Source organism: Eisenbergiella tayi (genome assembly GCF_001881565.1).
Classification (GTDB): Bacteria; Bacillota; Clostridia; order Lachnospirales; family Lachnospiraceae; genus Eisenbergiella; species Eisenbergiella tayi.
The window spans coordinates 680,185-787,498 of record NZ_MPDJ01000004.1 but is presented as its reverse complement, the minus strand read 5'-3'; the positions used below and the strand labels follow the sequence as shown (position 1 = coordinate 787,498).

Sequence of the window (107,314 nt, the reverse complement as noted above, 5' to 3'; positions counted from 1 at the left end):
CAAAAAGGAGGAGACAGTCCCATAGAGAATTCCGGCTTAAAAAAAGCCCGGATTCTATGGGATTGTCTCCTTACTGGCTGTCAGAGGTTAAAAATTGGTATTAACCGACAGCCCCTTATTTATTCCCTGTAAAGCAATTTGTATAAGGTATTCCTCAGACAGTGACTTATTTGCCGCGGAACGGAAACACGAAAACAGAATAAAGATAGTGGGATTAGAGCAAATATAAGCTTTTATATAATAAAGTGGAAAGTGTTGTCGAAATACTACAAGAATTGTATCTATTTTGTTATATGATTTCTATTGAGATAGATACGGCATCCCGTATTTTCCCGTTGGGCTGACCTCTTAAGTTTGGTATAATATAATTATAAATAAGAAGGCGTTTTTTTAGATACAGGGTATGAAATAAATTAACTGTTTTCATAAGAAGGGTTGGTAATAATTATGAAAAAAATACATAAAAAGACAATCTGCAGCCTGATTATTTGTTTTTTAGGAAGTATCATATTTTGCGCATGCGAAAAGACAAAGGAAATAAAGCATAACAAAAGTCCTATGCTGTTTGGTGCTCAAAAATCTGAGACAGAAGAATTATTAGGAATAAAGCTTGAGGATAAAAAATACAAAGAAGAGGAAATGGGAGGCTGTGAATTTCATGTGTATACTGTTGAAGGTTATACACTCTATGGTTACAAAGCAACAGCAGATTTGTATTTTTGGCAGCAGGAAATTGCTGACGGACAGCAATTAGGATTATCTGTTTTGCAAATTTCTTTTGCGGATTTGATTGATTTAGACGTATTGGAGGCCTGTTTGGCAGAGAATTATGAACCTGCGCATAAATCAAAAAGCAGTACGGAAATAGCCTGGCAGGGCCAGGCATATACTGAACTTGAGCAAGCCGGCAAATTAGAAAAGGTATTTACTGATCTAATGGGGAGTAAACCATTAGTGCCATTATGGATTTTACAAATTCGTCAGACAAAGAGAGAATATACGGAATTAACCTTGATTTGCCCCGCAGCAGCAGTTTATCGCCATATAGATTCTTTTGAAGATTAACAGACCTGAAAAGGCCATTGCCAATCTGAGCAGTCAGATATTGGTAATGGCCTTTTGTATGGTGCGCCCGGCGGCGCACGTTTCTAACCGGTGCAAGTCCGGAATCCGCCCGGTGGTGGGAAGGATATAGCCGAAAGCAAGGGTGTCCATCGTGAGGTGGAATCTGAAGGAAGCTGGATGTTGGGAACATACTAACCAACGGGCAAATCTCTGGTCTGACGAACAGAAATCACATGAGGCCATGCATGAGGGCAAGACTGCCATACAAGTTGAAGCCCAATAACCACACGGAATCATGCATGGTAGATGTGGCAGATGGATGGAGAGAAAGAAACGTGTGGTACCCGGGGAGGTCTGTGCGGAATGTCCTGAAAGGGATAACCATTATCGTGAGATAGTGCTGAACGTACAGAAGTCAGCCGAGGTCGTAGTAGTCAAATGGAACGGGTTCCATTCGAGATGAAGGACCGAATCAACAGGAGTCTTCAGTACAACCGGGAAAGGGGGAAAGAACATTGGGTACAGAAAACAAAGATAGCTGCTCACAGAGAGACAGCGCGGAACGTGAAGGGTATGTGAGAGCGCACCGTTCTTTCCGTCGGATATGGAAGGAAAGGGACAGTGCACAGCCGGAACTCTTGGAGAAGATACTGGACAAGGACAACCTGAACAGAGCTTTTAAGAGGGTAAAGGCAAATAAGGGAGCGCCGGGAATCGACGGAATGACCGTAGAGGAGGCCGGTAACTACCTAAGGGAAAATCAAAAGGAACTGATAGAGAGAATCAAAAGGGGAAAATACAGCCCCGACCCAGTAAGACGAGTAGAGATTCCCAAGCCAGAGGGAGGAGTGCGAAAGCTTGGCATTCCAACAATAAAAGACCGCATATTTCAGCAAGCTATAGGGCAGCAGCTAATGCCAATATATGAGCCGCTGTTCTCGAAGAATAGCTATGGGTACCGTCCGGGAAGAAGCGCAAAGGATGCCGTTTTAAAGGTAAAAGAGTATGCAGAACAGGGATACACGCATGCAGTAGCATTGGACTTGTCAAAATACTTTGATACTCTGAATCATGAACTGCTTTTAAATATCCTGCGCAGGGAAGTAAAGGATGAAAGGGTTATCCAATGGATAAAGAGATACCTGAAGAGCGGTGTCATGGAAAACGGTGTAGTCATGGAGACAGAGGAGGGTTCGCCGCAGGGAGGAAATATATCACCGTTGCTGGCGAATGTTTATCTGAATGAGTTCGACCAGGAGTATGAGAAACGGGGAGTGGCTTTTGTACGCTATGCGGATGATATCGTATTGTTAGCCAAAAGTGAGAGAGCCGCAAAGAGACTACTGGAAACAAGCACGAAGTATCTGGAAGGGACGCTGAAACTGAAAGTGAACCAGAAGAAAAGCCGTGTAGTAAGTGTATATGCAATCCGAAATTTTAAGTTCCTTGGCTTCACATTGGGAAAGAACGGAAAGGGCATCTATGTCCGAGTTCATGGGAAGTCATGGAAGAAAATGAAGTCAAAACTGAAAGAACTTAGTTCCCGAAGGTCTGTTCAGAGCATACGTCCTTCGTTGGAAAAGATAAAGGTGTATATGCGAGGCTGGCTGAACTATTATGGAATTGCAGATATGAAAAAGCGAATAGAGGAACTCAACAAATGGCTATATCACAGAATCCGCATGTGTATATGGAAACAATGGAAGAAACCGAAAACGAAGGTGAAGAATCTGCTGAAAATGGGAGTACCGGAAGAATTGGCATATCAAGCAGGGAACAGCCGAAGAGGTTATTGGTTTACGACACATACGGTAGCAGTGAATCTGGCAATGACAAAAGAAAGACTGATAAACAGTGGTTTCTATGATTTAGCCACAGCCTATCAGTCTGTGCACGTCAACTGTTGAAACCGCCGTGTACCGAACGGTACGCACGGTGGTGTGAGAGGACGGGAGTTAATCACTCCCTCCTACTCGATCATTTTTGCTGAGTGCGGCAGCAGTCTGCATCCCGATAATATTGAAAATACAGCCTACCCGGATATCCGGGTATAAGGGATGGTAATATCAATAATAGTCCCTTCTCCGGGCATGCTTTCTATACAAAAGCCAACCCCTTTCCCATAATGGCTCAGCAGCCGCTGGTGGATATTCCGGAGGCCTATGGAATGATGTTTGTACTCCGGACTCCGGGAAGCCGAAGAAGCAGTGCGTGGCAGCGTTCCTTCTGACAGTTCCTTTCTGATATCCGCCAGAATATTTTCAGGAATGCCGCAGCCGTTGTCTGCGACCAGCAGATGAAGGCCTGAGTCGTCCAGATTGCAGCTGATGCTGATATAACAGTTGCTTTCCATACAGGAAAAGCCGTGTTCAATACTGTTTTCAACGAGAGGCTGCAGGATAAAGGCAGGGATCTGCAGATTCATAAATTCGCCGGGAATATTACAGTCGAATATAAATTTTCCCGGAAAACGAATATTCTGTATGGTCAGATATCTGTTCACCTGCTGCAGTTCTTCCTCCAAATGTGCGATTGGGAATTTTTCCAGGTTATAACGGAGCAGATCCGACATGCAGACGGCGATTTTCTCAATTTCGGGGATATTATGGATATCAGCGAGCGACTTTATAACATTCAGGGTATTGTAGAGGAAATGATGATTGATCTGAAACTGAAGCATCTGATTCCTCATTTTCTGTTCGTCGAGCTGAATCTGATAGTTTTGCTGAAGGCTGCTCACAAGGCGCTGATTGAGCTGGTTAAAGCTGGAGACCAGTTTGCGCAGTTCTTTGTTGGAACCGCAGACCGACAGATCGATGGTTCCTTTACCCTGGTCCGGAACGGGTACTGCTTTGGACGCATTTAGTTTCGGGGAGCTTAGTTCCATAGAATTTAGTTCCATGGAGTTTAATTCCATAGAATCGATTTCCATACATAAACGGGAAATGGAATTGGTCAGCTTACCCGAAATCAGGACAGCGAGTATCAGCCCCAGGATAAGGCTGAGTATAAAAATACCGGAATGGCTGAAGAAATTTTTCCGGTAAACCTGAGTAAGAAGCTGATTATCTGCAAACTGCAGCAAATACCACTTGGTTGTCTGGTTAATGCATCCATTTATTAAGTACGTTGTATTTCCCAGAGTGATTTTTCTGGTGACAATGGAACCATCGGAGGGAAGGCTCCGGGTAAAGTCGGTAAGCGTATGTAAAAGTTCTGTGTTTTCTGCCGAAGCGGAATAAAGGCCTTCATCGGTCGAAAACGTCAGCTGGTTCATCGTATTATAGATCATCAGTGTATTTTCCGAGGTATGGGCGGACAGCAGTATTTTTTCAACAGGTTTGAAATCGAATTCGGCATAACAGACTCCGATTTCCTTAAAATCGTAACCGTCATAAAGTATTTTAATCATGGGAAGGACGCTTTTGGAAGAGCTTGCATAGGAAGAACGCTGCAGAGGGGCGTAATAGGTATGATTAGGGGACTCGGCGGCAAGCGTATGCGTTTGGTTTATGGTTTCCATAATCTGCTTCTGCTGGCTGGCATTGATGATATTGTAATCAAAAACATAGTCGTAACGGTTTTCAAATACACAGGTGACAAGATTGCTGTTTAGCCGGTTCGTCTGTTTGAAAAGGTAGCGGAACATGGTGGAATCCTGGGCATAGGACAGATAGTCGGACTGATAATTAGTGACCATCGCCCTTCTTATATCATCGCTCAGAAGCGGCATATCCGCGATCTTGGCAGCATCCTCCAAAAGCATATCAAGAGTGAGGCTGGCCTGGGATAATATAGTAATCATGGAATTACTGTACTCCGCAGCGATCTCAGAGGCATTTTTTGTCGCGGCAGAAATGCTGAGCAAGGTGGTGGGAATGATTATGAGCAGTAATGAGTACAGGAATATCTGAACCCGGTAGGATAAGTTCGCCGTATAATGGTGCATAAATTAGTTTCTCCCTTCTGCTGATTTGTTTTACAAGTATAGCATATCCTGGTTATCCAAAATATAAGATCCCTTCAAACATTTCCTGATTCCCTCGGTAAATTTCCATATTTATCCTAAGATAAATTCTATTTTTTTGTCTGTTATTTTCTTATAATCAAAACAGTTTCAGAAAAGGAGGAGACACAAAGATATGAATAAAGCGGAAAGAGTCATTGCGGTAATGAAAGGTGAAAAAGTGGATTATGTCCCGGCGGGTTTCTGGTTTCATTACAAACCGGAATATACCGTGGAAGAGATGGTTGATGCACATATGAAGCTTTATCGCGAAACAGGGATGGATATCATTAAAATCATGCAGGATTATATGTATCCGATCGTCGGGGAGATAAGAAATAAAGAAGACTGGTATGAGGTAAGCGTTAAGGATACTTCATCGGAGGAATTCTGCAAGCTTGCGGCCGTGATTAAGGGAATCAGAAAACAGGCAGGAGATGATGTCCTTTTGTTCCAGACCATGTTCGGCCCGTTTAAAGCGGCATCCATTGCTTTTGGAGATGAAGTTCTCATGCGTTACAGTAAGGAAGCGCCGGAGGCCGTGGAAGCGGGAATTAAGAGAATTGCGGACGGCCTGCAGAAATGGGCGGAAGGATTTCTGGACGCGGGAGCGGACGGAATCTATTATTCGGCACAGTTCGGTGAAGAAGGCAGATTCTCCAAAGACGAGTGGGAACGGCTGGTAAAGCCTTTTGATCTTCAGATCCTTCAGGTGGCGCAGGAAAGAGAAAACAAGTATAACATTCTCCATATCTGCGGAGAACCGGAATATGAATTCCGTACGCATCCAGAATGGTTTGCGGATTATCCGGGAGATTTGGTGAACTGGTCGGTAAAGGACAATCATTTAAGCTTGACGGACGGAAAAGCCATATTCAACGCAAAGTTACTGGGCGGCATGGATAACAAAGGAAACATCCTGAGAGGGCCGGCGGAAAATATCAGGAAAGAGGTTGAGGGGATCCTGGATGAATTCGGGACAACAGGGATTATGATTGGGGCGGACTGCACGATTCAGGGAAAGGATATCCGTCTTGATTATATAAAAGAGGCCGTGGATACGGCGCACAATTATTTAACAAGGGAGGAACAGAAATGAGAAGAAAATGGGCATTGGTATTATGCGCCGCATTGACGGCAATGAGTTTAGCCGGCTGCGGCGGCAAGACCGGAGAGACGAACGCTCCTGCGGCGGAATCATCAGCAGGAAAAACAGAAAGTACTCCAGAAGGAACCCAGGAAGCGCAGGCTCCATCGGGAGATGTAATGACAATTGAATTCTTCCAGCAGAAGGGTGAAGAGGGACCGCAGAAGGGATATCAGGCAATCATTGATAAATTCAATGCAGCCAATCCGGATATCAGGATCGAAATGAATACGGTTCCGGATGCGGGGACTGTTTTGACTTCCCGGATTTCGTCCGGTGATATTCCCGTCATTTTTTCCGATTATCCCACACAGCAGCAGTTCAGGCAGAAGGTGGCAAATGGATATGTACAGGATTTATCAGGACAGGACTTCCTGAAAAATGTAAATGAATCTTCCCTGGAAATGACAAAACAGGAAGACGGCGGTTATTACGCGCTGCCATACAGCCGTAACTATATGGGCGTCTTTTATAACATGGATATTTTCGAAGAGAATAACCTGGAAATTCCGGAGACATGGGATGATTTTGTTAAGCTGTGCGATACCGTGAAGGCGGCAGGGATTACACCCGTCGGTTTATTCGGAAAGGATCCGGGAAGAGTGGGACATACCTTCCAGTGTACAACCGTGGCATGGGCGCCAAACGGTGTGGAGACAATCGGAAAGGCGGCGCAGGGAGAAGCGAAGCTGGAAGGAGATCCTGAATTTGTGAGTGCCTTTGATAAAATGTCGGTTCTGCTTTCTTACGCGAATGAAGATGCTCTCGCCCTGTCTGACACAGCCTGCTGGGAAAAGTTTGTAAACGGCGAATATGCCATGTGTGTTACCGGCTCCTATGCGAGAGGGACATTACAGGCCAGCAATCCGGATATCAGATTAGGGGTATTTCCTCTTCCGAATGACACGAAGGAAACCACCCATGTTTTATCGGGAATCGATGCGGCAATCTGTATATCCGCAAAGGCAAGTGATGAAGAGAAAGCGGCAGCTTATAAATTCCTTGCGTTTCTGGCGGAGCCGGAAAACGCCCAGCTGTTCTGCAACAGTGACGGCGCTCCTTCCTGTATCAACGGTGTGGAAAATGACGATGAAGGGATTTCGCCCATGACCGATATGATCAATGCCGGTCAGACTCATGACTGGATGGCTTCTACTATCAACAATAATGTTATTACGGACTTGTATAATGTGGTTCAGGGCTTCTGGGCTGACAAAGATGTGGACGCCGTTCTTAAAAATATGGACGCTTCCATAGCCGTTACATCAGCAGAATAGCAGAGGGACTCAATATGGCGGAGGTCTTCACAGCTTCCGCCATTTTTAAAATTTCCGGAAAGGGCTGAGTAAGTAAAAAATGTATAAAAAGAAGAAATCATCCGGATTATCCGGAAAATATATTTATTTCGGATTCACAATTATTCCGGTTCTGCTGTATTCGTTTTTCTATGTGGTTTCGGTGATAAATGGCGTTCGATACAGCTTTACGGACTGGGACGGAATGTCACAGGAGTTCCATTTTGTAGGATTTAAGAATTATGCGTCTCTGCTGAGAAATCCGAATTTCTGGAATTCCATGAAAACGACGGTATGCTACAGCATCCTGCTTGTGACAGGGGTTATCCTCACGTCGCTTGCGCTGGCCATTTCGCTGAATTCCCTGAAGCGCTTCAAAACCTTTACGAAATCTATTTTTTTCATTCCGGCTATGATCGGCGGAGTGACCATCGCTCTTATCTGGGATCAGCTTTATTACAGAGTGGTTCCTGTTATCGGGCAGCTGCTCGGAATCAAATGGATGTCGCAGAGCCTTCTGATGACGGGGAAAACGGCTTTGCCGGCGGTGGTTTTCGTACAGATCTGGCAGGCGGTTGCGCTGCCTACCGTGATTTTTATTGCCGGACTTCAGCAGATACCGGAGGAACAGTTCGAATCCGCCAAAATAGACGGGGCGACGGCTTTTCAGCGGTTCCGTTACATAACGATGCCGTTTCTGCTGCCTACGGTTACGGTTAATCTGGTGCTTACGATCAAACAGGGCTTCACTTCCTTTGATTTCCCGTTTGCGCTTACGGGAGGAGGACCGGTACGTTCCACCGAGGTAATTGGAATTTTGATTTATAATGATGCTTTTAAGAACCTGAGATTTTCAGTAGCTAATGCAGAGGCATGCTTACTGTTTCTTGTTGTGGCTGTTTTTTCACTGACACAGCTGAAGCTTACCAGCAGAGGAGGTGGGGACTGATGGGAAAGATAAAAGAAGCCCTGGGATGGAAAATATTACGTGATATCCTGCTGGCATGCGGACTTGTATTGATTTTATTCCCTTTATACCTTGTACTTATTAATTCCTTTAAGACACTGGACGAAGCGGGAAAGAATTTCTTTGCCCTTCCCTCCGGACTCAATTTCGGAAATTTCAAGGAGTTATTTACCAACAGCAATTACTGGATATTCCTGAAGAATTCCTTCAAAATATCCGTTGTATCGGTACTGCTGATACTGACTTTTGTCCCTTCCGTTTCCTTTTCAATTGCCAGGAATTTTGAGAAGAGATATTATAAATCCATATATTATTACCTCCTGATGGGATTATTCATCCCGTCACAGGTGATTATGCTTCCGGTAACCAAAATGATGACAAAGCTGAATATGCTGAATCATACGGGCTTAATTATTCTGTATTCGGCATTCAGCCTGACACAGGGGGTATTCCTTTTTGTAAATTATATCAGAGGGCTTCCCTATGAAATCGAAGAGTCTGCATATATTGACGGCTGCAGTGTTTTTCAGACTTATGTCAAAATTGTGCTGCCGCTGGTAAAGCCGATGATAGCCACACTTTTGATTATGGATGCGCTGTGGATATGGAATGACTTCATGCTTCCGCTGATGATTCTGAACCGTTCACAGAATATATGGACGCTTCCCCTGTTTCAATATAATTTCAAGACGGAGTATTCTTTTAACTATACGATGGCGTTCACGGCATACCTGCTGTCCATGCTGCCCATGCTTATTATTTATTGCCTGGGACAGAAGTATATTATCAAAGGACTGACGGCGGGCAGTGTGAAGGGCTGATTATTCTAAAAGGGGGATTTCGGTTGATTACAATACTGGTGGTTGAAGATGAGAAGTATGCTCTGGATTCGCTGCTCAAACAAATCCGGGAATATGATAAGCAGGAAAGCTTCCGGGTTCTGCAGGCGTCAAACGGAAAAGAGGCGTACCAATTATATATACAGTATTCGCCGGAATTGGTGATGACCGACATCCGCATGCCCAGAATGGACGGGCTGGAGCTGCTGAAAGCGATACGTGAGAAAGATGAGAATACACAGGTGGTAATCCTCAGCGCATATTCGGATTTTGAATATGCACGGGAGGCTTTGACATACGGCGCGTCCGATTATCTATTGAAGCCAATCAATGCGGTGAATCTGGGAAGCTGCCTTGATAAGTTTCTGAAACGCAAGGTGACGGAGAAAAAAGAAGCGCTGATGACCGGGCGGGATATGGTGACACAATATATTGCTGACTGCATCAGAAGAGAAGATTTTTCCAATTTTGTGGAAGAAAGAATGTTTAAGAAGATATTCCGCGAATATCAGATATCGGTTATCTATTTTGCGGGGGAATGCCGGCCTGATAAGGGCAGATTTCTGACGGAAATAGAAAAGCTGTACGGAGGGGAGTTCTGGATGGAATTCCGGTTCCTGGAGACGGAAAATGATCTGTGGACGCTGGTTGTCAATCTGTGTCATGAAAACAGTTTTTTTCACCGAAGGATACTCCGGCTCCTGCAGGAGGAAGGCTATGACGTATATATCGGAGTGAGCGCTCTGCATACGGATGCCAAAGAGGTACATCAGGCATATGACGAGGCTTTAAAGACCTGCAAATATAAGGTATACGGCAAAGAAAGACTGCTGCTTTCCGCTCAGCCTGCAGAAGAAGGGGAATACAAATACTATCTTCCCAAAAAAGAAGAGGATCTGCTGAAAGAGGCTTTGAAATGCAGGAATACAAGAAAAACGGAAATGGTCATTGAGAATGTTTTTGCAGATATCAAAAAAACCGGAAGTATCAGCATGGAATGCCTGGAACTGCTTCTGTCGCAGTTTCTGGTCATATACAGGCAGACGCTCGGGGAAGGCGGAGTGAATAAGGAGGGGATGACCAAAGGCCGGACCTCAGTTCTTCAGTTTGACAGTATTGAGGATATGCGGGACTTCCTGATCCGCATCGGCAGGAATATATGCACGATGCTGGATGCACCGGAGAACGGGAAGCATAAGGACATCGTGGAGACAATGGCGGAATATGCGCAGCAGCATTTTGACCAGGAAGTAACGGTGAAGGAACTGGCGGAGAAGGTTTTGTTTATGAACCAGGATTATCTGAGCCATTTGTTTGTGGAAAAAAAAGGAATCAGCTATTCCTGCTATCTCAGACAGATCAGGATGCAGAATGCGGGGAAGCTTTTGGAAAACAGAAAGCTGTCCATTACGGAAGTGGCGTCAATGTCCGGTTACAACGATACCTCCCAGTTTATAAGAGTATTTAAAAAGGATTATGGAATGACCCCGAAAAAATACCGGGATTCCATGAAGTGGGAAAACAGCCCCGGAGAACAGCAAAGCACAACGGAGTGTGAAGGAGGGGGATGCGCGTGAAAAATACCCTGGATGAGTGGATTGCACTGCATGAACAGGAGTTTATTCAAGATATAACGGCTCTGGTTGAAATACCCAGCGTATCGGTCAAAGGCGGCAGTACGCCGTGCGGAGAGGAATGCTTTCGGGCATTGGAGAAAATGCTGGAGCTGGGAAAGAATTATGGATTGGAAACAGAAATGATCGGCGGCCGCTGCGGACGGATCAGTCTGGGGGAAGCGGAAAGAGAAATTGGGATCTGGAACCATCTGGATATTGTGCCCGCGGGAGAGGGCTGGACATATCCGCCCTTTGCCTGTCAAAGACAGGGCGATTTCCTGATCGGACGCGGCACGCAGGATAACAAGGGACCGGCTGTCGCAGTCTTATATGCACTCCGTTATCTGAAGGAGCAGGGGATGCCGGCAAAAGTACGGTTCAGCCAGATACTCGGCTGCGAAGAGGAATGCGGAATGGAGGATGCCGGCTGGTATGTAACACAGCGCAGAGCTCCGGACTGGTCCTTTGTGGCAGACTGCGGCTTCCCGGTATGCTGCGGGGAGAAGGGCATCTGCCGGATTGCCCTCAGAACGGAAAAAATAATGGAGAGAATAAAGGACATATCCGGAGGAACGGCAGTGAACAGTGTGCCTGCCCATGCGGCGGCAGTGCTGGAGCATGACGGTGAGCTTGTATCTATAGAAGCGGAAGGAATCAGCGGACATGCAGCCTTTCCGGAAGGGACGGAAAATGCCGTTAAGTTATTGGCAGAACAGCTGATGACATATCCTTTGGGAGAGAAAGAATATAAAATGGCGGAGTTCCTGGGAAAAATATGTACGGACGGATATGGCATCGGGCTGGGGATAGCCTGTGAAGACTCGCTGTCCGGCAGACTTACCTGTAACTGCGGCCTGATCCGCAGCCGGGAAGGGGCGGTAATTCTCCAGCTGGATATTCGGTATCCGGTAACATTTTCCGGCGCTCAGATTATAGAAAAAGTCCGTACGGCAGCAGTAGAAGGAGGCTTCAGGATAACAGAAACAGAGGATGATCCCCCTTTTTATCTGGAACCCGGCCTTTCTTTTATTCAGATTTTAATGGAAGCATATCAGGAAGAGACAAAAGAGCGGAAGCTTCCATACGTAATGGGCGGTGGAACCTATGCCAGGAGGATTCCCCATGCGGTTGCATTTGGCCCGGGAATGAGTGCAGATATGCGGGAACTGAAGCTCCCGGCAGGACATGGCGGGTGCCACAGCGCCGATGAAGCACAGTCGATTGCAAATTTGCAGAAAGCGATACGTATCTATGTTCAGGCAATTGAAAAATTGAATTTATGGATGACAGGAGAGACAAATAAATGAAAAAAATAAATATCGGTAACGGAAAAATAGAAGCGCCGGAAATCGGTCTGGGATGTATGAGGATTACGGGGCTGGATAATGAGAAGGAAATCAGGGCCCTGATCGATACGGCCATGGAAGAGGGCATCTATTTCTTTGACCATGCGGATATTTATGCGGGCGGTCAGGCCGAAGCCGCATTCGGCGAAGCCATAACCCCGTCTTTACGGGAGAAGATGATACTTCAGACCAAATGTGCCATACATCCGGGTACCTGCTATGATTTTTCCAAAGAACATATCCTCCGGTCGGCGGATGAAAGCCTGAAAAGGCTTAAAACGGATTATATTGATATCCTGCTCCTTCACAGGCCGGATACGCTGATGGAACCGGAAGAGGTGGCAGAAGCATTCGAAACTTTGGAGAAAGCGGGGAAAGTGAAATACTTCGGCGTGAGCAACCAGAATTCCATGCAGATGGAACTGCTGAACCAATACTGCGGCGGCCGTATCCTGATTGACCAGCTCCAGCTGAGTATCGCCCACTGTGATATCATGGATTCCGGAATCAATGTGAATATTCATAACGAAGCCGGCGCCAACAGGGATGGAAGCGTTCTGGAGTATTGCCGGTTAAAGGGTATCACCATACAGGCATGGTCGCCTTTCCAGTATGGGATGTTTGAGGGTGTGTTTATAGGAAGTGAGAAATACCCTGAACTGAACCGCGTCATGGAACGTATGGCAGAGAAATATAATGTGACTCCCAATGCCATAGCGATTGCCTGGATACTGAGACATCCGGCGCATATTCAGGCTATTGTGGGAACGACAAACAGACAGCGGCTTAAAGACATCTGTAAAGCGTCGGATGTCTGTCTGACAAGGGAAGAGTGGTATGAATTATATCTGGCTGCAGGAAAACTCCTTCCGTAGACAGGGAAGACAATCAGCAGATAAAAAGGAAGACAGGGAAGACGGAATGAATGATACGATTTATGGGAATTATCTGGAAATCCTGCGGGAAGAGCTTGTTCCGGCTTTGGGATGCACAGAACCAATAGCCCTTGCCTTTGCGGCGGCAAAAGCGAGAGAAGTGCTGGGCGAATTTCCGGAACAAATGGCGATCCATTGCAGCGGGAATATTATTAAAAATGTAAAAAGCGTAACAGTCCCTAATTCCGGGGGAATGCATGGCATAGAAGCGGCGGCCCTGCTTGGGCTGGTCGGAGGCGATGCAGGCAGGGAACTGGAGGTACTGGAAAAGGTAACAGATGAGGATATCGCAAAAGCAAAGGAACTCCTTGAAAAGGGATTCTGTACCTGCTTTTTGGAGGAAGGGGTGGAAAAGCTTTATATCCGGGTGAACCTGACCGGACATACACATGAAGCGGAAGTGGTTATTGCCGATAAGCATACAAGGATCGTCCATATAGAAAAGGATAAAAAGGTTCTGTTCCATCTGGATACGGAGGAAAAAGAACAGGGCGTACATGCGGATAAGAGTCTCTTGAATATCAGGGATATTCTGGATTTTGCACAGCAGGTGAAGCTGGAGGATATCCGGTATATTATCGGGAGGCAGATAGAGATGAATACGGCCATATCAGAAGAAGGACTCAAAAATCATTACGGCGCCGAGGTCGGGAGAACGCTGCTGAAGAATTACGGGAATGACGTAAAGGTCAGGGCCCGCGCCAGGGCGGCCGCCGGATCCGATGCCAGAATGAATGGCTGTTCCCTGCCCGTTGTCATCAATTCAGGAAGCGGGAACCAGGGAATGACCTGTTCTCTTCCGGTAATAGAATTTGCAAAGGAATGGAAAATTCCCGAAGAAAAAATGTACCGCGCCCTTGTGGTCAGCAATCTGACAGCCATTCATCAGAAAAAATATATAGGCAGCCTGTCCGCCTATTGCGGGGCGGTGAGCGCCGCCTGCGGGGCCGGAGCGGCTATCACCTATCTATACGGAGGCGGCTACGAAGAAATATCACGCACTATAGTCAATACAATCGCTAATATAGGCGGTATGATCTGCGACGGCGCCAAATCCTCCTGCGCCGCTAAAATCGCCTCTGCGGTGGACGCGGCCATCATGGCCCATTTTCTGGAAAATGAGGATCACGGATTCCTGCCCGGAGAAGGCCTGGTACAGCCTGATGTGGAAGGAACAATACGCAGTCTGGGCTATGTGGGCAGAGAAGGCATGAAGGAAACGGATGTGACAATATTGAATATCATGATCGATCAGACTAAAATACCGTAACCGGAAAATTTGGCTTTCTTTCTATTTTTTGAGGAATAAGGAAATACATAACTGGAAATGATGAAAGGGCAACTGTCATTGCGGCAGTTGCTTTTTCAGCGAATTACAAATGGAAAAAACCGGAATTTGTTTATAATTTATTTATAAAAAAACACTGAAATTAAGAAAATGGAAGAAAACGAGAGATAAAAAGAGATATTATGAGTAAAAAACAAATTTAGTCTTGTGAAGGGCGTTGCATAAAACAACCCAAAAACATAATATATGTATAGTGTTTAGCACTCAATAAAGATGAGTGCTAACAACAAAAAATACCGGTGTAAGAAAGAATTCATTAAGGAGGCATTTTTATGAAATTAGTACCTTTAGGTGACAGAATCGTTTTAAAACAGTTAGAAGCGGAAGAGACTACAAAATCCGGAATCGTTCTTCCCGGACAGAACAAGGAGAAACCCCAGCAGGCAGAAGTTATTGCAGTAGGCCCTGGCGGAATGGTTGACGGCAAAGAAATTAAAATGGAAGTAAAGGCCGGAGATAAGGTTATTTATTCCAAATATGCCGGAACAGAAGTAAAACTGGATGATGATCAGGAGTTCATCATTGTTAAGCAGTCTGATATCCTTGCAGTAATCGAATAAGAAAAAGAAAACTAAACTTATAATCAGGAGGCGTTTAAATCATGGCAAAAGAAATTAAATACGGAGCAGAGGCCCGTGCGGCTCTGGAATCCGGAGTAGATCAGTTAGCAGATACCGTCAGAGTAACCCTTGGACCGAAAGGAAGAAACGTAGTACTTGACAAATCCTACGGCGCACCCCTTATCACCAACGACGGTGTAACCATTGCAAAGGAAATCGAACTGGAAGATCCCTTTGAAAATATGGGTGCACAGCTGGTTAAGGAAGTTGCTACCAAGACAAACGATGTAGCAGGTGACGGTACCACAACTGCAACCGTACTGGCTCAGGCAATGGTTAATGAAGGTATGAAGAACCTGGCAGCAGGCGCTAACCCCATTATCCTGAGAAAAGGTATGAAGAAAGCTACCGAATGTGCAGTAGAAGCTATCGCAAAGATGAGCTCCAAGATCAACGGCAAGGAGCATATTGCAAGAGTTGCTTCTATTTCTGCAGGTGATGATGAAGTGGGAACCATGGTTGCAGATGCTATGGAAAAGGTTTCCGGAGATGGTGTTATTACCATTGAAGAAAGCAAGACCATGATGACAGAACTGGATCTGGTAGAAGGTATGCAGTTCGACAGAGGATATGTTTCCGCTTATATGTGCACAGACATGGACAAAATGGAAGCAAACCTGGAGAACCCCTATATCCTCATTACAGATAAGAAAATCTCCAATATTCAGGAGATCCTTCCTCTTCTGGAGCAGGTTGTACAGAGCGGCGCCAAGCTGTTAATCATTGCAGAGGATGTTGAGGGCGAAGCTCTTACCACTCTGATTGTAAATAAACTGCGCGGAACCTTCAATGTTGTAGCTGTTAAGGCACCCGGCTACGGCGACAGAAGAAAAGAAATGCTGCAGGATATCGCAATCCTTACTGGCGGCAAGGTAATCAGCGAAGAACTGGGCCTTGACCTGAAAGAAACACAGCTCAGCGATCTGGGACGTGCAAAATCCGTTAAGGTACAGAAAGAAAATACAGTTATCGTTGACGGCGAAGGCAGCAAGGATGAAATCCAGGCAAGAATCGGCCAGATCAAGAAGCAGATCGAAGAAACAACCTCTGATTTCGATAGAGAGAAGCTTCAGGAAAGACTTGCCAAGCTGGCAGGCGGCGTAGCAGTTATCCGTGTAGGCGCTGCAACTGAAACCGAAATGAAGGAAGCTAAGCTTCGTATGGAAGATGCCCTGGCTGCTACAAGAGCTGCTGTGGAAGAAGGTATTATCGCAGGCGGCGGTTCCGCTTACATCCATGCTTGCAAGGATGTTGCCAAACTGGCTGAAGATATGGACGGAGACGAGAAGACCGGTGCAAGAATCGTTCTGAAGGCTCTGGAAGCACCTCTGTTCCACATCGCTGCAAATGCAGGACTGGAAGGCAGCGTAATCATTAACAAGGTAAAAGAAATGGAAGTAGGCATGGGCTTCGATGCTCTGAAAGAAGAGTATGTGAACATGGTAGATGCAGGAATCCTGGATCCCGCCAAGGTTACAAGAAGCGCACTGCAGAATGCAACAAGCGTTGCTTCCACATTGCTGACAACAGAATCTGTTGTTGCTGATATCAAGGAAGATCTTCCCGCAGCACCTGCCGGAGCAGGCGGAATGGGAATGATGTAATCAGTACCATATAATGAAAGAATGAACTGTATTGACTGCGGCCGAAATAAAACGGCCGCAGTTTTTATGTGTAGCCGAAAGTTAAGACCCCAAAGCGGTATTTGCCCGGCAATAGATAAAAGACAGTATTGTGGATAAACCCTTTGTGCAGCTGCCGGAGGCTCATGGATATAATTTGGACTTACTGTGTAAAGCGGGATGATTAGAACTCACGCCATATTAGAAATATCTTTACTGTGAAAGAATTAGGTGATAAAGTGAATTATTGCATAATTTACAATACCAGTCAGCAAGGCGCTATGTTAGGTACATGCCGGAATAATTAAGCATAGCCTGGAAAGGAAATATATTATGGCAGAGAGAATAAACAACATAACCCCATGGCCTGAGAACAATATGAAAAATTACCAATGGTTGTATGACTGCCTGCAAAAACAGCCCTCTACAGAAAAAGAATTCCAACCTGCATGGCAAGCATACAAATATCTGCTTTGCGGCAAGATGTATGCCTATATCGGCATAGATGACAGAAACGGACGACCTATTGTCACTTTGAAACTGGACCCCGTCTTCAGTGATATGCTGCGCAGCAAATATGAGGACATCGTGCCAGGCTACTACATGAACAAGCTGCATTGGAGCACAATATATCTTGATGGTACTGTGCCGCAAGAAGTACTTACTGATATTGTGCATGCTTCTTATAAATTGGTACGTTCATCGTTAAGCAAAAAGGCGCAGCAGGAAATACAGGAAAAATAGAGACTTCTTTTAACAGCTGCATTGAAACGACAAATTTAAGGTTTGGGAGAAGAAAATGAAAATTCTGCTATTGTGCTTAAAAGCTTTTGAAACTATGGAATTCAGCCCGTTTATTGATATCATGGGCTGGGCACATGATGATTTCAATTGTGATATTCACGTTGATATATGCGGATTTAATCCCAAAATTCTGAGTACCTTTGGGGTAACTATAACAGCGGATATCTTAATAGATAATGTGGATGTGAATAATTATGATGCTTTGGCCATACCCGGAGGGTTTGAAGAATATGGTTTTTATACAGAAGCATATCATGATAAAACACTTAATTTAATCCGCTCTTTCTACTCGCAGCATAAACCTATAGCATCTGTATGTGTTGCTGCCTTTCCTTTAGCCAAAAGCGGGATTTTAAATAAGAAAAAAGCGACTACTTATCATCTGCGCGGCGGATATAAAAGAAAAGAATTAGAAAAATTTGGTGTGATACTTGGAGATGAGTGGCTTGCCATGGATGATAATATAATAACTTCTTCATGTCCACGGACAGCACCTGATGTTGCATTTCGATTATTAGAATTACTTACATCAACAGAAAAAGCTGCAGAAGTAAAAAAAGCAATGGGATATCAGTAACCCTCATAGTTAATATAGAAGTATGAAAAAGCTTAAGGCTTCTGCAGCAGATGCAGAAACCTTAAAAATAATCAGCCCTATAATTCCCTTTCCCATTTTCCTTTGCCAGATACATTGCCTTGTCCGCCGCCCGATAATAATCGAAATAGGAAGGGGCATACTCTTTATTGACGGCAACCCCTATACTGACACTGACAGGAATACAGTCTTCACTTAATTCATTCGTACGGCAGAGAATTTCCGTGCATATCCGCCGCACCAGCTTTTCATCATCCGTATTATAAGCGAAAAGCCCGAATTCATCGCCGCCGATACGGAATACCGTATCGGTTTTGCGGCATACACAACGGAGTATATCCGCAAAATGATGCAGAATTTCATCTCCCCGGTAATGACCATATGTATCATTTATCAACTTAAAATTATCAATATCAAACACGAACATTGCATTATGCGTGGAAGGACTCTGCTGCATAAGCTTATTCTGAATCAGCTGCCTTCCGGCTGCGGCATTATAAATACCGGTATGACAATCCATATTGGCTAAATGCTGAAGCTTCAGCCTCTGCTGCACTTCATAATCAATATCCTGAAAAAAACCTATCGCCTGCAGCTGACCGGATTCAGAATCCACAAAAGAAGTGAAAACCACACGATACCAATTATAATCACGACTGATACCAGACCGTGCAAGAAGCTCGGCGGTTAGAGTACAATCCTGAATTTCAAGCGAATGAAACAAATGAGAAAGGGAAGGCAGATAATCAGGATGCAGCACTCCCGCATCCACAAGCCCCCGCGCCCCATCAGCTACAATCTCCGGAAGCCCGAACCGTTTTGCACATTCCGGTTCCGCAAATAACCTATGCGTCTCTGTATCATATTCCCAAATCATATCCGCAAAATTCCGGAGCAGAATCCCCAGCTTTTGTGAATTCAAATCCCATTTTTCCTTCATTTGTTATATCCCATCGGCTTTCTGTCAATATCTTAAAATAATGGTATCATCCATTCCCATGTCCCGCAATCTGGCAGAGAACGTAATATTTTGACAAAACAAGACAAGAACCCAACTTTTATGTTAGAATAATAAAGCCCGTACCATAATTTACTGAAATACATTTCCTAAAAAATGTTCTGTCCATAAGAAGAAAGAGAGGAAATATGAAAAAAATGACCTACGTATTTATAGCCTTAGGAGTCATCTGCCTCCTATACTGCGCCGGAATCCTCATATCCGGAGTATACGGCTCCTGGTTTTTCCTCATCTGGGGAATAACAGGAACCGCCTTCCTCGCGCTAGCATGGCTCTACCAGAAAAACATCTGGCTCAGACTCCCCGGAATCATACAAAAACTCATGATCGCCGCCATCCTGATAGGAGCATTCCTATTCCTGTTTATAGAAGCATTGATAATCAGCAAATTTACCAGCAAAGGAATTCCCGACCTCGACTACCTGATAGTACTGGGCGCCCAAATGAGAGAGACCGGCCCAAGCAAAGCCCTTGCCTTACGCCTGGACACCGCAGCCGCCTACCTGACAGAAAATCCAGACACACTCGTAGTAGTCTCCGGAGGAAAAGGCAGCAACGAACCAATAAGCGAGGCCCAGGGAATGTACGAATACCTGCTTACAAAAGGCATCTCCCCCGACCGCATCCTCCTGGAAGACCGCTCCACCAACACCAAAGAGAACCTGCAATTCTCCCGCCCCCTAATCCCAAAGGATGCCACCGTAGGAATTGTAACCAACAACTTTCACGTATACCGCAGCACCCGCCTGGCCGCCCAACAAGGCTACCCCCAGGCCTACGGCCTCTCAGCCCCCTCAGACACAGCCATGCAAGCCAACAACATGTTCCGGGAATTCTTCGGAGTAGTTAAAGATCTCCTATACGGAAACATGACCCTACGCTAGAGACAATATCTTTTTAACCTGAATTCTGCCTATACCCCCAGAACATTACCGTTCCCCACTGTTCGGTGCTCCGTGTCTTCCCTGCTGCGGTGTGCCCGGCCTGTCCTGTATCCCCTGCACGGGCCTTCTAAAAACGCCGGTCCTTAGGCTGTGTCCTTTACAGCCTTAGTACCGCTGCGTTTTTAGCAGAGTGAAAGCGAGTGCAAGCACTCACTCGCATGCCCACGCAGGGGATACAGGACAGGCCGGGCACACCGCAGCAGGGAAGACACGGAGTCCACCGAACAGTGGGGAACGGTAATGTTCGCACTCCCCCCGGACGCATATTTTGCTCGGTTGACTTATGGAGGGAGAAATAATATAATAAAATATAGTTTTTTAGGGAAAAATGACCAGAAGGAGAAGTGCCATGAAGAAACTGGAAGAGTATGTGAGATGTATACCGGATTTCCCGGAGGAAGGAGTTATGTTCAGGGACGTAACCAGTGTCCTGCAGGATGCGGACGGCCTGCATCTCGCCATAGATACCATGCAGGAGCTGATAGATGATTTGGAATTTGATGTGGTGATCGGGCCTGAATCCAGAGGATTCATTTTCGGTACCCCCATTGCTTATAATAACCATAAATCCTTTGTTTTAATCCGGAAAAAGGGAAAACTCCCCTGTGAAACGGCTTCTATGGAATACGATTTGGAGTATGGCACAGCCGTGATCGAGATCCACAAGGATGCCATCCGCCCCGGTCAGAAAATTTTGATCGTGGATGACCTCATTGCCACTGGCGGAACCACGGAGGCTATGATACGCCTGGTGGAACAGCTGGGAGGCGAAGTGGTGGGAGTCGTGGTATTAATGGAGCTTGCAGGCCTTAAAGGACGTGAAAAGCTGGCAGGATACCGTTTGGAATCTGCCATTTGTTTTGAAGGGAAATAGGTGAACAGAGTCGGAAGCCAATAACAGGAAAATAAAAAAACAGCGCCGGTAGGGATATGAATATGACGGATGAAAAGATGACGGATAAGGTGCAGGCCGCGGTTCCCGCGGACACGGTCATGCAGCCGGAAGAAAAAAGTAAAATTGTGTATGAGGGCGGCGGAAATCTTGCCGGTGTTCAGAGAAAGAAAGGCAAAGGCCTGATTCTTGACGATGGACGGATCGAAGCCATGAAAGAATATTTAAGTCCTGAGGAACTTTATCAGGACCTTATTTCCCGTGTGCGCAGATACCATCCGTCGGATGATATATCCATGATAGAGAAGGCCTATAAGATAGCTTACGCCGCCCACGAGGGGCAGGTGCGCAAGTCAGGGGAGCCTTATATCATTCATCCCCTATGTGTTGCGATTATCCTTGCGGATTTGGAACTGGATAAAGAAACGATTGAGGCCGGGCTCCTTCATGATGTGGTGGAAGATACCATCATGACAGAGGCGGAAATCGAAAAAGAATTCGGGCCTGATGTGGCGCTGCTGGTAGACGGCGTCACCAAGCTGCAGCAGATTGATTTCCCCAGCGATAAGGGAAACGGGGAAAACAAGACCGCAGATCAGCAGGAAATGCAGGCGGAAAACCTGCGTAAAATGTTCCTGGCCATGGCCAAGGATATCCGGGTTATCATGATAAAGCTGGCGGACCGCCTTCATAATATGAGGACCCTGAAATACCAGCCTCCGGCAAAGCAGCAGAAGATTGCCAGAGAGACCATGGAAATCTATGCGCCCATCGCACAGCGCCTGGGCATTTCCAAAATAAAGGTAGAACTGGATGACCTTTCCCTGAAATATCTGGAGCCGGAGGTATATTATGACCTGGTGGATAAAATAGCTGTCCGCAGAAGCGAACGGGAAGAATATATCCAGCAGATCGTGGATGAAGTGTCGGAACATATGAAAAATGCAGGTATCAAGTCACAGATAGACGGACGTGTGAAGCATTTTTTCAGTATATACAAAAAGATGAAGAACCAGAGTAAAACTCTGGATCAGATATACGACCTTTTTGCTGTCAGGATTATTGTGGACTCAGTGAAGGATTGTTATGCTGCGCTGGGAGTTATCCATGAAATGTATAAACCCATACCCGGACGTTTCAAGGACTATATTGCCATGCCTAAGGCCAATATGTACCAGTCCCTGCATACGACGGTTATCGGAAGCTCCGGTCAGCCTTTTGAAATCCAGATCCGTACCATGGAAATGCATAAGGCGGCGGAATTTGGTATAGCGGCCCACTGGAAATACAAGGAAGCCTCTGACGGCAAGAAGGTTGCGGCACAGGAAGAAGAAAAACTGGCCTGGCTGCGGCAGATCCTGGAATGGCAGAGGGATATGTCCGATAATAAGGAATTCATGAATCTGCTGAAAAGCGATTTGGATCTGTTTTCCGATACGGTTTACTGCTTTACCCCTACAGGGGATGTGAAGACTCTGCCGGCAGGCAGCACGCCCATTGATTTTGCGTACAGCGTGCATACCGCCGTGGGAAATAAGATGATCGGCGCCCGTGTAAACGGCAAACTGGTCACCATAGACTATGAAATCCAGAACGGGGACAGAATAGAGATACTGACCTCCCAGAACTCCAAGGGACCCAGCCGTGACTGGCTGAATCTGGTTAAGAGCACACAGGCCAAAAATAAAATCAACCAGTGGTTCAAGAACGAATTCAAGGAAGAAAACATCATAAAGGGGAAGGAAATGCTGAGCGCCTACTGTAAGGCAAAGAGCATCAACATTTCCGATATCATGAAGCCTCTTTATATGGAAGCCCAGATGAAGAAATATGGCTTCAAGGACTGGGAATCCCTGCTGGCGGCTGTAGGGCACGGCGGCCTGAAGGAAGGCCAGATCATCAACCGTATGCAGGAGCTGTATGACAAGGATCATCCCAAGGTGCTGAGCAATGAGGAGGTTATTGCCAGTGTGGCTGAAAACGCCCAGGCAAGACAGATGCTTCCCCGTGCCAAGAGTAAGAACGGTATTGTGGTCAAGGGGATTCACGATGTGGCGGTCCGGTTTTCAAAGTGCTGTTCTCCGGTTCCCGGTGATGAGATCATCGGTTTCGTTACCAGAGGAAGAGGGATTTCCATTCACAGGACGGATTGTGTGAATGTCATTAATCTGCCTGAAGTGGAGCGGGCAAGACTGATCGATGCGGAATGGGAGGCCTCACCCGAAAACAGGGCCGGTGAAAAATATCTGGCTGAAATCAATATTTATGCAAATAACCGCAGCGGCCTTCTGGCAGACATCTCCAGAGCGCTTACGGAAAAGAATATTGATATCCTTTCCATGAATACCAGAACCAATAAGCAGGGAATGGCCACTTTGTCCGCTTCCTTTGAAATCAGCAGCAGAGATGAACTTATCCGTATTATTGATAAAATCCGTACCATTGACAGCGTAATCGATATAGAAAGAAGTTAAATACATGGCGAATATAAAGATAGGGCGCATGGTTTTAAGCATGTGCCAGACCAATTGTTATTTTGTATACAAAGATGCAGAGCCTTCCGATAAGACATTACCGGCGGATGAAGCAGGTGAGTCATCGGGAAACGGCGGTTCTGGGGAAAATGGCAGCCAGGCGGCAGAAGAAAAAGAGGTAGTTCTCGTGGATCCGGCGGATCAGGGAAGGCAGATTTACGAAGCCCTGAAAGGAAAGGGCTTTCGTGTATCGGCCATTCTCCTGACCCATGGTCATTTTGACCATATCTGGGGTGCGAACGAACTGCGCAGACTGTCAGGGGCTCCCATTTATGCCTATGAAGAAGAAAAAAAGGTTTGTGAAAACGCGGCAATGAATGTTTCAGACCAGGCCGGAAGACCGGAAACCGTTATTCCGGATCATTATGTTAAGGATGGCGAACTCCTGGAATTTGCAGGAATGCGCTTCCGTCTCATCGCCACGCCGGGCCATACTGCAGGAAGCTGCTGTTATTATATGGAAGAAGAAAAAATTCTTCTTTCCGGGGACACCCTGTTTGAAGGTTCTGTGGGCAGAACGGATTTCCCTACAGGCAGCATGAGCAGTCTGGTGAGATCCATCAAGGATAAGCTCCTGGTGCTTCCGGAGGATGTAACCGTTTATCCCGGACATGGAGAGAAAACCACCATCGGGGATGAAAAGAAATATAATCCCTATTGCCAGTAGGCGCTATTCTTAATTTAAAGAGTTACTTTGATGATAAAATAAAAGGGGATGTTTATACTCTTTTTAAAGAGTAAAGCATCCATTATCAGGAACATCCGTACAAACCAATCGGCGCAGGGCTGGATTGGTTTGACTCATGTTTATCTGCAATTTGGAAAGGGACGGGCGATATGCTGGCAGTCAGGCTTAACAAAGCACAATTTGAATATGATATACACTCCATTATCAAAGCCTTTTATCCGGCAGAGACAGTGAAGGTTTTTGAAGAAGGAACGAAAGATTTTGAATCAGATGGGGATAATCCACAGATTACCATCCGTTTCGGAGAGAAAGAAATCCGGGTGGAACTGTCCGGAACAGAATACGAGACAGCGCTGAGCAGCCCGGAAGAACGGCCTGTTGTTAAAAATGAATTAAAACAGCTGCTGTACCGGATTCTGTCGGCTCATACAGGCAAAAAATTGCCATGGGGAACACTTACGGGAATACGTCCCACAAAGATTGCCATGCAGTTCCTCGAAGCCGGAACCGGCAGAGATACGGAAGCAGATTCGAATAATCCTTTCACTGAGGCGGAAATACTGGACTACATGAAGGAAACGTATTACTGCAGTGAGGAAAAAGCACTTCTGGCCATTGATATTGCAAAAAGAGAAAAGCGGATACTGGCAGATATCCATTATGACAAAGGCTACAGCCTGTATATCGGCATTCCCTTTTGCCCTACCACGTGCCTTTATTGTTCCTTTACTTCTTTTCCCATTTTTTCCTGGAAAGATCGGGTAGGAGATTATCTTGCCGCCCTGGAAAAAGAAATGGATTTCGTCCGCGATGCCTGCAGGGATAAAATCCTGGACAGCGTGTATATCGGAGGGGGAACGCCGACCACGCTGGAACCGGAAGAGATGAGACGGCTCCTGAAAAAGGTGAGGGATACCTTTGATTTTTCCCAGGTAAAGGAATTCACGGTGGAGGCCGGACGCGCGGACAGCATTACGAGGGACAAGCTGAGAGTGATGAAGGAGTACGGCGTAACCCGCATCTCTGTGAATCCTCAGACAATGAACCAGGAAACCCTGGACTTAATCGGACGGCGGCATACGGTGGAGCAGGTGGAAGAGGCCTTCCGCCTGGCAAGGGAAGAAGGCTTTACCAACATCAATATGGATTTGATTCTCGGGCTTCCCGGAGAAACCAGAGAGCATGTGGAACATACGATAGAAGAGGTAAAGAGACTGCATCCCGACAGCCTTACCGTACATTCACTGGCTATCAAGAGGGCTTCCAAAATGAGCCTCTGGATAGAAAAGAACGGAATAGAAACGCTCCATAATACAGATGAGACCATGGAAATCGCAGCTCTGGGAGCGGCAGAAATGGGGATGAAGCCCTATTACCTGTACCGTCAGAAAAACATGTCCGGCAATTTTGAAAATGTGGGCTATGCTTCGGAAGGGAATTATGGTATCTACAACATTCTTATCATGGAAGAAAAGCAGACCATAATGGCGCTGGGAGCGGGCACCATTTCCAAGGCCGTATACCCTGACGGCAGGATAGAGCGCTGTGACAATGTGAAGGATGTGGCGCTGTATATGGAAAAAATTGATGAGATGATTGAAAGGAAGCGTAAACTGCTTCAAAATTAATTTTCCTTGAAAAAGAAGGGAAAAAAGTGTAAAATCGGTTAAGATTATACAAGTCCGGGTATCCGGACCTGTATTGGGAATGAAAAGCCCCGAACGAAACGGAACAGGAAAGGAACGGATGGATATGGCATTAAGCAAGAAACCGGTAACCGGTATGAAGGATATTCTGCCGGCTGAGATGCAGCTGAGAGATTATGTAATCGGTGTAATAAAGGATACCTATGGTAAATTCGGATTTACCTCTATTGAAACCCCTTGTGTGGAGAATATTGCAAACCTTACCAATAAACAGGGCGGCGACAATGAAAAGCTTATTTTCAAAATTATGAAAAGGGGAGAAAAGCTGAATCTGGAAACAGCCAAAGAAGAGGCTGATCTGGTGGACGGCGGACTGCGTTATGACCTGACCGTTCCTCTCGTCCGTTTTTATTCCAATAACGCCAGCCAGCTGCCCACGCCTTTCAAGGCGCTGCAGATAGGAAATGTATGGCGTGCGGACAGGCCTCAGAGAGGACGCTACCGTCAGTTCATGCAGTGTGATATTGATATTCTGGGAGAACCTTCCAATCTGGCGGAGATCGAGCTGATTCTGGCGACAACCACAACCCTGGGCAAGCTCGGTTTTAAAAACTTCCAAATCCGCATTAATGAAAGAAGAATCCTGAAGGCAATGGCCGCTTACAGCGGATTCCCGGAAGAAAGCTTTGACACCGTATTTATCATTCTGGATAAAATGGATAAGATCGGCCTGGATGGTGTGGCGAAGGAACTGCTGGAATGCGGTTTCGCACAGGAGAGCGTGGATAAATATCTGGATTTGTTCAGAGGGCTGGAGGAGACAGACGATGGGCTCGGTTTCCTGGCTGATAAGCTTTCCGGTGTCCTGGATGAGGATATTGTAAATAATCTCAGGGAAATTACCGACAGTGTGAGTTCTACCAAGGCGGCGGAGTTCGATATGGTTTTTGATCCCACCCTTGTGCGCGGAATGTCTTACTATACCGGAACTATTTTTGAAATAGCGATTCCGGAATTCGGAGGAAGCTGCGGCGGCGGAGGCCGTTATGATAAAATGGTGGGCAAGTTCACAGGCAATGATGTGCCGGCCTGCGGATTTTCCATTGGATTTGAAAGAATCGTCCTTCTGATGCTGGAAAATGGTTTCCAGATTCCCGGAAAACCCGGAAAAACAGCGTTCCTGATTGAAAAGGGCGTGGCCGGAGAGGAACTGTGCAAAGTGATTGCCCAGGCTCAGGAAGAAAGGGCCAAAGGAACCCAGGTCCTGGTGGCGAGGATGAACAAAAACAAAAAGTTCCAGAAGGAACAGCTTATGAAGGAAGGCTGGGAGGAATTCAGGGAATTTTACCAGACCCCTTTAAAATAAATCTTAAGATGAAGGAGACAGATCATGGCTGAATCAATGAACGGGCTGAAAAGAAGCCACAGATGCGGGGAATTATCTCTGTCAAATGTGGGAGAAACCGTCACTGTTATGGGATGGGTGGCCAAACAGAGAAATAAAGGTGGAATTATATTTGTGGATTTGAGGGATCGTTCCGGTATCCTTCAGGTTATTTTTGAAGAAAGTGATGCAGGTGCGGAAGGCTTTGCCAAAGCGGAGAAGCTGCGCAGTGAATATGTCGTGGCCGTTGTGGGTAAAGTAGAAAAGAGAGCCGGTGCTGTTAATGAGAACCTGGCTACAGGTGAAATCGAAGTCAGGGCATCCCAGGTGCGTATCCTTTCGGAAGCGCTGACCCCTCCTTTCCCCATAGAAGAAGAGTCTAAAACAAAAGAAGAGCTTCGTCTGAAATACCGTTATCTGGATTTAAGAAGGCCGGATTTACAGAGCAAAATCATTCTCAGAAGTAAAATCACCATGGCGATTCGTAAATTCATGTCGGAAGAGGGCTTTCTGGAGATTGAAACTCCCATGCTCACCAAATCAACGCCGGAAGGCGCAAGGGATTATCTGGTGCCCAGCCGTGTGCATCCCGGGAATTTTTATGCGCTTCCCCAGTCGCCCCAGATTTTCAAGCAGCTTCTGATGTGTTCCGGATATGACCGTTATTTCCAGATCGCAAGATGCTTCCGTGATGAAGATCTCCGCGCGGACAGGCAGCCGGAATTCACACAGGTGGATATGGAGCTTTCTTTCGTTGATGTGGATGATGTCATTGCGGTGAATGAAAGACTGCTTAAATTTATCTGCAAAGACGCTATCGGCCTGGACGTGCAGCTTCCCATTGCGCGTATGACCTGGCAGGAGGCCATGGATCGCTTCGGTTCCGATAAGCCGGATACACGTTTCGGGATGGAACTGGTTGATGTTTCCAAAACCGTGGCAGGCTGTGGTTTCGGCGTATTTACCTCGGCTTTGGAAAATGGCGGTTCCGTACGCGGGATCAATGCCAAAGGACAGGCGGAAATGCCGAGAAAGAAAATTGATGCCCTGGTGGAATTCGCAAAAGGTTATGGAGCAAAAGGCCTGGCCTATCTGTGTGTTCTTCCTGACGGAAGCTATAAATCCTCCTTCGCTAAATTCATGACGGAGGAGCAGCTGAAAGCCCTGGTGGAGGCTATGGATGCGGAACCGGGCGATCTGCTGTTATTTGCGGCGGACAAGAATTCCGTTGTCTGGAATGTTCTGGGCGGCCTGAGACTGGAACTGGGCAGACAGCTGAATCTGATTGACAACAGTAAGTTCAACTTCCTCTGGATCACGGAGTTCCCTCTCTTTGAGTGGAGTGAAGAAGAGAATCGTTATATGGCCATGCATCATCCTTTTACCATGCCCATGGAAGAAGATCTGGCGATGCTGGAGACAGAACCCGGAAAGGTTCGTGCGAAAGCATATGATATCGTACTGAATGGTACGGAGTTGGGCGGCGGAAGTGTCAGGATTTCTGATGATAAGATTCAGGAAAGGATGTTTGAGGCGCTTGGCTTTACAAAAGAAAGCGCATATGAACGCTTCGGATTCCTTCTGGATGCTTTCAAATACGGTGTACCGCCCCATGCAGGACTCGCTTATGGGCTTGACAGGCTTGTTATGCTCCTGACCGGCGCGGACAGTATCCGTGAGGTAATTGCCTTCCCGAAGGTAAAGGATGCTTCCTGTCTGATGACGGAAGCCCCCAATGTAGTGGATCAGAAGCAGTTGGATGAGCTGGGTATTTCCATTAATCCTATTGAAGAAAAGGAATAAGAGTAAAAGCCTTGGCAGAGAAACAGGAACCCCTGGAAAAATTACAGGAACAATTGTTGCATACGTCCCGGATGGAGGATATCTGTGATCATTTGATGGAGGCGGCGGCTGAACTGACGCAGTGCGCAGGGCTGGCGCTTTTCCTCCGGTGCGGGGAAACGTCCGAATTCGAGCAGAAAAGGCTTGCGGGCTGTTTCCCTGAAATCCCCGGAAGCGTGAAGGAGGAACTGTTTGACAGTACCTTCCTTCGTTGTGCCTTCGGAGCGGATATTGCCGGCGAAATGATCTATGAAGACAGGAAATATGGTTTCTTTCTTGTTTGCTGTCAGGAGTGTGATAAAAAGGAGGTGCAGGGAGAAAAATGCCTGCGTCTCCTTTGTACGTTGGGAATGCTGGCTTTGCGCAGCGGGTGGTATGCCGGGGAGGCTTGGATAAAATCTGTCACCGATGATGTGACGGGAGCCTATAACCGCAGATACCTTTTGAAACGCCTGAACGAGGATATGGGGAATTCTGTCCTGCAGGCGGCGCTGATTGACATTAATGTGGATGATTTTAAGCTGTATAATGAAATGTATGGCTATATGCAGAGTGACAGCCTGCTGCTGTTTGTGGCTGATATCATCAGGGGAGAAAAAAGCACGCGGGGAGAACTTTACCGGTTTGGCGCTGATGAATTCCTGCTGCTGGAGCCGGGTATGGCGGAAGCTCAGGCGCTGGAAACTGCGGAGCGGATAAGGAAGAAAATAAGACAGGTGAGCAAGGATAAAAAGAAACTGATTCATCCGCTCACTGTGAGCTGCGGAATCGTCCTGTTTCCGGAAAATGTGGCTGTAAAAGAGGATTTGCTGGGAAGCTGTTCCCGTGCGGTCTATTATGCGAAAGTAAGGGGAAAGAATCAGACGGCCCTTTGGAAGAAGGAGGATCATCCCAGGGAGGGAAGCGGCTATTACCGCAGTTCCTTTGAAAAAATAGCCCCCACAATCTATGCATTTATGGCGGCGGTTGATGCAAAGGATCAGATTACCTTCCGGCATTCCCTTAAGGTATCGGAGTATGCCACCACTCTTGCCCAGGCGCTGGGGCTTAAAGAGGAGGAAGTGGAGATCATCCGGGAAGCTGGGCTTCTGCATGATATCGGAAAAATCGGCATCCCGGAAAATATCCTGAAAAAGCAGAGCTTTCTTACAGAGGAAGAATACACGGTTATGAAGGAGCATGTGAAGAATGCAACGGAAATGATCCGCTTCCTTCCGGATATGAACTATGTGCTTCCCGCGGTAGTGGCTCATCATGAAAGATATGACGGAAAAGGATATCCCTCCGGACTGGCAGGAGAGGATATTCCTCTGGGAGGCCGATGTCTGGCAATTGCCGACAGCTTTGATACGATGACGGCCAGACGGCCCTATAAAGAACCCATGCGGATTTCCTATGCAGTCAGAGAACTGGAAAAGGGGAAAAATACACAATTCGACCCTTATCTCACTGATGTTTTCCTTCAGCTGATAGAGGAGGAAAAAATCCGGGTGTGGAACGGGCAGGAAGAGTAATTTGTTTTACAAACAGCGAGCCAGGGTCAGGAGGACTTGACCCTGGCTCGCTGCCCGCCTGGCCTCATCGGCCGCCGCGGGAAGCTTCCCCTTAAGGGAATCAGCTGTTGTAGTTGTTTGTGCCGTTTATGATGATTTCGTAATCATCATATTCCAGATCATTGTAGTCCGAATCATAAGGAGCAGAGAATTCCACGTTGGCTTTTTTCTCCATATCGGAGATATACTGGGAAGAAATGCCTACGGCACTGCCGTCTTTATAATAAATACACATCAGTTCCACAGAATCGAAGGTCATGCCTGTGGGATTGGTGATGGAAGCGAGGACACTGCCTCTGGATCCCGGATTTGATTTTATCTGGAACTGCGTTCCGTAATTCTGGCTGTAAAACCTGTAATCAACCTCTTTGGCAAGAGCGGTGATTTCATAACGGCTGTAAGGGATGTCATTGTAGTCTTTGTCATAAGGATAGGGGACATCAACGGCGGCCCTGCCTCCTGCGGCACAGCCCCAGATATAGCTGTTTCTCAGGAACAGAAGATCGTCGTTTTCATCATAATAGGTCACAGTAATTTCCAGCTGGACATCCACTGCGTTTTTGTTTTCATAGACCAGGATCAGGCTTTTGGGAGCGGCATAATCCGTCTGCGTGATGTTGGGCATCAGCATGCTGCTGGTGGCTTTTTCTTCCGTGGTAGGTACATAAACCTCCCGCTCAACGCCCCGTACCGACCGATCCTGGCTGATGCCTATGGTATAGTAAACAAGAAAGGTGAGTATGATGGAAAGGAATGCCAATACCATTCCTGCGATGGGAAGGCCTTTTTTGCGGTTATTCTGTATCAGAGAAACAATGCCGAGTATGATAGCAAGGACATCGAGCGCGATTCCGACAAAAAACACGCCGGACAGAAAACCGAGAATGCCGAGTACCAGACAGGCAATGGCCAGTCCGCTGTTCCGATTAGAGGAATCGTTCCCCTGATTGTAAGGGGGATTCGGCTGATAGGGACCGTTGGGGTAAGCGGGACCTGTCGGAAGTGGGCCTTCATTCGGAAAAGGAGAGTAATTCTCGCCGCTGTAATAGGTGCGTGAGGTCTGAGGATCGTAATACTGCTGCTGATTTGGCTGATTTATGCCGGCCCTGCCGTCATTCGGCTGGTTCCATTGATTGCTGTTATCGGGGGAGCCATAGTCCTGCTCATTTTCATTATCATACATAATTTGTCCCTCATTCTTATGCTAAATCTGATGAATATTATAAGGCATGAGGGGATTTTTGGGAATAGAAGAATTAATTTTAAAGAAAACTTCATTATTTATTAAATAAAATGTCCTCCTTTTGCTGGTATACTGTCAGAAGTAAGTTTCATGTCAGAAAATCTGAAAACAGAAGATAAATCCAAAGGATGAAGAAAAATGGCAAAACGAGGGGTACGGACGGAGGCAGGCAGAAGATATTATCCGGATGGAAGCTTTTATTCAGGCAGGAATGCCGGGGCAGCGGCCAGAGAATTGGAATACATCGACATAACGCTGAGGGAGAATCCTCCGAAAAGGAAAAGAAGCAGAGAAGAAATCCTGGCAAGAAGAAAGAAAAGGCGGCGGCAGCGCAGAATCGCGCAGATGCTGATGGCAGGCTGTGTCCTGACGATGGGGATTATGCTGGGGTTCCTTTTATGGAAAATAATCGGTTTTGTACAGGACAGAGGTGTTTTTAACCAGGCTATGGATACGGAAAGAAGAGAGATAATCCGTGAAAATGATACGATTAAACCAGTGATCACGGAAGATTTTCTGACGGTAAATCCATATTCCCGTCCCGCGGAGCCTCTGGATGGGGTAAAAAATATTTTTGTGCATTATACGGCAAATAAAAATACCTCCGCCAGGCAGAACCGCAGTTATTTTGAAAATCTGGGGATCACCGGCGAAACCTCAGCCAGCGCTCATTTCATCATCGGATATGATGGGGAAATCATTCAATGCCTTCCCCTGGATGAAATAGGCTATGCGGTTAAAACGAGAAACTATGATTCCATATCCATAGAGTGCTGTTATCGTGACGACAGCGGTAAATTTACCGATGCCACTTATCAGTCCCTTCTGCAGCTGACGGCCTGGCTGCTGAAGGAATATAAGCTGGCTCCGAATGATGTCCTCCGTCATTATGATGTAGGGGGCAAAAAATGTCCGCTGTATTTTGTGGAGCATGAGGACAGCTGGGAACAGTTCAGGCAGGATTTAACCGATTATATTTTAGAGAAGTAATTCAACCGGAGCATCCGCCGGAGATATATTCTGCGGGAAGCACCGAATGTCTGCTTAGATAAAAGAGGAATAGGATGGAAGGGAAAAAACACAGGAAAAGCCGCAGAAAGCAGAAAGACAGGGAAGGGGCAGTACTGGTATTGGGAGCAGTACTGGTAATTCTTCTGATAGCGGCGGCAGTGGTAATTATTTTAAAAATATCATCCGGCGGGAAAAGCCGGGAGACCGGAAATTTCACGGAGAGTGTATCGGAATCATCAGAAGCAGGGGAGGATACAGAGAGTATTCCTGAGTCGGAAGAGAGCCGGGAAACGGAATCGGAAAATCCGGAAAGCCTGCCGGAAGAACCGCAGACCGCAGTGGCGGCTGAGGTGGGCAGCATGGAGGACGAGGGGGATCCTCAGAAATCTTCCAATGCCTCCGGACAGGGAAACGGCGCTTCTGTTTCCATAACTACGGATACTCTGAAGCCCACGGAAGGGGAAACGGCTGAGATGACGCTGGGGATCGATGTTTCCAAATACCAGGGCGGAAATATTGACTGGTCTGCAGTAAAGGCGGCCGGGATTGATTTTGCCATAGTCCGTGTGGGATACAGGACAAAGGCTACGGGGATTATCTATGAAGACCCTGCAGCAAGGTATAATATTCAGGAAGCACAGAAAAACGGGATCAAGGTAGGCGCCTATTTCTTTTCCTCCGCAGTGACGGAACAGGAAGCAAGGGAAGAAGCTTCCTGGGTGGCGGATTTTATTTCCAAATATAAAATAACTTATCCTGTGGCCTATAACTGTGAGGATTTCAAGTCGGAAGACAGCAGGCAGTACGGCTTGGATAAAACCGTGCGTACCGGCATTGCCTCCGCATTCCTTGACAGCATTCAGGCGGCTGGTTATACGCCGATGTTCTATGCCTCCAGGAATGAAATGGAAGGGAACGCGGACTGGGATATGGATGTACTGGGCAGCAAATACAAGGTATGGGTATCTCAGTATCCGGAAAAGCCGTTCCCCGACACTCCCTCATCCACTTACTCCGGGAGACATGACATGTGGCAGTATACAAGCCAGGGACAGGTGGCCGGCATCAGCAAAAAGGTTGACGTAAATGTAGCTTATTTTGGTTACAGCAAGGAAGCGGAGGCCAAGGATTCCACCCCGGCAGAGGTAGTGGAGGCTAATCCGGAGGTGGGCATTACCTTTACGGAAGTGCAGGAAACGGTTACCGCAAAAATAGAGACAAATCTCCGGACGGCCCCGACTACGGCGGACGGTTCGCAGGTGGTTGCCAAGCTGGTGAATGGCCAGACGGCGACTCGTACAGGAGTGGGGAATAACGGCTGGTCCAGGCTGGAGTATAACGGACAGAAGGTCTATGCCGTGAGCAGTTTCCTGACTGCGGATCTCACTTATCAGGCGCCGGCAGAAGAAAAACCTGCTCCGATCCAGACCTACGAACCGGTAAATGAAACGGTAACCGCCAAGGATACAACAAACCTGCGCACGGAACCCAGTACGGCCAGCCAGGATACCATTGCGGCGACGATTCATTTCGGGGATACGGTCAACCGGGTGGGAATCGGCAGCAACGGATGGTCCCAAATCAATTATAACGGACAGATATTATACGCTGTCACAAGTTACCTGACAACAGATCTGAATTATAAAAGCAGTACGACGCCCACACCGGATAATCCGGAGGCCGGCATCACTTTTACCCCGGTTAATGATGTTGTCACAGCCAAAAGCGAAACGAACCTGCGGACGGTTCCCAGCACGGACAGCCCGGATACGGTCATAGGAGTCCTCCATAATGGGGAAGCGGCGGTACGGACCGGAATCGGAAGCAACGGCTGGTCCCGGCTTGAGGTGGGCGGACAGACAGTCTATGCTGTTACCAATTATCTGACCGGAGCGCAGTGACGGAAATCAGGCAGGTGGTTGACAGAACGGAAAGTTTTTGCATCCGCTAACCCATATAACCTTTAAAAGTTTATTGTTAATTATGTCTTTTTATAGTATCCTAGTGAAAAGAGAAAAATGCCTATGAGGTTATGGATATATGCTGGATGCAAAAACATGAAATGAATTTATGGCTTCTGTCTAACAAATTGTTGGCAAGATACTGCATTATTTCCGCAGGTAGAAGCATCATATAGTAAAAAGGAGTTAAAATGATATTAGTGGATAGCAATAAAAAATGGGATTACGCTCTTGGTTTGATAAAGGTAGATGGACTGGAGCCATCTGCGGAATTTTTAGAGTTGGTTGAGAAAGAGAAGGAAGGAAAAATGACTACAGAAGATATCCGTAGAATTCTGGATCAAAAGTACAAAGTAAAAGAATAAGAGGAAGGTATGATGAAGGACCCTTATGTATATTCAGGAACAGAGGTTTTGAAAAACCTTGCGGGAATAAAGGAAGAAAATGCGTTTGCCTGTATGGAAGCTGAGTATACCAGTCTGCGTATTGCAGACTTATCGATAGATAATACCTTAAGTTATTCTGATTTTAATGATTTATGTATGACACATTATGCTATATTCCAAGATGTATTTCAATGGGCAGGGAGAGTAAGAATAATAAACATCGAAAAGGCCGAAATTTCTTTAGGTGGCCTTTCAATAGAATATTCTGATTGCTTTGATATAGAAAGAGATGCTGCCAAAATAATAGATGAAATGAATTCTGTTAAATGGGAAGAAAAAGGTCTTTCAGACGTATGTAAGCTATATAGCAGGTACATGGCAGATCTTTGGAAAGTACATCCGTTCAGAGAGGGAAATACAAGAACGGTTGTAATATTTTGTTCCCACTTTATTGAAAGTAAAGGGTGGTATCTTGAAAGTGAATTGTTTAAAGATAATGCTGCATATATGCGTACTTCTTTAGTAGCGGCTTCTGCCATCTTCCATGATCTGGGGGATAAAAGAAAACCAGAATATTTGGAGAGGATTGTTTTTGATGCTTTGGAACAAGGGGCAAAAATGAAGGATAGAATTATTACAGAACTGCAAAAGGCAAATCTTCCATGTGAAGCTGCTACAATACGAGAGGTAGTTAAGTGGAACAGAATAGAACATAAGGAACATACAAGCGAAGAGATAAAAAAATTTTTTAAGGACTGATAGAAATTTGTGGCTTCTTCCATATTATATTCTTTAATTATTTATTATAAAGAAAAGACGCACCCATTCTGGAAATACCTGAAAAACTGTGATACAATGACAAACGTAGGCCTGCAGAAATGTTTTGCTAAAACGGCAATGACGGAACGTAAAACGAATAATGAGCATGGCCTCGGGGGGATTGTATCGCATGAATACTTTTATAGTTTTTCAGCAGATGCTGATACTTTTGGCGATGATGATAATAGGCTACGTGAGCTTCCGGAAGGACTGGCTGGACAGAAATGCTTATACCAAGCTATCCAAAATCGTGGTGAATATTTTGAATCCGCTCATTATTATTAATGGGGTCATGGAGCGGGACAGTGGGGAAAGTACGGAAAAAATAGTGCTGAATCTCATGTTCATTGTCCTGTATTTTGTTATCTTAATCCTGGCAAGTTTTCTTGTGGTGCGGCTGCTTAAAGTCGAAGCACGCCACAGCCACCTGTACCGTATGATGATGGTCTTTTCCAATGTTGGATTTATGGCCATCCCTTTAATATCCAGTATCTACGGAAAAGAAAGTGTATTTTATGTATCCTTTTACATACTCGGATTTAATCTCCTGTTATATACCTATGGGATTCATTTAATATCCAGGGGCTCAGGAGAGAAGAAGGAAAAACTTCAGCTGAAAAAGCTCATGAATCCGGGAGTGGCGGCCTGTCTGCTCTCTATTGTGATTTTCATATGGAGAATTCCTGTTGCGGACAGCGTGAAAAGCTTTGTGGGCTATATGGGAAATGCGGCGATACCCATGTCCATGATGCTTATCGGCGCATCCATCGCCCAGACAGATATTAAGGAGCTTCTGCGGGATGCCAAAATATATGGTCTGCTGGCGATCAAGCTTCTGGCGCTGCCCATTGCAGCAGCATTGATTCTACGGAATTTGGAGCTGCCCAGGGAGCTGGCAGGTATTTTTATTTTTATGCTGGGAATGCCGGTGGCCAGCATTGTAGTTCCGCTGGCGGCGGAATACGAAGCGGATGAAATCTGCTGTACGCGGGGAACTGTGCTGAGCACGCTGTTAAGTATAATCACCATACCGATTGTTTCTCTGTTTATGTAAAAAAGAATAGGCGTCGTATTTTCCGGCTGTCCCTCCGTCCGCTGTGCGGCGGCAGGTACAGCCGTAGTTTATTTCAGCGGGTACCGAGCCAAACGGATGTGCTTGCTGCTTGCGCAGAGGAGCTGATTTACCAGGTCCAGAGTGTTCCTGCAATGCCGTCCGCAATGGCCCGTGCTGTTTCGTCAAATTTCTGATCCAGCAGGGCATTGTCCTGATCATTATTGATGAAACCGACCTCGACCAGAACGGCAGGAATGTTGCTTTGGCGGAGTACCACCAGATTGGGGCGTTCGTTGACTCCCAGATTTTTGTAACCCACCTCTTCCAGCTGCCGGTTGATATTGGTGGCTATAGTCCCGGCTGGAAGCCATGCGTTGTAGACCAGGCTTTCCACTCCACTGTACTGATTTGGATAAGGACTGGAATTACGGTGTATGGAGATAAAAATATCGGATCCGGATGCGTTGCCTTCGGCGGCCTTTTGGTAAGGGGATTCATAGATGTCCTCTGTCCTTGCGTATTTTACATTGAAGCCGTAGCTCTCCAGAATATCGCCTATGGCGAGAGTGAGCGCCAGGGTATCATCTTTTTCACGTCTTCCGTTATATACGGCACCGGGATCCGATCCCCCGTGCCCTGCGTCGAGAAATATCGTATAAGTATAATCTGCCATAAAAATTCACCTGTATTTTCCTTGCTATTATTTTATGCTGAAAAAGCCGGTTTGTGCCTTGCCTGAAAAAGGAAATGCCTGACAGAAACAGTCCTTGTTTCGGTAGATCCGGCTGCGGAAACGGAAATCTATTGCTGTACATACTCCGCGGATAATGGAAAGTACGGGTTTGTTGTAATTGCATATGAGGGTTCGGGGGTGTCTAAGATATGCCTTGAGGAAACACCCTATCCTTTTGATTTGAAGGAAAATATAGAGGATGTAATGGAAGAACTGAAGAAAGCAGATATCGATCTGTCCACGGCCTCGGCCGTGAGGGAGAGGATTAATGACGGAAAGCAGGGGATAACGGAAGCTGTCCGCATTACCGACAGGAAAGGAAACAGCTGCCTGCTTCTTTTTGATGAAAAGGGTGTGGCTCTGTCTGAACAAAAATAGCAGCATAGAAAAAAGGGAAAAGTACGCCGCGAAGGAGTAGCTTTTCCCTTTTTCTATAGCTGTTATTCAGCAGAACTTTTTTCTCTGTTTCCTTTGTCAAAAAATGACTCACGGGTATCGGTATCTTCCTCATTCTCTTCATCAGAATCGACAGGCTCGGGCAGTGTCATCAGCACCTTCGTGATCCGGTTTTGCTGGACGTCCTCCACGCGCAGGGTGATGCCGTCTTCCGTTGTCACCTCATCGCCGGGAACCGGCATACGGTCAAGAATTTCAATAATAATACCGCCGATGGAATCATAATCTTCACTTTCCAGCTCCGTATCCAAAGCATCGTTGATATCATCCAGTTTCATGCCGCCCTCCACCAGATACTGCCGTTCTCCGATTTCCTGAATGAGTTCATCCTCATCGGCATCGTATTCATCCCGGATTTCGCCCACGATTTCCTCCAGAAGATCCTCGAGAGTGATCATACCGGCACAGGAGCCGTATTCATTCAGCACAAAGGCTACATTAAAACGCTTTTCCCTCATTTCTATCATCAGGTCGGCTGTTTTTTTGTACTCATAAGTATAATAGGCATCCCTGAGGATATCGGTAATACGGAAATTTTCCCGATCCTCTACCAGGATAAAATCCTTGATATTCACAAGGCCGATAATATTATCGTTATCATCCTGATACACAGGGATACGGGTATACATATATTTCTTAAATACGCCGAGAAGCTCTTCATAACCGGCTTCCACGCTTATAGTGCTCATATCGATACGGGGAATCATGATATCCTTGGCAACCGCATCGCTGAAATCAAACACATTGTAAATCATTTCCCGTTCTTCGGATTCAATGATGCCGTCTTCATGGCTGACATCCACGTAAGTCTTTAAATCGGATTCTGTTATCTGATCTTTTTTCTTATTGGGATCCACATGCAGTAGTATCATGATCCCCATGGAGAGGCGATCTACAATAAAAATTAGCGGAGTTAACAACTTCATCAGTGTATAAATTACCCGGGCATAGGCCAGGGATATTTTTTCTGAACTCAGGGTTGCGGCATTTTTGGGGACGATTTCACCGCAGAGCAGAAGAACAAGGGTAAGTACGCCGGTTGCGATGCTGACCGCATAATTTCCCCAGATTTTAATGGCCATGGTAGTGGTGAGGGCGGAAGCGGACAGATTGACCACATTGTTGCCGATGAGAATAGAGCTCAGCATCTTACTGTAATTATCCAGAATCTTCTGAAGGATTACGGCACGCTTGTTTCCCTCCTCAATCAGCGTACGCACACGCACCCGGTTAACGGTGGTGAGGGCAGTCTCCGCAGAAGAAAAGAATGCCGAAAGGGCAATGAGAATTACCAGAAAAATAAATTGTAGGACCGACGATGAATCCACGTAAAATTTCACTCCTTTTTCATGTTGTGTCCCCGGTATAAACCGAAGACGGATTTTTCTTAAGTATATAACTGTAATAATAGGAATCTTACAAAAATACAGCCGAAATGTCAAGTAAAACAGGGTTCTGCCCCGCCGGAATTCCCTGCCCTGCCTTTTGGGCGCGGCTCTGCAAGGTTCCTGTCAGGGCACGCTCTCGCTCGGATAACTACGCAGCGGTACTAAGGTTGCACAGAACGCAACCTAAGGACCGGCGTATTTATACGGCCCATACAGGAATCCTTGCAGAGCCGCGCCCAAAAGGCAGGGCAGGGAATTCCGGCGGGGCAGAACCGTAAGACCGGCGATACCGGGCCGTGAATTATAACATCATAAGAAGGAAATCCATTTTTTCAAAGATAACAGGTATAAAATACAGGCGGACAGGAATATACATGTGTCAAGGAGGAGCGGATATGGATAAAAAAGAAATCAGGAGCTCGAATATATTATTTCTGCTGAAATGCCTGTTGTTTTCCTACATACTTACCGGAGGCTTTCTGCTGCTGCTGGCATTGTTCCTTTACAAATTTCAGCTGTCTGAAAAAGTAGTATCCATTGCCATCATCGGTATCTATGTGGTAGCCGTATTTTTTGCGGGCTTCATGACAGGAAAAAGAATGGGAAGCAAAAAATTTCTGTGGGGGCTTGCGGTCGGACTGGCTTATTTTGCAGTTATGGCTCTGGTATCGTTTGCGGCTAACCATGGATTTAAGGATTTGGGGACACATTTTTTCACCACGCTGGCCATATGCGCCGCGGGGGGAATGCTGGGAGGAATGCTCAGCTAGAAGCGCCCGGAAGGCCTGAGAAGGCTTGTTTCAGGGTTTATACTTTTTTAATAAAAATACTTTCCCTGAATAAAAAACTATGATATACTAGCTTAGACAATGACGTCCGGGTATCGGACGGTATTCTGTCCAGATAAAGAGATGCCGTTCGGACGGTTTTCTCATGTAAGGAGGCAATGGTATGAAACATATTAAGACACTGACCACAAGAGACTTAAAAGAATCCATGAAAAAGGGCGGCTGCGGCGAATGTCAGACATCCTGCCAGTCAGCATGCAAGACATCCTGTACAGTAGGAAACCAGAGCTGCGAGAAGATGAAATAGGCAGATTCTGAAGAAACCGAATAAGGTTTTTATAAGCAGCGATACCTATCGCTGCTTATTATACGTGAAGATGATCGGCAGAGGCCAAAGGCCTTTCCTGCCGGCTTCTGTGCGTTATCAGAAAGAGAGCAGAAAGGAAGTTTTCCAGTGATACACCAGTACAAAAACAACGGCTACAACATCGTAATGGATGTGAACAGCGGAAGCGTACATGTTGTGGACGATTGTGTCTATGATGTGATACCACGGATTGAAGAATGCATTAATAAGGGCGTAAAGGAAAAGGACGGAATTCTGGATGCGCTGAAGGCGGAGGGAATGATTTCTCCGGAGAATTGTCCCTATACAGAGAGTGAGCTGGAAGAGGCTGTGGAGGAAATCCTGGAGCTTTATCAGGCAGGACAGCTGTATACGGATGATATTTATGAAAATTATATCGGGGCCTTTAAGGACAGGCAGACGGTGGTAAAGGCTCTTTGCCTGCATATCGCCCATGACTGCAACCTTGCATGCCGGTACTGCTTCGCAGAAGAGGGAGAATACCACGGCAGAAGGGCGCTGATGAGTTTTGAAGTGGGAAAGAAGGCCCTGGATTTCCTGGTTGCCAATTCCGGCAGCAGGGTGAATCTTGAGGTGGACTTTTTTGGCGGAGAGCCGCTGATGAACTGGCAGGTGGTTAAGGATCTGGTAGCTTACGGAAGAAGCCTGGAAGAGCCTCACCACAAAAAGTTCCGCTTTACGCTTACCACCAACGGGATTCTTCTGAATGATGAAATCCAGGAATTTGTAAATAAAGAAATGTCTAATGTGGTTCTCAGTATAGACGGGCGCAAGGAAATAAATGACAAAATGCGTCCCCACAGAGGCGGGCAGGGCAGCTACGAGGAAATCGTACCCAAATTCCAAAAACTGGCGGAGAGCAGGGATCAGTTCAATTATTATGTGAGAGGGACTTTTACCCATAATAATCTGGATTTCGGGGAAGATGTCAAACATCTGGCGGATCTGGGCTTTCAGCAGATTTCCGTGGAGCCGGTGGTGGCGGAGCCCTCTGAGGATTATGCGCTCAGGGAAGAGGATTTGCCCGTGCTGCTGGAAGAATACGACAGGCTTGCAGCGGAGCTGATTAAGCGGCAGAAAGAAGGGAAGGGCGTTAACTTCTTCCACTTTATGATTGATTTAAGCGGCGGCCCCTGCGTGGCAAAGCGGTTATCAGGCTGCGGTTCGGGAACGGAATATCTGGCGGTGACTCCCTGGGGAGATTTTTATCCATGCCATCAGTTCGTGGGGAAGGAAGAATTCCTCATGGGAAATGTGGATACGGGAATTGTCAGGACAGATATACGGGATGAATTCAAAGGCTGTAACGTGTATGCCAAAGACAAATGTAAGAACTGCTTCGCCAAATTTTACTGCAGCGGCGGCTGCGCGGCCAATTCTTATAATTTCACCCGCGGCATCAACGGAACGTATGACTTGGGCTGTGAACTCCAGAAAAAGCGCATTGAATGTGCAATTATGATAAAAGCGGCACTGGCCGACTAGAATGAAGGAGATAAGAAGCAATGAACAAGAAAAAAGGTATTTTAACCCTGATTGCGTTCATCGTCATATTGGCCGGATTGGGCTATGTGTCCGTTTTCGGTGTTGGCGAGAATAAATCAGGCTCCGCGTCCAGAGTTAAGCAGGGCCTTGACCTGGCAGGCGGTGTCAGTATTACTTATCAGGTAGTGGGGGAGGAAGAACCCAGCTCGGCCGACATGAGTGATACGATTTACAAGCTGCAGAAGCGTGTGGAAAACTATTCCACGGAAGCTCAGGTTTATCAGGAAGGCTCTGACCGGATCAATATTGAAATCCCCGGTGTTTCTGATGCCAATGCGGTATTGGAAGAGCTGGGCAAGCCCGGTTCCCTGTCTTTCCAGGATTCCGCAGGCAATGTAGTGCTGGAAGGTACGGATGTTTCCGATGCACAGGCGGGTTACCAGACCAATTCCCTGGGAAATCAGGAGCCTGTGGTTCAGCTGACTCTGACAGAAAACGGAAAAATCAAATTTGCGGAGGCCACAAAAAAAGCGGCTCCCACACGTGACATCATTTATATTATTTATGATGGCTCCGTTGTAAGCGCTCCTGCTGTCCAGTCGGAGATTACAGACGGTTCTGCCGTAATCACCGGTATGGGGTCTTTTGAAGAAGCGGAAACCCTTGCTTCCACTATCCGTATCGGCGGTCTGAAGCTGCAGCTGGAAGAGCTGCGTTCCAACGTGGTCGGCGCCCAGCTTGGTTCCGAAGCGATTAACCGCAGCCTTACGGCCGGCGCAATCGGTATGGCTATTGTCATGGTGTTCATGATTGCCGTTTACTGGATCCCCGGTGTGGCGAGCTCATTGGCGCTGTGTATGTATGTAGTGCTGATGATCCTGCTGCTCAACGGCTTTGAAATCACCCTCACCCTTCCCGGTATTGCAGGTATCATCCTGTCAATCGGTATGGCGGTTGACGCCAACGTTATTATCTTCGCACGCATCCGCGAAGAAATTGCCACGGGCAAGACGGTGAAGTCTTCTATTAAAATCGGTTTCCAGAAGGCTCTTTCAGCCATTCTGGATGGTAATATTACAACACTTATTGCGGCTGCCGTGCTGGGCTTTATGGGCTCCGGTACCATAAAGGGCTTTGCACAGACGCTGGCGCTTGGTATCGTGATTTCCATGTTTACCGCTCTGGTAGTCACCAGATTGATTCTGAATGCCTTCTATGCGGTAGGGCTTCAGAGTGAAAAGCTTTTTGGACGTGCAAGAGACAGAAAGCCTGTAAATTTCCTTTCCAGGAAGGCCGTATTTTTTACCATTTCCATCGTCCTCATTGTCGCAGGCTTTGTATTCATGGGTGTCAATAAGGGAAGAACAGGGCAGATTCTTAACTACAGCCTTGAGTTCATGGGCGGAACTTCCACCAATGTGTCCTTCAATGAGAACCTGTCCATTGAAGACATCGATGCGAACGTAGTTCCCATGATAGAAAAAATTACCGGTGACGGTAATGTCCAGACACAGAAGGTTCAGGGCTCAAATGAGGTAATTTTCAAGACAAGAACTCTGAATGTGGATGAAAGAGAAGAACTGAATAAGGTTATGGAAGAGAACTTCGGCGTGGATAAGGAGAAGATCACTGCGGAAACCATCAGTTCCACCATCAGCGGTGAAATGAGAAGAGAAGCAGTCATCGCAGTAGTCATTGCCACCGTATGTATGCTGATTTATATCTGGTTCCGTTTCAAGGATATCCGCTTTGGCGCCAGCGCTGTTGCGGCATTGATTCATGACGTACTGGTGGTACTGGCGTTCTATGCGGCGGTACGAGTATCGGTAGGCAGTACCTTTATAGCATGTATGCTTACTATTGTAGGTTATTCCATTAATGCTACCATTGTTATCTTTGACCGTATCCGTGAAAATATTGGCCTGGAAGGAAAAAGCGATCTGTCAGGTCTGGTAAACAAGAGTATTACCCAGACACTCACCAGAAGTATTTTCACTTCCCTGACAACCTTCATTATGGTTGCCGTGCTGTATATTCTGGGTGTAAGCTCTATCCGTGAATTCGCGCTGCCTCTGATGGTTGGTATTATCTGCGGAACCTATTCTTCCGTATGTATTACAGGCGCTTTGTGGTTTGTCCTTCGTACGAAAATCAAAGGAAAAACCAAGGGAGCGGCAGTAAAAGCAAAGTCCAGATAAAAGTTAACTGATGAAAAAGCGTTCTGCTCAGCCAGGACGCTTTTTTACCGCGTCAGCTTGCGTATGGATTGTATGAAAAAATGGACAGACATCATTTTATGCTGCTGCAGATACAAAGGAGTTAAAATATGGCGAAATGGTTTGTCACAGCCAAAAGGGCGGACTTTACAAAAATAGGGGAAACATTCGGCATAAGCCCGGTGCTGGCCAGGATCATCCGCAACAGGGATATTATTGAAGAGGAAGAAATCCGCAAATATCTTCAGGGAACCATAGAGGATATGTATGATCCCGGCCTGCTTAAGGACATGGACCGTACGGTGGAAATCCTGCTGGATAAAATCAGCCGGCGGAAACCGATCCGGATCATCGGAGATTATGATGCGGACGGAATCTGCTCTACCTTTATTCTTCATAAAGGACTGCTGCAGGCGGGCGCTGCTGCGGACACGGCGATACCTCACCGCATGAAGGACGGTTACGGCCTGAATGAGCATCTGGTGGAGGATGCCTTCCAGTCAGGGATAGATACTATCATTACCTGTGACAACGGCATCGCGGCAGAACCCCAGATAAGGCTGGCTAAGGAAAAAGGGATGACGGTGATTGTGACCGATCACCATGAGGTTCCTTATGAGGAAACAGAAGGGGAACGGAAATACATACTGCCTCCCGCCGATGCGGTGATTGATCCCAAGCAGGAAGGGGATGCATATCCTTATAAAGGGATTTGCGGCGCGGTGGTGGCCTATAAGGTAATGGAGGCTCTTTACCGGAGGCTGGAGCTTACACAGAAGGAAAAGCCTCTGCTGGAAGAGCTTCTGGAAATGGCCGCTTTTGCCACGGTATGTGACGTTATGGAGCTTCTGGATGAAAACAGGGTTATTGTAAAATTCGGGCTGTCCCATATGAAAAACACCTCCAACCAGGGACTGAGGGCACTGATGGAGGTAAATGGCATAGATAAGGGAAAACTGTCCGCTTATCATATCGGTTTTGTTATGGGCCCCTGTCTGAACGCCACAGGGCGCCTGGATACGGCGGTCAGGGCTCTGCAGCTTCTGGAGGAGGAAGATCGGGCGGAAGCCGTCCGCATCGCCTCTGATTTGAAGCAGCTGAATGACAGCCGTAAGGAAATGACCGATATTTATGTGAAACAGGCTGTACGTTCCGTGGAAGAGAACGGGCTCATGCAGGATCGGGTGCTGGTAATCTACCTTCCTGACTGCCATGAAAGCCTTGCAGGTATAATTGCAGGCAGAATAAGGGAAAAATACTATAAGCCGGTATTCGTGCTGACCAGGGGAGAAGAAGGCGTAAAAGGCAGCGGCCGTTCCATAGAGGCCTATCATATGTACGAGGAAATGACCAGAGTCAGGCATCTTTTCACCAAGTACGGCGGCCACAAAATGGCGGCGGGCCTCTCCCTGGAGGAAAAGGATGTTGAGGATTTCCGCAGGGAAATCAACGAGGTATGCACACTGACGGAGAGCGATATGGAGGAACGGATCCATATAGATGTCCCCATGCCGGTATCCCACGTTTCCATGGAATTCGTAAAGGAGCTGGAGCTTCTGGAGCCTTTCGGAAACGGGAATCCCAAGCCTGTTTTTGCCCATAAGGATTTGACCTTCCTGTCGGCCAGGATTCTGGGGAAAAACGGAAATGCCATACGTTTCACCGTGCTGGATGATTGCCGGAACAAATGGGAAATGATGGCCTTCGGAGATCCCGAACCCATGAACGACTATATGAAAAAGAAGTTCGGCCAGGAAGCGGTGGAACGGCTTTATCTGGGAAAAAGCCAGGATATCCGGCTGTCGGTCACGTATTATCCATCCATCAATACCTACCAGGGGAATACCAAACTTCAATTGGTGATGCAGCAGTATCAGTAATATGATAAAATATAAAGGTAAAGAAAATATAGTAGTAGACAGAACGGTAACGATAGAACAGGGGACTATTTATGATTTTAACAGTGACGCTGAATCCGGCAGTTGATAAGACATACAGAACAGGTGAGCTTTTCCCCGGAAGAGTGAACCGGATGCGTTCCGTTGATAATATACCGGGCGGCAAGGGAATAAATGTGAGTAAAATACTCCGTCAGTATGATTACGAAGTGACGGCAACCGGTTTTTTGGGAGGCTATCAGGGAAGGTGGATGGAAGACCAGCTGGACAGGCTGAAAATCCGCAGCGCTTTTGTGCAGGTGGATGGAGAAACCAGGACCAGCATGAATATTGTGGCTGATAACGGTTATGTGACAGAAATACTGGAGCCGGGTCCGCACATCAGTGACACACAGCTGAAGGAATTCATGCAGAAGTTTGCCTCATTGGCGGAAGAAAGCGGGCTGGTCATACTTTCCGGCAGCGCGGCGCCGGGGATTCCCACAGATATTTATGCCAGGCTTATCCGGAGCGCTTCCTCCATGGGAAAACAGGTGATTCTGGATACCAGCGGTGAACTGCTGAAAGAGGGCGTAAAGGCGGCGCCTTCCGTTGTCAAGCCCAACAGAAAGGAACTGGAGTATATTATCGGCCGCAGGCTGCAGGATATGAATGACATAAAAGATGCATCCTCAGTCCTTCTTTCCGATGGGGTGGGTCTTGTAATTGTTTCCCTGGGCGATAAAGGGCTGCTGCTGGCGGGTAAGGGAAGATGCCTGTATGCAAGGGTACCCAGAGTAACCGCACTGAATACGGTGGGCTGCGGGGACAGCGTGGTGGCCTCTCTTGCGATGTCCATGACATCCGGCGCGGATATAGAGGAAATGCTCCGAAAGGCTGCGGCTGTTTCGGCGGCCAACGCCACGACATTGGAAAGCGGCAACGTTCCTCTGAAGCTGGCGGAGGAGATACTCCGGGATATTCATATTGAGGAAATTTAGCAGCTGTGAAGCTCCTGAGAAAAATTTAAAAAGACAAGATAAAAAGGCTCCTGTTAACAGGGGCCTTTTTATCTTATCTTTTATGAGGGGGGAGATAGGTGTTGTTCATCTATCTGAAATATATCATAACCGGAAATTGTGACAGGAATATGTCCATTTTCAAAAAATGTAATAAAATTTATAAAGTGTTTCTTTATAATTCATTAAAGAAATCGTACGATCAACATTTTTTCATGATCTGTTCATTAGGATAACAGGGAGAGGATATCTGATTATTGAGGAGGAAAAGGGATATTGCTATAATTATATTGAGAACAAAGCAACTGTGGAGGTACTGGACAGCTGCGAAATAAATTGCTCCGGATCAGGAGGTTCGCCATGAAAAAAATGTATATCGTTACCGGCGCGGACGGACATCTGGGGGGTACTGTCGTCCGTATGCTGGAGCAGGAAGATTGTCTGGTGAGGGGGCTGATTCTGCCTGGTGAAGAGGGTGTGAATCGGGGAAATGTGGTTTATTACAGAGGGGATGTGCGCAGAAGGGAAACGCTGCTGCCGCTTTTTGAAAATACAGACGATATGGAAGTGACTGTGATCCATACCGCCGGAATTATCGATATTTCAGGGAAGGTGACACCCCTGGTATATGATGTGAATGTAAACGGAACGAAAACAATTGCCGGGCTCAGCCTGGAAAAACAGGTAAAAAGATTTGTCTATGTCAGTTCCGTCCATGCGATCCCGGAAAATGGGGATTACGGCGTGATGAAAGAGGTTACGGAATTTTCGGAAAAAACGGTTACGGGAGGATATGCCAAAACCAAGGCGGAAGCCACCAGGGCGGTCATGGCCCTGGTTAAGCTGGGCCTGGATGCGGTGGTAGTCCATCCATCCGGTATATTGGGGCCTTTCGGCGGTACGGGAAATTATCTGGTACAGCTGGTAAATGATTATATTATGGGGCGGCTTCCGGCATGCGTAAAGGGCGGTTATGATTTCGTGGATGTGAGGGACGTGGCAAAGGGCTGCCTCCTGGCGGCTTCCAAAGGAAGGAAAGGGGAATGCTATATTCTTTCCAACCGTCATTACGAAATCAAGGAGGTGCTGGCTATGGCCCGGAAAGTCTGTAAATGCAGGAGTGTGCCGGTGCTTCCTATGTGGATGGCCAGGGCCGCGGCCCCTCTTCTTGCCGGTTATGCGAAATGCAGGAAGAAACGTCCGCTGTATACCAGATATTCCCTCTATACGCTTAAAAGCAATGACCGTTTTTCCCACGATAAGGCAACAAAAGAGCTGGGCTACAGTCCGCGTGATCTGATGCAGACGATAAAGGATACGGTACAATGGTTAAGGGAAGGGAAGAAACAGATATGCTTGGATTAAATTTCAGTTCCAGAAAGGACGGTAACTGCGGGGATTTCCTTCAGTTCCTCAAACAGCAGACGAAACATAGGTTTGTGGTAAAATGGATTCATGATTTTGCCTTTGATGGCTGCGGCCCCTGTTCCTATGAATGCATACAGGGAAGCTGTTTGAAAAAGGATGGCTTTTCTGAACTGATGGCATGGATGGACAGAGAAGAGGAATACTTTTTTGTGATGCCTTTGTATAATGGAAATCTGCCGTCGGCTTTTTACCGTCTGCTGGAACGCCTTTCCCCCAGGCTTCATGAAGAGGCGGAGGAAAGGCGGTTCTGGAAAAAGACCCGGATTCTTCTCATAGGGAATCCGGGTCACGGGCTGGAATGTGCCTTACATACACTGAAAGGTTTATACCGGAATGCCGGACAGAAACCGGATATTCTTGTGTTCTCGGCTATGGATTACGGGATGAAGGCCACCAGGGACAGGCTGATTGAGGAAAAGGAGGTAAGAACAAAGCTGATAAAAGCGGCCGGAGAAGCGGATTAGTCAGGAAATCCGGGATTCTGACATGAGAATAGATAACGAAAAAGCTGCCAGCGGCATATACCGTACTGACAGCTTTTCGTTTTCTTATGAGGGGGGAGATAGTTTTGAGTTGTTTAACTATCTGAGATTATAATACAGGAAATTTGTGACGGGAATGTGTACATTTTAGAAAAAGAAAATAAAAAGTCTTAAGGTTTTCTTTAGAAAAAGGGAAGAAGATCTTGCGGCGGGGGAGAACAAAAAGTCAGGAGCTGCCGTCTGCTGTCTGGTGTCCTGTGTCCCGGTCTTCGTTCCCCAGTGTGCGGCGGCGTTCCGGGCCCCGGAGGGAAATATCTCAGCCGCAGGTCCTGCCGCGTCGGGCATTGCGATGGGCCCGAGGGCGGCAAATGGGACAGGTGGGGCTGTCCCATTTGCCCGGTCTCATCTCCATGACGCAGAAAGGATCTGTGGCTGAGATATTTCCCTCCGGGCCCGGAACGCCGCCGCACACTGGGGAACGAAGACCGGGACACAGGACGCGGACAGCAGACGGCAGCTCCTGACTTTTTTAGATGAAGGGAGGAAGGTATTAAAGGGATTAATTAGGTGCAGGGAACTATGCCTCGGCGGGGGTTTCTCCGGATTTGAAGATGCGGTTGAGCATGATGACTGATGCGATGGAGAGGACGAGTTCGGCGACGAACTGGGCATAGGGGAGGCCGTATAGTGGGAAGAGGAAGTTCAGTATGTACAGGGCGGGTATTTCGAGGAGGATTTTGCGGAGGATGGCAAATGCCAGTGCGGATCGGCCGTGGCCTACGGCCTGGAATACGCCTACGGCGATAAAATCCATGCAGAGGAAAGGCAGGCAGAGGCAGAAGCCGCGGAGGAATCGTGTTCCGAAGGCGATAACATCCGCGTTTTTCATAAAGGAATTGATGATGGGGCCGGCTCCGACGGTGAAGAGGATCAGGACGGCTGCCATCAGGGGGACAATGGTTTTGATTGTGAACATGATGGAATCTTTCATGCGTTTGCGGTTGTTGCTGGCATAGTTGTAGCTGATCAGGGGCATGACACCCTGGGAAAATCCTATGGCTACCTGGAGGGGGACCATATTTACTTTCTGGGCGATGCCCATGGCGGCTACGGCATGGGGGCCGAAGGGGGAGGTGAAGTTGTTTAAGATGGTCATACCGGTTACGTTGAGCAGATTTTGGATGGAGGCGGGGATTCCGACGCCGCAGATTCCCAGTACGATTCCTTTTCGGAAGCCGAATTTTTTGGGGGAGATGCATACTACGGTGGTTTTTCTGCGTACGTACAGCAGGATGAAGAAATAGCAGCATGCCACGCAGTTTGAGAGGAAGGTGGCAAGGCCGGCTCCTGCGGCTCCCATGTTAAGGCCCCAGGGGAGAATGAAAATGGGGTCAAGAATTATGTTTAGGAGGCATCCGCTCATGGTGCCGAGGCTGGCGTGGAGTGAGGCACCCTCTGCACGGACCATATAGGCCATTACCACGTTCAATATGGCAGGGGCGGCTCCGCATATGACTGTCCAGCGCAGATAGCCCAGTGTCGCTTCCGCTGTATTGGAATCTGCCCCAAGGACGGTGAGCAGGGGATTTTGAAGAGCAAAGCATAAGAAGGAGAATAAGAAACCGGAAAGCAGTGAGCAGTAGAATCCGAAGGCGGAGCTTCGGCTGACGGTATCGTAGTCTTTGCGTCCCAGCGCCCGGCTCATCATGCTGGAGCTTCCGACGCCGAAGAGGTTATTGACGGCGTTGAAGGCCAGGAGGACCGGGGCTGCCAGTGTTACCGCCGCATTTTGTACAGGGTTGTTTAGCATTCCTACAAAGTAAGTGTCGGCCAGGTTATAGATTACCATGACCAGTGAGCTGAGTACGGTGGGAATCGACAATTGCATTACGGCCTTTGGGATCGGCATCTCCTCGAATAATTGTGTTTTCTGATTATCGGCCATTTCCTTGTTTCCTCCCATGTAAAAGTGAGACATCTGCGAAATGTCTGCGCATATTTCCTTTTATTATAGCAAAGGGAAGTTGTGAAAACAAGACGGACCTCGGGAGCGGGTGCAGCTAAAAAACATCGGTGCCGCCCCTGCCCTGCTGTACCCTCCCGCCTGTGTACCCTGCCTGTGTCTGCCCCGCTGCCCTTTGCGCCCCTCTCTGCCGCCGCAGCCCTGCAAGGTTCCTTACAGGGGACGCTTCCGCTCGGATAATCACGCAGCGGTACTAAGGCTGCAAAAGGACGCAGCCTAAGGACCGGCGTGCTTATAATGCCCCTTATAGGAATCCTTGCAGGGCTGTGGCGGCAGAGAGGGGCGCAAAGGGCAGCGGGGCAGACACAGGCAGGGTACACAGGCGGGAGGGTACAGCAGGGCAGGGGCGGCACCGATGTTTTTTAGCTGCACCCGCTCAGAATCCAAGAACAGCCTGCGGGAAAGTCCCCTGGCTCAGATGGTATTCATTTTTTTATCTGCGGCATTCAGGGCTTGGTGGAATTTACACGGTCGGAATCTACACAAAAGTATTAATAGAAGTATTTATAAGGATATGTTAATATAAATAAATGGAAATACGATAATCGGAAAAGCACAGACCATGGAGATGGGGTTCGTGGTATTTAAAGTAAAAAGTTAGGGATGAGGTAGTTAAGATGCCATTAGCTAAAAAGGAGTACAAATCATATGATGCACTGATTCTGGCGCTGAAGGCGTCTCCTGTCTGTACGGTATTGAAATTTTTGCTGTCAGTTACGCAGTCTATAATGCAGACAGCGGTGATGGCTGTGGCTACGGCCAATTTTGTGGACACGGCGGCTGAAATACTTAATAATGTGCGGCCGCAGAACGACATCTATCTGCCGTTGGTTTTATTGCTTGCTGCGCTGGGAGTGGTAAATACGATTGGAGCGGTTGCGAAGCTGGCCGGAGCCAGGGTCAGTGTGAAGCTTCAGCGGAAATTAAAGCCATCTTTAGTTAAGGTTTATGCGGCATTTGAATATAAGCATATTGAGAATGCAGAGAGTTGGGAATTGATCTCACGTGTAACCAGGGATCCTGTGAAATCGATCATGGATGGGGTGGATGCCTTTATACAGTTCATTCAGATCATAGTATCTGTTTCCTCTGTTTTTCTTTTGATTGTGACACAGGTGTGGTGGGCCGCATTGATCATTCTAGCCTTTTCGGTGCCTATGTTCTGGGTATCGATGCGTGCAGGAAAAAAGAATTATCAGGCTGAGTGTGAAGCGGAAAAATTCAACAGGCGTACTGATTATCTGGGAGAAGTGCTGACCGGGCGGGATAATGTGGACGAGCGTACGTTGTTTGATTACAGTGACGAGGTTAACCGTAAGTGGCAGGAGCAGTACGAGGCGGGCAGAAAAATACAGGTTAAGGTTACGGCTAAAATGTTCCTGATTACAAAAGGTTCCAGCATGATTCTGGCTCTGATTTCACTGCTGGTGGCGCTGACATTGATTGGGCCGGTGGTGCATGGACAGATGACAGCAGGTATGTTTATGGGTATCATAAGCGCTGTGTTCGGTATGATACAAAAATTGGGCTTCCAGATGTCACGTTCCCTTGAGAATATTTCGCGGGTGGGCGAATATATGAAGGATTTGACCGCATTTGTTTCGCTGAGCGAAGAGAAGGATGCATTGATGGAACCGGATGCTGAACCGATAGCCATTGATTTGCTGGAGTTCCGTAATGTGCGCTTCCGATATCCCAGTGGAGACAGATATATTCTTGACGGATTGTCCTTTAAGCTGGAAGCCGGACGTCATTATGCTTTTGTCGGTAAAAACGGCGCGGGAAAGACAACGATTACCAAGCTGTTAACCGGACTGTATCCGGAATATGAAGGGGAAATACTGATAAATGGGACAGAGCTGAGAGAGTATTCCGCCGGTGCGGTGAAAGCGATGTTTTCCGTCGTGTATCAGGATTTTGCCAAATATTATATCGGAATGAAGGATAATATAGCTCTCGGCAATATACATACAAAAGGAAAAGAAAGAGAAGCGGCTCATCTGGCCGGGCTGGATGAAGCCATTGACAGGCTGAGGGATGGTATCGATACGCCGCTGGGGAAAATTCTGAAGGATGGACAGGATATTTCGGGCGGGCAGTGGCAGCGTGTTGCGATTGCGAGATCGCTTATCAGCCAGGCGCCTGTCAGAATTCTTGACGAGCCGACATCGGCGCTTGACCCTATCAGTGAGAGTCTGCTTTACAGTGAATTTGAGAAACTGATGGATGGGAAGACGACTGTATTTATCAGCCACCGTCTCGGTTCTACCAAGCTGGCAGATGAAATACTGGTTATTGATGCGGGAAAAGTTACAGAGCGGGGGACACATGAAGCGCTGATGGCCCAAAAAGGGCGGTATGCAGAGATGTTTGAGACGCAGAGGGAGTGGTATCAATGAGTGCGGAAAAGAAAAAGTACAATTTAGTAACAGTCATACTGCGGATTATCCCTATACAGTTTAGGTCTGCGCCATGGAACTGTTTGATTGAGAATACACTGGGAATCATGAATGGATTGTCGTTCACGCTGGCAGTAGTGGCAACGCAGCGTCTTTTTGATGTGATTTCCAAAGCGGCTGCCGGAAAAGCAGGTTTTTTGGATTGTGTGATTCCCCTGCTCCTGTTGGCGGCGGTTACGTTTGGGCAGCAGATCATTAATGGTGTTCAGAATTTTCATGGGATCGGCATCCTTCTGCCGAAATCCTCCGGAAGGCTTACCGCATTGATTCACAAAAAGCTCAGGCGTATCGATCCTGTATATTTTGAGGATACCGATTTCCTGGATGATCTTAACAAAGCGAGGGAAGGCATCCGGGCAATTACCATGTTCTGCATGATTGTATTTGTCTGCGTGAGTTTTTACGGGGTTTATTTTTTGTCAATCGGAGTATACCTGTTCCGGCTGAAACCCATGCTGATCATAACGCTGCTTCTTGCATTTATCCCTGCTCTGTCGGCACAGGCCGTCAATGTACGGGTATTTACCAGGCTGGAAGAACAGAGCGCTCCGCTCAGGCGGGAATATGAGTATTATCAAAAAGCGATCTGCGACAGGGAGTATTTTAAGGAAACCCGTATCCTGGGTGCATTTTCCTTCTTCTATCATTTATTTGAAGATACCATGAAACTGCTGACGGAAAAGGTATGGAAAGCGGAGCGGAAAACGGCATTGCTTCAGCTTTTATTGGATTTTACGGCATTTGTGGGAATGGCCCTTTCGGCCTACATGCTGTTTAGAGCAACGATGTCTGGAGAGATTACGGTCGGGATGTTCGCTGCTGTGTTTGCGGCGCTGGGGCAGATATTTGCCATTATGCAGGAGATTGTAACGCAGCATATCGGCAATATGAACAGGGATATGGGGAAGGTGGTCAATTTCATACGGCTGCTTGATATGCAGGAGCATACAGGCACAGAAGGAGAAACGGATTTTGCCAGAGGTGTTGCGGCAAAAGACATCAGCTTTACTTATCCCGGCAGAGATAAACCTGCTATAAAGAATGTATCATTGGAAATCGCAGAGGGGGAGACGATTGCCATTGTCGGAGAAAACGGTGCCGGGAAAAGTACGCTTGTACGCCTGCTGACCGGTATTTACCGTCCGTCAGAAGGTAAAGTATTCATCGGCGGACTGGATACGGCTGTGGCTTCCCCTGCCTCCGTTTATAAGGGAGTATCGGGTGTGTTCCAAAAATACCAGCGTTATAAAATGACTCTTAAGGAAAATGTGGCTATCAGTGATGTTTCAGCCGAGGCCGGAGCCGAAAAGATTCATTCCGTACTGTCCGAGGCAGACTTTGAGATGGGCGATATCAAACTCGATGACATGCTGTCGCCGGAGTTCGGCGGAATTGATTTATCCGGAGGGCAGTGGCAGCGGATCGCAATCGCCCGCGGGCTGTACCGGGTAAACGGTTTCATCGTATTGGATGAACCCACATCCGCTATCGATCCGATTGAAGAAACAAAGATTTACAAGCAGTTTGAACAGCTGGCAAAAGGGAAATGTGCGGTAGTGGTAACCCATCGTCTTGGTTCTGCTAAACTGGCGCATCGTATTGTAGTCATGGATGGCGGTGAGATTGTTGATATCGGGACGCATGAGGAGCTTATGTCCCATCCGGGCAAATATGCGACGATGTGGGAGAAACAGGCTCAGTGGTATGAAAGGGCTGAAGATTGTGTTCCTGCACAGCTTCCTGTGTAAAATGCAGGCAAATGGCTTGCTCAGCACGATGAGGAAAAGGTGATATTTGAAATTTCCCATTAATTATTTTTTATAAACTTGGAGGAAACTGTATGGAACTGCGGCTTGAAAATGAAAAAGATTACTTTGAAGTGGAAAATCTGACAAGAGAAGCCTTCTGGGATGTATACCGTCCGGGATGTAGTGAACATCTTGTCCTCGATAAATTAAGGCAAGCGGATTCTTTCATCAAAGATTTGGATTATGTTTTGATTGAGGATGGAAAGATTGTCGGGAATATAGTCTACACGAAAATGTTTACCGGCACAGAACGGAAAATGAGCGATGAAGTGATTGCATTTGGCCCCATAAGTGTTCATCCGGATTTCCAGAGAAAAGGCCTGGGAAAGAAATTGATAGAATATACCCTGGATAAAGCAAAATGTTTGGGATATAAAGCAGTACTCATTACAGGAGATAATAATTATTATAATCCTCTGGGCTTTGAATCCGCCTGCAGGTATCATGTTTATCTGCCGGGGACATCGGAGGATGATGAAGCGGCATTTTTTATGGCAAAGGAATTGGAAGAAGGGTATCTCGGTAATAACAGCGGGATATATGATTTTGATACTTGCTTTAATGTCAGCGAAGAGGAACTGGAAATATTTGATCGGAAGTTTCCTGAAAAAGCGAAACGAGAAGCGAGGGAAACAGATTTGACATGACCGGATAACGTTGGCTCTACAGCATTCCTGATGTTGTAAAAAATATATTTAACAGGAGAAAACAGAGAAAATGAATCAGAAGAATACGGTTGTATTAATAGTTGATGTACAGAATGCGCTCATGGAAGCACATCCCTTCCGTGAGGAAGAGCTGACAGACAATCTGAAGGCTATTATCCATAACGCTAGGCAGACGGGCCTGGAAGTGGTATATGTGCGCCATGACGGCGGTGAAGGGGACGAGCTCGCCTTGGGGACGCAGGGCTGGCAGATATTCGATGCTACAGCCCCGCAGGAAGGAGAACGAATCTTTGAAAAACGCTTTAATAGCGCCTTTAAAGATACCGGACTGGGGGAATATTTAAAGGAGAAGAAGATAACGGAAATTATTCTGGGAGGCCTGCAGACAGAATATTGTATCGATGCCACATGTAAATCCGCTTTTGAACGGGGCTTTCACGTATGGATTCCTGCCCATACCACTTCGACCTTTGATAATGATTATTTTACGGCAGAGCAGCTTACGGAGTATTTTGAGAAAAAAATGTGGGATGGGAGATATGCGGATGTAAGGCCGGTGGAAGAAATAATTGAAAAAATGAAAAACTTCCCAATTTCTTAATAATTCCTTCAGGGAATTAAGAACTTATTTAATCTTTGATCACAGAATGAACACAATTGAAAGGTATGATAATAACAGATAGTTGATATACAACTCACTTAACTATCTCCCCCCTCATAAACAGCCTTCCGCCATTAAAAACGGTGGAAGGCTGCTTTATTTTACCCAAAAAGGCGCTGCGGCTTTGCTGTCCTGAACAGCTCTCCGCAGGTTTTTTGCCTAATAATTATCTTTATCTGTAAATCTGGCATAATATTGGGGATCAGTAAAAGCGAAGGTATCCCCTTTCTGCTTCAGAACCCATTTCTTGAGGGGTGTCTCCTGAAGCGGCACACAGACGATGCCGAGAATTGCCATGGCGATGATTCCTCCGAGAACATCCATAGCTGTTACATTGGAGATCTGGCTGCAAAGATAGATACCGGCAGGAAGAAAAAGAACATAAGCTGTAAAGAATCCCGGGCAGTAAATGAATTTCTTACCGGTCTTGCGGTAACGTTTCAGAGAATAACAGCCTACCACTGTATGCGCCAGAACTTCGCCGAAGCTGAGAATGATGATACAGATGGCGACCATATTGGACATTCCGCCAAGCTGGGCGGGAACAGCGTAAATCAGCGGGATGACTGCCAGACCTATATTGGTGATCATATCGGTAAAACGGCTCATGGGATAGCGGTCGAGATACCTGCTTCCGAAGTCCTTTGGCCCAAAGATAATATTATAGATATAATGCAGGCCTCCTGGGCATTTCCATTCTTCCAATACATGGAGCGGCATGATGACCGCCAGGAAAGCGCCGCCCTTTGCGCCGGGTGTCCAGCTGTTCCAGTTGAGTATGAGTAAAAAAGCAACGATTACGCCGAGAATGCCAAGGCAGACCAGCCATATGGTGTTGCACCATTTATCCAGTTTTTTAACCATTATTTAATCCCCACTTTCTGTAGAATGGAAGGCTTGCTGTCATGATAGATTTCCAAAACCTTGTCTTTTTTATAGCCATACATTTCTTCCTCTGCAAAAGGATAATTGTTCTTTCTGTTTTTCATAAGGAATACCGGCGCAATGAAGCAGATAATCATGGCAGCAAACGCGCCGGGAATTCCGAACCAGAGCTGTCCGGCCTTTTCCGGCAGACGGGTCACCACATACCATATGTAATAAATGGCCACAGGGGCCTGCAGAAATAAAGTAGAGCCGAGGCCCGGATTATAAATGTCTTTCAGTGAAAAATTGATCAGCAGCGCATGGGCGCCGAGCTGCACCAGAACACAGAGCACCTGGGAAGCACCAAGCCAGATGACGTCTGGAAAGCAAATCGCCAGGATATAGAAGGTGTAGCATAAAAATACATTGCAGATAAAACACTGCTGCGCATGAAAGGGATATTTATAAGGCGCTTCTTTTTCCCGAAAAGCTGCCATGTTGGTAATAGAGGGCATTCCGCCGGGGAAGGCATATTCCTCTGTCTGATGAACCAGCATTGCCATCCAGCTAAATATCAGGATTGTCTGTATGCGGGGCAGATTACCGCAGCCCCAAAGCCCCATGAAAAATGTGAGTAACACAAAAAGGACTCCTCCAATCAGATACCAGTATCTTCTCCAGAATTTCATGACATTCCCCTCACTTTTTATGAATGAATTGGCTGTAATATTTCGGATCCGCGAAAGCAAACATACCTTTTTCCTGCCTGATAACCCATTTTTTCAGCGGAGTTTCGGACAGAGGGATGCAGATGAGCATCATAACGACTAACAGAATCACGCACCACAGCCAGTCCCTTCCGGTGATATTGTTCAGGCGGACAGCCAGATAAATGCCGCTGGGCAGGAACATCATGTAAGAAGTGGCAAATCCGGGATTGTAAATCGTCTTTTTGCCGTCCTTCTTATACCAATGCAGAGTCATAAATCCGGCGCAGGTATGCGCAAGAACCTCGATGAAGCAGAAGAGCATCATACAAAGTGTGACTGCGTTGGAAAGAGAGGTTACGCAGGAAAGAAGCAGATAAACAAGGGGAATCCACTGTAAGCCGACGTTGGTGACCATATCCGTCAGCCTGCTCATAGGATAGCGGCTCAAATCCTGTCTGTTCTTTTCTTTTGGGCCAAGCAGCGTGTTATAAAAATGATGCAGGCCGCCGGGAAATTTCCATTCCTCCAGCACATGAAAGGGCATGATTACAGCGGCAAACACTGCACCCTGAGCGCCGAGCGGCATGTTATCCCAGAAGAGGGCCGCACAGACCGCCGTGATGACTCCGGTTACGCAGATAAAGATAATCCAGTCGATGCCGCACCATTTGTTTAATTTCCTTACCATATTATTTTGCCTCCTTTGCAGCCTTTGCCGCTTTTCTTTCTTCCCAGAGCTTTATGACGTGCTCTTTGTTATAGCCGTAGAGCTCCCGGTCGTCAAAGGGATACTTGGAATTCTTGTCTTTCATAAAGAGGATTGGAACAATAAATGTCAGAAGCAGCATGGCAAGAGAACCGGGAATCCCCCACCAAAGCTGGCCGGCTTTGTCCGGCATATAACGGACCACATACCAGATGTAATAAATCGCGACGGGAGTCTGCAGGAAAGCAGTGGATGCAAGACCCGGATTATATTTACTTTTAAGCCGCACATTCATGGCGATTCCATGTCCCGGCAGCTGCCAGACTCCGGCAAGCACCTGGGATGCGCCCATCCAGATCAGATTGGGAAACAGGATGGGAATGATATAGCTTAAATAGCAGAAAATCACATTGCTTAAGAAGCTCTGCCGTGCATTGAGAGGATACCGCTCAGGATGATCCACTTCCCCAAGTCCGGCCATGTTGGATATGATTGGAAAACCGCCGGGGAACGCATACTCCTCAAACTGATGCATAAGCATTCCCATCCAGCTGAATACCAGAATGATCTGAATTGTGCCCAGACGGTAACAGCCCCAGAGCCCCATGATGAATGCCAGCAGGACAAAAAGGATTCCTCCTATGTAATACCAGTTCTTTCTCCAGAAAGTCATGTTGAATACCTCCTACCAAATATAAAAATTTGACAAATTGCTTTAACACCATTATGCTAAACACATAGGGTTTAAGTCAACAAACTGTTGATTTGAGATTGTGCTAAAACCAACAATCAGGAGCCCAATTTTTGTAAAAGCAACATTTCGCGCTATTTTGTTGAGGTATTGATATGGAAAATCAAAGAATCCGCCTGAGCAAGGCCATGCTGAAAGCAGGGCTGCTGACGCTTTTGAAAGAAAAGCCTCTGAATCAGATTTCTATTTATGAACTCTGTGCAGCCTCTCAGATTAACCGTACTACATTTTATAAATACTATGGCAGTCAAACCGACCTGCTGAAGGAAATAGAAGCAGACTTTTTCGCGCAGTTGGATGAGGATTTGAAACCCATTATCGAACAGAACCCTGATGCGCTTATCTCCGTTTTGAACCATCTTCATGAACAGCGGGAGCTTTTCTGTACTCTTGTCAAAGTCATTCCCACACAGGACTTTGCGGAGCATCTGTTTACGATTCCAAGCATCGCCAGGATTTTCCGAAATATGGCGGATGCCGGCAATTATTCGGAAAGTGAAGCAAAGTACATCCGCAGGTTTGTTTTTCAGGGAACCTTCGCCGTTCTCTGTGATTGGCTGGGAAGTGAAACCCCGGAACCGGTGTCGGAAATCGCCGGGGTGTTAAGCTTGCTGAAAAGCAGGCTGTAAGGTATAAATTTTCTTTTACGCACGGAGATTATAGCAGCCGCAGCCAATCTTTACGATATCATACAGGATCTGCGCGGGACATCTCGGTTGAAAAAAGCCTCTTTCTGTGCTATCCTTATCTAAGTATTTTACTCAACAAACTAAGCAATGATCAGAAAAAGAGGAAATGATATGGCAGCATTAAAGACATTACTTGAGAATCTGGATGTTACGGTAGTGCGGGGAACAACGGAACTGGATGTACCCGATGTCGTATACGATTCCAGAAAAATTACAAAGGGATGTTTGTTTATCTGTATAGAAGGCGCCAATTTTGACGGCCACAGCGCAGCGGCGCAGGCAGTGGAAAAAGGAGCCGCGGTTCTGGTAACACAAAAGGAAGTGGATATACCCGCAGATGCGCAGGTGACTGTACTGAAGGTGGAAAATACCCGGTATGCCATGGCTTTTATTTCCGCCGCATGGTTCGGGCATCCTGCCCGCCGGCTGAAGACTATCGGAATAACAGGAACCAAGGGAAAGACCACCTCTGCCTATCTGGTGAAATCCATTTTAGAGAATACCGGATTTAAGGTTGGTCTGGTGGGCACTATAGAAGTTATCATCGGAGATACTCATATTCATTCGGATAATACCACGCCGGAATCCTATGTCCTTCAGTCTTATATGGCCAGGATGGCGGAAGCCGGATGTGATGCGGTGGTAATGGAGGTTTCCTCCCAGGCGCTTATGCAGCATCGAAGCCAGGGCTTCGTATTTGATTACGGGATTTTTACCAATATAGAGCCGGATCATATAGGACCCAATGAACACAGCAGCTTCGAGGAATATATGCACTGCAAGGGCATGCTTTTCAGGCAGTGCCGTGTCGGGATCGCCAACTGCGATGACGTACACTGGGAAAAGGTGATGGAAGGGCACACCTGCGAGCTGGAAACCTATGGTTTATCCCCTCAGGCCGATTTGCGTGCGGAAAACCTGCGTCTGACCAACCATAACGGCCATCTGGGAGTGGCATTCCGGGTGGGAGGGCTCATGGAGTTCGACGGTGAAATCGCCATGCCGGGCCGGTTCAGTGTCTATAATGCGCTGACGGCCATTGCCATCTGCCGGCACTTCGGCGTTACGGAGGATGCGATAAAGAAAGCGCTGAAGGAAGCTAAGGTAAAGGGCAGAATAGAAATGGTAAAGGTGTCAGATGAATTTACGCTTCTCATCGATTACGCGCATAATGCCATGGCTTTGGAAAGTCTTCTGACTACCCTGAAGGAGTACGATCACGGCCGGCTGGTATGTGTATTCGGCTGCGGAGGCAACCGTTCCCGGCTTCGCCGCTATGAAATGGGTGAGGTGAGCGGCCGGCTGGCGGATTTGACTGTTATTACATCCGATAACCCGCGCTTTGAAGAGCCCCAGGCCATTATTGATGATATCAAAACAGGAATCAGTAAAACGGATGGGGAATATATCGAGATTTGCGACCGGAAGGAAGCCATTGCTTACGCTATTGACAACGGCAGGCCGGGAGACATCATCGTGCTTGCCGGCAAGGGGCATGAGGACTATCAGGAAATCAAAGGCGTCAAGCATCCTATGGACGAAAGGGAGCTAATTGCAGAGGTCCTGAGGGAACGCGGCAGATGACGGAACGCTTCCTGTTTTCGGCGAAAATATAAAAGAACATAAGAAAAAGAAGATGAGGTATACATGCAGGGCAGATTTGCAAATATTATAGTGGATATTTCCCACGAAAAGGTGGACCGCCCGTTTCAGTACCGGGTCCCGGAGGCTCTTTCGGGTATCCCGGAGCCCGGTATGCGGGTGAGGATTCCCTTTGGCAGCGGCAACAACCTGCGGACCGGCTATATTATAGAAATGACGGATGAACCGGAATTCGATGTGACCCGTCTGAAGGAAATCCATTCCATCATAGAGGAGGGCGTGCAGGTGGAAGGCCGTCTGATACGGCTGGCCTTCTGGATGAAGGAGCACTATGGCTCCACTATGATAAATGCGTTGAAGACCGTTCTGCCCGTAAAGCAGAAGCTGAAGCAGCAGGAGAAAAAAGAAATCTGCCTTCGGGTAAGCAGAGAGGAAGCCAGGGCGGAGATGCTGGAATGCGAACGAAAGCATCAGCGGGCCAAGGCCAGGGTTCTGCAGGAGCTGATAGAGGAGGAACGCCTTCCTCAGATGTTGGTGGCCAGGAAACTGAATATTTCCCCGGCCACTTTTCGAAGTCTGAGGGATGCCGGGCTGATTTCCATCAACAGCGTCCCTTATTACCGGAATCCGGTAAAGCTGGATGCGGACAGGGAAGAGGGGCATCGGCTCAGCAGGAACCAGCAGGATATTGTGGATACCGTGACTGCGGATTATGACAATGGGACCCGGCAGACCTATCTGCTGAGGGGAATTACCGGCAGCGGGAAAACGGAAGTATATATGGAACTGATTGCCCGGATCATTGAGCGGGGAAGGCAGGCCATCATGCTGATTCCGGAAATTGCGCTGACTTACCAGACGGTGCTGCGTTTTTATAAACGCTTCGGAGATCGGGTGTCCATATTGAATTCAACCCTTTCTCCCGGGGAAAAATATGATCAGTGTGAACGAGCGAGGAAAGGGGAGATCGATGTTATCATAGGCCCCCGCTCGGCGCTGTTCACACCTTTTCCGGATATAGGAATCATCATTATAGATGAAGAGCATGAAAACAGCTATAAAAGTGAAACCATGCCGAAATACCATGCAAGGGAAACGGCGGAGGAGCTGGCAAGGCTCCATGGGGCCAGCGTCTTTTTAGGCTCCGCAACCCCTTCCCTGGACAGCTATTACCGGGCCAGGCAGGGGCGTTACAGGCTGTTTACCCTGAATGAACGTCTCACTGGGGGCGAGCTTCCTGTGGTTTATGTGGAGGATCTGAGAAAGGAGCTTAAGGAAGGAAACCGTTCTATTTTTTCTGCTAGGCTTGGCGCTCTTCTGCAGGACAGGCTGGAAAGAGGAGAGCAGAGCATGCTTTTTCTCAACAGAAGAGGCTATGCGGGCTTTGTTTCCTGCCGGATGTGCGGGCATGTTATGAAATGTCCCCACTGCGACGTATCGTTATCCGAACACAAAAACGGCACGCTGGTGTGCCATTACTGCGGTTTCACACAGCCGGCCGTGAAGCTGTGCCCGGAATGCGGATCCAAATATATCCTGGGCTTCAGGGCAGGTACGGAACAGATTGAGGAGCAGCTCCATAAGCTGTATCCGGATAAAAAAGTGCTGCGTATGGACGCGGATACCACGAAGACAAAAGACAGCTATGAAAAGATTTTATCCGCATTTTCCGCGGGAGAAGCGGATATCCTGGTGGGAACCCAGATGATAGTCAAGGGACATGATTTTCCCAATGTGACGCTGATGGGAATCATGGCTGCGGATATGTCCCTGTCGGTGAACGATTACCGGGCGGGAGAACGTACCTTCCAGCTGCTTACACAGGCCGCGGGAAGGGCCGGAAGAGGAAAGAGGCCCGGAGAGGTGGTCATCCAGACCTACCAGCCCGAGCATTACAGCATCCTCCATGCGGCGGCCCAGGATTATAAGGGCTTTTATGAAGAAGAAATCCTTTACCGCCAGCTGCTTTCCTACCCGCCGGTATCCCATATCCTGGCGGTGCAGGTAACCTCCTTAACGGAGAAGGGCGGCGAAGAGCTGGCCGGAATTCTTAAGGCCCTTGCGGAAAAAACAGAAGAAGGCAGAGAGGAACACACGATCCTCATCGGCCCTGCTCCTGCCTTTATCGGCAGAATCAATGATATTTTCCGGTATGTCCTCTATATTAAAAATCCGGATTATGATATACTTATCCGGCTGAAAAACCGGATGGAACGTTTCCTGAAGGAACAGGAACGTAAAGATGAAAATGTACAGTTTGATTTTGATCCCATGTCCTCTTTTTAGTACGGTATTGTTTCGAAACTCAGACTAAGCAAGGGTTCTCCTATCCTCTAAGGTGGTGAGAGGAATTGCCGGAAACAAATCAAACGGCAGTGGTGGGCGGAGAGAAATCGGTATCCTCCACTGCCATGAGGTCAATTACGTGCGAATGTAATATTCGGTCGCACTTCGACAATATACCGAGAGTGGATTGAAGCAAAAGAAGAAAGGTGGAAGAAGAAAATGGCAATCAGAAATATCAGAATTATGGGGGATCCCATTCTGGAAAAGGTATGTAAGGAAGTAAAGGAAGTGACTCCCCGTATAAAGGAACTGATTGAAGATATGTTGGAAACCATGTATGATGCCAACGGCGTGGGACTTGCGGCTCCCCAGGTAGGAGTCCTGAAAAGAATTGTGGTGATTGATGTGACGGGGGAGGACCCAATAGTCCTGATTAATCCCCGTATCCTGGAAACCAGCGGAGAGCAGACAGGGGGCGAAGGCTGCCTGAGCCTGCCCGGAAAAAGCGGAACGGTAACCCGTCCCAATTATGTGAAAGTAAAGGCTTATGACAGAGATATGAAGCCCTTTGAAATAGAAGGAACGGAGCTGTTGGCCAGAGCCTTCTGCCATGAGATCGATCACCTGGACGGCCATATGTATGTGGAGAAGGTGGAAGGTGAGCTGACGGACGTGGAAGAAGTGGAAGAATAAGAAAGGCAGACGTATGAAAATAGTATTTATGGGAACTCCCGAATACGCGGTGGGAGCATTGGAAGCGCTCTGGAAAGCGGGGCATGACATAAGAGCGGTGGTAACACAGCCGGATAAGCCCAAGGGAAGAGGAAAAGAAGTGCAGATGAGCCCGGTAAAGCAGTTTGCCGTTTCGCATGATATTTCTGTTTTCCAGCCCGTGAGGATTAAGAAACCGGAAGCCGTGGAACAGCTGAAAACCTATGAAGCGGATGTTTTTGTTGTGGCGGCCTTTGGACAGATCCTTTCTCAGGAAATCCTGGATATGCCAAGGTTTGGCTGTATCAATATCCATGCCTCCCTTCTGCCGAAATACCGGGGAGCGGCGCCGATTCAATGGGCGATTATCAACGGGGAAGAAAAGACTGGCGTTACTATCATGCAGATGGATGCAGGTGTGGATACCGGAGATATGCTTTTTAAATCAGAAGTAGTTATTGCGCCGGAGGATACCTATGCCAGCCTTCAGGATAAGCTTGCCAGAGCAGGAGCCGATTTGATTGTCCCGGCGCTTGCCGCTGTTGAAAAAGGGGAAGTGAAGCCGGAGCATCAGAATGCTTCAGATAGCAGCTACGTGGGAATGATTGACAAATCCATGGGACAGATTGATTTTGCCCGTCCTGCGGCGGAAACCGCGCGATTGATAAGAGGATTAAATCCGTGGCCCAGTGCGTATACTTCTTATAAAGGGAAAAAGCTGAAAATCTGGGAGGTTTCTCCCTGTGAGGAACAGGCGGAGGGAGCGCCCGGAACGGTGAAAAAGCTGGATAAGGAAGCGATTTACATCAATACCGGGGAAGGTGTACTGAAGGTGACGCAGCTGCAGCTGGAAGGCAAGAAGCGTATGCAGGTGAAAGATTTTCTGCTGGGCTGCAGAATGGAAAAAGGAGAAATGCTAGGATGTTAGGATACGGTTATTATTTTGACCCCACTTATTTACTTGTAATTATCGGAGCTGTGCTTTCTATCTGGGCCAGTTCCAGGGTGAACAGCACCTATAATAAATATTCCCGTGTACGCAGCATGACCGGGATGACAGGCGCGGAAGCAGCCAGAATGATATTAAACTATAACGGACTCAGCGATGTTCGGGTGGAGCATGTTTCGGGCAGCCTTACCGACCATTATGATCCCAGGACCAAGGTGCTGCGTCTGTCGGATTCCACCTATGGCTCGGGAAGTGTGGCGGCTATCGGCGTTGCCGCTCATGAATGCGGGCATGCGGTACAGGATAAGGACGGTTATGTGCCCTTGAAAATAAGAGGCGCGCTGGTGCCTGTGGCCAATCTGGGTTCGGCGTTGGGGCTCCCTATAGTGATACTGGGCCTGATTTTCGGCCTGAGCTATACCTTTATACAGATCGGAATCTGGGTATTCGCCGCTGCCGTATTGTTTCAGATCGTGACGCTGCCCGTGGAATTCAATGCCTCCGGGCGCGCCCTGCAGATGCTTCAGAGCTACAGGATACTCACAGAGGAAGAGACCGGCTATTGCAGAAAGGTATTAAGCGCGGCGGCTCTCACCTATGTTGCGGCCGCAGCATCCTCTATTCTGCAGCTTCTTCGTCTGTACCTGCTGGCCGGCGGGAGAAGAAACCGCGACTAAAGCCTGTTTGGAAATCCGGCGGAAGCTGAAAGGATTGGAGTACGTATGAAGACGGAAAGCGGAATAAACACCAGAGCCCTTGTGCTGGATATTTTATTGGAAATGGAAAAAGGGCAGGAGTATGGCAGCCTTCTTCTTAAGAATGTATTGGATAAATATGATTACCTGGAAAGCCGTGATAAGGCCTTTATCAAACGGCTGACCGAAGGCGTGACGGAGCGGAGGATTCAGCTGGATTATGTCCTGGGCCGTTTTTCCAAAACGCCGCCGGCAAAATGCAAGCCGCTCATCCGCAATCTGCTGAGAATGGGCGCATATCAAATCCTTTTTATGGACAATGTCCCCGATTCTGCGGCCTGCAATGAAGCGGTGAAGCTGGCGGAAAAGAGACATTTTCAGCAGCTGAAGGGCTTTGTGAACGGTGTGCTGCGCAGCCTGTCCCGGGAAAAAGAAAAGCTGGTGTGGCCCGATAAGGAAAAAGAACCGGTTCTCTGGCTGTCGGTCATGTACTCCATGCCGGAATGGATTGTGAAGATGTGGCTCGCGGATTACGGCGCGGAAACAACGGAAAAAATTCTGGCCGGGCTGCTTGAACCGCGTCCTGTAACGATTAGGCTGGCGGAACGGCTTACGGAAGAGGAAAGGGAGGAACTGCTTGCCAGGCTGGAAGAATGCGGAGCCGGTCCGGCGGCCCATCCCTACCTTCCCTATGCGTATATGCTCCAAAAATCCGATGGGGTCGCTTCCCTTCCTGGTTTTTCCCGGGGAATGTTCGCCGTTCAGGATGTGAGCAGTATGCTGGTGACGGAATGTGCGCTTGATGCAGCACAGAAAACGTATTTCCTGCTGGATATTTGTGCCGCTCCCGGAGGCAAGGCGGTTCATGCCGCCGAGCGTCTGGCAGGAAGAGGCAGGGTGGAGGCCAGAGATATTTCGGAAAGCAAAACCGGCCTGATTCTGGATAATGCCCGGCGGATGGGGCTTTCCAATCTGGAAATCAAGGTATGGGACGCCACGGTGCCGGATGAGGAAATGAAAGGCGCTGCCGATGTGGTGCTTGCGGATCTTCCCTGCTCCGGGCTGGGAGTTATCGGCAGAAAGGCCGACATCAAGTACCGGGTGACTTCGGAGAGCCTGTCGGAAGTGGCGGCGCTGCAGCGGCGCATACTGACCAATGCCGCAGAGTATGTAAAGCCCGGCGGAACGCTGGTTTACAGTACATGTACGATCAACAAAGAAGAAAATGAAAGACAGGCGGCCTGGTTTGCCGATAACTTTCCTTTTTCCCTGCGAAGCCTTGACGGCGGTCTGCCTGAGGCATTGAAGAATAAGGAGAGCAAAGCGGGGATGTGCCAGCTTCTGCCGGGCATTCATAAAACGGACGGTTTTTTTATAGCCGCCTTTGTACGAGAGGGATAACATGGGGACTGATATCAAATCCATGACGCTGGAAGAACTGAAAACGGAAATGGAGCGGATGGGGGAAAAGAGCTTCCGCGCCGCACAGCTGTATGACTGGATGCACTGCAAGCTGGCCTCCGGTTATGATGATATGACCAATATCCCTCTTTCCCTGCGTAAAAAGCTGGAGTCGGAATACCCTTACGTGAGCCTGACTCCTGTGGAGATCCAGGAATCCAGGCTGGACGGGACTAAAAAGTTTTTGTTTGCCCTTTCCGACGGCAATGTGGTGGAAAGCGTATGGATGAAGTATAAGCATGGCAATTCCGTGTGTATTTCTTCCCAGGTGGGCTGTAAGATGGGCTGCCGGTTCTGTGCCTCTACTCTGGACGGCTGGGAGCGCAATCTCCTGCCTTCAGAAATGCTGGATCAGATTTATGCGATTACCAGGCTGACCGGAGAGAGGGTTTCCAATGTGGTGGTTATGGGAACCGGGGAGCCGATGGACAATTTTGAAAATCTGCTCACCTTTATCCATATACTCACGGAAGAGCATGGCCTCCATATCAGCCAGCGCAATATAACGGTTTCCACCTGCGGCATTGTTCCCAAAATGCGGGAGCTGGCGGATAAAGGGCTGGCCATTACACTGGCGCTTTCCCTGCACGCCACGACGGATGAAAAGCGCAGGGAGCTGATGCCTGTGGCGAATACCTACCATATGGATGAATTGATGGAAGCCTGCGCATACTATTTTGAAAAAACAGGAAGAAGGATTACCTTTGAATACAGCCTGGTGGCCGGTGTGAACGATACACCGGAGGATGCCGTACAGCTGTCTGCCCTGGCGGGCCCGCTGAACTGCCATGTGAACCTTATCCCTGTAAATCCCATAAAAGAGCGGAATTACAGGCAGTCCGGGCAGGAGGAAATCCTGGCTTTTAAAAATAAACTTGAAAAAAACAGAATAAATGTTACTATTAGAAGGGAAATGGGCAGAGATATTGACGGCGCCTGCGGGCAGCTGCGCCGCCGTCATATAGCTGGAGATAAGGAAAGGGAAGTCTAAGTGAAAGCATTTTCTATCACCGATATCGGGAAGAAAAGACAACTGAATCAGGATCATATATATTCCTCCCTGGAGCCTGTCGGGAACCTGCCGAACATTTTTCTGGTGGCGGATGGCATGGGAGGCCATAAAGCGGGAGGTTATGCGTCCAGCTGTGCTGTGGAGACCATACTTGAGGGAGTGAGGGAATCGGAAGGCGTACGGCCTGAGGAAATCCTTACTGAGGCCATACAGAGAGCCAATGAGGTGATTGAGAAAAGAGCCGGAGAAGATGAACGGTTTTCCGGTATGGGAACAACGGTTGTAGCCGCCTGCTGGGATGGAAAAGAGCTCATTGCGGCTAATGTGGGAGACAGCAGGCTTTATGTGGTAAATGGTGGAATTGAACAGGTTACGGAGGATCATTCGCTGGTACAGGAAATGGTCAGAATTGGGGGCATCAACAAGGAAGAAGCCAGAAGCCATCCGAATAAGAATATTATTACCCGCGCGGTCGGACTGGAACAGGATTTAAGTGTGGACTGCTTCAGGCTGCCTCTGAAACCGGGAAATATTGTGCTGTTATGTTCAGACGGCCTGACAGATATGCTGGAGGATGAAGAAATTTACCGGATTCTCACCGGTGAGGGAACGATTCAGCAAAGGGCTCAGGCTCTGGTACAGGCGGCCAATGACAATGGCGGCAGGGATAATATCGCAGTGATTGTGATAGACCCGTTTTCATAATGTATGCAATGGGGTAGTGTGCATGCCAAGTGGAGGAAGAAGGAACCGCCGCCGGGCGATTCTATTTTTACCTGTCGGGAAAGCAGCGTATTTTCCGGGCAGGCAGGAGGACTGGAATGATTAAAATTGGAATGATGCTGGGAGAAAGATATGAAATCCTGGAAAAGATCGGCACCGGCGGAATGTCGGACGTATATAAAGCCAAATGCCATAAGCTGAACCGGTATGTAGCGGTCAAGGTGCTGAAGCAGGAATTCAGTGAGAATTCAAATTTTGTATCCAAATTCAGGGTGGAGGCCCAGGCTGCGGCAAGCCTGATGCATCCCAACATTGTAAATGTTTATGATGTTGGTGAGGACAACGGCATCCATTATATTGTCATGGAGCTGGTGGAAGGAATCACCCTCAAAAAATATATCGAGAAAAAAGCACGTCTTTCCGTAAAAGAAGCAGTCAGTATAGCCATTCAGGCGTGTATGGGCATCGAGGCCGCCCATAATAACCATATCATCCATCGTGATATCAAGCCTCAGAACATCATCATATCAAAAGAAGGAAAAGTAAAAGTTACGGATTTCGGTATTGCAAAGGCGGCTACCAGCAATACCATTACTTCCAATGTCATGGGAAGCGTCCATTATACCTCGCCGGAGCAGGCCAGAGGCGGCTACAGCGATGAAAAAAGCGATATTTATTCCATGGGAATCACATTATTTGAAATGCTGACAGGACGCGTCCCTTTTAACGGGGATACAACGGTGGCGATTGCCATTAAACATATACAGGAACCTATGCCTTCACCCAGGGACTATGTACCGGAAATACCGGTGAGCGTGGAGCAGATTGTACTGAAATGTACGCAGAAGAGTCCGGATCGCAGATACCAGTCCATGAGTTCGCTTATTGAAGATTTGAAGAAGTCCCTCATCTCACCCGATGAGGATTTTGTCCGGACAGTGGATCCCGAAACCTCTGCCGCCACCCGTACGATTTCCAGGGACGACATGGAGAAGATTAAGAAACAGTCCAAAAAGCCTTCCCATACGGAGGAAATACGGCTGAAAAAGAATACGGCAAAGCCTTCCGCGGAGCCATCCAGAAACGGTAAAAAGAGATCCCAGGCGGCATATCAGCCGGAGCCTGAGGATGATGAGGATGAGGAAGAATATGAATCCCGGATGGAAAAGGTAACTACAGTTCTTGCGGTTATCGGCGCTATCATAATCGGATGTGTGGTGATCTTTCTGGTAGGAAGGGCGATTGGTATTTTTGATTTTTCTTCTTCCGGACAGGACGGTGTGGTAAAAATGATCGAAGTAGCCGGCATGACGGAAGCGGAAGCCAGGCAGAAGCTCACTAAGATGGGACTGGATCCCGTAGTGGAGTATGTGGAAAGCGACAGTGTGGAGGACGGTATAGTCATCGGTTCGGATGTGAAGAAAGGAACACAGCTGGAACCCGGAGACAAGGTGGTGCTGCAGGTGAGCGGCAAGGATGCCGGAATCGTGGTGCCCGACACCTATAACAAGCCGCTGGCGGAAGCTGTGGCCTCCCTGGAAGGGGAAGGCTTCCGAACGGAAAAGAAGGAAGGCTATTCCGATACCGTCGCCAAAGGAAATGTCATGAGCCAGAATCCCGAGGCCGGAACCAATGCGGAAAGAGGAAGTACAGTAACCATAGTCATCAGCCAGGGACCTCAGGAGAGCAAGGTGCAGGTGCCTGACGTATTAGGGCTGCTGCCTGAAGAAGGCAAGAGTACGGTGGAAGCAGCAGGCCTTACCGTCCGGAATATAACGGAAGTATACAATGAAGATGAAAGCCTGCTGGGCAAGGTGTGCGGCCTGAGCTATTCCGTGGGAACGGAGGTTGAGCCGGGAACCGCCATCGATATTTATGTGAGTAAAGGCCCGGAGGCCACTTATATCTACGCGGAAAATATAGCGAGTCCTGCATTGGAAGATCCCCAGTATGCGGAGGGAACGCCCTGTGTTCTTGTGGTAACGACAGCATCCGGCACGGAGATTGCCCGTACGGTGGCAACCTCCTTCCCGTGGCCGCTGAACCTGCCGGATATCAAAGAGCCCACAGGAACCCTTACCCTGATTTACAATGTAGCCGCTGATCCGATCACCACTACGGATCCGGTAACGGGAGAAACGAAGGTGGAACCCGGCGGAGTCCAGGAGAAGACCGTGACCAGGCCGCTGCAGTTTTTGAAGAAAGAGTAAGTGCATGAGGGGAAGAATAATCAGAGGAATCGCCGGTTTTTATTACGTACAGACCGGAAATCAGATATACGAATGCAAGGCAAAGGGGATTTTCCGGAAGGATAAGAAAAAGCCTCTACCCGGAGATTATGTGGAAATCGATATTCTGGATGAGACGGCGCTTACCGCCAATATCAGCGTTATACTGCCCAGGACGAATGAGCTCATTCGTCCTGCGGTGGCCAACGTGAATCAGGCTCTGGTCATTATGGCGGCGGCAAGTCCGGCACCGAACCTGAACCTGCTGGATCGATTTCTGGTGACCATGGAACAGCAGAAGGTGGAATGCTGTATCTGTTTCAACAAACAGGATTTGGTAGATGAAGAATGGAAGGACAAACTCAGGGAAAGCTACAGGAATACGGGCTACCGGGTATTGTTTACCAGTGCCAGGCAGGGAGAAGGCCTGGAAGAGCTCTGTCAGATACTTACAGGTAAGACAACAACGGTGGCGGGCCCCAGCGGTGTGGGAAAGTCCTCTCTGATCAATCGGCTGCAGACCGGCATTTCCATGGAAACCGGTGAAATCAGCACAAAAATCGAAAGAGGAAAACATACCACAAGGCATTCCGAACTGATTTATGTCAGCGAAGATACCTATATTGTGGATACCCCGGGCTTCAGTTCTATTGAGCTTTATGGGATGGAGAAAGAAGAGCTCCAGGATTATTTCCCGGAATTTGCCGACTGGGAGCCTGAATGCAGGTTTACCGGCTGCGCCCATGTGAAGGAACGTGACTGCGGTGTGAAAACGGCGCTGGAGCGGGGAGAGATAAGCCGGAGCAGGTATGAGAATTACTGCCAGCTGTATGAGGAATTGAAGAATAAAAGAAAATATTGATTGATTCCCGTGCGCGACGGGCCAAAAGGGAACGCTGGCAGAGAACCGGAGATTCTCCTGCCGGCTTGAAGGCTGACGCGAGGGGCAGATATAAAGCCGTTCACGGCAGGGAATATATTCCTTAAAATAGGGTGGAACAGGAAAGAGATGGTTGACGGAAACCATCTCTTTCCTGTTATATATATCGCAAGTATGGTATGGAAATAAAACAGTCCTGCCATTCCATAAACTCAGCCAATTTTTACTATCGCTTATTAAAAAACTTTTATTATATACCTTCCATATAATGTTTACAAGCAGGTCACTGCATTGATCTAATGTACAACGAGACACCTTCAGCTCCGGCAATTCGGAATCCTTCCTTCGAAGATGTAAGCGTGCTGCTTGACTAAATGGAAAAAGAAGTTTATACTAAAAATACCGAACGGTCGGTTTTTAATAAAGGAGGCAATCCGCATGGCAAAAAAATACAACTCACAGGCGACTATCGAAGCGATCCTGTCTGTTTCTGCAAGGCTGTTCTTAGAAAAAGGTTTCGATAAAACAAGTATGAAGGATATTGCCGAAACAGCCGGTATATCAAAAGGGGCTATTTATCATCATTTTCAGTCCAAAGATGAAATTATAGAAGCTGTTATGGAAAAACAGGCTCATACCGTCACAGATGCGATGGAGGGCTGGTTAGCGGATGCGGATTCTCTGAACGGCAGAGAAAAGCTGCAGTTTCTTCTGGAAAAGAATATAGAAAGCCAGGAAGCTCATTGCCTGGACGATATAATGAGCGTCCGCATGAAAAGCGCGGAATTCGTCTTGTCCTATATGCAGGATTGTGTAAATAAAGACTCTGCATTTATTTCTGAAATAATGAAAGAGGGGATAGCTGACGGCTCACTCGCTACAGAGTTCCCGGAGGAATGTGCGGAAGTTTTTCTTCTGTTGATGAATGTATGGTGTGATCCTGCCGTATTTAGCGGCAATGCGGAGAAGCTGGAGCAGCGTATGCGTTTTCTGCAGCACATGATGAAGGCTGTTGGAATTGACATTTTGAGTGATGAACTCATGGAAAAATCTTTGCACTTAATACAAAAAATATATGCTGAAAATTAAAATTTTGAATCAGTAAGAAATATTATGGAGGAACCATAAATGGAAAAAGTATTGGAAAATGCAATAGACAATGGGCTTGGGAGAATATCGTCCGGCCTTTACCTGTTCAGTATCGGGCTGGGGATTGTACTCATAATACTAGGTGTTATCCTTATTTTTAAGAACAGAGGATCAAAGGAAAAGAAGAAAACGGCAAACGTCGGGTTGATCTGTCTCCTTATCGGCATAGTTGCTGTTATAAGCGGATGGGTGCAGCTATAGAGAAGATATGATACCTGGGAAATTCCTTTTTAGATGCTTAAAATCCATATCTGAAGGAAATTTGGCTATTTTCAAAAGGCTGGCTATGTGATATAATTTTAAGCTGTATCAAATCGAAAAAATAATTCGATTGATAAAAACAGTAGTAACAAAAAGACAGTGTAATAAATTGTACAGCATAACTATATAGAAAGGCAGAAAACCTTGCATATAATGGATTTCTGGACAGGTATCATCGAAAATGAAATTAGGAATCGTAGGTCTTCCCAACGTAGGAAAGAGCACCTTATTTAATTCCCTGACGAAAGCGGGCGCGGAATCCGCCAACTACCCCTTCTGCACCATAGATCCCAATGTGGGAATCGTAACGGTTCCTGACGAAAGGCTGAAGCTTCTGGGAGATATGTACCATTCCAAAAAGGTAACTCCCGCAGTCATTGAATTCGTGGATATCGCCGGTCTGGTAAAAGGGGCTTCCAAAGGAGAAGGCCTGGGCAACCAGTTCCTGAGCAACATCAGGGAAGTGGATGCCATAGTACACGTGGTGCGCTGCTTTGAAGATGACAATGTAGTCCATGTGGACGGGAACATAAATCCCCTCCGTGATATTGAGACCATTAACCTGGAACTGATTTTTTCCGATATCGAAATCCTGGAAAGAAGGATAGCCAAAGTGGGCAAGCAGGCCAGGATGGACAAGACTGCTGCCAAAGAAGCAGCCCTTCTGGAAAGAGTGAAGGCTCTTTTAGAGGACGGAAAACTGGCAATGGCATTCCAGCCCGAGGATGAGGATGAAGAAGCCATCTTTGCTTCCCTGAACCTGCTGACGGCAAAACCGGTGATTTATGCAGCTAATGTATCGGAAGATGATCTGGCGGATGACGGGGCGTCTAATGCGGGAGTGGCGGCTGTCAGGGAATATGCGGCGGAAAGCGGAAGCGGTGTTTTTGTCATCTGTGCCCAGATCGAAGAGGAGATCTCCGAACTGGAGGAGGATGAAAAGGCTATGTTCCTTGAGGATCTTGGCCTGAAGGAATCCGGACTGGATAAGCTGGTAAAGGCCAGCTATAAGCTTCTGGGACTCATCAGCTTTTTGACCTCAGGCGAGGATGAGACCAGGGCGTGGACGATCAAGATTGGTACGAAGGCTCCCCAGGCGGCCGGAAAGATACATACCGATTTTGAAAGGGGCTTTATTAAAGCTGAAGTGGTGAATTATAAGGACCTTCTGGAGCAGGGCTCCCTGGCAGCAGCGAGGGAAAAAGGGCTTGTGAGAATGGAAGGCAAGGAATACGTGGTACAGGATGGAGATAATATCCTGTTCCGGTTCAACGTGTAAGATAATAAGTGCTGTATAAATAAATAGAAAAACCAGAGCCATGTTGTTCCTGTTTAATAATAGGAAACAACATGGCTTTTTCTGTGTCGGCAGCCTTTTGTGGATCGGAGTTTTATGGCGGCTGTCAGGTGTGTTGAAACAGGAAAAATGCTTACGGATGGAATTATTTACAGGAAACCGGAATCATTTCAGGTGAAAGGATGAAAATTTGGGATTATCCACCACCGTGGTAAATACTGGAATCAAAAAAACAAATTGAATACATAAAATCCATATATGGTATATCGGAAAGAGGCGCATACCATATATAGATAACATGCCAAAAAGCAATCTGCAGAGTCAACTGCCGGTTGCTTTTTTTTGAAGGAAAGGATTGATTTTGCTTGCAAAATACATTAGATTATACTAAAATCAATATAAAAGTGGTGGAAAGTGGTGCGAAGTGGTAGGAAGTGGTAGATTTCCTCCGGCTGGTGTCAGTTATCCTGCGGGCAAGGCGGCTTCGGCAGTGCTTTTTGTGTGACAGGCCACTTTTGAGGCGGTGATTGTCATGTTCATGGGTGAATACAATCATACAATTGATGCGAAAGGCAGGCTGATCATACCTTCAAAATTCCGAGAGGTTTTAGGCGAGGAATTCGTAATTACGAAAGGGTTGGACGGCTGCTTATTTGTGTATGACAATCAGGAATGGAACGCCTTTGAGGAAAAGCTGAAGGCTTTGCCTCTGAATAAGAAGGACAACCGTCAGTTCGTCCGTTTTTTTCTTGCAGGAGCTGCTGAAGTGGAAGTGGACAAGCAGGGAAGAATCCTGGTTCCCGGTAATCTGCGTGATTTTGCAGGATTGGAAAAGGATGTGGTACTGGTTGGCGTGGCCAGCCGTATTGAAATCTGGAGCAAGGCGAAGTGGGACGGCATTACGGAAGATGAAGATGAGGCGATGGAAGATATCGCAGAACGCATGGCCGATTTAGGGCTGGGAATATAAGAGACAGGAAGGTTGAGGCTCTATGGAATTTGTTCATAAATCGGTACTTTTAGATGAAACAATCGAAGGACTTGCCATAAAGCCTGACGGGATCTATCTGGACGGGACGCTGGGAGGCGGCGGGCACAGCAGTGAAATTTGCAGGAGGCTGGGAGACGGACATCTGATCGGGATCGATCAGGATGAAGAGGCCCTGGCGGCCGCATCGGAGAGACTGAAGCCATTTCAGGATAAAATAACTCTGGTACGGGATAATTACTGTAACGCGCCGGAGGTAATAAAGAACCTTGGAATTACGGGAGTAGACGGACTTGTGCTGGATCTGGGGGTTTCCTCCTACCAGCTTGACAATGTGGAACGCGGTTTTTCCTATCGTTATGACACGGCCCTGGACATGAGGATGGATACCAGGCAGTCTCTTACCGCAAGGGAAATCATCAATGAGTATCCGGAAAGAGAACTCTACCGGATCATCAGGGACTATGGGGAAGACCAGTTTGCCAAGAACATTGCCAAACATATCGCGGCAGCGAGAAAGGAAAAGCCCATTGAAACTACGGGCGAACTGAACGAACTGATAAAGGCGGCGATACCGGCGAGGATGAGAGCGAACGGGGGACATCCCTCCAAACGCACCTTCCAGGCGATCCGGATCGAATGCAACCATGAACTTGATGTTTTGAAAAATTCCCTGGATGAGCTGATTGCTATGCTTAATCCCGGAGGAAGAATATGCATTATCACATTTCATTCCCTGGAGGATCGTATCGTAAAGTCGGCCTTCCGTAAAAATGAGAACCCGTGCACCTGTCCGCCGGATTTCCCGGTATGTGTGTGCGGAAAGAAATCCCAGGGAAAGGTGATAACGAGAAAACCGGTTTTGCCGGGGGAGGAGGAACTGGAAACAAATTCCCGTTCCAAAAGCGCAAAACTGCGTATTTTTGAAAAAGCGGCCGGATAAGACAGCCGGTGTAACAGATAAAGGAGAATTGCCATGGCGCAGACAGTAAGAAGCAGACAAAGCAGAAGTACTGGAAAAAGCGAATACAGAAGATCAGTCAGCCGCAGTGCATATGTGGCCGGCAATACGGTAAGACAAATAGATGTTGTTGAAGAAATACATAAGCCCCGCAGACAGGAATTAAGCCATGCGGTAAAGAAAAACAGGGACAAGGCCGTTTATATGAACCTGGGATATGTACTTTTTCTGACTGCTTCTCTGATTGTGGCCGGCGTCGTTCTGATTGGATACATCCGTCTGCAGTCAGAAATCACTGCAAGCGTTAAGCATATTGCGGCAATGGAAAGCACTCTGAACAGCCTGAAGGTTTCCAATGATGAGGAGTACAGCAGGATTGAAAGCTCTGTGGATTTGGATGAGATCAGGCGGATAGCCATTACTGAACTGGGTATGACCTATCCGGATCAGAACCAGATTGTAACAATTCCGGATGAAGGCAGCGATTATGTAAGGCAGCTGGCAGATATTGCAGAATAGAAGTGGGTGGCAGTTTGGACAGAAACAGAGAAAACAACGATAGAAAAGATTCGCAGAACACAAATAAATTTACAACGAAAATGCAAAAGAAGCTGGTAGTACTGTATTTCCTGGTATTACTGGCTTTTGCAGGATTAAGCGCAAGACTTGTCTTAATCAACCGGGACAACGGCGAACAGTATAAACGCCAGGTGCTTTCCCAGCAGCAGTACTCCAGCCGGACGCTGCCTTTTAAGCGGGGAGAGATCCTGGATTCCAAAGGAACCAAGCTGGCGGTGAGTGAAAAGGTGTATAACCTGGTGCTTGACTGTAAGCTGATGAATGAAAAGGAAGAGTATGTGGAAGGAACCATCGCTGCGCTGACTCAGTGTTTTGATGTGTCGGAGTCGGATATCCGTTCCTATAATGAGCAGAATCCCACTTCGCAGTATCATGTTTTGAAAAGACAGCTGACTTATGATGAGATCGCACCCTTCCAGGAACTGCAGAATAATGAAGAGCAGGGAAAGTACATTCAGGGAGTTTGGTTTGAAGAGGAATACCGCAGGGTATATCCCAATAATACCATGGCGGCCGATGTGGTGGGTTTTACCAGCAAGGATAATGTGGGCAACTATGGGCTGGAGGAGTATTATAATGATATTCTCAGCGGCATTAACGGCAGGGAATACGGCTATATGAACGACGATTCCAATCTGGAGCGGACCACAAAGGCCGCGGTGGACGGCTATAATCTGGTGACTACGCTGGATGCCAACATCCAGGGAATCGTGGAACGCAAGCTGCAGGAATATAACGATACCTATAAAAATGCGGCAAGAGAAGGAAACGGCGCCCAGAATGTGGGCTGCATCATCATGGATGTAAATAACGGAGACATCCTGGCAATGGCCAGTTATCCGTTTTTCAATCTGAACGATCCCCGTAATACGGACATGCTGCTGGGGCAGCATGTGGTGAATGAGCAGGGAGCAGTTCAGGATACTATAATTAATGAAGAAACGCTGGCAGGCTTCGATGATGATACGCTGTACCGGCAGCTTAATGCTCTCTGGAAAAATTATTGTATATCCAATACCTATGAACCGGGTTCCACCATGAAGCCTTTTACGGTTGCGGCGGGACTGGAAAGCGGCAAGCTGACGGGAAATGAGACCTATCAGTGCAACGGAAGCCTGACCATTGTGGAAGGGCAGAAGCCGATTAAATGCCATAGCTACCGGACAGGCGGAGACGGTCTGGTGACGGTGGAAGGGGCCATTGAACGTTCCTGCAACGTAGCCCTGATGAAAATGGGGCAGGCCATAGGGAAAACCACATTGCTGAAATATATGCAGGATTTCAATTTCGGCCTGAAGACCAACATTGATCTGGCAGGGGAAGCCCGTACAGCCTCCCTGGTATTTACAGAGGACAGCATGGGCCCCGTGGAGCTGGCGACGGCTTCCTTCGGACAGGGATTTAATGTTACCATGATACAGATGGTGGCAGGCTTCAGTTCCCTGATAAACGGCGGTTATTATTATGAACCCCATATGGTAAGCAAGATCACCGCATCGGACGGCTCCGTAGTGAGAAATATTGAACCCCGTCTTTTGAAGCAGACCGTATCCGAGTCAACCTCCGCAAAGATCAGGGATTACTGCAAGGCCGTTGTAGTGGGGGAAAATGGTACCGGACATACGGCCCGGCCCGCTGGATATATTATCGGCGGAAAAACAGGTACGGCGGAAACACAGCCCCGCGGCAACAATCAATACGTGGTTTCCTTTATCGGCTATGCACCTGCGGATGATCCGCGAATTGCCATCTATGTGGTCGTTGACAGGCCCAATTCCGATAAGCAGGACGATGCCAAATATGCCACAAGAATCGTGAAGAGCGTGCTCACAGAGGTGCTGCCTTATATGGACATTTTTATGACAGAACCTCTCTCCGAAGCAGAACAGAAGGATCTGGAGGAACAGCAGATCGCCTATAAACAGCAGCTGATGAGCCAGGTCAGCGGCAATGATGTCAGCGAAAATGATGTAGGCGGGGAAGGAGGGGAAGACCAGGAAGGCGGCCAGGCCGGAGAAGGCTCCCAATCCGGTGAGAACACGGGAAATGAGGAGGACAACGTGAACAGGCCGGCGATGGAAATTGATCCGGAAACCGGATATGGCATTCTTCCCGACGGCACGAGAGTGGATCCCAAAACAGGGGATGCAATAGATGAGGATACGCCGCTGGATCTTCCGGAACCCAACCTGCCTTTGAACGATGGACAGAACCAGGGGGATGAAGGCGGAGACAATTCCCCATTCTGATAATTGGTTTTTCCGGAATCTTTTCATACAAAAGAAGGTTAAAATGAGAATAACCTCATAAATCCGGTAATAGATTGTATCAATTACCGCTTTATGAGGTTTTCCAATGGAAGAGAAGAACAAAACATTCCACAGAAAGAAAACAGTCTGGGCCTTTGTTATCTGTCTGGCGGTTTTTGTGGCACTGACAGGGCGTCTTGTTTATCTGATGGTTTATCAGTCAGCATACTATACTCAGGCGGCGGAGGAACTCCATCAGAGGGAAAGAAATATCAAAGCCAAAAGAGGGAGGATCATTGACGCGACCGGTACAGTGCTGGCGGATAACAGAACCGTATGCAACATTTCCGTTATCCATAACCAGATAAAGGATCCGGACAAAGTTGTTGAGATACTCGCCAGAGAGCTTGATCTGGAGGAGGATTATGTCAGAAAAAGGGTGGAGAAATACACCGCCATTGAAAAGATAAAAAGCAATGTGGACAAAGCGGTGGGGGATGCCATCCGTGCCTACCAGCTGGACGGCGTTAAGGTGGATGAAGATTATAAGAGATATTACCCCTTTGACAGCCTGGCTTCCAAGGTGCTGGGATTTACCGGCGGAGACAACCAGGGAATTGTGGGGCTGGAAGTAAAATATGATGAATATCTCCAGGGAGAACCGGGAACCATTTTGACAGTGACGGACGCCAGAGGCGTGGAGGTGACGAAGGAAGGGGAAGACCGGGTGGAGCCGGTCAACGGTGACGATCTCCATATCAGCCTGGATGTGAATATTGAACAATATGCCACCCAGCTTGCCAATCAGGTGCTGGCGGCGAAGGAGGCGGAGAGTGTTTCCATTCTGGTGATGAAGCCGGACAACGGAGAAATCCTGGCAATGGTAAACGTGCCGGAATTTAATCTGAACGAACCGTTCACCCTGCCGGAAGGCACGGCGGCGGAGGGTTTGTCCGGAAAGGAAAAACAGGATCTGCTGAATCAGATGTGGCGAAACGGCTGTATTAATGATACATATGAGCCGGGATCTATTTTTAAAATCATCACTGCCGCAGCCGGACTGGAGGAGGGAGTGGTGACTATGGAAGATACATTCAGCTGCCCCGGTTATATTATGGTGGAGGATCGCAAGATCCGGTGCCATAAAACCTCAGGTCACGGGGCAGAAACCTTTGTCCAGGCTACCATGAATTCCTGCAACCCTGTTTTTGTTACGGTGGGGCTGCGTCTGGGAGCGGACAATTATTACAGATATTTTAATAAGTTCGGGCTTCTGAACAAAACCAATGTGGATTTGCCTGGAGAGGCCGGAACGATCATGCACAAGCTGGAAAATATCGGCCTGGTGGAGCTGGCTACCATTTCCTTCGGCCAGTCCTTTCAGATAACGCCCATTCAGCTTGCCACAACGGTATCCTCCCTGATAAACGGAGGGAACCGGATTACCCCTCATTTCGGGGTGGAAACCATGGATGAGGAAGGCAATGTCACGAATACCTTCGAATACCCGGTCACGACCGGTATTGTATCGGAGGACACCTGTGAGAAGCTGCGTTTTATGCTGGAACAGGTGGTGGAAAACGGAGGTGGTAAGAACGGATATGTGGAAGGCTTCCGCGTGGGAGGCAAGACGGCGACCAGCCAGACACTGCCAAGAGGCACCGGGCGTTATATCGCTTCCTTCCTGGGCTTCGCGCCGGCAGACGATCCCCAGGTGCTTGCCCTGGCAATTGTGACGAACCCGCAGGGGGTATATTACGGCGGCCAGGTGTCGGCTCCGGTGGTGCGTCAGCTTTTTGAGAATATCCTTCCTTATTTGGAAAAGTTGGATTATAATGTACGAGAACAGCAGGGAAATTGAAAGGAAAGGGTGACAAGTGTACTTATTGTACACGGAGAGTCACAGGAAAGGTTAAATGAGTTTATCCGTTTGTATACCGGTGCTCCTGTCGTTTCTGGTAAGCGTATTGCTGGGGCCGGTAATCATACCTTTTCTAAAGAGACTTAAGGCTGGGCAGACCATCAGGGATGAGGGGCCCAAAAGCCATTTGAAAAAAAACGGAACGCCTACGATGGGCGGGATTTTGATCCTGTCGGCAATGATTGTTACCTCTCTTTTTTATATGAAGGATTACCCGGAAATAAAACCCATACTCCTGCTCACGCTGGGGTTTGGGCTGATTGGATTTCTGGATGACTACATCAAGGTGATTCTGAAGCGTTCCATGGGGCTTACCCCCCTGCAAAAGATGGCGGGACAGCTGGTGGTGACCGGTTTGTTTGCCTATTATCTGCTGAAGGTTACCGATATCAGCCTGGCGGCAAAGATTCCCTTTATGCCGGGAGTGGAGCTGGATTTGGGATGGCTGAATATACCGCTTCTGTTTTTTATTATAATAGGAACGGTAAACGGTGCTAATTTTACCGACGGGCTTGACGGCCTGGCTGCCAGTGTTACCGTGCTGGCTGCCAGCTTCCTGTCTGCGGCGGCTATTGGTACGGGGACGAGGATCGAACCCATTACCTGCGCGGTGGCGGGAGCCCTGATGGGCTTCCTGCTTTTTAATGTATATCCGGCAAGCGTTTTTATGGGAGATACCGGATCTCTTGCTTTAGGGGGATTTGTGGCGGCATCTGCATATATGATGCAGCTTCAGCTTTTTATACCGATAATCGGTTTTATTTATGTGATAGAGGTGGTGTCCGTCATCCTTCAGGTCGTGTATTTCAAAGTGACCGGGGGAAAACGGTTATTCCGGATGGCGCCTCTTCATCATCATTTTGAACTGGGCGGATGGTCCGAAACAAGGATAGTTGCAGTATTTTCCATTATTACGGCGATTCTGTGCCTGGTGGCATTAATAGCCATGTAAAACGCGGCGGTGCCGCTTGGGAGGTAGAAAATGAACGTTGAAGGTAAGAAGGTCTTGGTAGTCGGCACCGGGAAAAGCGGTATTGCGGCTGCCGCATTGCTGGCAAAGGAAAAAGCGGCGCCGGTTTTGTTTGATGAAAATAAGGATACGGATGCGGAGGAAGTGAAAAAAAAGCTTCCTGATGCGGAGATAGAAGTGATTACCGGAACTCTTCCGGAAGGGATTCTTGATGAACTGGAGCTGGCGGTATTAAGCCCGGGCGTTCCGGTGGATACCCCTTTTGTGGAAAAATTCAGGGACAAGGGTATCCCTGTCTGGGGTGAAGTGGAGCTGGGCTACGCTTTTTCCAAAGGAAAGGTGATAGCCATTACCGGGACGAACGGAAAGACAACCACAACGGCTCTTACCGGTCAGATCATGCGGGATTATTACGAATCTGTATTTGTGGTTGGGAATATTGGAAACCCTTATACGCTGGAAGCTTTGAATACCAGGGAGGACAGCGTGACGGTAGCGGAGATCAGCAGTTTCCAGCTGGAAACCACAGTGGATTTCCACCCGTCGGTGTCGGCAGTCCTGAATATAACGCCGGATCATCTGAACCGCCATCATACCATGGAAAACTATGCGGCGGTTAAGGAATCCATAACAAAGAACCAGACGAAGGAAGATACCTGTGTCCTTAATTATGAGGATCCTTATACGAGGGCTTTCGGAGAACGCTGTCCGGCATCCGTCATCTGGTTTTCCTCCGCGGAAAAGCTTGCTGAGGGCTATTATCTGGAGGGAGAGGACATCATCCGCAGCATCGGGGGTGTGACGGAAAAGCTGCTGAATATCAACGAAATGAAGCTTATCGGCACGCATAATGTGGAAAATGTTATGGCGGCGATTGCCATGTCGGCGGCATACGGAGTGCCCATGGCGAATATAATTAATACGGTAAAGCATTTTCAGGCGGTGGAGCACCGGATAGAATATGTGGCTGAAAAAGATGGGGTGGTGTATTACAATGATTCCAAGGGAACCAACCCGGATGCGGCCATTAAGGGAATCCGTGCCATGAACCGTCCTACCATATTGATCGGCGGCGGTTATGATAAACAGAATGAATACGATGAGTGGGTGGAGGCCTTTGACGGAAAAGTCAAGCTTCTCGTACTCATAGGACAGACAAAGGAAAAAATAGCGGAATGTGCCAGAAAACATGGTCTTACCAACATTGTTTTCGCAGATACATTCGAAGAATGTATGGAAATCTGCGTGAAAAACGCGGTATCCGGAGACGCAGTGCTGCTTTCTCCTGCCTGTGCCAGCTGGGGGATGTTCCCCAATTATGAGGTGAGGGGAAATATGTTCAAGGAATATGTGAATAATCTGTAACTGTGAAGGTACGGAACAGTTACAATAATCTGAAGGAGTGATTGCGTGGCATCCAGAAAAAACAGAAAGCAGTCTGAATATTTTTTTGATTATACCCTGTTATTTATCGTGCTGTTCCTGTTAGGCTTCGGGCTGATCATGGTGTATTCCACCAGCTCATATGAAGCGTCGATATCGGCCAATCTGAAGTATGATGAGGCTTATTATCTGAAGCATCAGGCGTTTGCGGCGGTTATGGGTTTTTTTGCCATGATTGTTGTGGCGAATATCCCCTATCATTTTTGGGAAAGGTTTGCGACACTGGGATATTTTGTGTCGGCGATATTGATCGTGCTGGTTCTCACACCTCTGGGCATTGAGGCAAACGGCGCCAGAAGATGGCTGAACCTGGGGCTTTCTGTGCAGCCTGCGGAAATAGCCAAGCTCTGTATGATTCTGTTTCTGGCAAGCTTTATCTGTAAAATGGGGAAAGGGATCCGGACGGGAAGAGGCTTCTGGATGGTGCTGATGATCCCGGTGCCGATTTGTGTGATGGTTTGGAAAATTACCAACAATATGAGTTCCGCCATCATCATTTTCGGCATTGCCCTCCTCATGCTGTTTGTGGCAAGTCCGGATTACAAGCGTTTCGTCCTCATGGGAGCGGCGGGAGTTGCCGCGGTTGCAGCCCTTGTTTTCGCCATTATCCAGATGGAGCACAGTGACCTGGGATTCCGCGGCGGCCGTATCCTTGCCTGGCTGAATCCGGAGGATTATGCTTCGGGAACAGGCTTCCAGACCCTGCAGGCATTATACGCCATAGGCTCCGGGGGAATATTCGGAAAGGGGCTGGGACAGAGTATGCAGAAGCTGGGCTTCCTGCCGGAGGCGCAGAATGATATGATTTTTTCCATTATCTGCGAGGAGCTGGGATTGTTCGGAGGGATTGCGGTCATTCTCCTTTTTGTCCTCCTGATATGGCGTTTTATGGTAATAGCCAATAATTCCTCGGATTTATTCGGGGCGCTGCTCGTTGTGGGCGTTATGGGCCATATTGCCATACAGGTAATCCTGAATATTGCCGTTGTAACCAATACGATACCCAATACAGGGATATCGCTGCCCTTTATCAGCTACGGAGGCTCCTCGGTCATGTTCCTGATGGTAGAAATCGGACTTGTCCTGAGTGTGGCGAAGGGAATTAAGCTGAAGAACATATAGGCCCGTCAGGGAAGAAATTTGCCTGTACAAGGTGTCAAGATGCCTTCTCCCGCATAGGATAGAATAGTTCTATTCTGAATAAAATCCGGGAAGGTGGACCATTGAAGTCTATTTATATCAGCGGAAACGCGCCTTTGTACGGCGAAGCTACGATCCAGGGATCGAAAAATGCAGCGCTGCCGATTATGGCAGCGGCTCTTTTAATCCCTGGAATCAGTGTACTTAAGAATTGTCCCCACATAGCCGATGTGGAATTTATGTGTCGTATCCTGGAAACCATCGGATGTATTGTGGTGTGGGACAAAAATGAAGTACGCATAGATGCGTCGGCTGTAAAAACCAGCCGGCTGCCGGAAGAATATGTGACCACGATGCGTTCCTCCGTAATGCTGATGGGTCCTATGCTGGGAAGAATCGGTGAAGTGTCTTTGCATTATCCGGGCGGCTGCGTCATTGGAGACAGGCCGATTGATATTCATCTGAAGGCACTGGAACGTCTGGGAGTCTGTTACAGTGACAGCGAGCAGGAGCTTGAAGCCCAGGCGGTCCGTCTGAACGGCACCGATATTTCACTGGAGTTTCCCAGTGTGGGAGCCACGGAGAATCTTATCATGGCGGCGACGGCTGCAGAAGGGATAACCTGCATACATGGAAGCGCGCTGGAGCCTGAAATAATCAGCCTGTGTGCGTTCCTGAGAGCTGCGGGAGCTGATATACGCGGAGAGGAGACCGGCTGCATAACGGTGGTGGGAGGCAGGAAGCTTCATCCCTGCTGCTTTACCGTACCGTCCGACAGGATTGTGGCGGGGACTTATATGTGTGCATGCCTTGCTGCCGGAGGTGAAATATTCCTGAGGAATGTGCCGCGGGGACAGCTTACAGCCATGGAAGATGTGGCCATACGAATGGGCTGTAATCTCCGAAGAGGCCAGGACGGCATGCTCATACGGCGGTGCGGAGTCCTTTTTTCACCCGGCTGTGTGGAAACCCGAAGCTATCCGGGATTCCCGACGGATCTGCAGTCACCCCTTCTGGTAGCCCTTTCTCTGGCGGAAGGGAAAAGTGCCCTGCGGGAGACGATATTTAACGGCAGGTTCGGCGTGGTGGATGAACTGAATAAAATGGGAACCGGCATCCGTGTGAAGGGGGATGTGGCCTGTGTACCCGGCGGACGGAGACTGTCAGGCTGCCATGTGACCGCCAGTGAACTGCGCGGCGGAGCCGCCCTTGTGGTGGCGGGCCTGTGTGCGGACGGAATGACAGAAGTGGCAAACCGCTATTTTATTGACAGGGGCTATGAAGACATTTGCCGGGACCTGTCGCAGTTGGGAGCGGATATAGACAGTTGGTAGGATAGGGGCTGTAAATGAAAACGGATAATAAAAAGAAAAACAAGAAAAAAAGTGTCCGGAATGAGAAAGCCGGCGGCAGGAAACCTTCTGCCGCCTCTGCCAGCGGCTCCGGGAAAAAAAGTGCTGCAAAACCGGCGGCTTCCCCTCCGAAAAAAAATACGGTCCCGGACAGAAGCAGGAGTATCGGCCGTGTGGCCGCCACTACTTCCACCGGAAACAAGCTTCGTCTGGTAACGGGGAATGCGGGTACGGCGAAGAACAGCCGTTCATCGCCGTATACGGGCAGCCTGGGCACCTTGCAGAATGAAGGGGGCAGAAAGAGGCTGATTGTCCTGGGCATTGCAGCGGCCCTGCTGCTGACGGCCGCAGGTGCGCTGTTGTACATAAGCAGCCATTATCATGTGAAATACATATATGTGGAAGGCAATGTCCATTATACGAATGAGGAAATCATAGCGTTAGTCACTTCTGAGAAGCTGGGCGATAATTCCCTGTATCTGTCTCTGAAGTATAAAAATAAGGGAATAAAAGGAATTCCCTTCATAGAAAAAATGGATGTAAAGGTTGTGGCCCCGGATACGATAAGGATAGTGGTATATGAAAAGGCTGTGGCCGGTTATGTGGAATATCTGGACAAGTATATGTATTTTGACAAAGACGGCACTGTTGTGGAGGCTTCCGATACCAAAACGGAGGGAATCCCCCAGGTGACGGGCATCAACTTCAATCATGTCGTGCTGTATGAACCTCTTCCGGTGGAAAATCAGGAGGTGTTTAAGGAAATCCTGTATATGACCCAGATTTTATCCAAATATGAGATCAGCGCGGACAAGATTTATTTCGATGACGCGTATGAAATGACATTGTATTTTGGAGATGTCCGGGCAAAACTGGGAAATGATGACAATGTGGAAGAAAAAATTGCCAGGCTGAAGCAGATACTCCCGGCGGCAGAAGGAAAGAAAGGAGTATTCCGAATGGAAAATTATGCCGGAAGCGGCTCCAATGTGTCGTTTGAACAGGATAAATAAGTAGAAGAAAATGAAAAAAGATATTGCGTTCTTTGCAAAATAATTATATGATAAGAACTGTGAAGTTTATATGGATATCTAAAGGAGGAACAACCTTTGCTGGAAATTAAGACAAATGACGCTGAGTCTGCCGCTAAAATCATTGTTGTTGGTGTTGGCGGTGCGGGCAATAATGCTGTTAATAGAATGATCGATGAAAAAATCGATGGTGTTGATTTTGTAGGAGTTAATACGGACAAGCAGGCGCTTCAGCTTTGCAAGGCGCCCAAGCTGCTTCAGATCGGAGAAAAGCTGACCAAGGGACTGGGAGCCGGCGCCAAGCCGGAAATCGGTGCGAAGGCGGCGGAAGAGAGTACGGATGAGATCACCAATGCACTGACGGGTTCGGATATGGTATTTGTCACGTGCGGAATGGGAGGCGGTACCGGAACGGGCGCGGCGCCTGTTATCGCGGGAATTGCCAAGAAAATGGGAATCCTTACCGTAGGTGTTGTTACCAAGCCTTTCCGTTTTGAGGCAAGAACACGTATGACGAATGCTTTGAATGGTATCGAGCGTCTGAAGGACAGTGTTGATACCCTGATTGTTATCCCCAATGACAAGCTCCTTGAGATCGTGGACAGAAGGACAACCATGCCGGAAGCGCTTAAGAAGGCGGATGAAGTCCTTCAGCAGGCCGTACAGGGAATTACGGATCTGATCAATGTACCGGCTGTCATCAATCTTGACTTCGCCGATGTACAGACCGTTATGAAAGAAAAAGGAATTGCCCATATCGGTATCGGTCACGGCAAGGGTGATGATAAGGCGAGCGAAGCAGTCAAGATGGCTGTGGAAAGCCCGCTGCTTGAAACAACTATCGCAGGAGCCACCGATGTTATCATCAATGTCAGCGGTGACATTTCCATGTATGATGCGGATGACGCGGCAAGCTACGTACAGCAGCTTACCGGAGATGACGTTAATATCATTTTTGGTGCCATGTATGATGATTCCACACCGGATACCTGCCAGATTACCGTTATTGCCACCGGACTGGATGACAAGCCCCAGCAGTCGCAGAATAAATTCGGCTCCCAGTTCAGCGTGAAGCCCCAGCAGTCGCCTGTGAAGCCTGTGCAGCCCGGAATGGGAACAAGGCCTTACACCCCGGTTTCCCCTGCTCCTGCAGCCGGAACCAAGCCGGTTGCCCCCGCTCCCAACTATACAGGAATACATAAGCCCGGCAATCTGAGAAGCAACGTGGAAGAGAAGTCCCTTAAGATTCCTGATTTCCTTCAGAAAAAATAATTCCATATAAACGTTAAAGGACAGAAATGTTCTTCCGATGCATAAAGCAGCCGGATCCGAATTTACGGATCCGGCTTTTTTTGTGCCCTGAGTGAAGCAATTCTCTGAATGAACCGCCGCTGGGCGGTTCTATTTTGTCGAAAATTATAGACGGATACAGAAGACAATATGTGTCATTCCGACAAAAAATGCAGGGAACGGCCGCTATAATTAACCCATGTAAGCAGTCCTATTACATACAGGAGGTGAGAGGTGAGATACGTCGTATATATAGACCGCCTGTTTCTGCTTCAGTTTGTACAAAGCTGCATACTCTTGCTGCTGACAAGGGCTTTTCTGCACAGCGCGGCAGCGCTGAAACGGATTGTTTTGGCATCGGCTGCCGGAGCTCTGCTTTTTTGTATGATCCTGCTGCTGCCTGATGCAGGCAGAAGGATGAAGATTCTGCTGTTCGCATGCAGCAGCCTGGTGACGCTGGGAATGGCCTTCCGGATCAGAACTCTGCAGCATTTCTGCAAAGCTGTGATTCTGTATCATGGGGCGGCATTTCTTCTGGCAGGAGCCCTCAATGCCCTTTACGGAGCTTTTGGAAGAGCCCCTTTTATGGATACCATACAGGCATCGGCCTGTGCGGCGGCAATAGGAGTCACTGTACTGTGCGTCCTGAGATGGGAAAAGATAAAGAGGGAAGAGATAGTGATAACCGTAATCCTGGAAGAAGGAAGCGTGCAGGTGACGCTGAAAGCCCTGATAGACAGCGGCAACAGCCTGTATGATCCCATAAGCGGGAAACCGGTATGCGTTGTGGAAAGAGAAGCGCTGGAAGGGAAAATCCCATTGGATATTCCCGAGAAGTTCAGGCTCATTCCCTATCACTCCATCGGAAAAAAGCATGGCATGATGCAGGCGGTGGAAATTGAGAAACTTAAGGTAAAGAAAGATGGACAGGAGTTGATTGTCGAGAAAGCGCTTCTTGGACTGTACGAAAATAAGGTCACAGCACATGGCGGTTACCAGATGATCCTGCATCCTGCATTATTTGAAAATCGGAGGAACGGACATGATATTAAAAGTCGCAATACCAGGAAAAATGCAGTTTAAGATGATTCGCAGGGAACCCAGTTTCCTTTTGTCAGGGCAGGGGGATATCCATTATATCGGAGGAGCAGAGGTATTGCCACCGCCGCTGGAATCGGAAAAAGAAAATGAAATCATAAGCGACCTTGGGACGGAATATGAAGATGAGGCAAAGAATATTCTGATTGAACATAATCTCAGACTGGTCGTTTACATAGCAAAAAAATTCGACAATACAGGCGTGGGTGTGGAGGATTTGATTTCCATAGGTACGATAGGCCTCATAAAATCCATCAACACCTTCAAACCGGACAAAAATATCAAACTGGCCACCTATGCCTCACGCTGTATTGAAAATGAAATTCTGATGTATCTTCGCCGCAACAACAAAACCCGTCTCGAAGTCTCCATTGACGAGCCTCTGAATGTGGACTGGGACGGAAATGAACTGCTTCTTTCCGATATCCTGGGAACGGACGAGGACGTCATTTACCGGGATATTGAAAACGAAGTGGAACGAAAGCTCCTTTTAAAAGCCATTAACAAACTGACAGACCGGGAAAAGACCATTATTAACTTAAGATTTGGTCTCAACACCCCGGACGGACAGGAAATGACACAAAAGGAAGTGGCTACGCTTCTGGGGATTTCCCAGTCCTATATTTCCAGGCTGGAGAAAAAGATTATGAAGCGTCTGAAACGGGAAATGGTCAAAGAATAAAGTTTCCAGATTTTGTATTTTTACTTTGGTATATTTGGGTGAAATTGTGAGAATTCTCTTTAGTAGAAAATGAGAGCAGGAGGATTCGGCAATGGCACTGAACAAGGTGGAAATCTGCGGGGTAAATACTTCAAAACTTACGGTGCTTACTAATGAAGAAAAAACGCAGCTTTTTGAGCGGATAAAAGAAGGGGACGAAGAAGCCAGGCAGAAATATATAAAAGGCAATCTGCGTCTGGTGCTCAGCGTAATCAAACGTTTTTCCAATAGTAATGAAAATGTGGATGACCTGTTTCAGATAGGCTGCATCGGCCTGATCAAAGCGATCGACAATTTCGATTCCACGCTGAATGTAAAATTCAGCACTTATGCGGTTCCTATGATCATCGGGGAAATCAGGAGATTTCTGCGGGACAATAACGCCATCCGTGTAAGCAGATCACTGAAGGATACGGCCTACAAGGCTATCTATGCAAAAGAAAACCTGATGAAGCAGAACCAGAAGGAGCCAACCATTGCCGAGGTGGCCACGGAAATAGGAATTTCCAAGGAAGATGTGGTTTATGCCCTGGATGCAATTCAGAATCCCATGAGTCTGTATGAGCCGGTATATACGGACGGCGGGGACACACTCTATGTAATGGATCAAATCAGTGATAAGAAAAACAAGGAAGAAACCTGGGTGGAGCATCTGTCCTTAAGCGAAGCGATGAAAAAGCTGAATGAAAGGGAATTTGAAATCATATCCCTGCGCTTTTTTGAAGGGAAAACACAGATGGAAGTGGCAGAGCTCATCGGTATTTCCCAGGCACAGGTATCCAGGCTGGAGAAGAATGCACTGAAGGTGATGAAAAATTATCTGACCGCATAGGAGATGATTTGGAAAAGGCCGGGCATGGCCATAATTGAAAAGAGAATAAAACAGCAGGAAAAATCCTGTTTGAGTATAACGGCTGTATCCGGCAAAACGGGTATGGCCGTTTTCTATTCTGGTTAAAGCCCCGGGTCAGATATCAGGACAGAACCATAGGTCAGGAGGTGCCGGGACGTAATTTGCAGCAGATAAACAGTAGCAGAAGAAAATGCGGAGCATATGCTAGTAATAAAAGGGAAAACGCATCGTGCGGCAGGGAGACGGATATGCTTTTTTCAGAACTGAAATGTAAGGAAGTCATAAATTTAAGAGACTGCAGAAAGCTGGGACACGTAACCGATTTTGAATTTGACCAGTGCACCGGCTGCATCTGCAAGCTGATCGTCCCGGGCGGAGCTAAATGGAAATCATTTTTTTCCTGTGATACGGACCATGTGATCTGCTACAAAGATATTAAGCAGATAGGCCCGGATCTCATTATTGTGGATTTACCGGACTGAACATGTTTGAAAATAGTTTTCTGTGAAATATGCGCCGTGCTTCGTGAGGAAGAATCCTCACAGAACACGGCGTACAGACTGTGTGGCCGAACATTAGTTCCTAAGTTGACATAAAAACAAACCTACTTTATAATTAGTAAAGATATGGAATTATATGGAGGGCGGAAATGAATCTGTTTTCAGCTTTCCTTTGTTTGAGAGTGTGCGGGAACACAGATGGGAGCCAGTTATGAAATGTCCGTTTTGCGGTCGAGATAATACAAGAGTAATCGATTCCAGGCCTGCTGATGAAAATAATTCCATCAGACGGCGCCGTGTATGTGATGAATGCGGCAAACGTTTTACCACCTATGAAAAGATAGAGACGATTCCGTTGATTGTCATAAAAAAGGACAATAACAGGGAGACCTATGACCGGTCCAAAATAGAGGCCGGAGTTTTGCGTGCCTGCCATAAGAGGCCGGTGAGCGCCAACCAGATCACCCGCCTGGTGGACGAGGTAGAGACGGATGTATTTAATATGGAAGAAAAGGAAATCCCCAGCCAGGTTATCGGAGAACTGGTGATGGACAGGCTGAAGAGCCTGGATGCTGTGGCCTATGTCCGTTTTGCTTCGGTATACAGGGAATTCAAAGACATCAATACCTTTATGGACGAGCTGAAAAAGGTGATGAGTACGAAAAATTAAAGGGATATGCCGTCCGATCGGAAAATAGCCTTCAAAACAGAACGCGCATAGACAGCACGGTTTGTTCTGAAGGCTGTTTTTCAGTGAAATTTGATTGGAAAATGATTTTGCAGAATAATTTTTTCTTGCATTTTTGATAATTATTGTATACAATACTACGGTAAAACTAAATATAGAATAAGTACTTTTCACGCCAGGTCGGGAAAGTGCTGAGAGAGAAAGGAAAAACACATGAAGACAAAAGCTTTAAAACGGTTTCTTTTGACTTTAGTGTTCACAACACTAACTATTGCACTGAGCGCATGCTCAGGTGATAAGGCAGGTGAGAGCTCTTCTCAGATAACGATTGGCATACCTCAGGATATTGAAGACAGTCTTGACCCTCACAAAGCAGTGGCGGCAGGAACGGAAGAGGTACTGTTTAATCTGTACGAAGGACTTGTGAAACCGGACAGCAGCGGAGAGCTGCAGCCGGCGCTCGCGAGTGATTTTCAGATATCGGAAGATGCGACCACCTATACCTTTACCTTAAGGGAAGGGGTGAAATTCCATGATGGCAGTCCGGTAACGGCCGAGGACGTGAAGTATTCCATAGACAGATGCGCCGATACCACGAATGGGGACCCCCTGGTAGCGGCGTATTCCCATATTCAGAGTGTGAATATTCTGGATGAAAAGACGGTGGAAGTGGTACTGGACGGCCCGGATACGGATTTCCTGGCTTACATGACCAATGCCGTTATTCCGGCTTCCAATGAGAATCCGGACACGAATCCCATCGGCACCGGCCCTTACAAATATGTATCCCGTTCGCCCCAGGAAAATTTTGTGGTGGAAAAGTTTGATGATTATTGGGGGACCCCCGCCAATATTGAGCATGTAACCTTTAAGGTATGTGCCAATGCGGATTCTATCGTCATGGATCTGCAGGGAGGCTCCATCGATATGTTTGCCAGGGTGACACCGGCCCAGGCGGATCAGCTGGGAGACAGCTTCCAGGTGCTGGAAGGGACGATGAATCTGGTGCAGGCCTTATATCTGAATAATGAGGCTGAACCTTTTAACAATGAGCTTGTGCGTCAGGCGCTGTGCTATGCGGTGGATCCTCAGGAAATCATGGATATCGTTTCCGGAGGGAAGGGAACAGAAATTGGAAGCAGTATGTTCCCTGCTTTTGGGAAATACTATATGCCTGAACTGAACGACATGTATAAACAGGATCTGGACAAGGCGAAGGAGCTTCTGAAGGAAGCGGGATATGAGAACGGCTTTTCTTTTACCATAACCGTTCCTTCCAATTACCAGCAGCACATTGATACGGCTCAGGTTATTGTGGAGCAGCTGAAAAAAATCGGCGTGACGGCGGAAATCAATCTCATTGAATGGGACAGCTGGCTTTCCGATGTTTATGCGGGAAGAAAATACGAGGCCACGGTAGTGGGTGTAGACGCATCCAGCCTGACGCCCAGCGCCCTGCTTTCCCGTTTTGTTTCCACCGCAAGCAACAATTTTGTCAATTTCAGCAATGCGGATTATGATGCCGCCTATGCTAAAGCCCTCGGCACCATTGATGACGAAGAAAAAACAGCGGCCTTTAAGGAATGTGAAACTCTTTTGGCGGAGCATGCCGCCAATGTATATATCCAGGATCTGCCTTGTCTGGTGGCCCTGAATAAAAAATACGCAGGGTATGAATTTTACCCGCTGTATGTGCAGGATATTTCCAAGCTCTATATTGTGGAAGATTAACACAGGATTCCAGCTTCGCAGGGGAGAGTGAGTGCGACGTGAAATATATGATTAAAAAACTGATATCCATGGCGGCTACCCTTCTGGTGGTGTCCTTTCTGGTGTTTCTGGCCTTTGCGGTGATACCGGGGGACCCCGCCACTTCGAAGCTGGGCACGGAGGCAACTCCGGCAAGGGTGGAAGCGCTGCGGGAGGAAATGGGACTGAACCGCCCGCTTCCCGTGCGGTATGCGAGTTGGCTGGCAGGGATGTTCCGGGGAGATCTGGGAACATCCTACAGCTACAGCATGCCTGTAACGGATATGGTGGCGGAAAAAATTCCCGTCACTTTGACTTTGACATTGATGGCGTTTGCCATGATGGTTCTGATTTCCATACCGCTGGGGCTTTATACGGCCAAACATGAGGGCGGGACGGCAGATCATGTGGTTTCCGTACTGAACCAGATCATTATGGCGATTCCGCCTTTTTTTTCAGGTATCCTGATAACCCTTCTTTTTGGGCTCCTCCTTCATCTGTTTACGCCGGGAGGCTATGTATCCTATATGAAAAGTATAGCGGGTTTCATCGGCTACCTCTTTTTCCCTGCACTGTCAATCGCCCTTCCCAAGGCGGCCATGGCTGTGAAGCTGCTGCGCAGCTCCATTATCCAGGAAATGAGCCAGGATTATGCGAGGACGGCATACAGCAGAGGAAACAGCACGAGAGATGTGATGTATCGCCATCTTCTCAAAAACGCCATGATTCCGGTGGTGACTTTCCTGGGAATGGCGCTGACGGACATGATTGCAGGGAGCATTATTATCGAGCAGGTTTTCAATATCCCGGGGCTGGGAAGAATACTGCTCACCTCTATTTCAAACAGGGATTATCCGGTAGTGGAGGCTATTATTGTACTGCTGGCCTTTCTTGTTATTTTCATCAATTTCCTGGTGGATTTCATTTATAAGAAAATCGATCCCAGGATTCGTGTACAGTAACCGGAAAGAAGAGGCTTAGCTATGAAGAAAAAGAATCTGAATTTAATTCTTGGAAGCATCCTTACGGGCCTTGTCCTGCTGGTGGTGCTTGTGGGAATCTTTTATACACCGTATGACCCGACTGCCATGGATAATGCGAATAAGCTTTCCGGCGTCACGCTCGCCCATCCCTTCGGCTGCGATAATTTCGGCAGGGATATTCTGAGCCGGGTGATGCAGGGGAGCGGAACCACCTTGTCGGTGGCTGTGTCCACAGTGGCTATCGGTACTTTTTTCGGAGTCCTGCTGGGGGCCTTCACAGGCTATTTCGGCGGTCTGCTGGATGAAATCCTGATGCGTATCAATGATGTAGTGTTCGCCTTCCCGAGCATACTACTGGCGCTGGTATTCATCAGCCTGCTCGGCCCGGGAAAGGGAAATGTGATCATTTCCCTGGGAATTGCGTTCATTCCCAGCTTTGCCAGGATTGTGCGTTCCGAATTCATACGCTGCAAAAATATGGACTATGTGAAGCTGGCAAGACTGGCCGGGGCCGGACATCTGCGCATCATGTTCGTACACATCCTGCCTAATACGCTTAAGGTGCTTGTCCCGGCGGTGATGATCGGTTTCAACAACGCGGTTCTGGCGGAGGCGGGCATGAGCTATCTGGGAATCGGCGTGCAGCCGCCGGATGCCAGTCTGGGAAGGATGCTTTCCGAAGCGCAGACCTATATCTTCTCAGCTCCCGGTTTTGCATTGTTTCCCGGTGTATTCATCGTCCTGATGGTGCTTGGCTTCAGCCTGCTCGCGGAGGGGCTGAAAAGGGATTAAGGAACAGGGATCTGCTCCTTGGGAAAGGCTGGTAACGTTATGCTTGATGTCATAGATCTGAATCTGGAGTTCCATGACCATCTGGTCCCGGAAACAGTAGTTTATCATTTTAACCTTCATATGGAGGAAGGGGATATCATCGGTCTCGTGGGGGAATCCGGATCCGGAAAATCCATGACCGCCCTGGCTATTGCAGGGCTTCTGCGCAGACATGATATGAAAAAAACAGGACAGATTCTGTTCCGGGGAACAGATTTGCTCACCTGTCCCAGAAATCAGCTCCGCGCTTTTCAGGGAGATGATATCGGGATTGTGTTCCAGGAGCCCATGACCTCCCTGAATCCGGTGTACCGCATCGGCTGGCAGGTGGAGGAAAGCCTGCGTATCCACCGCCCGGAAATGAGCCGTGACATGCGCAGGGATAAGGCGATGGAGATGCTGAAAGCAGTGGAGCTTTCGGAGCCGGAGCGGATTTACAATTCCTATCCGCATCAGATATCAGGAGGCCAGCGGCAGCGCGTGATGATAGCCGCTGCCATGATCTGTGATCCCAGGCTTCTGATAGCGGACGAGCCGACCACGGCCCTGGATGTTACCGTGCAGCTTCAGATTGTCAAGCTGCTGTCCAGGCTCAACCGGGAAAAGAAAACGGGTATCCTCTTCATTTCCCATGATTTGAGCCTTGTAAAACGTCTCTGTGAGCGGATTGTGGTGATGAAGGACGGCGCTGTTGTGGAGGAAGGGGACTGTCAGGAAATTTTCGAAAACCCCAAAGAGCCCTATACCCGTAACCTGATAGCCGCTATTCCCAGATGCGTGAAGCCTGCGGAGGTTTGAGATGGAAGAAAAACAGACAAATTATGTTCTTATGGTAAAGGATCTGCGGGTTTCCTATGCACAGGAGGAAGGAGGCCTGTTCCATCCCAAAAAGGATCTGGATGTCCTGAAGGGAGTATCCTTTTCCATCAGGGAAGGAGAGGTCCTGGGGCTGGTGGGCGAAAGCGGCTGCGGAAAATCCACGCTTTCCAAGGCGCTGCTGGGCCTGATTCCCAAATACGAGGGAGTGATTGTCCAGAAATCCCTGCATCCCCAGATGATTTTCCAGGATCCCTACAGCTCGCTGAATCCCGTGAAAAAAGTGGGCTGGATTCTGGAAGAGCCCCTGCGGCTGAATACGGAGCTGAACAAACAGCAGCGCAGGGAAAAGGTCCTGGAAATGCTGAAAAAGGTAGGCCTGGATGAAAAACAGGCGGATCGCTACCCCAGACAGCTTTCCGGAGGCCAGCGGCAGAGAGTGTGTATCGCGGAAAGCCTGATGCTCTCCCCCAGGCTTTTGATAGCCGACGAACCGGTATCGGCGCTGGACGTGACAATCCAGGCACAGGTTATATCCCTGCTCCGCAGCATTCAGAAGGAAATGGGCCTTGCCATTCTTTTCATTTCCCATGATATGCGTGTCGTATACCAGCTGAGCCAGCGGGTCATGATCATGAAGGACGGAGAAATTGTGGAAAGCGGGGATGTGGATGATGTATATTTCCACCCGGAGCATCCCTATACAAAAAGGCTGCTGGAGGCCGCGGGTATCGAATCCCCCGGAGAAGAGCCTGCCCGGCCCGTTTCCTGATTCGTCTGCAACAGTACTTATTTGAGAGAGGTATGAAATACATGTTTGAGAAGTTTTATCCGGACAGTTACGTGGAAAGCGCTTATGTAATAGATTATGAGGGGCTGTATAAAAAGGGGTACAGGGGGATTATTTTTGATATTGACAATACCCTCGTGCCTCACGGCGCTCCTGCAGATGAGAGGAGTATTGCCCTTTTCCGGCGGCTGAAGGCCATTGGCTATGAATGCCTTCTGCTGTCCAATAATAAGGAACCCCGGGTAAAAATGTTCAATGACGCCGTGCATGTACATTATATTTTCAAGGCAGGCAAGCCCGGTGTGAAAAATTACGAAAAAGCCATGGATATCATGGGTACGGATGATGTCAATACCTTTTTTGTCGGCGACCAGCTGTTCACTGATGTCTGGGGAGCCAGAAATGCCGGGCTGTACAGCTTCCTGGTGAAGCCCATTAACCCGAAGGAAGAGATCCAGATAGTACTGAAACGGTACCTGGAGAAAATAGTTCTCCATTTTTATAAGAAGAAACTGGCCGCAGAGGGAGGAAAATAATATGATTGACGGTAAAACCAAAACCTGTGCATTGCTGGGAAATCCGGTGGAACACACACTCTCCCCCATCATCCACAACACCCTGGCACAGCGCTGCCAAATCAACATGGTTTATGTCCCTTTCCTGGTAGAGGGCAGCCAGCTGCGCCAGGCAGTCGAAGGCGCCCGGGCGCTGAATATGCTCGGCCTGAATGTCACGGTGCCCCATAAGAGTGCGGTATGCCCCTTCCTTTCAGAAATCGATAAGGAAGCATCCTATATCGGAGCCGTGAATACACTGGTCAGTACACCGGAAGGCTTCAAGGGCTATAACACCGATTTAACCGGACTCCACCGGGCCCTTTTATCGGAAGGGATCCAACTGTCCGGAGAAGAAATAATCCTGCTGGGAGCAGGCGGCGCAGCGCGTGCCGCGGCCTTTCTCTGCGCCCTGCGCGGAGCCAGCCAGGTATACCTTCTCAACCGCAGCCTGGAAAAGGCAGAAGCAGTAGCCCGGGAGGTAAACCAAAAAGTGGAACGAGACTGCATACGAGCCATGGATCTGAACAGCTGGAAGCAGCTCCCCGCCAAAAAGTACCTGGTAATCCAGGGAACCTCCGTAGGCCTTGCTCCCCACACCGAAGAAGCGGTAATAGAAGACAAAGCGTTCTACGAACTGGTACATACAGGCTATGACCTGGTATATCGCCCCGTGGAAACAAAGTTTATGAGGCTGGTCAATGAAGCCGGAGGAAAAGCCTTCAACGGCCTGAAGATGCTCCTCTACCAGGGAGTAGAAGCCTTTGAACTATGGAACAACACCAAAGTACGGGAAGAAGACGCGTATTTTTGCTATGAACAGATGAAAAAGGAACTGGAAGAACATGAGGGACAGAAATAACAACATCATCCTGACAGGATTTATGGGAAGCGGCAAAACCACAGCAGGCATCCGCCTCTCCTACCGCCTGCGCCTGCCGCTCCTGGATACCGATAAATGGATTGAAAAAGAAGAAGGCAGAACCATCTCCGAAATCTTTGCCCTCCAGGGAGAAGAGACCTTCAGAAAAATGGAAACATCCGCTCTGAGAACCCTTCTCGAATTGGAAGGAGAACAGATCATCTCCACCGGAGGCGGACTTCCCATGCGGGAAGAAAACAGAGAACTGCTGAAAAAACTGGGAACAGTAGTATTCCTTCGCATAAAACCCGAAACCGTATACGAAAGACTCAAAGGAGACAACACACGCCCCCTTCTGAAAAAAGCGGACCCCATGAAAGAAATCCGCCGCCTCCTGGAACTCAGAAACCCCGTTTACCAGGAATGTGCCGACATCACCGTCGATGTGGACGGAAAAGATTTCGAAGAAATCATCAGCGAAATCATAGACCGAACCGGAAAAAACAAGGAGACAGACCATGAAAATACTAGTCATTAACGGCCCCAACTTAAACTTTTTAGGAATCCGCGAAAAAAACATCTACGGAACCCAGGACTACAACTACCTCTTGAAGCTGCTCCAGGAAAAAGGCGAACAAACCGACACCCAGATAACCGTATTCCAAAGCAACCACGAAGGCGCCATCATCGACCGCCTCCAGGAAGCCTACTTTGACGGCACCCAGGGAATCGTAATCAACCCCGGAGCCTACACCCACTACAGCTACGCCATCCGCGACGCCCTCTCCAGCATAACCGTCCCCAAAGTAGAAATCCACATATCCGACATTACCAACCGCGAAGAATTCCGCAAAACCTCCGTCACCGCCCCCGCCTGCCACAAACAAATCTACGGCCAGGGCCTCGACGGCTACCTCCAAGCCATAGATTATATCCTCTCTACTTAAAAAAATCCCAATTCCGTCCTTATTTCCCTCATGCACTTTTTGGCCTGCCAAGACTGCGTTTTTCCCCGGCCCGAAAGCCCCCTGGATGCGCGGCGGTCCCGGCCATGCAGAGATTCCTGTAAGGGGCGTCATAAACTCGCCGGTCCTTAGGCTGTGTCCTTTACAGCCTTAGTACCGCTGCGTGTTTATCCGAGCGAAAGCGTCCCCTGCAAGGAACTCTGCATGGCCGGGACCGCCGCGCATCCAGGGGGCCTTCGGGCCGGGGAAAAACGCAGTCCCTCCCGGTGAAAACACTTCTTGACAGCAGCTAAACACGGAATTTGCCCAGTATGTTATTCAAAAAAGCAAATTCTGTAAAAAAAGAGTTGAAAAAAGAGAAATTTTATTATAAACTAGTAAGGAATTAAACGCGAAAATTTAGGAGGAAGATTTTTTATGATTTCTGCAGGTGATTTCAGAAATGGTATTACGATTGAAGTAGATAGCAATATTTTTCAGATAATTGAATTTCAGCATGTGAAACCCGGTAAAGGCGCTGCTTTTGTCAGAACCAAGCTGAAGAATATTATTAACGGAGGCGTTGTCGAGAAAACCTTCCGTCCTACTGAAAAATTCCCGCAGGCACGTATTGATAGAAAAGATATGCAGTATTTATATTCCGACGGTGATTTATTTACTTTTATGGATATGGAAACCTATGATCAGGTGGCTTTGAATGCCGAGACTGTTGGTGATACCTTAAAGTTCGTAAAGGAAAATGAGATCTGCAAGGTATGCTCTCATAACGGCAGTGTTTTTGCTGTGGAGCCTCCGCTGTTTGTAGAACTGGAGATTACCGATACAGAGCCCGGGTTCAAGGGAGATACCGCTACAGGTGCATCCAAACCCGCTACTGTTGAAACCGGAGCTGTTGTATATGTGCCTCTGTTTGTGAACCAGGGTGACAAGATTAAGATCGACACCAGGACTGGCGATTACCTTTCCAGAGCATAATACAGACAGGCATCATTCTATTATTAGCCTATAAGACAATGAGATTTCTGCGTGGCAGAGCTTTCATTGTCTTTTTTTTGACAATTCGAAGAGAAAGCGAAGAGGGAAGACTGCTGCCATATTTCAAAAAAGAGAGGAAATGGAATGGAATTCGAAAAGTTTCTGGAAAAAGTGAAAAACGCCGTACAGGCTTATTTTGGTGAAAATCTCCGCCTGACGGTGAGCAATGTGCTCAAAAATAACGGAGTGACTTTAAGCGGTCTGATTTTTATGTGCGAGGACAGCGAAGTGGCCTCCACCATTTATCTGAACGGTTTTTATGAGGAATACAGCCAGGGACAGCCCTTTGGCGAAATAGTCCGCCGGATATGCGCCGTATATGAAGAAAATAAGCCGGATCAGGATCTGAATATGGACTTTTTTAATGATTACGCCAAAGTGAGGCCCAAACTGGCCTGCAGGCTGATTCATTATGAGAAAAACAGGCAGCTTCTGGAAAAGCTTCCCCACCGCAGATTTCTTGATATGGCTGTTGTATACTGCTGTATCATGATGAGCGACCGCATAGGCTGTGCCTGCGTCCTGATCAACGACAGCCATATGGAATTATGGCAGGTTTCGGAGGAACAGCTCTATCAGGATACCATAGATAATATGCCCCGTGTGCTGCCTGTGGAATTCTCCTCTATGGATGATTTTATGTTCGATGTCATCCGGAAAGCGATACAGGATAAAATGGAGGAAACCCCGGAGGAAGACAGTGACGGCTGCCAGGCCATGCTTGATGAGGTTGCGGAAATTCTTGTCGGATGGCCGAAGAAGGAAAACCCGGAGAGAAAGATGTATATTCTGACAAATAAACAGCGTTTTTACGGCGCGGCGTCGATTCTGTATCCGGGAGTGCTGAAAAAATATGCAGACAGCCTTGGCTGTGATTTCTTTATTTTTCCAAGCTCCGTACATGAAGTGATTCTTTTGACCGATACAGGAATAGAGGATAGAGAACATCTGTACGACATGGTTCATGAGGTGAACTGTCAGAACGTGCCGCAGGAGGAGCTTTTATCAGATAGTGTCTATTATTTCAGCCGTGAAAGCGGCCGGATAACAATTCTTTGAAATTCTGTCTAATTCTTAAAATGATCTAAAAAATCTATTTTTCCAAAATGTGGTCTGGACATCCGGGGAAAGTTATGCTAATATATGTCAGAGTGATGCATGTAACAAGTTTGTAATAATTAATCAATGCGTCATCATATAGCTTATGCACCCGTAGTCTAATGGATAGAACGGAGGCCTCCGACGCCTTTAATGCAGGTTCGATTCCTGTCGGGTGCATTTGTGTCACTCTGGCATATGTTTCCTCCGGAAAGATATGCCAAACTTTTGACGGATGTAAATTTACGGCTATAGTATTAAGAATGAAGGTGTGATATTGAGCGAAGAACTTAAAGATAAGAAGGACGGATCCAATCCGGAGGGATCCCCTAATGAATTTGTGGAGCTGTTAAAGAAGAATAAGAAATCGCTGGCAGTTATCGTGGTAATTGCTGTTGTGCTTTTGGGAATCGGCATTTTGCTCGGCTCCCTGATAGGAAGCAGGTCAGGTAAAAATAACAACCTGCAGGCAGGAGCCCAGTCTTCGGAGCCTGCGGAAACACAGACAGAGACCGCGGTGCCCGATGTGCCGCTGGAAGAAAATGCAGATCCGGAAGTGAATGCCCTGATGGAAAAATATTATCAGGCGGCAGCCACAGGGGATATCGAAACCATTAATTCCCTGAAGGATTATTCAGACCAGGCCGAACTGCTCCGCATTCAGGAAAAGAGCAAGTACCTGGAAAGCTATGATGATATTAACTGCTATACCAAACCGGGGCCGGAAGCGGATTCCTATGTGGTTTATGTTACTTATTACGCCAAGTTCCATGATATAGAGCAGAAGGTTACCGGTCTTAATACTTATATCGTATGCAAGAAGGATGACGGAAACTATTATATTCATGACTGTTCCGAGGATGAATCCATGAAGGAATACCGGACGAACGTCACCAAACAGGATGATGTTGTGGATCTGTTCAACCGGGTTCAGGTAGAATATAACGAGGCCGTCACGGAAAATGAAGAGCTGGCCGCATTCCTTACCGAATTATCGGAGAATCTGAAAACCGCAGTGGGAGATGCCCTGGCGGAAGCGGAAACAGCGGCACAGGAAACTGAGGAAGAGAGCAATACGGAAGAACCTGTCAGCGCAGGAGAAGAACAGGCGGCAGGACGGGTGAAGGCCACGGATGTGGTGAATATCCGCAAATCAGACAGCGAGACGGCGGACAGCCTCGGCAAGGCCCAGGTCGGAGAAGAATTTGCACTCCTGGAGAACCGGGCGAACGGCTGGTCCAAAATTGAATATGACGGACAGGAAGCTTTTATTAAATCTGAATTTTTAGAGGCAGTGAATGATGCCCCTGCTGATGATGAACAGGGCGGAGACGATCAGGCTGCTGATAATGCCGGGGAACCGGAAAATACGGACAACGGCAATGATACAAATACGGATTCCAATCATGCTGCGCCGGGCGCCGGTGACGGAGCGGCTTCTGTAGAAGTGCCGAGCAGCGGAACCTACCGTCTCACCACTACCGTGAATATCCGGAAATCAGCCAGTGAAACAGCCGACAGGCTTGGTGTGGGTTATTACGGGGATGAAGTGGAAATCCTGATGAAACAGGCCGACGGCTGGACAAAGGTAAAATTTAAGGGTGAAACCGGTTATATTAAGACCGATATATTGAAATAATGACAGAAAAGCATTGTGAGAATCTGTTTACAGCTTTTGGAATAAGGAATTCATGTACCGGGAATACTTTGTATTATCAAAGTATTCCCGGTTTTTTTATACTTTATTTTACCGGCAGGATGAAGGGAGGCAGAAAGATGCGCGGCGATGATGCGGCGATATACAGAGAAATTCAGAAAAATGCGGAGATGGGAATTAAGGCAATAGAGACCTTGACTCCGAAGCTGTCCGATGATGCCTTTGCCCTGCAGCTGAGCAGGCAGGAGCTGAAGTATTCGGAGCTCAGGGATAAGGCGAGACAGGAGATGCTGGAAGGAAGAGGGGAAACCTATCAGGCAAACGGGGTATCGGATCTGATGCTGAAAGGCAGCATACAGGCCAATACACTTCTCAATACCAGTACAAGTCATATAGCGGAGATTATGATAAAGGAAGAAAACAGAGGTTTGACAAGCATGTGGAAGGCCCTGAACCATTTTGGGAATGCGGGAAATGCGAGTACGGAACTGGCCCGGGAACTCATGGATTTTGAGGAAGAGAGCATTGAAAAACTGAAAAAGTATTTATAATCTGGTGTTTTTCAGCAAATTTCGTCAAGTTAACGTAATAAAGTACTTGCGTGCAGGCTTTATCCATTATATAATAATAGCCGGACAACGGCGTCTGAAAAACTCAGGTCAGAAGTCTGCCCTGGGTTTTTTCAGGTTAAAACAATTAAGGAGGAATTACATATGTCATATGTAGATGAGGTCATTGCGCAGGTAGTTGAGAAGAACCCGGCTCAGCCGGAATTCCATCAGGCTGTTAAGGAAGTTCTGGAATCCCTCAGAGTGGTAGTGGAAGCCAACGAGGAAGCTTACAGAAAAGATGCGTTATTGGAAAGACTGGTTAATCCGGAAAGACAGATTATGTTCCGTGTTCCCTGGGTTGATGATAAGGGACAGGTACATGTAAATACAGGTTTCCGTGTTCAGTTCAACAGTGCTATCGGCCCTTATAAGGGAGGCCTCCGTCTGCATCCTTCTGTTAACCTGGGCATTATTAAATTCCTTGGATTTGAACAGGTATTTAAAAATTCTCTTACCGGACTTCCTATCGGCGGCGGTAAAGGCGGTTCCGATTTTGACCCGAAGGGGAAATCTGACAGAGAGATCATGGCATTCTGCCAGAGCTTTATGACAGAGCTTTACAGACATATCGGAGCGGATACCGATGTTCCTGCCGGGGATATTGGAACCGGAGCAAGAGAAATCGGATATATGTATGGCCAGTATAAGAGAATCCGCAACGTATACGAAGGCGTTCTTACCGGAAAGGGCCTGACCTACGGCGGATCCCTGGCGAGAACGGAAGCAACGGGCTACGGTTTGTTATACATGACAAAAGAAATGCTTAAATGCAACGGCATTGATATCGCAGGCAAGACCATCGCAGTTTCCGGTTCCGGAAATGTGGCAATTTATGCTATCCAGAAGGCTCAGGAGATGGGCGCAAAGGTAGTAACCTGTTCTGATTCCACAGGCTGGGTATATGATCCGGAAGGAATTGATCTTGCGGCGCTGAAAGAAATCAAGGAAGTAAAACGCGGAAGAGTATCCGATTATCTGAACTACAGACCCAATGCGGAATATCATTCCGGCAAAGGCGTATGGAGCGTTAAGGTGGATATCGCCCTTCCCTGCGCGACCCAGAATGAGCTTGCCCTTTCCGATGCGGAAGGCCTTGTTGCAAACGGGGTAAAGGCAGTATGTGAAGGCGCTAATATGCCCACCACTCTGGAAGCTACCGAGTATCTTCAGAAGAACGGTGTCCTGTTCGTTCCCGGAAAAGCTGCAAATGCCGGCGGTGTTGCCACCTCCGCGCTGGAAATGAGCCAGAACAGCGAACGTCTCAGCTGGAGCTTCGAAGAAGTGGACAGCAAGCTGCAGGGCATCATGATCAATATTTTCCATAATCTTGATGATGCAGCAAAACGTTATGGTATGGAAGGCAATTATGTGGCAGGCGCCAATATTGCAGGATTTGAAAAGGTTGCGACCGCTATGACCGCACAGGGAATCGTATAGTTTGATATTTTGTAGGTTTGTCAAACATTTGTTACAGAGAGAGCAGATAATTGTCCAATACCTGTTGAGGACTTTTCCATCCTAAGGGCCGCATAGGAAAGTGGTTGTAGTCCCTGCGATTGTACAC

95 protein-coding genes and 1 tRNA gene are annotated in these 107,314 nt (G+C 47.7%); 86 read left to right on the top strand and 10 right to left on the bottom strand.

All coding sequences use genetic code 11. The annotated features are described in order from the left end of the window. Positions 1–447: 447 nt before the first annotated feature. The 3 genes from BLA28_RS18110 to ltrA all read left to right on the top strand — a co-directional run bounded on the left by BLA28_RS18110 (position 448) and on the right by ltrA (position 2,972). The gene (locus BLA28_RS18110; RefSeq protein WP_069158400.1) at positions 448–1,065 is read left to right on the top strand and encodes a hypothetical protein; all 618 of its coding nucleotides are present in this window, start codon (positions 448–450) and stop codon (positions 1,063–1,065) included. A 319-nt stretch (positions 1,066–1,384) separates the two neighbouring features. Beyond that, positions 1,385–1,528 carry a hypothetical protein gene (locus tag BLA28_RS33835; RefSeq protein WP_156156542.1) on the top strand — a complete coding sequence of 48 codons (144 nt, stop codon included), beginning with the start codon at positions 1,385–1,387 and terminating at the stop codon, positions 1,526–1,528. A gap of 52 nt (positions 1,529–1,580) precedes the next feature. Beyond that, positions 1,581–2,972, top strand: a complete 1,392-nt coding sequence (gene ltrA, locus BLA28_RS18100; protein WP_069158399.1) for a group II intron reverse transcriptase/maturase — start codon at positions 1,581–1,583, stop codon at positions 2,970–2,972. 125 nt (positions 2,973–3,097) lie between these two features. Here the strand turns inward: ltrA and BLA28_RS18095 are convergent, their stop codons facing one another. Further along, positions 3,098–5,014 carry a sensor histidine kinase gene (locus BLA28_RS18095; RefSeq protein ID WP_069158398.1) on the bottom strand — a complete coding sequence of 639 codons (1,917 nt, stop codon included), beginning with the start codon at positions 5,012–5,014 and terminating at the stop codon, positions 3,098–3,100. Between the two features lie 193 nt (positions 5,015–5,207). On the opposite strand from BLA28_RS18095, the gene BLA28_RS18090 reads away from it, so the two are divergent. The 12 genes from BLA28_RS18090 to BLA28_RS18035 all read left to right on the top strand — a co-directional run bounded on the left by BLA28_RS18090 (position 5,208) and on the right by BLA28_RS18035 (position 18,187). After that, the gene (locus BLA28_RS18090; protein WP_069158397.1) at positions 5,208–6,170 is read left to right on the top strand and encodes a uroporphyrinogen decarboxylase family protein; all 963 of its coding nucleotides are present in this window, start codon (positions 5,208–5,210) and stop codon (positions 6,168–6,170) included. Beyond that, the gene (locus BLA28_RS18085) at positions 6,167–7,495 is read left to right on the top strand and encodes an ABC transporter substrate-binding protein (RefSeq protein WP_069158396.1); all 1,329 of its coding nucleotides are present in this window, start codon (positions 6,167–6,169) and stop codon (positions 7,493–7,495) included. The genes BLA28_RS18090 and BLA28_RS18085 overlap by 4 nt, the downstream gene beginning before the upstream one ends. A 79-nt stretch (positions 7,496–7,574) precedes the next feature. Further along, entirely contained in the window at positions 7,575–8,462 is an 888-nt protein-coding gene (locus BLA28_RS18080; protein ID WP_069158395.1) for a carbohydrate ABC transporter permease, read from the top strand. Further along, entirely contained in the window at positions 8,462–9,301 is an 840-nt protein-coding gene (locus BLA28_RS18075) for a carbohydrate ABC transporter permease (RefSeq protein WP_069158394.1), read from the top strand. The genes BLA28_RS18080 and BLA28_RS18075 overlap by 1 nt, the downstream gene beginning before the upstream one ends. A 23-nt stretch (positions 9,302–9,324) precedes the next feature. After that, the gene (locus BLA28_RS18070; RefSeq protein WP_069158393.1) at positions 9,325–10,896 is read left to right on the top strand and encodes a response regulator transcription factor; all 1,572 of its coding nucleotides are present in this window, start codon (positions 9,325–9,327) and stop codon (positions 10,894–10,896) included. After that, a complete protein-coding gene (locus tag BLA28_RS18065; RefSeq protein ID WP_069158392.1) occupies positions 10,887–12,242 on the top strand; it encodes a M20/M25/M40 family metallo-hydrolase in 1,356 nt (451 codons plus the stop codon). Before BLA28_RS18070 ends, BLA28_RS18065 begins: the two co-directional genes overlap by 10 nt. Further along, complete coding sequence (locus tag BLA28_RS18060; protein WP_069158391.1) at positions 12,239–13,156, top strand: aldo/keto reductase; 918 nt, start codon at positions 12,239–12,241, stop codon at positions 13,154–13,156. The genes BLA28_RS18065 and BLA28_RS18060 overlap by 4 nt, the downstream gene beginning before the upstream one ends. A 46-nt stretch (positions 13,157–13,202) precedes the next feature. Further along, positions 13,203–14,486 (top strand): L-cysteine desulfidase family protein, encoded by a 1,284-nt coding sequence (locus BLA28_RS18055; protein WP_069158659.1) that lies wholly within the window; start codon positions 13,203–13,205, stop codon positions 14,484–14,486. A gap of 350 nt (positions 14,487–14,836) precedes the next feature. Continuing rightward, positions 14,837–15,124: a co-chaperone GroES gene (locus tag BLA28_RS18050; RefSeq protein ID WP_009250072.1), complete on the top strand. Its 288-nt coding sequence runs from the start codon at positions 14,837–14,839 to the stop codon at positions 15,122–15,124. Positions 15,125–15,165: 41 nt separating this feature from the next. Beyond that, positions 15,166–16,788, top strand: a complete 1,623-nt coding sequence (groL, locus tag BLA28_RS18045) for a chaperonin GroEL (RefSeq protein ID WP_069158390.1) — start codon at positions 15,166–15,168, stop codon at positions 16,786–16,788. Between the two features lie 351 nt (positions 16,789–17,139). After that, positions 17,140–17,550: an MmcQ/YjbR family DNA-binding protein gene (locus BLA28_RS18040; protein ID WP_069158389.1), complete on the top strand. Its 411-nt coding sequence runs from the start codon at positions 17,140–17,142 to the stop codon at positions 17,548–17,550. Positions 17,551–17,605: 55 nt separating this feature from the next. Next, positions 17,606–18,187: a DJ-1/PfpI family protein gene (locus BLA28_RS18035; protein ID WP_069158388.1), complete on the top strand. Its 582-nt coding sequence runs from the start codon at positions 17,606–17,608 to the stop codon at positions 18,185–18,187. Between the two features lie 61 nt (positions 18,188–18,248). Here the strand turns inward: BLA28_RS18035 and BLA28_RS18030 are convergent, their stop codons facing one another. Beyond that, on the bottom strand, positions 18,249–19,145 hold the full coding sequence (locus BLA28_RS18030) for a GGDEF domain-containing protein (RefSeq protein ID WP_069158387.1): 897 nt from the start codon (positions 19,143–19,145) through the stop codon (positions 18,249–18,251). Between the two features lie 206 nt (positions 19,146–19,351). On the opposite strand from BLA28_RS18030, the gene BLA28_RS18025 reads away from it, so the two are divergent. From BLA28_RS18025 to BLA28_RS17990, 8 genes are all read left to right on the top strand, one after another. After that, positions 19,352–20,107 carry a YdcF family protein gene (locus BLA28_RS18025; RefSeq protein ID WP_069158386.1) on the top strand — a complete coding sequence of 252 codons (756 nt, stop codon included), beginning with the start codon at positions 19,352–19,354 and terminating at the stop codon, positions 20,105–20,107. Between the two features lie 409 nt (positions 20,108–20,516). After that, on the top strand, positions 20,517–21,041 hold the full coding sequence (locus tag BLA28_RS18020; protein ID WP_069158385.1) for an adenine phosphoribosyltransferase: 525 nt from the start codon (positions 20,517–20,519) through the stop codon (positions 21,039–21,041). 62 nt (positions 21,042–21,103) lie between these two features. Next, complete coding sequence (locus tag BLA28_RS18015) at positions 21,104–23,533, top strand: RelA/SpoT family protein (RefSeq protein ID WP_081330145.1); 2,430 nt, start codon at positions 21,104–21,106, stop codon at positions 23,531–23,533. Positions 23,534–23,537: 4 nt separating this feature from the next. Beyond that, complete coding sequence (locus tag BLA28_RS18010; protein ID WP_050018605.1) at positions 23,538–24,260, top strand: MBL fold metallo-hydrolase; 723 nt, start codon at positions 23,538–23,540, stop codon at positions 24,258–24,260. A gap of 170 nt (positions 24,261–24,430) precedes the next feature. Next, entirely contained in the window at positions 24,431–25,909 is a 1,479-nt protein-coding gene (hemZ, locus tag BLA28_RS18005) for a coproporphyrinogen dehydrogenase HemZ (RefSeq protein ID WP_069158384.1), read from the top strand. Between the two features lie 124 nt (positions 25,910–26,033). After that, positions 26,034–27,293: a histidine--tRNA ligase gene (gene hisS, locus BLA28_RS18000; protein WP_069158658.1), complete on the top strand. Its 1,260-nt coding sequence runs from the start codon at positions 26,034–26,036 to the stop codon at positions 27,291–27,293. A gap of 24 nt (positions 27,294–27,317) precedes the next feature. After that, the gene (gene aspS, locus BLA28_RS17995; RefSeq protein ID WP_069158383.1) at positions 27,318–29,114 is read left to right on the top strand and encodes an aspartate--tRNA ligase; all 1,797 of its coding nucleotides are present in this window, start codon (positions 27,318–27,320) and stop codon (positions 29,112–29,114) included. An 11-nt stretch (positions 29,115–29,125) separates the two neighbouring features. Beyond that, positions 29,126–30,667 carry a diguanylate cyclase gene (locus BLA28_RS17990; RefSeq protein ID WP_069158382.1) on the top strand — a complete coding sequence of 514 codons (1,542 nt, stop codon included), beginning with the start codon at positions 29,126–29,128 and terminating at the stop codon, positions 30,665–30,667. Positions 30,668–30,767: 100 nt separating this feature from the next. On the opposite strand, the gene BLA28_RS17985 is transcribed toward BLA28_RS17990, so the two are convergent. Then, the gene (locus tag BLA28_RS17985) at positions 30,768–31,889 is read right to left on the bottom strand and encodes a DUF4190 domain-containing protein (protein ID WP_069158381.1); all 1,122 of its coding nucleotides are present in this window, start codon (positions 31,887–31,889) and stop codon (positions 30,768–30,770) included. Between the two features lie 198 nt (positions 31,890–32,087). Between BLA28_RS17985 and BLA28_RS17980 the strand changes: the two genes are divergently transcribed. The 5 genes from BLA28_RS17980 (at position 32,088) to BLA28_RS17965 (ending at position 37,180) form a co-directional block, all read left to right on the top strand. Then, positions 32,088–32,939, top strand: coding sequence for a peptidoglycan recognition protein family protein (locus tag BLA28_RS17980; RefSeq protein ID WP_081330110.1), 852 nt, complete (start codon positions 32,088–32,090; stop codon positions 32,937–32,939). A 74-nt stretch (positions 32,940–33,013) separates the two neighbouring features. Continuing rightward, positions 33,014–34,861: a GH25 family lysozyme gene (locus BLA28_RS17975; RefSeq protein WP_069158380.1), complete on the top strand. Its 1,848-nt coding sequence runs from the start codon at positions 33,014–33,016 to the stop codon at positions 34,859–34,861. A gap of 251 nt (positions 34,862–35,112) precedes the next feature. Then, on the top strand, positions 35,113–35,286 hold the full coding sequence (locus BLA28_RS33830) for an antitoxin VbhA family protein (protein WP_159464094.1): 174 nt from the start codon (positions 35,113–35,115) through the stop codon (positions 35,284–35,286). Between the two features lie 9 nt (positions 35,287–35,295). Beyond that, positions 35,296–36,066, top strand: a complete 771-nt coding sequence (locus tag BLA28_RS17970; protein WP_242878468.1) for a Fic/DOC family protein — start codon at positions 35,296–35,298, stop codon at positions 36,064–36,066. A 190-nt stretch (positions 36,067–36,256) separates the two neighbouring features. After that, a complete protein-coding gene (locus BLA28_RS17965) occupies positions 36,257–37,180 on the top strand; it encodes an AEC family transporter (protein WP_069158378.1) in 924 nt (307 codons plus the stop codon). 127 nt (positions 37,181–37,307) lie between these two features. Here BLA28_RS17965 and BLA28_RS17960 read toward each other — a convergent pair whose 3' ends face one another. Continuing rightward, a complete protein-coding gene (locus BLA28_RS17960; protein WP_009250048.1) occupies positions 37,308–37,853 on the bottom strand; it encodes an N-acetylmuramoyl-L-alanine amidase family protein in 546 nt (181 codons plus the stop codon). A 198-nt stretch (positions 37,854–38,051) separates the two neighbouring features. Between BLA28_RS17960 and BLA28_RS17955 the strand changes: the two genes are divergently transcribed. Beyond that, the gene (locus BLA28_RS17955; protein ID WP_069158377.1) at positions 38,052–38,291 is read left to right on the top strand and encodes a hypothetical protein; all 240 of its coding nucleotides are present in this window, start codon (positions 38,052–38,054) and stop codon (positions 38,289–38,291) included. 62 nt (positions 38,292–38,353) lie between these two features. Here BLA28_RS17955 and BLA28_RS17950 read toward each other — a convergent pair whose 3' ends face one another. Then, positions 38,354–39,697 carry an HlyC/CorC family transporter gene (locus BLA28_RS17950; protein ID WP_069158657.1) on the bottom strand — a complete coding sequence of 448 codons (1,344 nt, stop codon included), beginning with the start codon at positions 39,695–39,697 and terminating at the stop codon, positions 38,354–38,356. A gap of 455 nt (positions 39,698–40,152) precedes the next feature. Between BLA28_RS17950 and BLA28_RS17945 the strand changes: the two genes are divergently transcribed. The 8 genes from BLA28_RS17945 to BLA28_RS17910 all read left to right on the top strand — a co-directional run bounded on the left by BLA28_RS17945 (position 40,153) and on the right by BLA28_RS17910 (position 49,401). Continuing rightward, positions 40,153–40,527, top strand: coding sequence for a TIGR04086 family membrane protein (locus BLA28_RS17945; protein WP_009250045.1), 375 nt, complete (start codon positions 40,153–40,155; stop codon positions 40,525–40,527). Between the two features lie 181 nt (positions 40,528–40,708). After that, positions 40,709–40,852: a six-cysteine ranthipeptide SCIFF gene (scfA, locus tag BLA28_RS17940; RefSeq protein ID WP_009250044.1), complete on the top strand. Its 144-nt coding sequence runs from the start codon at positions 40,709–40,711 to the stop codon at positions 40,850–40,852. A 147-nt stretch (positions 40,853–40,999) separates the two neighbouring features. Beyond that, positions 41,000–42,397, top strand: coding sequence for a thioether cross-link-forming SCIFF peptide maturase (gene scfB / locus BLA28_RS17935; RefSeq protein ID WP_069158376.1), 1,398 nt, complete (start codon positions 41,000–41,002; stop codon positions 42,395–42,397). Positions 42,398–42,417: 20 nt separating this feature from the next. Next, a complete protein-coding gene (gene secD, locus BLA28_RS17930; protein ID WP_069158375.1) occupies positions 42,418–44,595 on the top strand; it encodes a protein translocase subunit SecD in 2,178 nt (725 codons plus the stop codon). A 128-nt stretch (positions 44,596–44,723) separates the two neighbouring features. After that, the gene (recJ, locus tag BLA28_RS17925; RefSeq protein WP_069158374.1) at positions 44,724–46,493 is read left to right on the top strand and encodes a single-stranded-DNA-specific exonuclease RecJ; all 1,770 of its coding nucleotides are present in this window, start codon (positions 44,724–44,726) and stop codon (positions 46,491–46,493) included. Positions 46,494–46,564: 71 nt separating this feature from the next. Further along, positions 46,565–47,491 (top strand): 1-phosphofructokinase, encoded by a 927-nt coding sequence (gene pfkB / locus BLA28_RS17920; protein WP_069154390.1) that lies wholly within the window; start codon positions 46,565–46,567, stop codon positions 47,489–47,491. A gap of 378 nt (positions 47,492–47,869) precedes the next feature. Beyond that, positions 47,870–48,874, top strand: coding sequence for an NAD-dependent epimerase/dehydratase family protein (locus tag BLA28_RS17915; RefSeq protein ID WP_069154389.1), 1,005 nt, complete (start codon positions 47,870–47,872; stop codon positions 48,872–48,874). Beyond that, positions 48,862–49,401, top strand: a complete 540-nt coding sequence (locus BLA28_RS17910) for an NAD(P)H-dependent oxidoreductase (protein WP_169897265.1) — start codon at positions 48,862–48,864, stop codon at positions 49,399–49,401. Before BLA28_RS17915 ends, BLA28_RS17910 begins: the two co-directional genes overlap by 13 nt. A 595-nt stretch (positions 49,402–49,996) precedes the next feature. Here BLA28_RS17910 and BLA28_RS17905 read toward each other — a convergent pair. Then, the gene (locus tag BLA28_RS17905; protein ID WP_069154809.1) at positions 49,997–51,364 is read right to left on the bottom strand and encodes an MATE family efflux transporter; all 1,368 of its coding nucleotides are present in this window, start codon (positions 51,362–51,364) and stop codon (positions 49,997–49,999) included. A gap of 695 nt (positions 51,365–52,059) precedes the next feature. Here BLA28_RS17905 and BLA28_RS17900 point away from each other — a divergent pair. From BLA28_RS17900 to BLA28_RS17885, 4 genes are all read left to right on the top strand, one after another. Further along, on the top strand, positions 52,060–53,841 hold the full coding sequence (locus BLA28_RS17900; RefSeq protein WP_069158372.1) for an ABC transporter ATP-binding protein: 1,782 nt from the start codon (positions 52,060–52,062) through the stop codon (positions 53,839–53,841). Beyond that, a complete protein-coding gene (locus BLA28_RS17895) occupies positions 53,838–55,649 on the top strand; it encodes an ABC transporter ATP-binding protein (protein WP_069158371.1) in 1,812 nt (603 codons plus the stop codon). The genes BLA28_RS17900 and BLA28_RS17895 overlap by 4 nt, the downstream gene beginning before the upstream one ends. A gap of 92 nt (positions 55,650–55,741) precedes the next feature. Then, a complete protein-coding gene (locus BLA28_RS17890) occupies positions 55,742–56,356 on the top strand; it encodes a GNAT family N-acetyltransferase (protein WP_069158370.1) in 615 nt (204 codons plus the stop codon). 70 nt (positions 56,357–56,426) lie between these two features. Further along, positions 56,427–56,978, top strand: a complete 552-nt coding sequence (locus BLA28_RS17885; protein WP_069158369.1) for a cysteine hydrolase family protein — start codon at positions 56,427–56,429, stop codon at positions 56,976–56,978. Positions 56,979–57,197: 219 nt separating this feature from the next. Here the strand turns inward: BLA28_RS17885 and BLA28_RS17880 are convergent, their stop codons facing one another. Genes BLA28_RS17880 through BLA28_RS17865 form a run of 4 tightly spaced genes read right to left on the bottom strand, consistent with a single transcriptional unit; the run spans position 57,198 to position 59,994 of the window. Continuing rightward, entirely contained in the window at positions 57,198–57,902 is a 705-nt protein-coding gene (locus BLA28_RS17880; protein ID WP_069158368.1) for an HXXEE domain-containing protein, read from the bottom strand. Beyond that, entirely contained in the window at positions 57,902–58,594 is a 693-nt protein-coding gene (locus tag BLA28_RS17875; protein ID WP_069154370.1) for an HXXEE domain-containing protein, read from the bottom strand. Before BLA28_RS17875 ends, BLA28_RS17880 begins: the two co-directional genes overlap by 1 nt. Before the next feature lie 10 nt (positions 58,595–58,604). Then, the gene (locus BLA28_RS17870) at positions 58,605–59,303 is read right to left on the bottom strand and encodes an HXXEE domain-containing protein (RefSeq protein ID WP_069158367.1); all 699 of its coding nucleotides are present in this window, start codon (positions 59,301–59,303) and stop codon (positions 58,605–58,607) included. A 1-nt stretch (position 59,304) separates the two neighbouring features. Then, the gene (locus BLA28_RS17865) at positions 59,305–59,994 is read right to left on the bottom strand and encodes an HXXEE domain-containing protein (protein WP_069158366.1); all 690 of its coding nucleotides are present in this window, start codon (positions 59,992–59,994) and stop codon (positions 59,305–59,307) included. A 173-nt stretch (positions 59,995–60,167) separates the two neighbouring features. On the opposite strand from BLA28_RS17865, the gene BLA28_RS17860 reads away from it, so the two are divergent. The 45 genes from BLA28_RS17860 (at position 60,168) to gdhA (ending at position 107,187) form a co-directional block, all read left to right on the top strand. After that, positions 60,168–60,701, top strand: a complete 534-nt coding sequence (locus BLA28_RS17860; protein ID WP_176726835.1) for a TetR/AcrR family transcriptional regulator — start codon at positions 60,168–60,170, stop codon at positions 60,699–60,701. A 171-nt stretch (positions 60,702–60,872) separates the two neighbouring features. After that, positions 60,873–62,345 (top strand): UDP-N-acetylmuramoyl-L-alanyl-D-glutamate--2,6-diaminopimelate ligase, encoded by a 1,473-nt coding sequence (locus tag BLA28_RS17855; protein ID WP_069158365.1) that lies wholly within the window; start codon positions 60,873–60,875, stop codon positions 62,343–62,345. Between the two features lie 63 nt (positions 62,346–62,408). Beyond that, the gene (gene priA / locus BLA28_RS17850) at positions 62,409–64,649 is read left to right on the top strand and encodes a replication restart helicase PriA (protein WP_069158364.1); all 2,241 of its coding nucleotides are present in this window, start codon (positions 62,409–62,411) and stop codon (positions 64,647–64,649) included. A 219-nt stretch (positions 64,650–64,868) separates the two neighbouring features. Further along, positions 64,869–65,342, top strand: a complete 474-nt coding sequence (gene def / locus BLA28_RS17845) for a peptide deformylase (protein ID WP_044963211.1) — start codon at positions 64,869–64,871, stop codon at positions 65,340–65,342. 13 nt (positions 65,343–65,355) lie between these two features. Beyond that, the gene (fmt, locus tag BLA28_RS17840) at positions 65,356–66,288 is read left to right on the top strand and encodes a methionyl-tRNA formyltransferase (RefSeq protein WP_069158363.1); all 933 of its coding nucleotides are present in this window, start codon (positions 65,356–65,358) and stop codon (positions 66,286–66,288) included. Then, entirely contained in the window at positions 66,282–66,986 is a 705-nt protein-coding gene (locus BLA28_RS17835; protein ID WP_044963206.1) for a zinc metallopeptidase, read from the top strand. Before fmt ends, BLA28_RS17835 begins: the two co-directional genes overlap by 7 nt. Before the next feature lie 45 nt (positions 66,987–67,031). Next, on the top strand, positions 67,032–68,405 hold the full coding sequence (gene rsmB / locus BLA28_RS17830) for a 16S rRNA (cytosine(967)-C(5))-methyltransferase RsmB (RefSeq protein WP_069158362.1): 1,374 nt from the start codon (positions 67,032–67,034) through the stop codon (positions 68,403–68,405). A gap of 1 nt (position 68,406) precedes the next feature. Continuing rightward, positions 68,407–69,456, top strand: a complete 1,050-nt coding sequence (gene rlmN, locus BLA28_RS17825) for a 23S rRNA (adenine(2503)-C(2))-methyltransferase RlmN (RefSeq protein WP_069158361.1) — start codon at positions 68,407–68,409, stop codon at positions 69,454–69,456. Continuing rightward, the gene (locus BLA28_RS17820) at positions 69,457–70,182 is read left to right on the top strand and encodes a Stp1/IreP family PP2C-type Ser/Thr phosphatase (protein WP_071699270.1); all 726 of its coding nucleotides are present in this window, start codon (positions 69,457–69,459) and stop codon (positions 70,180–70,182) included. A 116-nt stretch (positions 70,183–70,298) separates the two neighbouring features. Further along, the gene (pknB, locus tag BLA28_RS17815) at positions 70,299–72,410 is read left to right on the top strand and encodes a Stk1 family PASTA domain-containing Ser/Thr kinase (protein ID WP_069158359.1); all 2,112 of its coding nucleotides are present in this window, start codon (positions 70,299–70,301) and stop codon (positions 72,408–72,410) included. A gap of 4 nt (positions 72,411–72,414) precedes the next feature. Further along, positions 72,415–73,290 (top strand): ribosome small subunit-dependent GTPase A, encoded by an 876-nt coding sequence (gene rsgA, locus BLA28_RS17810; protein WP_069158358.1) that lies wholly within the window; start codon positions 72,415–72,417, stop codon positions 73,288–73,290. A 456-nt stretch (positions 73,291–73,746) separates the two neighbouring features. Next, on the top strand, positions 73,747–74,397 hold the full coding sequence (locus BLA28_RS17805; protein WP_069158357.1) for a TetR/AcrR family transcriptional regulator: 651 nt from the start codon (positions 73,747–73,749) through the stop codon (positions 74,395–74,397). A gap of 39 nt (positions 74,398–74,436) precedes the next feature. Further along, complete coding sequence (locus tag BLA28_RS17800) at positions 74,437–74,658, top strand: hypothetical protein (RefSeq protein WP_009252069.1); 222 nt, start codon at positions 74,437–74,439, stop codon at positions 74,656–74,658. A 241-nt stretch (positions 74,659–74,899) separates the two neighbouring features. Continuing rightward, positions 74,900–75,997: a redox-regulated ATPase YchF gene (gene ychF, locus BLA28_RS17795; protein ID WP_044963187.1), complete on the top strand. Its 1,098-nt coding sequence runs from the start codon at positions 74,900–74,902 to the stop codon at positions 75,995–75,997. Between the two features lie 550 nt (positions 75,998–76,547). After that, positions 76,548–76,985 (top strand): division/cell wall cluster transcriptional repressor MraZ, encoded by a 438-nt coding sequence (mraZ, locus tag BLA28_RS17790; RefSeq protein WP_009252071.1) that lies wholly within the window; start codon positions 76,548–76,550, stop codon positions 76,983–76,985. Positions 76,986–77,007: 22 nt separating this feature from the next. Further along, entirely contained in the window at positions 77,008–77,946 is a 939-nt protein-coding gene (gene rsmH / locus BLA28_RS17785; protein WP_044963183.1) for a 16S rRNA (cytosine(1402)-N(4))-methyltransferase RsmH, read from the top strand. A 33-nt stretch (positions 77,947–77,979) separates the two neighbouring features. After that, positions 77,980–78,483, top strand: coding sequence for an FtsB/FtsL family cell division protein (locus BLA28_RS17780; protein WP_009252073.1), 504 nt, complete (start codon positions 77,980–77,982; stop codon positions 78,481–78,483). A 14-nt stretch (positions 78,484–78,497) separates the two neighbouring features. After that, the gene (locus BLA28_RS17775) at positions 78,498–80,792 is read left to right on the top strand and encodes a peptidoglycan D,D-transpeptidase FtsI family protein (protein ID WP_069154805.1); all 2,295 of its coding nucleotides are present in this window, start codon (positions 78,498–78,500) and stop codon (positions 80,790–80,792) included. 106 nt (positions 80,793–80,898) lie between these two features. Then, positions 80,899–82,653 (top strand): peptidoglycan D,D-transpeptidase FtsI family protein, encoded by a 1,755-nt coding sequence (locus tag BLA28_RS17770; RefSeq protein WP_009252075.1) that lies wholly within the window; start codon positions 80,899–80,901, stop codon positions 82,651–82,653. A 55-nt stretch (positions 82,654–82,708) separates the two neighbouring features. Continuing rightward, the gene (gene mraY / locus BLA28_RS17765; RefSeq protein WP_016359795.1) at positions 82,709–83,665 is read left to right on the top strand and encodes a phospho-N-acetylmuramoyl-pentapeptide-transferase; all 957 of its coding nucleotides are present in this window, start codon (positions 82,709–82,711) and stop codon (positions 83,663–83,665) included. A 30-nt stretch (positions 83,666–83,695) separates the two neighbouring features. Beyond that, positions 83,696–85,048, top strand: a complete 1,353-nt coding sequence (gene murD / locus BLA28_RS17760; protein WP_069158356.1) for a UDP-N-acetylmuramoyl-L-alanine--D-glutamate ligase — start codon at positions 83,696–83,698, stop codon at positions 85,046–85,048. A gap of 45 nt (positions 85,049–85,093) precedes the next feature. Then, on the top strand, positions 85,094–86,248 hold the full coding sequence (locus BLA28_RS17755; protein WP_009252079.1) for an FtsW/RodA/SpoVE family cell cycle protein: 1,155 nt from the start codon (positions 85,094–85,096) through the stop codon (positions 86,246–86,248). Between the two features lie 101 nt (positions 86,249–86,349). After that, a complete protein-coding gene (gene murA / locus BLA28_RS17750; protein ID WP_069158355.1) occupies positions 86,350–87,600 on the top strand; it encodes a UDP-N-acetylglucosamine 1-carboxyvinyltransferase in 1,251 nt (416 codons plus the stop codon). Between the two features lie 14 nt (positions 87,601–87,614). Then, positions 87,615–88,631, top strand: a complete 1,017-nt coding sequence (locus tag BLA28_RS17745) for a cell division protein FtsQ/DivIB (RefSeq protein WP_016359793.1) — start codon at positions 87,615–87,617, stop codon at positions 88,629–88,631. A gap of 96 nt (positions 88,632–88,727) precedes the next feature. Next, complete coding sequence (ftsZ, locus tag BLA28_RS17740) at positions 88,728–89,921, top strand: cell division protein FtsZ (RefSeq protein ID WP_044971072.1); 1,194 nt, start codon at positions 88,728–88,730, stop codon at positions 89,919–89,921. A gap of 252 nt (positions 89,922–90,173) precedes the next feature. Then, entirely contained in the window at positions 90,174–91,022 is an 849-nt protein-coding gene (locus BLA28_RS17735; protein WP_069158354.1) for a sigma-E processing peptidase SpoIIGA, read from the top strand. Then, positions 90,982–91,719, top strand: a complete 738-nt coding sequence (sigE, locus tag BLA28_RS17730) for an RNA polymerase sporulation sigma factor SigE (RefSeq protein ID WP_009252084.1) — start codon at positions 90,982–90,984, stop codon at positions 91,717–91,719. Before BLA28_RS17735 ends, sigE begins: the two co-directional genes overlap by 41 nt. 91 nt (positions 91,720–91,810) lie before the next feature. After that, positions 91,811–92,590 (top strand): RNA polymerase sporulation sigma factor SigG, encoded by a 780-nt coding sequence (gene sigG, locus BLA28_RS17725; protein ID WP_009252085.1) that lies wholly within the window; start codon positions 91,811–91,813, stop codon positions 92,588–92,590. Between the two features lie 269 nt (positions 92,591–92,859). Continuing rightward, positions 92,860–93,093 (top strand): YlmC/YmxH family sporulation protein, encoded by a 234-nt coding sequence (locus BLA28_RS17720; RefSeq protein ID WP_009252086.1) that lies wholly within the window; start codon positions 92,860–92,862, stop codon positions 93,091–93,093. 229 nt (positions 93,094–93,322) lie between these two features. Further along, entirely contained in the window at positions 93,323–93,781 is a 459-nt protein-coding gene (nrdR, locus tag BLA28_RS17715) for a transcriptional regulator NrdR (protein WP_025484423.1), read from the top strand. 231 nt (positions 93,782–94,012) lie between these two features. After that, a complete protein-coding gene (locus tag BLA28_RS17710) occupies positions 94,013–95,530 on the top strand; it encodes an ABC transporter substrate-binding protein (RefSeq protein ID WP_069158353.1) in 1,518 nt (505 codons plus the stop codon). 38 nt (positions 95,531–95,568) lie between these two features. Beyond that, a complete protein-coding gene (locus tag BLA28_RS17705; RefSeq protein WP_069158352.1) occupies positions 95,569–96,510 on the top strand; it encodes an ABC transporter permease in 942 nt (313 codons plus the stop codon). A gap of 21 nt (positions 96,511–96,531) precedes the next feature. Beyond that, complete coding sequence (locus tag BLA28_RS17700) at positions 96,532–97,323, top strand: ABC transporter permease (protein WP_009252090.1); 792 nt, start codon at positions 96,532–96,534, stop codon at positions 97,321–97,323. A 39-nt stretch (positions 97,324–97,362) separates the two neighbouring features. Further along, positions 97,363–98,160 carry an ATP-binding cassette domain-containing protein gene (locus BLA28_RS17695; protein ID WP_069158351.1) on the top strand — a complete coding sequence of 266 codons (798 nt, stop codon included), beginning with the start codon at positions 97,363–97,365 and terminating at the stop codon, positions 98,158–98,160. 1 nt (position 98,161) lies between these two features. Further along, entirely contained in the window at positions 98,162–98,950 is a 789-nt protein-coding gene (locus BLA28_RS17690; RefSeq protein ID WP_016359792.1) for an ABC transporter ATP-binding protein, read from the top strand. Between the two features lie 41 nt (positions 98,951–98,991). Next, positions 98,992–99,504, top strand: coding sequence for a YqeG family HAD IIIA-type phosphatase (locus BLA28_RS17685; RefSeq protein ID WP_069158350.1), 513 nt, complete (start codon positions 98,992–98,994; stop codon positions 99,502–99,504). Between the two features lies 1 nt (position 99,505). Further along, positions 99,506–100,384 carry a shikimate dehydrogenase gene (gene aroE, locus BLA28_RS34260; RefSeq protein WP_069158349.1) on the top strand — a complete coding sequence of 293 codons (879 nt, stop codon included), beginning with the start codon at positions 99,506–99,508 and terminating at the stop codon, positions 100,382–100,384. Continuing rightward, the gene (locus BLA28_RS34255; RefSeq protein ID WP_069158348.1) at positions 100,368–100,922 is read left to right on the top strand and encodes a shikimate kinase; all 555 of its coding nucleotides are present in this window, start codon (positions 100,368–100,370) and stop codon (positions 100,920–100,922) included. Before aroE ends, BLA28_RS34255 begins: the two co-directional genes overlap by 17 nt. Continuing rightward, positions 100,903–101,331 (top strand): type II 3-dehydroquinate dehydratase, encoded by a 429-nt coding sequence (gene aroQ, locus BLA28_RS17670; protein ID WP_009252097.1) that lies wholly within the window; start codon positions 100,903–100,905, stop codon positions 101,329–101,331. Before BLA28_RS34255 ends, aroQ begins: the two co-directional genes overlap by 20 nt. Positions 101,332–101,766: 435 nt before the next feature. Then, positions 101,767–102,324 carry an elongation factor P gene (efp, locus tag BLA28_RS17665; RefSeq protein ID WP_009252098.1) on the top strand — a complete coding sequence of 186 codons (558 nt, stop codon included), beginning with the start codon at positions 101,767–101,769 and terminating at the stop codon, positions 102,322–102,324. Between the two features lie 144 nt (positions 102,325–102,468). Next, entirely contained in the window at positions 102,469–103,443 is a 975-nt protein-coding gene (locus BLA28_RS17660; protein ID WP_069158346.1) for a DUF5688 family protein, read from the top strand. A gap of 147 nt (positions 103,444–103,590) precedes the next feature. Then, positions 103,591–103,662: transfer RNA gene (locus BLA28_RS17655), tRNA-Arg, on the top strand. Between the two features lie 97 nt (positions 103,663–103,759). Next, positions 103,760–105,121 carry an SH3 domain-containing protein gene (locus BLA28_RS17650; RefSeq protein ID WP_071699269.1) on the top strand — a complete coding sequence of 454 codons (1,362 nt, stop codon included), beginning with the start codon at positions 103,760–103,762 and terminating at the stop codon, positions 105,119–105,121. Between the two features lie 137 nt (positions 105,122–105,258). Continuing rightward, positions 105,259–105,690: a hypothetical protein gene (locus BLA28_RS17645; protein ID WP_009252101.1), complete on the top strand. Its 432-nt coding sequence runs from the start codon at positions 105,259–105,261 to the stop codon at positions 105,688–105,690. 162 nt (positions 105,691–105,852) lie between these two features. Next, positions 105,853–107,187 carry an NADP-specific glutamate dehydrogenase gene (gene gdhA, locus BLA28_RS17640; protein ID WP_044973321.1) on the top strand — a complete coding sequence of 445 codons (1,335 nt, stop codon included), beginning with the start codon at positions 105,853–105,855 and terminating at the stop codon, positions 107,185–107,187. Positions 107,188–107,314 lie beyond the last annotated feature (127 nt).

Excerpts from the sequence above, each read along its gene's own strand:
- rsmH (WP_044963183.1), top strand. The coding sequence starts at position 77,008 with ATGGAATTTGTTCATAAATCGGTACTTTTAGATGAAACAATCGAAGGA.
- recJ (WP_069158374.1), top strand. The coding sequence starts at position 44,724 with ATGGCGAAATGGTTTGTCACAGCCAAAAGGGCGGACTTTACAAAAATA.
- BLA28_RS17900 (WP_069158372.1), top strand. The coding sequence starts at position 52,060 with ATGCCATTAGCTAAAAAGGAGTACAAATCATATGATGCACTGATTCTG.
- murD (WP_069158356.1), top strand. The coding sequence starts at position 83,696 with ATGAACGTTGAAGGTAAGAAGGTCTTGGTAGTCGGCACCGGGAAAAGC.
- BLA28_RS34255 (WP_069158348.1), top strand. The coding sequence starts at position 100,368 with ATGAGGGACAGAAATAACAACATCATCCTGACAGGATTTATGGGAAGC.
- BLA28_RS17745 (WP_016359793.1), top strand. The coding sequence starts at position 87,615 with ATGAAAACGGATAATAAAAAGAAAAACAAGAAAAAAAGTGTCCGGAAT.
- BLA28_RS17700 (WP_009252090.1), top strand. The coding sequence starts at position 96,532 with ATGAAGAAAAAGAATCTGAATTTAATTCTTGGAAGCATCCTTACGGGC.
- BLA28_RS17960 (WP_009250048.1), bottom strand. The coding sequence starts at position 37,853 with ATGGCAGATTATACTTATACGATATTTCTCGACGCAGGGCACGGGGGA.
- rlmN (WP_069158361.1), top strand. The coding sequence starts at position 68,407 with ATGGGGACTGATATCAAATCCATGACGCTGGAAGAACTGAAAACGGAA.
- BLA28_RS17865 (WP_069158366.1), bottom strand. The coding sequence starts at position 59,994 with ATGACTTTCTGGAGAAAGAACTGGTATTACATAGGAGGAATCCTTTTT.
- BLA28_RS33835 (WP_156156542.1), top strand. The coding sequence starts at position 1,385 with ATGGAGAGAAAGAAACGTGTGGTACCCGGGGAGGTCTGTGCGGAATGT.
- BLA28_RS17685 (WP_069158350.1), top strand. The coding sequence starts at position 98,992 with ATGTTTGAGAAGTTTTATCCGGACAGTTACGTGGAAAGCGCTTATGTA.
- BLA28_RS17695 (WP_069158351.1), top strand. The coding sequence starts at position 97,363 with ATGCTTGATGTCATAGATCTGAATCTGGAGTTCCATGACCATCTGGTC.
- secD (WP_069158375.1), top strand. The coding sequence starts at position 42,418 with ATGAACAAGAAAAAAGGTATTTTAACCCTGATTGCGTTCATCGTCATA.
- BLA28_RS18110 (WP_069158400.1), top strand. The coding sequence starts at position 448 with ATGAAAAAAATACATAAAAAGACAATCTGCAGCCTGATTATTTGTTTT.
- BLA28_RS18050 (WP_009250072.1), top strand. The coding sequence starts at position 14,837 with ATGAAATTAGTACCTTTAGGTGACAGAATCGTTTTAAAACAGTTAGAA.
- BLA28_RS17660 (WP_069158346.1), top strand. The coding sequence starts at position 102,469 with ATGGAATTCGAAAAGTTTCTGGAAAAAGTGAAAAACGCCGTACAGGCT.
- BLA28_RS17895 (WP_069158371.1), top strand. The coding sequence starts at position 53,838 with ATGAGTGCGGAAAAGAAAAAGTACAATTTAGTAACAGTCATACTGCGG.
- gdhA (WP_044973321.1), top strand. The coding sequence starts at position 105,853 with ATGTCATATGTAGATGAGGTCATTGCGCAGGTAGTTGAGAAGAACCCG.
- BLA28_RS18015 (WP_081330145.1), top strand. The coding sequence starts at position 21,104 with ATGACGGATGAAAAGATGACGGATAAGGTGCAGGCCGCGGTTCCCGCG.
- BLA28_RS18085 (WP_069158396.1), top strand. The coding sequence starts at position 6,167 with ATGAGAAGAAAATGGGCATTGGTATTATGCGCCGCATTGACGGCAATG.
- BLA28_RS18010 (WP_050018605.1), top strand. The coding sequence starts at position 23,538 with ATGGCGAATATAAAGATAGGGCGCATGGTTTTAAGCATGTGCCAGACC.
- BLA28_RS17885 (WP_069158369.1), top strand. The coding sequence starts at position 56,427 with ATGAATCAGAAGAATACGGTTGTATTAATAGTTGATGTACAGAATGCG.
- BLA28_RS17975 (WP_069158380.1), top strand. The coding sequence starts at position 33,014 with ATGGAAGGGAAAAAACACAGGAAAAGCCGCAGAAAGCAGAAAGACAGG.
- aroQ (WP_009252097.1), top strand. The coding sequence starts at position 100,903 with ATGAAAATACTAGTCATTAACGGCCCCAACTTAAACTTTTTAGGAATC.
- BLA28_RS18055 (WP_069158659.1), top strand. The coding sequence starts at position 13,203 with ATGAATGATACGATTTATGGGAATTATCTGGAAATCCTGCGGGAAGAG.
- hisS (WP_069158658.1), top strand. The coding sequence starts at position 26,034 with ATGGCATTAAGCAAGAAACCGGTAACCGGTATGAAGGATATTCTGCCG.
- BLA28_RS17710 (WP_069158353.1), top strand. The coding sequence starts at position 94,013 with ATGAAGACAAAAGCTTTAAAACGGTTTCTTTTGACTTTAGTGTTCACA.
- BLA28_RS17720 (WP_009252086.1), top strand. The coding sequence starts at position 92,860 with ATGCTTTTTTCAGAACTGAAATGTAAGGAAGTCATAAATTTAAGAGAC.
- BLA28_RS17905 (WP_069154809.1), bottom strand. The coding sequence starts at position 51,364 with ATGGCCGATAATCAGAAAACACAATTATTCGAGGAGATGCCGATCCCA.
- BLA28_RS17770 (WP_009252075.1), top strand. The coding sequence starts at position 80,899 with ATGGAAGAGAAGAACAAAACATTCCACAGAAAGAAAACAGTCTGGGCC.
- BLA28_RS18090 (WP_069158397.1), top strand. The coding sequence starts at position 5,208 with ATGAATAAAGCGGAAAGAGTCATTGCGGTAATGAAAGGTGAAAAAGTG.
- mraY (WP_016359795.1), top strand. The coding sequence starts at position 82,709 with ATGAGTTTATCCGTTTGTATACCGGTGCTCCTGTCGTTTCTGGTAAGC.
- efp (WP_009252098.1), top strand. The coding sequence starts at position 101,767 with ATGATTTCTGCAGGTGATTTCAGAAATGGTATTACGATTGAAGTAGAT.
- BLA28_RS17690 (WP_016359792.1), top strand. The coding sequence starts at position 98,162 with ATGGAAGAAAAACAGACAAATTATGTTCTTATGGTAAAGGATCTGCGG.
- aspS (WP_069158383.1), top strand. The coding sequence starts at position 27,318 with ATGGCTGAATCAATGAACGGGCTGAAAAGAAGCCACAGATGCGGGGAA.
- pknB (WP_069158359.1), top strand. The coding sequence starts at position 70,299 with ATGATTAAAATTGGAATGATGCTGGGAGAAAGATATGAAATCCTGGAA.
- BLA28_RS18020 (WP_069158385.1), top strand. The coding sequence starts at position 20,517 with ATGAAGAAACTGGAAGAGTATGTGAGATGTATACCGGATTTCCCGGAG.
- nrdR (WP_025484423.1), top strand. The coding sequence starts at position 93,323 with ATGAAATGTCCGTTTTGCGGTCGAGATAATACAAGAGTAATCGATTCC.
- def (WP_044963211.1), top strand. The coding sequence starts at position 64,869 with ATGGCAATCAGAAATATCAGAATTATGGGGGATCCCATTCTGGAAAAG.
- rsmB (WP_069158362.1), top strand. The coding sequence starts at position 67,032 with ATGAAGACGGAAAGCGGAATAAACACCAGAGCCCTTGTGCTGGATATT.
- aroE (WP_069158349.1), top strand. The coding sequence starts at position 99,506 with ATGATTGACGGTAAAACCAAAACCTGTGCATTGCTGGGAAATCCGGTG.
- BLA28_RS18075 (WP_069158394.1), top strand. The coding sequence starts at position 8,462 with ATGGGAAAGATAAAAGAAGCCCTGGGATGGAAAATATTACGTGATATC.
- BLA28_RS18025 (WP_069158386.1), top strand. The coding sequence starts at position 19,352 with ATGAAAAAAATGACCTACGTATTTATAGCCTTAGGAGTCATCTGCCTC.
- BLA28_RS18095 (WP_069158398.1), bottom strand. The coding sequence starts at position 5,014 with ATGCACCATTATACGGCGAACTTATCCTACCGGGTTCAGATATTCCTG.
- priA (WP_069158364.1), top strand. The coding sequence starts at position 62,409 with ATGCAGGGCAGATTTGCAAATATTATAGTGGATATTTCCCACGAAAAG.
- BLA28_RS18040 (WP_069158389.1), top strand. The coding sequence starts at position 17,140 with ATGGCAGAGAGAATAAACAACATAACCCCATGGCCTGAGAACAATATG.
- BLA28_RS33830 (WP_159464094.1), top strand. The coding sequence starts at position 35,113 with ATGATATTAGTGGATAGCAATAAAAAATGGGATTACGCTCTTGGTTTG.
- BLA28_RS18065 (WP_069158392.1), top strand. The coding sequence starts at position 10,887 with ATGCGCGTGAAAAATACCCTGGATGAGTGGATTGCACTGCATGAACAG.
- BLA28_RS17875 (WP_069154370.1), bottom strand. The coding sequence starts at position 58,594 with ATGAAATTCTGGAGAAGATACTGGTATCTGATTGGAGGAGTCCTTTTT.
- BLA28_RS17645 (WP_009252101.1), top strand. The coding sequence starts at position 105,259 with ATGCGCGGCGATGATGCGGCGATATACAGAGAAATTCAGAAAAATGCG.
- BLA28_RS17970 (WP_242878468.1), top strand. The coding sequence starts at position 35,296 with ATGATGAAGGACCCTTATGTATATTCAGGAACAGAGGTTTTGAAAAAC.
- BLA28_RS17965 (WP_069158378.1), top strand. The coding sequence starts at position 36,257 with ATGAATACTTTTATAGTTTTTCAGCAGATGCTGATACTTTTGGCGATG.
- hemZ (WP_069158384.1), top strand. The coding sequence starts at position 24,431 with ATGCTGGCAGTCAGGCTTAACAAAGCACAATTTGAATATGATATACAC.
- BLA28_RS18060 (WP_069158391.1), top strand. The coding sequence starts at position 12,239 with ATGAAAAAAATAAATATCGGTAACGGAAAAATAGAAGCGCCGGAAATC.
- BLA28_RS18080 (WP_069158395.1), top strand. The coding sequence starts at position 7,575 with ATGTATAAAAAGAAGAAATCATCCGGATTATCCGGAAAATATATTTAT.
- rsgA (WP_069158358.1), top strand. The coding sequence starts at position 72,415 with ATGAGGGGAAGAATAATCAGAGGAATCGCCGGTTTTTATTACGTACAG.
- BLA28_RS18035 (WP_069158388.1), top strand. The coding sequence starts at position 17,606 with ATGAAAATTCTGCTATTGTGCTTAAAAGCTTTTGAAACTATGGAATTC.
- BLA28_RS17880 (WP_069158368.1), bottom strand. The coding sequence starts at position 57,902 with ATGGTTAAAAAACTGGATAAATGGTGCAACACCATATGGCTGGTCTGC.
- BLA28_RS17780 (WP_009252073.1), top strand. The coding sequence starts at position 77,980 with ATGGCGCAGACAGTAAGAAGCAGACAAAGCAGAAGTACTGGAAAAAGC.
- sigE (WP_009252084.1), top strand. The coding sequence starts at position 90,982 with ATGATATTAAAAGTCGCAATACCAGGAAAAATGCAGTTTAAGATGATT.
- mraZ (WP_009252071.1), top strand. The coding sequence starts at position 76,548 with ATGTTCATGGGTGAATACAATCATACAATTGATGCGAAAGGCAGGCTG.
- BLA28_RS17870 (WP_069158367.1), bottom strand. The coding sequence starts at position 59,303 with ATGGTAAGGAAATTAAACAAATGGTGCGGCATCGACTGGATTATCTTT.
- BLA28_RS17890 (WP_069158370.1), top strand. The coding sequence starts at position 55,742 with ATGGAACTGCGGCTTGAAAATGAAAAAGATTACTTTGAAGTGGAAAAT.
- BLA28_RS17860 (WP_176726835.1), top strand. The coding sequence starts at position 60,168 with ATGGAAAATCAAAGAATCCGCCTGAGCAAGGCCATGCTGAAAGCAGGG.
- fmt (WP_069158363.1), top strand. The coding sequence starts at position 65,356 with ATGAAAATAGTATTTATGGGAACTCCCGAATACGCGGTGGGAGCATTG.
- BLA28_RS17910 (WP_169897265.1), top strand. The coding sequence starts at position 48,862 with ATGCTTGGATTAAATTTCAGTTCCAGAAAGGACGGTAACTGCGGGGAT.
- BLA28_RS17805 (WP_069158357.1), top strand. The coding sequence starts at position 73,747 with ATGGCAAAAAAATACAACTCACAGGCGACTATCGAAGCGATCCTGTCT.
- BLA28_RS18030 (WP_069158387.1), bottom strand. The coding sequence starts at position 19,145 with ATGAAGGAAAAATGGGATTTGAATTCACAAAAGCTGGGGATTCTGCTC.
- groL (WP_069158390.1), top strand. The coding sequence starts at position 15,166 with ATGGCAAAAGAAATTAAATACGGAGCAGAGGCCCGTGCGGCTCTGGAA.
- BLA28_RS17915 (WP_069154389.1), top strand. The coding sequence starts at position 47,870 with ATGAAAAAAATGTATATCGTTACCGGCGCGGACGGACATCTGGGGGGT.
- BLA28_RS17985 (WP_069158381.1), bottom strand. The coding sequence starts at position 31,889 with ATGTATGATAATGAAAATGAGCAGGACTATGGCTCCCCCGATAACAGC.
- scfA (WP_009250044.1), top strand. The coding sequence starts at position 40,709 with ATGAAACATATTAAGACACTGACCACAAGAGACTTAAAAGAATCCATG.
- BLA28_RS17800 (WP_009252069.1), top strand. The coding sequence starts at position 74,437 with ATGGAAAAAGTATTGGAAAATGCAATAGACAATGGGCTTGGGAGAATA.
- BLA28_RS17855 (WP_069158365.1), top strand. The coding sequence starts at position 60,873 with ATGGCAGCATTAAAGACATTACTTGAGAATCTGGATGTTACGGTAGTG.
- sigG (WP_009252085.1), top strand. The coding sequence starts at position 91,811 with ATGGCACTGAACAAGGTGGAAATCTGCGGGGTAAATACTTCAAAACTT.
- BLA28_RS17945 (WP_009250045.1), top strand. The coding sequence starts at position 40,153 with ATGGATAAAAAAGAAATCAGGAGCTCGAATATATTATTTCTGCTGAAA.
- ychF (WP_044963187.1), top strand. The coding sequence starts at position 74,900 with ATGAAATTAGGAATCGTAGGTCTTCCCAACGTAGGAAAGAGCACCTTA.
- BLA28_RS17835 (WP_044963206.1), top strand. The coding sequence starts at position 66,282 with ATGTTAGGATACGGTTATTATTTTGACCCCACTTATTTACTTGTAATT.
- BLA28_RS17980 (WP_081330110.1), top strand. The coding sequence starts at position 32,088 with ATGGCAAAACGAGGGGTACGGACGGAGGCAGGCAGAAGATATTATCCG.
- pfkB (WP_069154390.1), top strand. The coding sequence starts at position 46,565 with ATGATTTTAACAGTGACGCTGAATCCGGCAGTTGATAAGACATACAGA.